Annotated in this window: 68 protein-coding genes and 22 pseudogenes (1 of these 90 cut by a window edge); 16 read left to right on the top strand and 74 right to left on the bottom strand. The window is 34.0% G+C overall.

Annotated elements, in window-relative coordinates:
• Positions 1–56 precede the first annotated feature (56 nt).
• From JFU23_RS28085 to JFU23_RS28075, 3 genes and pseudogenes are all read left to right on the top strand, one after another.
• A pseudogene (locus JFU23_RS28085) lies at positions 57–289 on the top strand (CGEA protein).
• Positions 290–505: 216 nt separating this feature from the next.
• Complete coding sequence (locus tag JFU23_RS28080; protein WP_085311207.1) at positions 506–751, top strand: CGEA protein; 246 nt, start codon at positions 506–508, stop codon at positions 749–751.
• A 31-nt stretch (positions 752–782) separates the two neighbouring features.
• A pseudogene (locus JFU23_RS28075) lies at positions 783–1,760 on the top strand (CgeB family protein).
• A gap of 125 nt (positions 1,761–1,885) precedes the next feature.
• Here JFU23_RS28075 and pseI read toward each other — a convergent pair.
• The 9 genes and pseudogenes from pseI to JFU23_RS28030 all read right to left on the bottom strand — a co-directional run.
• A pseudogene (gene pseI / locus JFU23_RS28070) lies at positions 1,886–2,936 on the bottom strand (pseudaminic acid synthase).
• Positions 2,929–3,490, bottom strand: a pseudogene (pseH, locus tag JFU23_RS28065) (UDP-4-amino-4,6-dideoxy-N-acetyl-beta-L-altrosamine N-acetyltransferase). Before pseH ends, pseI begins: the two co-directional pseudogenes overlap by 8 nt.
• A gap of 1 nt (position 3,491) precedes the next feature.
• Positions 3,492–4,593: pseudogene (gene pseG, locus JFU23_RS28060) on the bottom strand (UDP-2,4-diacetamido-2,4,6-trideoxy-beta-L-altropyranose hydrolase).
• A gap of 39 nt (positions 4,594–4,632) precedes the next feature.
• A pseudogene (locus tag JFU23_RS28055) lies at positions 4,633–5,628 on the bottom strand (glycosyltransferase family protein).
• Positions 5,629–6,823, bottom strand: a pseudogene (pseC, locus tag JFU23_RS28050) (UDP-4-amino-4,6-dideoxy-N-acetyl-beta-L-altrosamine transaminase).
• A gap of 12 nt (positions 6,824–6,835) precedes the next feature.
• A pseudogene (locus JFU23_RS28045) lies at positions 6,836–7,799 on the bottom strand (dTDP-glucose 4,6-dehydratase).
• Complete coding sequence (locus JFU23_RS28040) at positions 7,796–8,821, bottom strand: SDR family NAD(P)-dependent oxidoreductase (RefSeq protein WP_201033296.1); 1,026 nt, start codon at positions 8,819–8,821, stop codon at positions 7,796–7,798. Before JFU23_RS28040 ends, JFU23_RS28045 begins: the two are co-directional and overlap by 4 nt.
• Positions 8,822–9,049: 228 nt before the next feature.
• A pseudogene (locus JFU23_RS30710) lies at positions 9,050–10,452 on the bottom strand (CDP-glycerol glycerophosphotransferase family protein).
• A gap of 6 nt (positions 10,453–10,458) precedes the next feature.
• A pseudogene (locus tag JFU23_RS28030) lies at positions 10,459–11,223 on the bottom strand (glycosyltransferase family 2 protein); the annotation flags it as partial.
• 271 nt (positions 11,224–11,494) lie between these two features.
• Here JFU23_RS28030 and JFU23_RS28025 point away from each other — a divergent pair.
• Positions 11,495–12,784 (top strand): annotated as a pseudogene (locus JFU23_RS28025) (glycosyltransferase family 2 protein).
• Between the two features lie 219 nt (positions 12,785–13,003).
• On the opposite strand, the pseudogene JFU23_RS30705 reads toward JFU23_RS28025, so the two are convergent.
• The 6 genes and pseudogenes from JFU23_RS30705 to hblC all read right to left on the bottom strand — a co-directional run bounded on the left by JFU23_RS30705 (position 13,004) and on the right by hblC (position 21,014).
• A pseudogene (locus JFU23_RS30705) lies at positions 13,004–13,256 on the bottom strand (hypothetical protein).
• 436 nt (positions 13,257–13,692) lie between these two features.
• A pseudogene (locus tag JFU23_RS28020) lies at positions 13,693–14,096 on the bottom strand (fascin domain-containing protein); the annotation flags it as partial.
• A 6-nt stretch (positions 14,097–14,102) separates the two neighbouring features.
• A pseudogene (locus JFU23_RS28015) lies at positions 14,103–16,711 on the bottom strand (putative mucin/carbohydrate-binding domain-containing protein).
• Positions 16,712–17,222: 511 nt separating this feature from the next.
• On the bottom strand, positions 17,223–18,356 hold the full coding sequence (hblA, locus tag JFU23_RS28010) for a hemolysin BL binding component B (protein WP_016101979.1): 1,134 nt from the start codon (positions 18,354–18,356) through the stop codon (positions 17,223–17,225).
• 31 nt (positions 18,357–18,387) lie between these two features.
• The gene (gene hblD / locus JFU23_RS28005; protein ID WP_201033327.1) at positions 18,388–19,632 is read right to left on the bottom strand and encodes a hemolysin BL lytic component L1; all 1,245 of its coding nucleotides are present in this window, start codon (positions 19,630–19,632) and stop codon (positions 18,388–18,390) included.
• A 62-nt stretch (positions 19,633–19,694) separates the two neighbouring features.
• Positions 19,695–21,014 carry a hemolysin BL lytic component L2 gene (gene hblC / locus JFU23_RS28000; RefSeq protein ID WP_201033294.1) on the bottom strand — a complete coding sequence of 440 codons (1,320 nt, stop codon included), beginning with the start codon at positions 21,012–21,014 and terminating at the stop codon, positions 19,695–19,697.
• Positions 21,015–21,621: 607 nt separating this feature from the next.
• Between hblC and JFU23_RS31275 the strand changes: the two are divergent.
• Positions 21,622–21,708, top strand: a pseudogene (locus JFU23_RS31275) (undecaprenyl-diphosphatase); the annotation flags it as partial.
• Between the two features lie 7 nt (positions 21,709–21,715).
• On the opposite strand, the gene bla reads toward JFU23_RS31275, so the two are convergent.
• The gene (gene bla, locus JFU23_RS27995; RefSeq protein ID WP_374101395.1) at positions 21,716–22,642 is read right to left on the bottom strand and encodes a class A beta-lactamase Bla1; all 927 of its coding nucleotides are present in this window, start codon (positions 22,640–22,642) and stop codon (positions 21,716–21,718) included.
• A 437-nt stretch (positions 22,643–23,079) separates the two neighbouring features.
• A complete protein-coding gene (locus tag JFU23_RS27990; protein ID WP_201033293.1) occupies positions 23,080–25,215 on the bottom strand; it encodes a peptidoglycan D,D-transpeptidase FtsI family protein in 2,136 nt (711 codons plus the stop codon).
• Between the two features lie 407 nt (positions 25,216–25,622).
• Between JFU23_RS27990 and JFU23_RS27985 the strand changes: the two genes are divergently transcribed.
• On the top strand, positions 25,623–27,383 hold the full coding sequence (locus JFU23_RS27985) for a peptidoglycan D,D-transpeptidase FtsI family protein (protein ID WP_016092577.1): 1,761 nt from the start codon (positions 25,623–25,625) through the stop codon (positions 27,381–27,383).
• Positions 27,384–27,394: 11 nt separating this feature from the next.
• On the opposite strand, the gene JFU23_RS27980 is transcribed toward JFU23_RS27985, so the two are convergent.
• The 4 genes from JFU23_RS27980 to JFU23_RS30700 form a co-directional block, all read right to left on the bottom strand.
• Positions 27,395–28,222: an SH3 domain-containing protein gene (locus JFU23_RS27980; RefSeq protein ID WP_201033292.1), complete on the bottom strand. Its 828-nt coding sequence runs from the start codon at positions 28,220–28,222 to the stop codon at positions 27,395–27,397.
• The gene (locus tag JFU23_RS27975; protein WP_002127457.1) at positions 28,212–28,745 is read right to left on the bottom strand and encodes an RNA polymerase sigma factor; all 534 of its coding nucleotides are present in this window, start codon (positions 28,743–28,745) and stop codon (positions 28,212–28,214) included. The genes JFU23_RS27980 and JFU23_RS27975 overlap by 11 nt, the downstream gene beginning before the upstream one ends.
• Before the next feature lie 751 nt (positions 28,746–29,496).
• The gene (locus JFU23_RS27970) at positions 29,497–31,470 is read right to left on the bottom strand and encodes a penicillin-binding transpeptidase domain-containing protein (protein ID WP_201033291.1); all 1,974 of its coding nucleotides are present in this window, start codon (positions 31,468–31,470) and stop codon (positions 29,497–29,499) included.
• A 567-nt stretch (positions 31,471–32,037) separates the two neighbouring features.
• A complete protein-coding gene (locus JFU23_RS30700) occupies positions 32,038–32,655 on the bottom strand; it encodes a YncE family protein (RefSeq protein ID WP_242483542.1) in 618 nt (205 codons plus the stop codon).
• Between the two features lie 414 nt (positions 32,656–33,069).
• Here JFU23_RS30700 and JFU23_RS27960 point away from each other — a divergent pair, with 414 nt between their 5' ends.
• The 3 genes from JFU23_RS27960 to JFU23_RS27950 all read left to right on the top strand — a co-directional run bounded on the left by JFU23_RS27960 (position 33,070) and on the right by JFU23_RS27950 (position 34,262).
• Complete coding sequence (locus JFU23_RS27960) at positions 33,070–33,528, top strand: DUF5065 family protein (protein ID WP_201033290.1); 459 nt, start codon at positions 33,070–33,072, stop codon at positions 33,526–33,528.
• A gap of 115 nt (positions 33,529–33,643) precedes the next feature.
• The gene (locus tag JFU23_RS27955) at positions 33,644–33,805 is read left to right on the top strand and encodes a hypothetical protein (protein WP_170972577.1); all 162 of its coding nucleotides are present in this window, start codon (positions 33,644–33,646) and stop codon (positions 33,803–33,805) included.
• Positions 33,806–34,019: 214 nt separating this feature from the next.
• A complete protein-coding gene (locus tag JFU23_RS27950) occupies positions 34,020–34,262 on the top strand; it encodes a hypothetical protein (protein ID WP_085311161.1) in 243 nt (80 codons plus the stop codon).
• 41 nt (positions 34,263–34,303) lie between these two features.
• Here the strand turns inward: JFU23_RS27950 and JFU23_RS27945 are convergent, their stop codons facing one another.
• The 26 genes and pseudogenes from JFU23_RS27945 to JFU23_RS27830 all read right to left on the bottom strand — a co-directional run bounded on the left by JFU23_RS27945 (position 34,304) and on the right by JFU23_RS27830 (position 87,820).
• On the bottom strand, positions 34,304–34,690 hold the full coding sequence (locus JFU23_RS27945; RefSeq protein WP_137056804.1) for a DUF1643 domain-containing protein: 387 nt from the start codon (positions 34,688–34,690) through the stop codon (positions 34,304–34,306).
• Positions 34,650–34,793 (bottom strand): hypothetical protein, encoded by a 144-nt coding sequence (locus tag JFU23_RS30325; protein ID WP_207200023.1) that lies wholly within the window; start codon positions 34,791–34,793, stop codon positions 34,650–34,652. The genes JFU23_RS27945 and JFU23_RS30325 overlap by 41 nt, the downstream gene beginning before the upstream one ends.
• 1,128 nt (positions 34,794–35,921) lie before the next feature.
• A pseudogene (locus JFU23_RS27940) lies at positions 35,922–36,167 on the bottom strand (helix-turn-helix domain-containing protein); the annotation flags it as partial.
• 222 nt (positions 36,168–36,389) lie between these two features.
• Entirely contained in the window at positions 36,390–38,351 is a 1,962-nt protein-coding gene (locus tag JFU23_RS27935) for a DUF3472 domain-containing protein (protein WP_201033289.1), read from the bottom strand.
• Positions 38,352–38,849: 498 nt separating this feature from the next.
• Positions 38,850–39,335 carry a DUF4879 domain-containing protein gene (locus JFU23_RS27930; protein WP_201033288.1) on the bottom strand — a complete coding sequence of 162 codons (486 nt, stop codon included), beginning with the start codon at positions 39,333–39,335 and terminating at the stop codon, positions 38,850–38,852.
• A 259-nt stretch (positions 39,336–39,594) separates the two neighbouring features.
• Positions 39,595–40,347, bottom strand: a pseudogene (locus tag JFU23_RS27925) (SDR family oxidoreductase).
• A 375-nt stretch (positions 40,348–40,722) separates the two neighbouring features.
• Entirely contained in the window at positions 40,723–41,445 is a 723-nt protein-coding gene (locus tag JFU23_RS27920) for a thioesterase II family protein (protein ID WP_085311153.1), read from the bottom strand.
• Entirely contained in the window at positions 41,432–42,136 is a 705-nt protein-coding gene (locus JFU23_RS27915) for a 4'-phosphopantetheinyl transferase family protein (protein ID WP_374101384.1), read from the bottom strand. The genes JFU23_RS27920 and JFU23_RS27915 overlap by 14 nt, the downstream gene beginning before the upstream one ends.
• Before the next feature lie 360 nt (positions 42,137–42,496).
• A complete protein-coding gene (locus JFU23_RS27910) occupies positions 42,497–57,379 on the bottom strand; it encodes a non-ribosomal peptide synthetase (protein ID WP_201033286.1) in 14,883 nt (4,960 codons plus the stop codon).
• Positions 57,376–63,846, bottom strand: a complete 6,471-nt coding sequence (locus JFU23_RS27905; RefSeq protein WP_201033285.1) for a non-ribosomal peptide synthetase — start codon at positions 63,844–63,846, stop codon at positions 57,376–57,378. The genes JFU23_RS27910 and JFU23_RS27905 overlap by 4 nt, the downstream gene beginning before the upstream one ends.
• Positions 63,847–63,848: 2 nt before the next feature.
• Positions 63,849–68,405: a non-ribosomal peptide synthetase gene (locus tag JFU23_RS27900; RefSeq protein ID WP_201033284.1), complete on the bottom strand. Its 4,557-nt coding sequence runs from the start codon at positions 68,403–68,405 to the stop codon at positions 63,849–63,851.
• Positions 68,406–68,418: 13 nt separating this feature from the next.
• Positions 68,419–69,672, bottom strand: coding sequence for an MFS transporter (locus JFU23_RS27895; RefSeq protein ID WP_201033283.1), 1,254 nt, complete (start codon positions 69,670–69,672; stop codon positions 68,419–68,421).
• A gap of 1,103 nt (positions 69,673–70,775) precedes the next feature.
• On the bottom strand, positions 70,776–71,393 hold the full coding sequence (locus JFU23_RS27890; protein ID WP_137057945.1) for an SGNH/GDSL hydrolase family protein: 618 nt from the start codon (positions 71,391–71,393) through the stop codon (positions 70,776–70,778).
• 154 nt (positions 71,394–71,547) lie between these two features.
• Positions 71,548–72,579 carry a VanZ family protein gene (locus tag JFU23_RS27885; protein ID WP_201033282.1) on the bottom strand — a complete coding sequence of 344 codons (1,032 nt, stop codon included), beginning with the start codon at positions 72,577–72,579 and terminating at the stop codon, positions 71,548–71,550.
• Positions 72,580–72,741: 162 nt separating this feature from the next.
• Positions 72,742–72,873 (bottom strand): annotated as a pseudogene (locus JFU23_RS31270) (Fic family protein); the annotation flags it as partial.
• Positions 72,874–72,962: 89 nt separating this feature from the next.
• Complete coding sequence (locus tag JFU23_RS27880; protein ID WP_201033281.1) at positions 72,963–74,120, bottom strand: acyltransferase family protein; 1,158 nt, start codon at positions 74,118–74,120, stop codon at positions 72,963–72,965.
• A gap of 142 nt (positions 74,121–74,262) precedes the next feature.
• Positions 74,263–74,778 (bottom strand): transglycosylase SLT domain-containing protein, encoded by a 516-nt coding sequence (locus JFU23_RS27875; RefSeq protein ID WP_201033280.1) that lies wholly within the window; start codon positions 74,776–74,778, stop codon positions 74,263–74,265.
• 895 nt (positions 74,779–75,673) lie between these two features.
• Positions 75,674–76,987 carry a D-alanyl-D-alanine carboxypeptidase family protein gene (locus JFU23_RS27870; RefSeq protein WP_307838454.1) on the bottom strand — a complete coding sequence of 438 codons (1,314 nt, stop codon included), beginning with the start codon at positions 76,985–76,987 and terminating at the stop codon, positions 75,674–75,676.
• Between the two features lie 487 nt (positions 76,988–77,474).
• Positions 77,475–78,557, bottom strand: coding sequence for a HAMP domain-containing sensor histidine kinase (locus JFU23_RS27865; protein WP_201033277.1), 1,083 nt, complete (start codon positions 78,555–78,557; stop codon positions 77,475–77,477).
• Positions 78,554–79,240 carry a response regulator transcription factor gene (locus JFU23_RS27860; protein WP_201033275.1) on the bottom strand — a complete coding sequence of 229 codons (687 nt, stop codon included), beginning with the start codon at positions 79,238–79,240 and terminating at the stop codon, positions 78,554–78,556. Before JFU23_RS27860 ends, JFU23_RS27865 begins: the two co-directional genes overlap by 4 nt.
• Positions 79,241–79,580: 340 nt before the next feature.
• Positions 79,581–80,747 (bottom strand): hypothetical protein, encoded by a 1,167-nt coding sequence (locus tag JFU23_RS27855; RefSeq protein ID WP_201033273.1) that lies wholly within the window; start codon positions 80,745–80,747, stop codon positions 79,581–79,583.
• A 337-nt stretch (positions 80,748–81,084) separates the two neighbouring features.
• Positions 81,085–82,932, bottom strand: coding sequence for an FtsX-like permease family protein (locus JFU23_RS27850; RefSeq protein ID WP_201033271.1), 1,848 nt, complete (start codon positions 82,930–82,932; stop codon positions 81,085–81,087).
• Between the two features lie 16 nt (positions 82,933–82,948).
• A complete protein-coding gene (locus JFU23_RS27845; protein ID WP_201033269.1) occupies positions 82,949–83,710 on the bottom strand; it encodes an ABC transporter ATP-binding protein in 762 nt (253 codons plus the stop codon).
• Positions 83,711–84,427: 717 nt separating this feature from the next.
• On the bottom strand, positions 84,428–85,087 hold the full coding sequence (locus JFU23_RS27840; protein WP_201033267.1) for a CatB-related O-acetyltransferase: 660 nt from the start codon (positions 85,085–85,087) through the stop codon (positions 84,428–84,430).
• Between the two features lie 754 nt (positions 85,088–85,841).
• The gene (locus JFU23_RS27835; protein WP_002069316.1) at positions 85,842–85,991 is read right to left on the bottom strand and encodes a hypothetical protein; all 150 of its coding nucleotides are present in this window, start codon (positions 85,989–85,991) and stop codon (positions 85,842–85,844) included.
• A 359-nt stretch (positions 85,992–86,350) separates the two neighbouring features.
• A complete protein-coding gene (locus JFU23_RS27830; RefSeq protein ID WP_201033265.1) occupies positions 86,351–87,820 on the bottom strand; it encodes an aminoacyl-histidine dipeptidase in 1,470 nt (489 codons plus the stop codon).
• Between the two features lie 252 nt (positions 87,821–88,072).
• Here JFU23_RS27830 and JFU23_RS27825 point away from each other — a divergent pair, with 252 nt between their 5' ends.
• On the top strand, positions 88,073–88,462 hold the full coding sequence (locus JFU23_RS27825) for a YxeA family protein (RefSeq protein WP_201033323.1): 390 nt from the start codon (positions 88,073–88,075) through the stop codon (positions 88,460–88,462).
• Between the two features lie 19 nt (positions 88,463–88,481).
• Here the strand turns inward: JFU23_RS27825 and spoIISB are convergent.
• The 5 genes and pseudogenes from spoIISB to JFU23_RS27800 all read right to left on the bottom strand — a co-directional run bounded on the left by spoIISB (position 88,482) and on the right by JFU23_RS27800 (position 91,418).
• A pseudogene (gene spoIISB / locus JFU23_RS27820) lies at positions 88,482–88,657 on the bottom strand (stage II sporulation protein SB).
• A gap of 75 nt (positions 88,658–88,732) precedes the next feature.
• Positions 88,733–88,858, bottom strand: a complete 126-nt coding sequence (locus tag JFU23_RS27815) for a hypothetical protein (protein ID WP_000588712.1) — start codon at positions 88,856–88,858, stop codon at positions 88,733–88,735.
• A 112-nt stretch (positions 88,859–88,970) separates the two neighbouring features.
• Positions 88,971–89,711: a type II toxin-antitoxin system SpoIISA family toxin gene (locus JFU23_RS27810; protein ID WP_201033262.1), complete on the bottom strand. Its 741-nt coding sequence runs from the start codon at positions 89,709–89,711 to the stop codon at positions 88,971–88,973.
• Positions 89,712–90,050: 339 nt separating this feature from the next.
• Positions 90,051–90,788 carry a 2,3-diphosphoglycerate-dependent phosphoglycerate mutase gene (gene gpmA, locus JFU23_RS27805; RefSeq protein ID WP_201033260.1) on the bottom strand — a complete coding sequence of 246 codons (738 nt, stop codon included), beginning with the start codon at positions 90,786–90,788 and terminating at the stop codon, positions 90,051–90,053.
• Between the two features lie 153 nt (positions 90,789–90,941).
• On the bottom strand, positions 90,942–91,418 hold the full coding sequence (locus tag JFU23_RS27800; RefSeq protein WP_002017049.1) for a MarR family winged helix-turn-helix transcriptional regulator: 477 nt from the start codon (positions 91,416–91,418) through the stop codon (positions 90,942–90,944).
• A 272-nt stretch (positions 91,419–91,690) separates the two neighbouring features.
• On the opposite strand from JFU23_RS27800, the gene JFU23_RS27795 reads away from it, so the two are divergent.
• Positions 91,691–92,323, top strand: coding sequence for a type 1 glutamine amidotransferase family protein (locus tag JFU23_RS27795; protein WP_002017047.1), 633 nt, complete (start codon positions 91,691–91,693; stop codon positions 92,321–92,323).
• A 176-nt stretch (positions 92,324–92,499) separates the two neighbouring features.
• Here JFU23_RS27795 and JFU23_RS27790 read toward each other — a convergent pair whose 3' ends face one another.
• From JFU23_RS27790 to JFU23_RS27775, 4 genes are all read right to left on the bottom strand, one after another.
• A complete protein-coding gene (locus JFU23_RS27790; protein WP_137059925.1) occupies positions 92,500–92,913 on the bottom strand; it encodes a VOC family protein in 414 nt (137 codons plus the stop codon).
• A gap of 118 nt (positions 92,914–93,031) precedes the next feature.
• A complete protein-coding gene (locus JFU23_RS27785) occupies positions 93,032–93,742 on the bottom strand; it encodes a class I SAM-dependent methyltransferase (RefSeq protein ID WP_201033259.1) in 711 nt (236 codons plus the stop codon).
• A gap of 366 nt (positions 93,743–94,108) precedes the next feature.
• Positions 94,109–95,473 (bottom strand): DEAD/DEAH box helicase, encoded by a 1,365-nt coding sequence (locus JFU23_RS27780; RefSeq protein WP_201033257.1) that lies wholly within the window; start codon positions 95,471–95,473, stop codon positions 94,109–94,111.
• Positions 95,474–95,546: 73 nt separating this feature from the next.
• A complete protein-coding gene (locus JFU23_RS27775) occupies positions 95,547–95,816 on the bottom strand; it encodes a hypothetical protein (RefSeq protein WP_201033256.1) in 270 nt (89 codons plus the stop codon).
• Positions 95,817–95,834: 18 nt separating this feature from the next.
• On the opposite strand from JFU23_RS27775, the pseudogene JFU23_RS30695 reads away from it, so the two are divergent.
• Positions 95,835–96,023, top strand: a pseudogene (locus JFU23_RS30695) (hypothetical protein); the annotation flags it as partial.
• A 216-nt stretch (positions 96,024–96,239) separates the two neighbouring features.
• Here the strand turns inward: JFU23_RS30695 and JFU23_RS27770 are convergent.
• The 4 genes and pseudogenes from JFU23_RS27770 to JFU23_RS27755 all read right to left on the bottom strand — a co-directional run.
• Positions 96,240–96,441 (bottom strand): annotated as a pseudogene (locus JFU23_RS27770) (N-acetylmuramoyl-L-alanine amidase); the annotation flags it as partial.
• Positions 96,442–96,507: 66 nt separating this feature from the next.
• Positions 96,508–97,290, bottom strand: coding sequence for an exosporium leader peptide-containing protein (locus JFU23_RS27765; protein ID WP_201033322.1), 783 nt, complete (start codon positions 97,288–97,290; stop codon positions 96,508–96,510).
• 42 nt (positions 97,291–97,332) lie between these two features.
• Positions 97,333–98,341: pseudogene (locus JFU23_RS31105) on the bottom strand (N-acetylmuramoyl-L-alanine amidase); the annotation flags it as partial.
• Positions 98,292–98,537 carry a hypothetical protein gene (locus JFU23_RS27755; RefSeq protein ID WP_201033254.1) on the bottom strand — a complete coding sequence of 82 codons (246 nt, stop codon included), beginning with the start codon at positions 98,535–98,537 and terminating at the stop codon, positions 98,292–98,294. The gene JFU23_RS27755 and the pseudogene JFU23_RS31105, both read right to left, overlap by 50 nt.
• Before the next feature lie 217 nt (positions 98,538–98,754).
• Here JFU23_RS27755 and JFU23_RS27750 point away from each other — a divergent pair, with 217 nt between their 5' ends.
• Positions 98,755–99,084, top strand: a complete 330-nt coding sequence (locus JFU23_RS27750) for a YkvA family protein (RefSeq protein ID WP_085311102.1) — start codon at positions 98,755–98,757, stop codon at positions 99,082–99,084.
• Positions 99,085–99,331: 247 nt separating this feature from the next.
• On the opposite strand, the gene JFU23_RS27745 is transcribed toward JFU23_RS27750, so the two are convergent.
• On the bottom strand, positions 99,332–99,544 hold the full coding sequence (locus JFU23_RS27745) for a hypothetical protein (protein ID WP_000416118.1): 213 nt from the start codon (positions 99,542–99,544) through the stop codon (positions 99,332–99,334).
• A 343-nt stretch (positions 99,545–99,887) separates the two neighbouring features.
• Between JFU23_RS27745 and JFU23_RS27740 the strand changes: the two genes are divergently transcribed.
• Positions 99,888–100,025 carry a DUF3956 domain-containing protein gene (locus JFU23_RS27740; RefSeq protein WP_002127410.1) on the top strand — a complete coding sequence of 46 codons (138 nt, stop codon included), beginning with the start codon at positions 99,888–99,890 and terminating at the stop codon, positions 100,023–100,025.
• Between the two features lie 127 nt (positions 100,026–100,152).
• Here JFU23_RS27740 and JFU23_RS27735 read toward each other — a convergent pair whose 3' ends face one another.
• From JFU23_RS27735 to JFU23_RS27705, 7 genes are all read right to left on the bottom strand, one after another.
• The gene (locus JFU23_RS27735) at positions 100,153–101,736 is read right to left on the bottom strand and encodes an aminotransferase class V-fold PLP-dependent enzyme (RefSeq protein ID WP_201033252.1); all 1,584 of its coding nucleotides are present in this window, start codon (positions 101,734–101,736) and stop codon (positions 100,153–100,155) included.
• 69 nt (positions 101,737–101,805) lie between these two features.
• The gene (gene plsY, locus JFU23_RS27730) at positions 101,806–102,354 is read right to left on the bottom strand and encodes a glycerol-3-phosphate 1-O-acyltransferase PlsY (protein ID WP_078204615.1); all 549 of its coding nucleotides are present in this window, start codon (positions 102,352–102,354) and stop codon (positions 101,806–101,808) included.
• 135 nt (positions 102,355–102,489) lie between these two features.
• The gene (locus JFU23_RS27725; protein ID WP_201033250.1) at positions 102,490–103,389 is read right to left on the bottom strand and encodes a BadF/BadG/BcrA/BcrD ATPase family protein; all 900 of its coding nucleotides are present in this window, start codon (positions 103,387–103,389) and stop codon (positions 102,490–102,492) included.
• Between the two features lie 18 nt (positions 103,390–103,407).
• The gene (gene anmK / locus JFU23_RS27720) at positions 103,408–104,559 is read right to left on the bottom strand and encodes an anhydro-N-acetylmuramic acid kinase AnmK (protein ID WP_002141765.1); all 1,152 of its coding nucleotides are present in this window, start codon (positions 104,557–104,559) and stop codon (positions 103,408–103,410) included.
• Between the two features lie 21 nt (positions 104,560–104,580).
• Positions 104,581–104,847 (bottom strand): hypothetical protein, encoded by a 267-nt coding sequence (locus tag JFU23_RS27715; protein ID WP_002136308.1) that lies wholly within the window; start codon positions 104,845–104,847, stop codon positions 104,581–104,583.
• Positions 104,848–104,925: 78 nt separating this feature from the next.
• A complete protein-coding gene (locus tag JFU23_RS27710; protein WP_002136305.1) occupies positions 104,926–106,209 on the bottom strand; it encodes a PTS sugar transporter subunit IIC in 1,284 nt (427 codons plus the stop codon).
• An 11-nt stretch (positions 106,210–106,220) separates the two neighbouring features.
• Positions 106,221–106,526, bottom strand: coding sequence for a PTS sugar transporter subunit IIB (locus JFU23_RS27705; protein ID WP_000865888.1), 306 nt, complete (start codon positions 106,524–106,526; stop codon positions 106,221–106,223).
• Between the two features lie 226 nt (positions 106,527–106,752).
• Here JFU23_RS27705 and JFU23_RS27700 point away from each other — a divergent pair, with 226 nt between their 5' ends.
• A complete protein-coding gene (locus JFU23_RS27700) occupies positions 106,753–108,312 on the top strand; it encodes a glycoside hydrolase family 10-like protein (protein ID WP_201033248.1) in 1,560 nt (519 codons plus the stop codon).
• Positions 108,313–108,368: 56 nt separating this feature from the next.
• Here JFU23_RS27700 and JFU23_RS27695 read toward each other — a convergent pair whose 3' ends face one another.
• From JFU23_RS27695 to JFU23_RS27685, 3 genes are all read right to left on the bottom strand, one after another.
• Positions 108,369–109,202, bottom strand: a complete 834-nt coding sequence (locus JFU23_RS27695) for a DUF3974 domain-containing protein (protein WP_002035109.1) — start codon at positions 109,200–109,202, stop codon at positions 108,369–108,371.
• A 24-nt stretch (positions 109,203–109,226) separates the two neighbouring features.
• On the bottom strand, positions 109,227–110,339 hold the full coding sequence (locus tag JFU23_RS27690) for a toxic anion resistance protein (protein ID WP_201033241.1): 1,113 nt from the start codon (positions 110,337–110,339) through the stop codon (positions 109,227–109,229).
• A 348-nt stretch (positions 110,340–110,687) separates the two neighbouring features.
• Positions 110,688–111,281 carry an O-methyltransferase gene (locus tag JFU23_RS27685; RefSeq protein WP_002085565.1) on the bottom strand — a complete coding sequence of 198 codons (594 nt, stop codon included), beginning with the start codon at positions 111,279–111,281 and terminating at the stop codon, positions 110,688–110,690.
• A gap of 305 nt (positions 111,282–111,586) precedes the next feature.
• Between JFU23_RS27685 and JFU23_RS27680 the strand changes: the two genes are divergently transcribed.
• The gene (locus tag JFU23_RS27680) at positions 111,587–111,745 is read left to right on the top strand and encodes a hypothetical protein (RefSeq protein WP_002085567.1); all 159 of its coding nucleotides are present in this window, start codon (positions 111,587–111,589) and stop codon (positions 111,743–111,745) included.
• A 35-nt stretch (positions 111,746–111,780) separates the two neighbouring features.
• Here JFU23_RS27680 and JFU23_RS27675 read toward each other — a convergent pair whose 3' ends face one another.
• The 3 genes from JFU23_RS27675 to JFU23_RS27665 form a co-directional block, all read right to left on the bottom strand.
• The gene (locus tag JFU23_RS27675; protein WP_002141760.1) at positions 111,781–112,650 is read right to left on the bottom strand and encodes a sigma-70 family RNA polymerase sigma factor; all 870 of its coding nucleotides are present in this window, start codon (positions 112,648–112,650) and stop codon (positions 111,781–111,783) included.
• Complete coding sequence (locus JFU23_RS27670) at positions 112,628–113,938, bottom strand: phytoene desaturase family protein (RefSeq protein WP_088033030.1); 1,311 nt, start codon at positions 113,936–113,938, stop codon at positions 112,628–112,630. Before JFU23_RS27670 ends, JFU23_RS27675 begins: the two co-directional genes overlap by 23 nt.
• Before the next feature lie 95 nt (positions 113,939–114,033).
• On the bottom strand, positions 114,034–114,281 hold the 3' portion of the coding sequence (locus JFU23_RS27665) for a luciferase domain-containing protein (protein ID WP_002085572.1). The gene runs 58 nt beyond the window's last position; 248 of the gene's 306 nt are visible here — the last part of the coding sequence; the start codon falls outside the window, past its right edge; its stop codon occupies positions 114,034–114,036.

The raw sequence follows: 114,281 nt of genomic DNA, 5'->3' as shown, positions 1-114,281 counted from the left end.
ATAAAATGTTTGGACTGTATTATTTTAATCAAAACTTAAAGTTAGGAGGATTTAATATGGCAGATTGTACAGGTTTAGCCTGTTTTTTATTCTCTTCGTGGCCAACGGGAACAGTTGTTACAGTTACTACTAGATCAGGTCAAATTATTGGACCTGCTATTTTTTCACTGTTCTTTCCGAATATATGTGCAGTAGTATTGGTAGAAGAAGATGTGATAACCCCTCTTCTACCAATACTATATTCATAAGTTGTGAAGATATAGAAAGTGTTACTTTAATCACTCCTTAAGATGATTCATATTGTTCTAGCTTAATCCATATTTAAGACATTCTAATGAATGTCTTTTTTCATGAAAAATCTAATCAGCGTACCCTAAAATGTACCATTCTATTGTTTCAATAAATTGCCTTAATTTCATTTTTTTCTCTTCTAAAGGTTACTTGTCTACACATCGTTCTACAAACTTTCATATGATATAGTATATTGTTTAAAGGAGGGATAAATTTGTTCTTATGCAATTTATTTGGTTGTTCAGGTGGAGTATGTAGTATTTTTAAAAATTTACAACCAGGCGAAGTCGTTACTGTTACTGGTAAATCTGGAAATATTATTGGACCTGCTATTTTTACAAATTTCAATCCTACTACTTGTATCGTCACATTAGAAGAGGAAAATTCAGTTACTCCTCCTACTACAAGTATTACTAAGATCAGTTGTAAAGAAATAGAAAGTGTTACGTTTATCTCATAATATATTTTAAACCTAAAGCAGGGATTGAAATATGAAACTCTTATACATTACTTCTGGTTACTCAAAAATCTATCAATATCTAGATCAAAGCATACAGAGAGCATTTATCGATCAAAATTTTGAATGGTTAGCAGTACAGCCGTGTGAATTACTCGAACAATTGGATTTCATTACGGCAACATTTCATCCTGATATTGTTTTCACCTTATTAGGGAATCATCTACCACAAAAAGCAATTCATTATTTTAAAAAAGGAACATTAAATTAGCTGTCTGGTTAACTGAGGATCCATTTTATATAGATACTTCGCTTCTTCTATTAAATAACTTTGATTTTATATTTACTATTGATAGCGAAGCACTTAAATATTACACAGCTTTAGGATATATCAATGTATATCACTTACCATTAGCAACTAATATAGATGTATTTAAACCTAGTCTAAAAAATCCAAAATATAAAAGTGAAGTTTTGTTCATTGGATATCCTTATCCAATCCGTGTGAAATTGATACAGTTTCTTTTGGAAAAAACCCCTTATCACTATACCATTATTGGTAAGCACTGGAGAAATAAGTTATTAAAAAAATGGAAAAATCACCGAAGAATTAAGATTATAGAAGAATGGATTCCACCTCAAGAAGTTGCTCTCTATTATAATAACGCTAGTCTTATATTAAATCCGCATCGTAGTCATCTATTTCCACAGAATAAAAATAAAAATAGAGTGAAAAATAATACTATTAATAATCGTACCTTTGATATTGCAGCTTGCCAAGGATTTCAAATTATTGAAGAAAAATCTGACCTTTCATCTTTCTTCAATAAAGATGAAATTATATCCTATAACAGCTTTGAAGACTGTTTAAATAAAGTATCTTTTCATTTGAATGATACGATTTCGAAAAGAATTAATAGTCGAAAAAATTCATACAAAAGTTATTACACAGCATACTTTTCATGAGAGAATCCATTTTATTACGACTATTTTACAATCACAACTTCATTAGGTTATTAAATTAAAAATATCTTTTCTTCTATAATCATTCTGAATAACTTAAAATGCCTTTTCATTAAATTGAAAAGGCATTTTAAGTTATTCAACGAATTCCTAGTAGTATCTAATTGTACCCTATCAAATAAGATCCCACGAAACAGGCGTTCCTTTTTCAATGTCCTTATTCGCTTTCTTTCCGATAATTTTGGATAAGTGTTTTGGCAATAAACCATTCCCTGGTCTAATAGCTTTAATATTCTCTATTTGTAAAGACTTCTCCCGCTTTTATGTTTTCTACTACATATAATGATCTTCTAAATTTTAACGAATCTTTTTCTATATCAGTAGGGCCATAATATACATTCCCCAAAGATTCCCATGCTTTTTCAGTTTCGCTTACTAATAATTTAAATTCAGCAGGTTCCATTGAAAAATCAGCGTCAACTCCTCCATCCGATCTCGAAAGCGTTAAATGTTTCTCAATTACTGTGGCTCCCAAGGCGACACTCGCTACAGATACTCCTACCCCAAGTGTATGATCAGACAAACCTACTTCACATTTAAATAACTCCTTCATATGAGGTATCGTAGCTATGTTTGTAGATTTTGGAGATGCAGGATACGTACTTGTACATTTTAATAGAATTAATTCTTTACATCCCTCTTCTCTCGCAGCACTTACTGCTTCATCTAGTTCAGCAATCGAAGCCATACCTGTCGAAATGATTATTGGTTTTCCTGTTGCTGCTACTTTACGTATAAGGGGAATATCAGTATTTTCAAAAGATGCGATTTTATAACAAGAAACATTTAATGACTCTAGAAAGTCTACAGCTGTTTCATCAAACGGCGTACTAAATGGTACCATCCCTAACTCTATACAGCGATCAAAAATGGGTTTATGCCACTCCCATGGTGTATAAGCTTCTTTATATAAATGATAAAGTGATTTACCTTTCCATAAGCTTTTCGTATCGTGAATTAAAAAATCACCATTTTCTATATTTAAAGTCATTGTATCTGGTGTATATGTTTGAATTTTAAATCCTTGTGCCCCAGCCTCCGCAGCTGCCTCTACAATTTGCAACGCCCTATCTAATGATTGATTATGATTCCCTGACATTTCTGCAATAATAAATGGTGGCGAGCTATTGCCAATCTCTCTACCTCTGATATATACATTACTCATATTTTTCACCTTCAAGTTCTTTTTTTATTGCTTCTTTCCTTTCCGCCCATTGTTCATGAGACAGGGCCATTGTAATAACATCAATATAATTCATTATCCCTGTAAATATAGTTTTCATATCTTCCATCTTCTTGGAACCCAAATTTCTGATGGAAATTTAAACTAATACGGTTTGATTCTATTATTTCTGCACAAACTTTGTGTATGTCATTTGTTTCAAAAATATAGTCTAATGCTAATAAACCTAATACCGTTCCAGCACGTTTTACGCTTTGTTTTTCACCTATATAAAATCCCCAATAACAAGTCCGATCCATTTTATCTATTTTTGTAAAATTAACAAATCCAATTGGTTTTTCTTCATATGTTAATAATCTTGCAACTTTTGTATCATCCACTACTAGTTTTTCATACCACTTTAAATGTTCGTCTATTGTTATTTGATGATCTTCATACATAACCGAGCGAATTTCTTTTGTATTCCGCCACTGTAAAATAAGTTCTAAATCTTTCTTTTCTAACTTTTTCAATTGAAAATCCCCAATATTTAACATACTATCCTCCTAAAATAATTTTTGTTATTTCATTTGAGTTACTGGCACACTGTATAGAAAGAGCTTTATTAGACATTTCTTTCACTATTTTAGAATCTGATAAAAGTTTGTTTAGGCATTTCGTAATTGTTTTATCCGAAACACTTTTAGCTGTGCCAATATTCCATGTAGCTCCAACCTTCGCTACAGCCTGGGTTACTTCAATTTGATTTTGGGCAGTTGTAATTGTTATAGAAGGTAATCCAAGAAAGCAGCGTTCCCATGTGGTTGTGCCCCCAGCTCCTATCCCAAAATCAGCTTGTACGAGAAGCTCTTCCATATTCTCTATTTGACAATAAAATGAGGCGTTACAAACACTCTTACAATAAGTTTGAATCTCCTCTTTATGCGGATTTTGGCTCCCTACCACCACATCTATTTTTAAAGTATCACTATTAATATTTTCTATAGCTCTTAACGTTTTTAATGTCTCATTCGTTACATCGTGCCCACCAAAAAATATAAAAATATGTTCAACCGCACCCGTTCTTTTTCGTAAAAATTTCTTAGCAGAATGGAACTCTGGCCGTAATATGGCATATTTAGGTCCTAATTTTATTAAAGAGTGCTCTGGTATTAATTCTTTATAGCGTTCATTAAGGCTTTCGTATAGATTTTGATCTAGTAACAACTCACAATCATGTACTCGATCTGCAAGATCATCAATTACCATAATCTTTTTTACAGTTTTTCTTAAAACAGTTTCCCATTTTTTATCTAATCCATAATGATCAACAATTACCCAATCAAATCGTGGGAGTTGTGACAAGATATCATTTGTCTGTTTTGCATCAACAAACCAATGATATTTTAGCCAGTATAAATAACTCCCGTGTACTGTACTTAAGAAATTCAGTATTTTCATCATTTGTATCTAATAAAAATACGTGGAATCCCTTACTTAAAATATATTGCTGAAGATCACCTTGTAGCTTACGACAAATGAAATAAATTTGCGCACCTTTATTCTGTAACTCCTGAGCCAGTGTTAAACAACGCATAATATGGCCGGTCCCTATTTCAATAGATGCATCAGCGCGAAAGACAATTTTTTTCTCATCCAAGTTACTCCCTCCTCGTTAAAAGTAATACAATTTATTGATTTATAATTTTGTTTCTCTATTTAGCTCATCTACTAATGATTGTTGATTTGCCCATTTCAATTTCACATGACTATTGATTTGAATAAGTTCAGAATTTCGAAGGATGTAATCTTTTATTTGATGAAAAAATAAAGGTTTAGATTTTACATTCAAAATTTTATAAAGTTTATTGAACATATCTAGATCTGGTTGTTCGTCTAATGTTAACCTCCAAGTAGGATAACAAAATGCTGGGGGAGTTTCACTATATTGATACGGAATAAATGTGGATTATTAATAAAATAAAACGGAAGGTATTCTGCATAGGTTAAAGGTTTTTGGGTTTGTAGTAGTCGTTCGATTGCCTCTAATGTAAAAATATCGCCTGCTGTTCCGACAGGTAACGTACTTAACTCTGCCTGTGTATAATCTGCACCGCTTTTTAAATGTTCATCTAGTAAAAAAGCATTAATTTCTGGTGACACAGCTGGGCAATCCCCTGTAATCCGTATGACAATATTTGCATTTTCTTGTTTTGCAGCTTGGAATATGCGATCTGCGGTATTTTCTGGATCGCCCCTAAAAATCTTAACTTCCCCATCTAAATCAAATTTTTCCAAAGGATCATCTTGCGTAACATCTGAAGTAGCAAGTATGACCTGGTGTTTTCCTGGAATAGCTAATGTATTTACTAGACATCGTTCAATGGAAGGAACTCCGTGTATTGGCAATATCGCCTTTAAAGGTAACCTAGTAGATTTTAACCGGCAAAGTACAATTATTACTACCTTTGGAGGTTCAATCACCTCTTTTGTTAATGGGGTACCTGCTAGACAAATTATATACAGCTACCTGAGGTAATAATTCCTCTGCTTCAAGCTCGTTCAGTGCATTTTCAACAATATCTAATTCCATATCAACTTTATTAGCTGTAATGATTTCTCCTTTTTTTATATCAACTTTTGTTACTGCTCTTAACAACTTTTTGTTTCGCAATTCTAATAACACCCCTTTCATTTAATGTTTAGCAACTCTATAAAACGAAAGAACTTTTCTTACTGCTTTTATTACATCCCATACATCATCCTCTGCCATTTTAGGAAATAGAGGAAGAGTAATAATTTCCTCGTATAAATTTTCTGCTTCTGGACAAAGGCCCTTTCCATAACCTAAATTTTGATAAAACGGTTGTAAATGAACCGGTATATAGTGCACATTCACACCAATATTTTCTTTTTGTAATGCCTCATAAATTTCTTTTCGATTACCCTTTAATAATTTAGTATTTAACCGAATGATATAAAGGTGCCAACTTGAATCGGTTTGAGGCAATTGCTTTGGTATGATGATTTCAGGTAAACAACTAAATTCTTTATTATAGATGTCTACATATTTCTTTCGAATCTTAATAAAAGACTCTAATTTACTTAACTGTGATAAGCCAAGAGCAGCCTGTATATCAGTCATCCTGTAATTGTAACCCAAAAATTGCATTTCATAATACCAAGGCCCATGATTATCAAGAAGTTTTTGAGGATTCCTTTCAATTCCATGTGTACGAAATTGAACAAGCTTTTCATAAAGCAAAGTATTATTTGTAGTAATTACTCCACCCTCTCCTGTTGTAATATGTTTCACCGGATGAAAGCTAAACATTGTCATATCACCAATTGAACCAATCTTTTTATTTTTATATGTGGCTCCTAATGCGTGAGCTGCATCTTCAATGATAATCAAATTATTTTCTTTTGCTATTTTTTCTATTGCATCTAACTCTACAGGCTGCCCAGTAAAGTGTACGGGAATGATGGCTTTTGTTTTGTTTGTAATCTTTTCCTCTATAGATTTAGGACTAATGTTATATGTTTCATTGTCAATATCGGCGAAGACCGGCTTTCCACCCTGGTATAAAATACAATTTGCACTTGCTACAAATGTCATTGGAGTTGTAATTACTTCATCTCCCTCAGTTATGCCAGCTGCATAGCAGGCAGCATGCAATGAAGCTGTACCATTTGAAAAAGAAACAGCGTATTTTGCTCCCGACATATTTCGCTATAGCCTCCTCAAACTGTTGAACCATTGGTCCTGTTGTTAAAAAATCTCCTTTTAATACGTCTACAACAGCTTGAATGTCACATTCATCAATTTGTTGCTGACCATATGGTAAATATGTTTCTCTAACAGGTTTTCCTCCATGTATACCGAGAATTTGCCTTGACCATTATTCTTTCTCCTTAGGATAAATTTTTAAAGATTTAATCCACTCTTCTGTTTTATTAACTCCATCTTCTAAAGAAACTTTCGGTTCCCAGTTTAATATTGTTTTTGCTTTTTCATAGTTACATAATAATTTTTGAATTTCACTTTGTGGATGGATATGAGTTACATGTTGAATATTTACTTTATTTCCCGAAATCAATTCTGCTAATTTATTAATGGATATATCTTGTCCTGTTCCAGCGTTGATAATATGCCCATTTGCTTTTGCAGAGTATCCTGCTGCCACAACAAAATCTGCACAATCTTCAACGTATAAAAGGTCTCTCGTTTGTTTTCCGTCCCCATAAATATTTAGTGGTACTTTATCTAATTTATTATTTATAAAAATGGCAACAACCCCACCTTCACCACCAGTTTTCTGGAATGGGCCATACGTATTAAATGGACGAATAACCACAACAGGGAGCTTATAAGCATAATAGTAAGATAACACCATGTTTTCAGCAGCTATTTTTGATCCAGCATATGGAGAAGCTGGTTTAATCGGATCTAATTCTGATATCCCTTGTATATTAGTAGCTTTATCATATACCATACAAGTACTCATAAAGACCATTTTGACATTATACTTAAGACATTGTTCTAACAAATTAAAAGTACCTATTGTATCATTTTCAAAAGTTGTTCTAGCATCATCTATACTATCTTGAACATTGATACTTGCTGCTAAATGATAACAAAGGTCAAATGAATAATTTTCAAATAATTGAGTCAACTAATTTTTTGTCTTTAATATCTCCTTGAATGCATTGCTTTAAATTTAAATCGTGTGCAAACTCGGTAATATTTGCAGTAGTTGAATTTGCTAAATTGTCTAATATCCATACTTCATGCTTATCTTGCAATAATCGCTTTACAACCCACCTACCAATAAATCCTGCACCACCAGTTACTAATATTTTCATAATTTCTCCCCTCCTGCTAGTAGTTGCTGGTTTATAATCAAATTTCTAAGCTCTTCTTTTGAAATCGCATCTTGATAATCAGAACGATAAAATCCTGGCTTCGCTCTATTGGCATTTTCATATTGAGCACCCTTTTTTAGTGGACTTGGTATGATAAACATATCCGGTAATTCAAAAGCCTGTAAAGATTCATCATATGTCATAAGTTCTTCATACATTTTTTCACCAGGTTTTAATCCAATCTCTTCAACCTTAATATTCTCCTTGGGCAACCCATACAACTTTGTGACTTCTTCTATCATCACTTCACTTAAATCATTTAATGAAATGACTGGCATTTTTAATATAAAAGTTTCACCACCCGTTGCTATTTTCATTGCTTCAATGGTTAACATCGTTGCTTGTTTCAGTGTCATCATAAATCTGCTCATACTAAGATCAGTTACAGTTATTTTGTGATTTTCTTTAATTTGATTTTCAAATAAGGGAATAACAGAACCTCTCGATCCCATAACATTTCCGAAACGTACACTTGCAAATATTGTTTCACTAGATCCTTTTGAATATTCTGCTGATGTTATCAATCTTTCAGCTGTTAGTTTTGTTGCACCGTAATTATTTGTTGGTGAAATTGCTTTATCAGAGCTTGTGAAAATCACCTTTTTTACTTTCTGGGCAATTGCTGCTTTTATTACATTTTGTGTTCCCAAAATGTTGGTCAATACCGCTTCAAACGGATTATATTCACAAAATGAAACATGCTTCATCGCCGCAACATGGAACACATAATCAATATTTTCCATTGCGCTAAATAATCGATCATAATTGCGAATATCCCCGATTAAATAACGTATATTTTGATTATTATCCCTAAATTCTTCTTGTAATAAAAATTGATTATATTCACTTCTACTAAAAATCCTTACAACTTTTGGCTTTTCCTGTAGAACATTAGAAAGAATGCTTTTTCCAATTGTTCCTGTTCCACCAATAATTAAAACGTTTTTATCTTTAAAAAACATAGAAATGTATACCTCCTCTTATTAAAATAACTTTTAGCCAAGAATATTCTCTCCTCAATTCGTGTGTAGTTCTATAGGCAAACAATTAAGTGAGAGATAAACTAGCTTTTGCATATTGAAACATACGTTTTTATTGCAAATTTATGTTACATATTGATCATTAAAATCTGAGGATATGGTGTTGTTTTAGGAATCCCTTACTTCAAAAATAAATAAGGGATGATGAGCTCAATCTTTTTCACTTTGAATTAAATTTATCAATTTTTTAGTGCATGCTTCTTGCGGATAGTTTTCATTAATAAATTTTCTTCTTAATTCTTTCGCTAGATTTGATTGTGAAGAATCATTTAGGACCTTTTTAACTGTGCTAAGCATATCTTCAATAGAGTGATTTACAAGCCAATCTAATTTATCATAATATTTATAATCTCTATCTTCTAATAGCGATTTATAAACAACTACAGGTATATCTAATAACATTGCCTCTAACCCTACCGTTGAATTCGAGATAACCACAAGATTCGCATGTAAAATAACATCATACATGTTCACTTCATTTGTTATATATTTAACATTAGGATATAAGTTACTTAACCTAATATATTCTCCCACTAGGTTACGCCCTTTTTCCCAAGGATGAGGCTTTATAATAACCGTAATATTTTTGTCCTTCACTAACTTTTCTGTCAGTTCAATATAAAATGAAGTTTTAAATGGCTGGGTTGCAATAAAAATTACTTTTGTAGTGGGATCTATTTTTAATGTTTTAAAAAGCTCTTTCTTATCCATATATGTCCTATTGAAGATGTCATCAAATCTGGGGTGCCCCACAATCTCTATTTGAGATTCACTACTCCCTTTTTGAAGGTACCAATCTTCTTCATATTTCCCATATACGACCTGTTTCGTAGCGAAAACTGGAAAATATGCTTCTTCTCCCATTATTGCACCATGCTGAAGACAATAACTTGGTATCCCCTCACTTCTAGAAAGAAAAGTAAGAGCTCTACTTGTTACATCTTCCGTAGTACCAACAATCACACTAGAAATATCTTGTTCTTTAAAAATGAAATAGGCCATATTAAGTTTCTCAATCATGATAGGAAGGTCACTTAGTAATTTTTTTGAAAAAACATGTTTGAAAATAGTGGGTGCTTATTAAACTTTAAAAAGATTTCTTTAGCTTTTTCTATGAAAACATGTGCGGTATTAGAGGCTTTATTTATATAATCTGGTGCACAAATTGTAGGAAGACCATAAAGTTCTGTCTTTTTTGATCTTGTTAATATCTTTGTTTGATTTGGATTAAAGTGGATAAAGTTACTTACTGAAAAACGGAGATAATCTGAATTTAGAAGGATTGCTCCATTTCGATTTATTCTTTTTATTTTTGCTTGAAATGAAGACATTCTTTTTTCAAACTCTAACTGTAACTGTGTTTCCTCTATGGGCTCAATTGACAGTTGCTTATAAAAATTATTTTCTTTCATTTTATTTTTAACATCTGCATCTAAATATTGATAAAAATTACTTAGTAATGGTAAAGGAATGTTATAATGCTTTAACTCGGAAAAAATATTTATATACTCTAGATTTAATAACCAGTAATTTTTCAAATAAATTTCACTCAATTTTTCACCCTCTTTTTTTCTTAAGTCTTCTCTTAATTCTTTACATGTTCTTTGTGGCGGTAATAATTGTACAAATTCATTTTTTTCTTCAGCAAATAACTGCGCATGTATTGAATGAGGAGTTATATAATTGATATCTAAAATTTCATCTAAAGGATAAAAATCCCAATAGTGATTTAATCTCCAAAAAAAGCGTGCATCTCCTATCCGATAAAACTGAGGATCTTCATCCCAGTAAGAATTCCACCTTTTTTCAAGAATTGGTAAAACAGAGGCTCTATGCATAATAGAACAATGATCAATTGTACATGGGGCATTATTAGTAACTTTTTTAGCAGGCCTTTCCACAATTTTGATTGGCAAATCTGATTCATCTATATGAATCGTTTTTGATGCAGAATAAATAATTTGAACATCTTTATTCTTATCAAGATAACTAGACATCTTTTCGAGTCGTTCTTTTTCATATTGATTATCATCTGTAATATAAGTTATATATTCCCCTTTCGCATACTTAAGTGCCTCATTAATTAAAGCAGCATATCTGACTTTTTTTGTCCGTTCAGAAATATGGGCCACATTACTTTTATAAAAATGTACATTTTCCTTATTTATAAATGGTTGAATTACCTTCTGGGTCATTTCATTAGAATCATCGTCCATTATAAAAAGTTCAAAATCTTGAAAAGTTTGGTTTAATACACTTAATATCGATTTTGCAACAAACGTAGGCTTATTGTAACTTGTCATTATAACTGAAATTTTAGGCAAATCTCCCTCTCCTCCTTATCAACAAATACAAAAACAGTTACGTTATTATATAAACAAGAAGGACGAATCCGTTCCGATAATTTTTAAAAAGATTTATATATCTATTAAAATTATATAGCAGCATATATTTTTCCACTCCACTATAATCCATACCATATCTATTACAAAGTAATAAACTATTCAAGTATAAATAAGAAAGTATCAATACAGGTTTAATTATTAGATTTCACTAGAAAAACCACATTCAATATTCTCAAAAGAGGTGAAGACTTTGCAACCCCTAATATCAATTATCCTTACTAGCTATAATAAACCATCATTAATCAATCAAGTTATTGAAAGTGTCCTAGATGCAAACTTATAAAGAATGGGAACTTTTCATTATGGATGATAACTCCTGTCCGGAAACTATAAATATTATAAAAAATTATTTAGATGATCCTCGAATTAATTATAAAAATAGTATTATACAAGATAATGAGAGATATAAAACTACAAGATATGCAACACTTATCAATGAGGCACTTCCATTAACCCATGGGGATTATATTTGTTATTTAACGGATGATACTATGTATCTTCCAAATAGATTAGCTGAAATGTTATCTTTCTTAGAAAAACATCCTGAAATAGATGTAGTGTACTCTTCTCAATACGTAAAATATGTTGATTATAACCTACAACCTATACATGAATTTGTGAGAGAAGCTTCAAAAATTTTATATACAGCTGCAAATGTTGTAGATCACTGTTCAGTTATGCATACTAGAAGAATATTATTAAAGGTTTATGAAAAATATTGCGAATATTGGGATACAAATCCTATATATTGGTTTGTTGGAGATGCAATGTTTTGGAAACGCCTAAATACATTCCAACCTTTTTATCCTATTAGCAAAGTGCTCGATATTACTTTTAAAACACCATTTTCTTTCCAAAACCTATATGCTAACCTCCCTTCAAAGGATTTAAATGGTATTTTGTTTAGTAATTCACAAGGTGAAGTATTTTTAATTGATAATTTTAAACGTAGGCTCATTTCAAAAGACATGCTTTCCTACTTCAAATATAATCAAAATGAAATTGTCTTAATCCCTGATCCATTCATCTACAAATATACAGAAGGTCCCCCCATAACCCTTGCAGAATCAATTCCAAATTTACGGGTTGTACAAAACGAAAAAAAGAGTTGTTTTATATAGAAAATAATCAAAAACGTCTTTTCATTAACACGATAGCATTTCGCAAATTTAAATTTACAGCTCAAGAAATTATTAAAGTTTCACAAAATAGTTTAGATCAATTTTCAGATGGACCACCTATTCATCCGAATTTATCCAATCAAACGATCCTCCCTGAAGGAAAAGTATTTATTTATCATCACAATTATTTCATTATGACAAATCACATGCTTCATCCAATAGATAAAGACATATTACAAAAACTTTATTTATTAAAGAACTGTATAGCAATTTCAAAGACCAATTTAGCCCACTTTAAGATTGGCCCTCCTATTTCATCATATCCCTCTCACTTAGCTGAAGAATACCGAGAAGAGTGACAGGGATTTTACAAATAAATATAAAAAGAAGGTTGCCCAAAATATAGCTGAATAGCTACTTGGGTTAACCTCTTTTTATTACATCTATGAATGTTCTAATCACTCTTAGCTTTTGTTAGCCGCTTTTCAACTCAAATTTCTAAAACTAATATACTTTTTCCCATTCTTTATTGTATATTTTAATAAGCATTTCGCCTACTAACACCTTATTTTTTGCGGCTATTTATTTGTTTCAATATGATAATTTTTCATCTCGTATATGCAATAGACAATGATAGCTAAACTCCAACTGACACCATAGTAATCATGTGTGTAGAAGTCATATCCTGCCTTAATACCTTTTTCTATTACAACCAACGTAAATCCTAAAGCCATCCATTTGTTAATTTTCATCTTGATAAACGTTATAGATATAATTATTAAAAAATAAGATATTTGTAAGACAATTTATCATTTACTCATATTTTTGAATATATACTGCATTAAACGTTCATTTACACTATACCAATAGTGTAAACTATATTAATTGAATATTAGTAATAGTAAGTATAAACATTATCAATTTACTATATATTACATTTATGTAAAAATAGCTGTATGTTAAGCTTTTTCAAAATCTTTCCCCTAATAAAGATTTGAAGTAGCATTTCATGATTCTCCTTACTGTTAATATGCCTTGAAAAAGAACCCTATAGGGTTCTTTTTCTTCTCATTACATCCTCAGCAAGTCCTTATTCCACATACAAAAAGGACTACCAATTACTTGCAGCCCTGTTTGCACGTTAATATACACTTATATTAAGTACTTACCACTTTATTTTTATGGGAATTCATACCAACTAAACATACCATTATCACTTAGATATATAACACTTCAAAATTTAAAGGTATACAATAACAAATCTTTCTCAGCTTCCAGCTACATATAACTATTAGCTGTTAATTCTCTACCACCATTAGCTGATATGAATCTACCATTACTCAGTGCTTGTAATACATATATCCTATTGTCTCCACCATTATATAAAATAAACTTTTCCCATGCCCCAATTGATGTACGATCTGCTACTACTCTACCATTTGGTTCAAACGAAACGTATTTCCCATTACTTTTTTCTTTTAAAGCGTACGTATATAATTCCCCAGTCGGAATTAATTCGAATTTCTCCCATTCATTAACTGCATTACGATTAGCTATCACATTTCCCGATGGCTCAGCAGAAACATATTGTAAATTTGCTGCCTGTATAGCAACTGTCCAACTTCCATTAAATAAATTCACACCTTGTAGTGCACCCGCATTTGAATGTTCTTCATGTTAATCTATTTTGTTTAATCCCGTAGAAGTAACGCGATAGGTTCTTTTTTTACCTATATATTCTTGTTTATTATTCTCAAGGTTAATAAGTGTAGCGCGTGTCTTTTCCTTTACCGCTTCCCCTTCTATATGGGTAAACTCAATGTAATCTCCCACTTTTACGGGCACGGTTTGGCTTCCAGCAATTTGTTGTCTATTTCCCACTATTTCCTTATTGTACACAACACTACCGGATGAATTCTGTACTTTAATACTTGCATACGTATTATTAAAGTAAGAATGTGGTACACCAGCTTCTAAATTCACCTGCATTTTCTCAGTTGCCCTATTATAATCTACTTTTGCGATTTCTCTATCACTATATCCTTTTAAAGACCAACCGAATTGATTTCCGTCTAAAACCGTTGTTTCTGGCATTTTTTCAACTTTCTTCAGACCTTCTTTTGTAACTTCGTACATTGCTTTTTTTCCAAAGCTTTCTTGTTTACTATTATCTACATTTGTGAAAGTAGCTCTATGCACACCTTCTAAATGTGTTAACTCAATATAATCCCCTACTTTAACTGGAACTTTTTGCGATTCAGCATTTTGTTGTTTGTTTCCATAGATGTCTTTATTGTATACTACTTTTCCTGATGCATTTTGTACTTTAATACTCGCATATGTTTCATTAAAATAATGATGCGGTACACCTGCTTTTAAGTCCACTTGCATTTCTTCTGCCGACTTATTGAAATTGATTTTAGCAAACTCGAAATCACTAATTCCTTTTAGTGACCAGCCAAATTGATTTCCGTCTAAAATTGTTGCTTCTGGCATTTTTTCTACTTTCTTCAGACCTTCTTTTGTAACTTCGTACATTGCTTTTTTTCCAAAGCTTTCTTGTTTACTGTTATCTACATTTGTGAAAGTAGCTCTATGCACACCTTCTAGATGTGTTAACTCAATATAATCCCCTACTTTAACTGGAACTTTTTTCGATTCAGCATTTTGTTGCTTGTTTCCATAAATGTCTTTATTGTATACTACTTTTCCTGATGCATTTTGTACTTTAATACTCGCATACGTTTCATTAAAATAATGATGTGGTATGCCTGCTTTTAAGTCAATTTTCATTTCTTCTGTCGACTTATTGAAATTGATTTTAGCAAATTCGAAATCACTAATTCCTTTTAGTGACCATGCAAATTGGCTTCCTTCTAAAATATTATTTTCATTAGGCACATCTGGTTTAATTGGATTAGAATCCGTACCCTTCCAAATCTCTGCTGTTAAAATTGGATATCCTAATGTAGCCACTTTTTGAATGGTATCGTTATTCGGACGCAATCCCCACTTCTCAAAGAAAGGTATCAAATTTTGTTTGGCTACTTTTGATGCCGAAATCATAAATAATTGTTTTTTATTTTCATCAGTTTGTGGAAGTTCACTTGAAGACATGTCTCTATACAATTGATGCAATTTAGGATAGAAGTCCTCTCCATATGCTAACTGTAGTTGCCAAAGCATAACAAGCTTAACAAAAACATCACTAACTTCGTCATAATTTTTATTAGGTTGTTCTAAGTATTGAAATGCCTTAGTATAAGCGCCCTCCTGTTGCAATCTAAAAGATTGATTAGATGTAAATGCTTTTTCTACAGAAAGGCTGTAAATATTATTTTGTACTTCTGTCATATTATAAAACTTCCAAGGTGATTGCTGTCTCAAATGCCCTGCCTCATGCCAAGGACCCCAGCCATCTTTTATAAATTTATTAATATCTAACACGTATTGGATTGCATCTCCTACATATGCGGTTCGATAAGAAGTTGCATACATATAATAATCGGGAGAATGATTTTCTTCTACGTAATGAATATAATGTTTATCTACTTGTTCCTCGGATAAACCAGCTACTTTGTCTTGAATTCGAGTAGCTTCATCCATCTTTTTTAAGAGTTGTACAGGATCTGTATTAGAACCTAACAAATATTTCTTAACACGTGCAGGGCTGGCCGTAATTAATACACGTTCTCCTTTTAACTCCACTGCATGTGCATTGGGATATTGGTCCAACATGTTTATTAAATCTTGTTTCGTATGCTTTCCTAGTTCAAAAAAAGGAGTAGTCGTTCCACCTGTTGTGACTGTTGTTCGAATGGTACCACCTTGTTGTTTATTATAAAAATAAATCATCCCCCCATTTGGAGATTGAATTGTGTTTATACCAGGTTTTAATGTAAATGATTTTATTTTAGAATCTTCTCTCCAAGAAGCATCATACGAATACGTTCCAATGTATGCTTGAATATTTTGATTTCCTTCTACATTAATCGTTATTTGTTCATTTGGCTTTGCATATAAACCAGTGGGTTCATATGGACTAAATGCCATACTTTTTCTTTCCTGTTGTTTTAGTACCTCAACATCCCCTTTTCCTGGGACTGTATATGTTCTATTTTCTAATTTAACTGACTTTTCTTCTTGCAGTGATGTTGATAATTTTTTTGCTGCTGCATTTCCTCTGCAAAGACATCCGGTGAAGAAATCATTCCAGTCGCAAGCATAGTTACTGTAGCAGTAGCTGCAAGTATTTTTCTAGTTTTATATTTTGAGTTATTCCCCATATTATCTCCCTCATTTTCCCTTAGTACATGTAAGGATTATTATTTTATTTATTACGTTTTTACACCAAAAATTTTTTACGCTATTTATGTTGTATCTAATACTCTATTTTTTCTCATAATAGTCTCCTTTTCTTTATTTCTAATTGTTTATAAATGTTATTTGATGACACATAAAATAACAACTTTGCGATAAACTCATCAATAACAACCTATTATGTTTTGATTTAGTATTATTAACTTCCATCTAATTGTATAAAAGTATTCAATTAGGAAAATAAGAATATAAAGCTCACTAATCATAGATTAGGTTTTACGGAAAAATTCATAAAAATCATTCACCTAAAAAATTCAAACTTGTATAACTACTTTCTACATATAGGATGGAATTATAAAAATATTTCAATAAAATAAAAGACAGAGGCCTGATTATACCTCCGTCTTTTCAATTTATAAAGAACAAAAAATCATTTTATAACTGTATAAATGCCCTTGCAACAAATACCGTATTCCGCTATTTTTTTGAAGAAACAGGATCCATTTTTAATGTTTTTATCCCTTCTTTTAATGTAAACGCATCCGCTCTCAATGTTTTCCAACTATCTTTCGCTGCATTCAAATTAGGTTTTAGGAATTTGAATTTATTTTGATCCGCTTTTTGGGATGCTTTATCAATATGACTAAGCACTCCCGAATATTGAGAATCTAAATCATGCCATTGTGCAGACATATAGGTAAGTGCATTAATAGCCGATCCAATCGCATTGTGCATTTCATTAATATTATTATACGCAACACCAACTACACGATTTAATGTTACTTTATAATCTATAGTCTGACGTAATTGTGCTAACAACGGCTCTAACGTACCTAAATTATTTCTTGCTACCCCTATCATTACACCACCAGCAATCCACGTAGGAATTGAGGGAATTGATACAGTTATTATTCCATCTGATTCTACTTGTTTAAAATGTCTTACTTGCTCTAAAACTTCATTTAGGCGCTTTTCATCTTCATCAATTCCAGATGCTTGGTTTTTCAGAATCGAATGTAAAATATCTTTATGACCTCCAAATGCCCGGACATCTTCTCCAATACTATCTCTTAACTTAGCTAGTTCTTGTATTAAATTCTGTGTATATGCTTGATTTTGTTTAATCTCACCTTGTAAATCTGTAATGCCTTCTTTTAATGTGTCTGCATCCCCTTCATTAATCGCTTCTACTAATGTGTCATAATAATTGTCGAATTTAGTATCATACTCTACAATCCCCGTCAGTGTATCTAAAAGTTGTTTTTTTATGTGTGAATCCCATTTCGTAGCATGCTCTCTTGCATTCTTTTGATCTTGTAGAATTTGACTAGGTAGATTTGTATATCCTTTAATGTCAATTCCTTCAAAGTTAACATCTGGGTTTTTAATTAACAAATAAGAGTAATCATTCATGGATTTTGCAAATACCCCAGCATCTTGCAAAGCTTTTTTCATCTTTTCGCTGTTTACAGAAAGAGATATATCTTCGGTACTAGTTTGTTCCATTTTACTTTCACTTGCGAAGGCTGCCACTGGAGAAACTACAGTAGTTGTTGTCAGAGTTAAAAACGTCGATACAGCAAGTAGTTTATAAGGAAAGTTTTTATTCATTTTAATTCCTCCTATACATATATATTGATTTTTAATTTGTTTTTTCTTGTTTAAAAGCAATGTCTTTTGAAATGAATTCTGCATCCTTATGAATATCATTCCAACTTTGTTTTGCAGCCTTTAAATCATCAGGTATTAAAGAAAGTTTATGTTCTTGCATTTGGTCGATATTATCATATAGATCTTTATAATTCGCTCCCATCGTATTCCATTGTTGCTGAATATTCGTTAGAGACATGATTGCTTGATCCACTGTCTGATACAAATATGTCAACGTGTCTTTTGTATTAGTAAGTGAAATAACTGCTTGGTTAGCAAGATCGGCTTTCATACTTAATTCTCCGATTTTATTAGAAATTTCGTTATAGGAGTTCATATGATTAGATGCCGCAACACCAGCTGCTGTTCCTAAACCGATACCAGCTGCCCCTAGAGCTGTTAGACCACCAACAACAGCTGGTGTCGCTGTGCCACCGGTCACAACAATTACTACCGCTCCTGCAATCGTTCCAATAACTAAAATAGCTGCTCCTAATCCACCACCAATTGACCAAGCTAATACATTATCAAAATGTGCTTTCTGCGTAGAACGTAAATTCTCAATTTCGGCCTGAAGTTGTGGGACTAGTGCTTGTTTTCCCGCTAATATAGCCGTTAATCCTCCTTGTCCATCTGGACCTCCAACATTATTCTTAAAATCTACAGTATTTGTATACAACCTTGTTTTGAAAGCTTCTAACATCTTAATAACTTCCGTAACTTCATTTGAATTTGTATGAATTGTACCGATTAAATCCCCTATTCCTTCTTTGAGGCCCGCCTTATCTTTCTTTTTTACAGTATCTACTAGTGTGTCGTAATAATTTTGAAATTGTTCATCATAATTTACAATATTACGTGCTGTCTTTTGAATGTTTGGCTTCGCTGTATCTAGCCAGTAATTTGCATTGATTCGTGACAGTTCCTGATTCAGGTGAATGTTTTTGATTAATTCTCCCCCTCCTGAACCTAAATCAATGTTGGATAAATTTACATTCGGTTGCTTAATCATTGTTTTTGCGTACAAATCCATTACAAGAATATGAGAGCCTGTTTCAGCCAACACTTTCTTTAACCCTTCAGGTCCTAACGCATAATTTTCTATTTTCTGTTCTTGTGCTGTCTGTTCTTGTGCTGTCTGTTCTTGTGCAAGTGCGTGAATAGTACTACCATTCGTAGCAGTTATAACCGTTGCTAAAGTGGCCAAAGTTATGACCTTAAATGGAAATTTCATTATTTGATTCTCCTCCTTATTTTCAATTGAGTTATTATCTTTTTATTAAACCTAAATTCTTAATATTAAAATTTATAAACTTGTTCTTCGAGTTGATTTGTTACATTTTTTAGTCGTCTTAATGTATCTTTTTGAGACTGAGTGTTACTAGTATCAACTTCAGTCAATAATTTTGTAATACTATTATTTATTAGATTCAAATCCTCTTTATAACGTTTCATTAGCTCAATTTCTCCATCTACTTGATTAGCAAATGTATGCAAATCATTTTGCATGAAAAGAATCATTGATTTTTGTAAATCTGCTACTGTTAATTTAGTTGTTAAGTCATATAATGTCTGATTTTGTTTCTCTAAATCATTTAAATATGCTCTTTGCTCTGCTGTTAATTTATTAATTTCGGCAAAGGTACTATATGTTTTTTTAATTTTTTCAGGATCAATTACTTTCATAAGATCATACTCTTTCGTTTTCGTAACTGCAGCTGCAGCAATTTCACCTTTTTTACTTTTCTCTATCGTTTCACGTGCTTCTTTTTTGGCAACTTCAATTTCTATAGCTGATTTTCCCTTTTCTGTTGCTTCTTGCTCTGCTTTCTTCTCTGCTTCTACAATAGCATTGTTTATTTCTTTTCCTTTGTTATACGCTACTACCGCTGTTTGAGCAGCCGGTTCAATGATATCTTTTGATAGGCTATAAATTTCTTGGAATACCTTTAGCCCTTGTTCATTTAAAGCTCCTGGTAATAATGCTATTTGCTCTAAATCATTTTGAATTGATTTTTTTGTATTTAGCATTTCATTTTTTAACTTGTCTATTTTTCCTGTTCCCTCTGAACTAAGTACACTCTGTGCTTTTACCACATCTGTATCAAGATTTTTCAGTTTCTTATCTACCTGTAGTTTAAGATCTGTTAACTCATTAATCTGACGTTGCACGTTTTCTTTGTTTGTTATAGTCATATCTTGAAGAACTTCCAGTCTATCTATAAACCCTTCTTTATCTTCCTTATTATCTACAAATCCTTTTAATGTTGGATAATAGCTATTAAATTTGGTTGCAAATCCTTTACTTTTTGAATTTAGTAGAATTAATTTTGGATATAGTTCTGATGACCACTCTTTCATATCTTGTTTAATTAGAAATTGAGTTGTATTTAAAGATGGAACTTCTTCAAGTTGCATATTCGGACTTGCTAAGGCTCCATCTATAAAGGTTTGTGTTAATTTGGAGTGTGCACCTATTTTTCGTAATGCTGAGGAAATATCTATATTATCTTGTTTCGTTTCTGCCTGAACGATTGGCATTGCGAGAGTATTGATAGGAATAGTCGCTCCAGTAACGATTGATGTTATTAAAAATCCTGTCATAATTTTATTCTTCATTCCGTACACCTCTTCACTATTGTTTTTTACAGTTTTAATCGTAAATTTTGTACAACCTAACGTTAGGATTTCATCACACACACTTGAGGATAGAAATTTTTTCGATAGAGTAATCGTATCTCGTTTTTTATTTATTTTTGATAGAATATAAGGACCTTACTTCCCCCTCATTTTAAACACTATGTTTTTCATAAGTAAACCTGAAAATCACATTGATTAAATTTAATTTTTCAGATATTTATTATTCGAATTTAAAAATATTATATTTAAAAAAGTTAAATACAAATTTCATTTCATAAAGTGAAATAATTATACTATGATAATTAAACATAAAAATTCTTTGATTCCCTTAAATCTATATGAATCCCTTACTTAAAAATGATTTCAATATAATTTAATAGTGATTAACACATATGTGTCTTTTATATGGATATGTAAAATTACATATCCATATAGGAGTATCTAGCTTAACTACTCCAAAATATTATTATCGTATACATAATAATCATATTGCTACGAACACCACAGGAGAAAATTTCCCTCATGCACTTTAGGGGATAAATTGTCCATGAAATAATAATTTTCGCTTATATACTTACTACTCATTATAGGAATACAAAAAAGCGATTCTTTTCACAGTAAAAAGAATCGCTTTCTAGGTTCCTATTTTCAATTACATTACATAAAGAATTGAGAAATTATCATTTAAGAGCCTTAACTATCACTTCAGTTGCCTCTGCGATTAGTTGATTATCATAGGCAGCCTCTTTTTCATCTTTACTAGATAAAATTGCGATGATAATGGGTGCTCTATTTGGCGGCCAAACGATAGCAATATCATTGCGTGTCCCATAACTTCCAGCTCCTGATTTATCTCCAACTATCCAGTCAGTTGGTACGCCTGCACGAATAAGTTTGTCTCCTGTAGCATTTCCTTTCATCCACTCTGTAAGAATGTTACGTTTATCAGCTGGAAGTGCATTTCCGACCGTAAAAGCCTTAAGATTGGTAGCAATGGCTTTCGCTGTACTAGTGTCACGAATGTCTCCTGGAGTAGCTTCGTTTAACTCTGGCTCAAAGCGATCAGCCATAGTAACCCGATCACCCATCTGTCTAAGCGCTTTTTCATATCCTTTAGGTCCGCCTATTTTATTAAATAGAATGTTCCCTGCAGTATTATCACTGGAACGAACAGCGGCCTCAGCAATTTGTCCTAATGTCATTCCGGTATCTACATGTTTCTCTGTAACGGGTGAATATTCCACCAAGTCGTCTTTCGTATAAGTGATAACTTCATTTAATTTATCAATTGAGTTTTGCTGTAGCAATACCCCTGCCGCTAATGCCTTGTAGGTTGATGCAAAGGCAAATCTTTCGTTAGGTCGATAAGCAATTGTTCGATTTGTACCAGTATCAATAGCATACACACCTAATCGAGCATCAAATTTTTTCTCAAGTTGAGAGAATTCTTTATACGTCGCATGATTTTTATGGTTAACTGGTCCGGTCTTTTCTTTCGCTTCAACTTGCAATGCCCCTCCTGTAAAAGCTTCTAGGCTTGTAAGACTTAAACCTAATATACCAATGCATATTCCTATTTTTAACATCCTCTTGTTTTTCAAAATCATCATTCCTTTCAAATTTTCAATACTGAAACCAAGTAGTAAATTCAATACACTGTATCCTAGTTGAAAACCTGTTTTTATACGTACACATAATAGACCATCTAAAAAACAAGTTTGTTCCATAAAGTGAAACTTTAATCAGTGGGGGTTTTGTTCATCCCCCACTGATTATTAGCCCTCACCAATCGGGCTTTTACGGGCAGCCCGACTCCCGCCTAACTTCTTTGCTCCAGCTGAATTTTGAGGTGGGAGTTTTACTCCCCGGCAAATAGCGGGATAAATTTAAAACCTTTTTAACTAGTAGCCAAGATATTAACAAAAGTAAGAGATAGCAACTATGATAGCCGCTATCTCTTATTTCAAATCTTCCTTTTTCTTTAACTTATAAAGGCTTTTATATAAACAGGGTCTCTTCCCCTGAGAAAAGTGCACAAATTTTACTAATTTTGATTCGAACTATCTGTACTAGCAGCTTCACCATGTATACGTTGCTTTTTTAAATCAAAGTATACATCTAAAATTTCCTTTCCAATTATAGAATTAATTCCATTTTTATCATCATGAAGCCATGGGACTACTACAGAAAATGCTACTTCTGGATTATCATATGGAGCATATCCAACTAATGTTAAGTTGTAACATTCCATACGTTCTCCTTTTGCATTTCTACCAATTGGATCATCTCCACCATATACAGTTTGAGCTGTCCCTGTCTTTCCTGCTGGTTTATATGGCGCATTTTTGAAATACTTCACGCCAGTTCCATCACCTTCTTGGAATACCCATCTAAAGCCTTCTTTTATCCGATCAATATGTTCTTTCTTCATATCAACTCGATTTAATACGACAGGCTCTATAGAGCGTATAACTTTACCGACCTCTTCTTCTTTTATTGATTGCTCTCGTATTTCTTGTACAATTTGGGGTTGCATTCTATATCCACCATTTGCAATAGTTGAAATATATTGTGCCAATTGCAATGGCGTATACGTATCATACTGACCGATAGAAAAATCTAGTAAAAACCCAGGTTGACTATCTACTTTTCTCGTTTGCCCAATTATTTCATTCGGTAAATCAATACCTGTTGGTACCCCTAAACCAAATTGTTTAAAATAATAACGCATTTTATCAAATGCTTCTTGTTTAATATCCAATGAACCATTCGGTACGTAATTAACTCCCGCAATTTTTAAAGCTGTCTGGAACATGTATACATTCGAAGATACTTGTAAAGCTCGTAAATCATTAACATTACCAAATCCGGATACATTCCATGATTTCTTGGCTTGTGTACCTTTAAATTTCATCGGTGCATCATAAAATTGATCTCCTGGCTGTATTGCCCCTGTCTCATATCCAGTTAATAACGTTGCGCCTTTTACAGCTGATCCTAGCTCATACGAAGTTGTCATGTTACCTAATGCCAAATCCTCAATCTCTATTTTCCCTTCTTTTTCTACAATCTTTTTGCCTGCCATAGATAAAATCTGTCCGTTATTCGGATTTGTCATGACGACAAACGCTCGGTCCAACAATGGCTCTGAACTCTTAAAAGCTCTCAAATTTTTCTCTATACTTTCTTCCACTTTCTTTTGTAATTCCATATCAATCGTTAATGTTAAGCTACTACCACTTTTTCCTTTAGAGATTATTTCTGTGTTTATAATGTTTCCTGATTTATCAGTAATGTTTTTCACTTCTTCTTTTGTGCCGTGTAATACATCTTCATATCGTTGTTCAATATAACTTTTTCCTACACGATCATTACGGTTATATCCACGTACCAAATAAGAATCTAAGTTTTCTTTCGGTAATCCTTCTTCACTACTTGTAATATTACCTAACACGGAACGAAATAAATTACCATTTACATAATTACGTTCCCAATCAACTGTTGTATCTACTCCTGGAAACTCCGCAAGGTTTTCACTTATCCGCGCATATTCTTGATCTGTCACATCTTTTTTTATAATTTGTGGTGTCAGTTGATAACCTGAACTCATTTTACTTTTAATAGCTAACACCTTTAAATCTTGTGCTGTTAATTCTGCCAATTCTACTTCTGTAACGCGACTTCGTCTTAAGTCTTGAATTTTTTTGTCTAGTTCTTTTCCCTCTATTCCCTTTTCTTTAAACTTTCCTATGTCGTTTTTAGTAATCTTTGATTCCGCACGTTTCGTATTCAATTGCATCCAGAAATCTTTTTTATCGATATCGGTTAATTTATTTATATCTTGCTCAGGCATTTCAAGTACCTTCGCCAAGTCTTTTGCTGTTTTTAAAACATCTTCACTCGTAATCCCCTTCACCCTTGTATACGTAATTGCGCGAAGAGATTTATTATTAACGACCGTTTTCCCTTCTCGATCTAGAATCTGTCCACGTGGAACTGGTATACTAGTTGTTTCATTTTGACTGTTTTCCACTTGGTTCTTATAAGCCTCTCCCTCAACGATTTGTACTTTTCCTAGCTGCATAATAATAGCTGAGAATAGTACAAATATGCAAAGGAACATTATATTCAATCGAATAGATATATATGTCTTCTGTTTCTTTACTTTTTGTTCTTTCATAAATCCTCCATATAATTCTTCAGGAAATCCTCACTAATACTTAGTAAATAAATATACTAAAAGCGTTCCCTATATATTAGAAACCACTATTCAGTTATAATAGTGTCTTATCTTTTTTGTTAAATCCTTGTAAGCATCCATTCCTTTTGGTTTAGCCGCGTAATTGATAAATCTCCCTTCCTGTTTTTTCTCTATTTTTTTGTCGCCTGCATTAGAAATGCTAAACTGTATAATGACTCATATTAAACTTACACATAGACTTGCTATTAACATGTACTTTTTTCATACTGATTGTTCCTTTCTTCATGCTGTAATACTTAATAGACAATCTAAATCATAAAGTTGTTCCACATTTACAAAAAAATAATTAACTATAAGATGGAATAGGCTACATAAGGGAGGGTTATATGTTACATACGAAAAGATGGAGATTTTTTGCGGTTCTTTCTATTGTAGGTTTGATTTTACTAATTTTAGTAAAAATCAACTTCATTTCAATTACTATCGCAACTTCTTCAGCTGAAAGAGGAAAAATTTTTGATCAAAATGGTGTAATACTAGCTACAAATAAGAAAGTTAAGTCTCTATATTGCACTTCTAATGATGAAAAGCTATCGAATCGAGATACATCAAACACATTAGCTTTTTTCAATCAATTTTCAAACGAGTTTCAACATGACATTTCTGCAGAGGACATAAAATCACAATTACAACAATCTTGTAAAAAGCAGACTATGAATGATATAGCGTTATACTCTGACATAAATGAGCGTGAACTTACATTCATAAACAAGAACAAACCCAATAATGTAATAATTAAAGATGAATTGATTCGATATTATCCTAAACACGAAATTGCTTCACAATTAATTGGGTATGTAGAAAATGACCTTAATTCTAAAAATGTACCTGTTGGTAAAAGTGGGATTGAGTTTCAATATGAAAATGATTTAAAAGGAAAACCCGGAAAAACTCTGATTTTTAAAATGAATAATAAAAAGTTCTTATGGAACATTCAAAAAGTACAAAAAGGAAAAGATGTCCGGCTAGCTTTAGACTCTAAATTGCAGCAAAAAACAGAGGAAGCACTAAGATCTCAAATTAAGAAAGTACCTGATGCTAATGCTGGTTATGCAGTAGTAACCGATGTAAAAACTGGCGCAATATTAACTATGGCCAATTCGGCAGTTTTTGATCCAAATATATTAAATACACATGTATCATCTAAAAAAGAAAACATTAAATCCCTTTCGCAAAATAAAGCAATTCAAAAATTAAAGTATGGTGAATCTTATGTAAATATGGCCTCTACTATAAAGCCACTTACTATTTTAATCGGATTAAACGAAAAGCTTTTTCAACCTGAGGATACATATTTGGATAATGGTAGTTTTCAGTATGATAATCAAAATAACATCACTAATGCTCCTGGAACACCAACAGGTGAAATTACACCGAGTCAAGCTATCATTAATTCATCAAATACATTTATGACGGCAAAAGTAGCTCTCCCCTTATTCAACCGAAATAATGGGAATATAGAAAAAGTAGCAAATATATGGACAGATTATTTAAAGCAATTTGGCCTCCGCTCTAAAACTGGTATTGATTTACCCTTTGAAGAAGACGGAGAATATGAATTTCATCCATCTAATAAGTTTGAAAATGGAATCTCTGCTTTATTAAATGCATCTTGGGGAGGAAATGAAGTACACACCCCTCTACAACTTGCTCAATATGCAGCAACTTTGGCAAGTAAAGGTGATAAATATAAACCTCAAATCGTAAGTGCTATTATTGGTCAAGACGATAAGGAAACAAAAAAGTTTAAACCACTCTTAGAAAGTTCAAATCGTTATCCTATGAAATTTTGGAGTGTCGTGCAAGGTGGGATGAGTCAAAATATAGAGGAGATTAAAAACTTGCCCTTTCATGTCGCGGGTAAAACAGGGATAACTGGCTCTCCGAACGAGCAAGAAAGAATGATAAATCATTCTCTTTTCATTGCATATGCTCCTACCGAAGATCCAAAAATTGCTATTTCTGTCGTTATTCCTGGTAGTAATTCAGAAAAAAATATTGCTGCTCTCGTTACATCAGAAATTTTAGAGTGCTGGAATTCACTTCAAAAAGAGGATAAAGATAAAGAGGAAGGTTCATTAAAGTGAACCTTCCTCTTTTACCATATAGAATCTATATTCGTTATTTCCCATATACCTTCATCATTCTTTTCAAATATGAAAGAATATTTAATATCAGTTAAAACATACTCTTTTTGTACATATCCAGTATAACCGTTTATTGTCGATATTTTTATATATCCATCATTCTGCGCTTTTTCTGGAATCAAAGCTTTTACCATTTCATTAGATACTTCATATAAAACTTGTGATTCTCGTTTTGGTTCAGCTAAAATTTTCGTTTTATTTCCAGTAACAGTTGCATATATAAAATGCGATTGCTTTGGTTGGTTACTTTCTGTCAATCCACTTGGTACTTTGTATGCTTTCTTTGTATCATTTGCAAATTCTCCCCCCATTGTAAGAGCGACTTGCAACTCATGAAAAATATCCTCATCAAACTTCAATTCATCCTTCTGATAACTTTTCCCTTTAAATAGAACTTCATCATTTAACGCTCTATACAGGTCATTTTCATTTTTTAAATTTGTACTTCGATATAAATCATTCATAAATTGTTTTAATGATGGATCTTGAGCAGACTCATCTTTTGTTTTCGGCTTAATTTGAGTACTACTTTGTACCGGTGATTTATTATCATCAAGCCAAGGTTGTTGAACAATAAAAAATAACATTGTACAGACCAAAACAACTACAATAGGCAATGCTTTTTTACGAAATGGTCTCTTGTATGTTACAGAATCTACTTCACTATTTTGGTATATCGATTGCTTTATTTTATAAATAAATGCTTCTTCATCTTTACGACGCTCCATTGGTCCATTTTTTAATTTGCTATACCAGTCAGGATTTTTTTTACTGTTCATCACTTCTACCCTCCCCTATTAATTTTGAAACTTTACTTCTTGCTCTGCTTAACCTAGATTTGACTGTTCCAATGGATACACCTAATGTTTCAGCCATTTCTTCATAAGATAATTCATATTTCGCGTCCAATATTAGTATTTCGCGGTGTTTTTTAGGTAGTTTTAATACAACATCCCACACATCATTCATTTCCTCTTGATTAAAAAATTCTTGTTCTGCCGATGGAGATTGCTTATCATCACTAAAAAATCCCACTAAAGATATCCTTTTAAAATAAGAGGATTTCAAATAGTTTATTGCCGTATTTCTTGTAATTTTTAATATCCACGTTTTAATAGATGACTCCTTTCGAAACGAATTCCAATGTTTAAAAACCTTAATAAATACATCTTGTGTGATGTCATCTGATAAGTGTGGATCTTTCGTAATAATAAATGAATAATTCCATACATCTTGCCAATAGTCTTTTATAACATAGTCAAGCTCATCATGATTACATTTTTCAATAAACTTCTGTTCCATTTCCACACCTCAAACTTATTTGAATAAACATAAAGCTGCCCTCACTTTTAATATGGTTTCAATATATAGACATGATACAAGTTTCATTTGTTCCATTGTTTATCTTTTTTTTGATAGAAGAATCCTCCTGTATAATGTAAAGGTGTGCAATACATTTCATTAGATAATCACCTATACAGTCTTTTTTATGACAGGCTCAAAAAAACAAGTAATGCATACAATGTTAAAAATTTACTCATAAAAATCTGATTATGATTTCTTAAATTTCACGCAACACTCGATTTGTATCACCTATTTTTTCTAAGAGCATACTTATTTGTGTGCTCTATTTATTTTTTACTAAATAACTGTTTTGTTAAAGTTTAAAATCACCCTCATTTGTCTATTTCAATTTGCTCTTCTGTTATATTTAATATGAGCAACACCAAGATTTCAGATATGAAAATAAAAATGAACAAATTTTTTATCACCAGCTGTATTAGTACCTGTCCCAATCGGAATTGCACTTCCGACTGAACCCTCTGGTTTCAAATCAGTATTTAGGACAAACTACCAATCAGCCCGTACTTGCAAATAATGAAAATGATGCGATATCAACTTTCTAGAGCCACAATAACATAGAAAAAGCATTCTCAATTAGGGAGAATGCTTTTTCTGAAACTTAATTGTTCTTTGTTTTGCCCAATTCATACCATTGAGTTAAGCATACCTATAATAAATTTAGTAAAAAATTTCACCTTATAATTTAGTGTTATTTCTGAAAAACATGTTTTATTTTTTCACCTGGAACGTTGCTCCCGCCTCTTCCTTTTACATCTTCAATCATCATGGTAACAATCATGTTTGGCGCGCTTGCATCGAAAGCTGCAAACCATCCAAGTTCTTTACCCTCTGCTTCTTTCGATTCTTTCAGTTCTGCTGTACCTGTCTTACCAGCGAGAGTTACACCATCAACTTTAGCAATTCTCCCCGCGCCATCAGGGTCATTAATGACTTTTATTAATGCACTTTTTAATATCTCTTGATTCTTTTTAGAAACCACATTTTCTTTCCAATTCCCCGCGACTTTGGCTTCTTTTAAAAGATGAGGCGATGGAATATTCCCTTCATTCACAATCGGTGCATATGTTAATGCTAAATGAAGTGGTGTCATTAATACTTGTCCTTGTCCATATCCCGTATCTGCTAGTTGAATATCGTTTTTTATCCCATCTTTTGCAATTGTTGAAATAGGAAATTCGTATTCCATTGGTAGTTTTTCATGAAATCCGTATTTCTTAAATTCATTTACATACTGATCTTTCCCCATTTTCAAAGCTTGTTGAGCAAAATAAATATTATCAGAGTACTTCATTGCCTTATCAAAATCAATTGGACTAGCTTCCTTCACACGTGTTACATAATAATTTCCCCACGATGAATCTTTTGTCCATTTTAATCCTTGAATTTTAAATTCTTCTTTAGGATTTATTGTTTTCGTTTCCAAACCAATTGCACCTGTAATCGTTTTAAATACAGAACCTGGTACAAATGCTTGTGTGAAACGATTCGTCATTGGCAGTTTCGAGTCGTTATTCCATGCTTCCCGTTGAGCTTTTGATGCTCCTCTAACTATCGTATTTGGATTATAAGCAGGGCTACTTACAAGTGCAATTGTTTCACCCGTTTTAGGATTGATCGCTGCACTAGATCCTGCTTCATTTTTCATCTCATTAAAGATTTTTTCTTGAATTGCAGCATCAATTGTTAACGTAACATTTTTCCCTTCTTTTGCTTCTTGTTTTGTTACGTTTTTAATCTCTTTCCCGTTCTCATCTTCCATAAATACGCGTCCACCCTTTTCACCACGCAATTTATTCTCTAATACTTTCTCTAAACCTGTCTTACCCACTAAATCATCTGCTTGATAACCTTTTTTTTGAAGCGATTTTAACTCCTCTGCATTCACCTTTCCTATATATCCTGTTAAGTGTGCCGCTGCTTCTCCTAATGGATACGTACGAATATTTACTGGGCGAGATGAAACTCCTTCTAATTCAATATAATCATTCTGTCTGGTTCCCTCTTTTAAAATACCAATTGGTACAAAGGAATCTGGTTTTATCCATTTTGCTGCGAGCTTCTGATCGACCTCTTCTATAGACATATCAAGTAATTGTGCTACTATTTCTTTCGTTTGCGCTGCCGTTTCACCTAGTTTCTCTGGAATAATTCCAACCTCAGTCGCTTTTCCATTCGTTGCAAGCCCTTTTCCATTTCGATCATATATTTCCCCGCGTTTTCCTTGCTCTGTTTGCATACGTACTTTGTAATCTTTTTTCATACCTGGGAAAATGAAGTCTGGTGTCCAATCTATTTTCCAAGATTCCTTATCTTTATCTTTCACGAGTTTTGCTTCATGGATGAATGAAACTGTTCCTCCATCCGTATCCATATTAACTTCAAAAAGAAAAAGTTCTTTATCTTTAGTATTCTCTCCTTTCGTTTTAATTTTTAAATTCTTAACTCCAATACCCTCATAAATTTTTTGATATTTCTCTGTGAACTCCTTTTTAGAAATCGTTTTTTTTGCATGTTCTGATAAATGATCATACATATTTGCAAATTTTTTATCATTCCATAAATTAATATATTCTTCAAATGCCTGTTTTGGCGGTTCGTTTTTATTACATCCTACTAACATAACTGCAAAACAAATGAAAAACAGCATCCATAATTTTTTCAATTCAATCTTCTCCCTTAGTTAAAAATGATTATTCCTTTCTTAATTTATTAAATAAAAAATGTTTTAACTCTTAATAGACAGTGTAAGTAATGAAATTGTTCCACATTTACAAAAAAATTAATTTACGCTTAAGTTGCATTGGAAGAGGAAAGTTTGTAAGCTTCTTGCAAACATAAGAAGCGAATATATTTAGCGAACGTTATCATTAAGTATTGTTTGAAAAATTCATTTAAAATACCTTTTAGTTCTTTTTCGCCGATCTTATCTGTTTTCTTTATAGATTTTTGATATAAAAAATAGAATCCTTATAATAAGGATTCTACATCAATAAATAACAAAAACTACTTAGAGTATAATTGTCATTTTCATCACTTCGAGCCGTTAATAGTTAGATTTGTTTTTCTTAAGTTGATGGACATATATGGTGACCCTTATATAAAAATGAATAACACGCGTTCCTAGCCAGCAAAAACATAGACCTAATTGGAATTCATCAGAAATTAATAGATACATAAAAAACGCCATCCTTTCTGTAAATTTCTACAAAAAGAATAGCGTTTTTTTATTTTATCTTTCTATATACGCTATACCGTGAGCTCCTTGATTTACAGAAGGATCTACATTTCGATCTCCTGGATCAACTTCAATGGTATGAACATTCTTGTAATTAACTAAATCTAATACACTTATTGTCCCTGATCTAAGGTTAGAAACATATCCAACCGTTCCGTCTGTAGAAGAACGCATTGTAATTGGGAGTAAATCTACTTCTATTGTACCTAACACATTTAACGATTCTCCATCAAGAACAGAAACATACCCTGGTGCTGGAGAAAACATACTTCTTGTTCTCTCTCCATCCTTTTTCTGAAAACGCATATGTCCTACCAATACTTTCCCATCATTCGTTACATGAACCGGGGTAATTAAATCTGAAAATGATTTTGTCTTTATTATTTTATCGGTTTCTGTATTAATGATGCTAAGTATAGGTTGCTCCTCTTTGTAGTCTCCAAGTAAACATGGTGAAGGGATGTAAACTCGATTACCTTTAGGAGAAATAGCTAGTTCTTCACTACCATAGGGCATAGATACTTTTCCAATTAACTCCTTAGCATGTGTATCTAAAACCGATATAAAGGGTGCCTCTTTATTAGAATAATATCCTTTTGTACCCTCTACCAATGTGGACCTGTTGCTTCTGTAGAGATTCTATCTAGCACTTTTCTCGTGTTAGGATTAATAATTAAAATTCCTCCTTCACCAGATTCAACACTTACATACAATAAGTCTTTTTTTCATTATAAACTAAACCATGTGGTGCAGATTCCGGCGAGATATCAATGATATCAATTACTTTAAATTGATCAATATCGATAACTGCAATTTCTTTATCGCCTCTGTTCTTTCTTCTGTATGATAGAAAAAACGGAGAAAGGTAGAATTCTATCTACCCCCATAATTTGTTCGAAAATTCTAATTTGATTAAATTAAAAGAAAATGATATATTGATTTTAGAATAATAAACCAATTAATGGATGACAACCTAATACCTGTAAGTGTACTATGACAATGTCAGATAAACGGGAGGAATTTAATATGAAAAAATTATGTTCATTTGCTTTAATTGGCGCCTTAACCTTTTCAGGTCTTATCGTTTTAGACAGTACGCTACCTGATAAAGCGCGCGCTGAAGTAAATACGATTAAGCAAGCTTCAGCTGTTGTGGATGATTGGCCATGGCAAACGTATTTCTTATTACATCACAATGCGGACTATCTACAAGAGTTAGCCCCTGATACGTTAAAACAAGGTGGTACGTTTGATACGACGGTGTATATAGGCGGAAAAGATGTGGGTGTTGTAAAGATTTATCGATTGAACGGAGATGGTGAATTGCAGCGCTACAGAACCATTTCTGCAGGTGAGGCTGGGCACCACTACTATTCTAGGTTCACAACACCAATTACAACGGTTTACACACCAGGTACATATGTGGCAGTACTAAAGGCAGACAATTCATATTATTATGGCGGCTCCTTCCAAATTACAAAGTAAAACATATAGGTATATTTGTCTGAAACGCACTGGGTTACGGTGCGTTTTTGTTATCTGACGAATCAAATGAATACATGGGGAGTCAAATCCTATTATAGAAACGGAGTTGAATGTGATGAAAGTTGTAACAGTTAATGAGGATGCCACAATCCATGTTGGTATTTTAAAAGGGATGACAGGATGTGTCATTGGTTATGATGCGGATACTGGGATGGCCGAAATCGAATTGGATCCATTTACAACTGTTATGATTCGGTCTGAGTTTCTATTACAATAAGATTTGCATGAAAGTATATACTAATTTTATGTTTGATTTCTATAGAGACTCAATATATTCTATAGTTAAAATTGCTTTACATCTTTAGGGATAATCAGAAGAGAACCTGCAAACCTGCTGGTTCTCTGTTTAAATATAACACCAGAAAAGCAGAGGTGAATTAAATGCAAAGTTTAAAATCTTTAAAATAGTACATGGAGTTAGTTCATTTTTATTGTTTAGGGGAGCTCCTGTTACTATCCTTGGGACTTCGAATCGTGTCACAGATACAATAAAGCTCTATTCTATTCGAGTTACCAATCCGAGAAACGGAAAAGAATTCGATTTAGAAGACATTGTAATGGAATCGTATTTAGATTCTGAAAGCAAAAAAGAACAGAAACAGAGAAAACATGATGAATTTCAAAAAACTCTAGATTATATAGAAAAACGCAGAATTGAATTAAACCTTGGTTAAATGTATATCCCCACTCCGTTGTTTAGGTGCGGGGGATTTTTTCATGCTTCTTTATGATAGTCTTCTACGAGTTTATTGATACAAGATAAGCAAGCAGGGGATCCTGTAATGGGATGCTCTTCATGACAGATTGAACACCACATCCATGCGTCCCCTCCTGTTTCACCATTACAGTTTGTTGTGCGCCCTTCTTTACTTGTTCGTTCTTGGTTGCTTGCAGTTCGAATGAAACGGTGTACAATTCGCTCTGGTTTTATGTAATCTATTGGCTGGGAATCATTACTTAAATATAAAGGATGTCTCGGAAACCCATCCCTTGTTTTCCCTAGGCAGTGTAAATGGTAACCTTTAAATAACTCATGAATATCTTTGTGCCGATTGTGATATCTACAATTTCCACCCCATGCAGCAATCAACATATTTTCCATTAAAGTTTTTTCTTTCTAATATTTCATCTAACTTCGTACGATTAATTACTTCCTGTAGTAGTCTTTCTACTGTATCTATTTTTATCTCATTTGGTTTTCTCAATATTTTTTGCTTCTATTTTTTGATTGTTATGATTGGTACTTGCTCGGTGTCGGAAATTTCACTGTAACCATAATAAAGTAGAAAAAACAATAAAATAATTGTCCAAATAAATATAAAAACTTTATAACTATACTTCATATGAAAAACCTCATTTTCCCTATATAAGTGAATGTACATACACCCTATAAATCCAATTACATAAATTATTGGATATTTTAGTAGTAGAGAATCATTAAGTATTAGAAATTGTTATTCATAAACATATCCAAGAAATCTTCAAAAAAATATCATCTAGGCATTTTAACATTTCATAAAAATGCACAGATAATATTTTTACGTTTAGCTAAGTAGTGCTTATTATGTATGTAATAAATCCTTATCTCTATTTCACCTTAATGTTTATATGTACAAGAGTCTGTGTAGCAACTAGGCTGTACTTTAAATATGCACTAAATTGTGTGTGGGAAAGGAAGCACATTTTATTTAAAGTTGTTACTTTAAACCCCTTAATTAGTTGGTAGTCTTCTTCATTCAGACAGAAAGGAAATTTAAAGTGTGCACGTATTTTCAACTCAGACTCTTTACTACACACACTCCTATACACATAAAACACCTATAGCTTTCGTAACATTGTGGAAATAACAAGAAACACTATCGAAATAATTATAATATTTTGTAACAACCTTGTAATGTAAATGTAACATAATGTATTTAATCGTACAATACTTTTTTAGCTAATTATTAACAAAGTTCTGTTAATATCGTTCGAATTTAATAATGTTCCCATAGAGTATTACATAGTGTTTGTGAAATGATTTTTCAAAATATAACGAAATATACCATGACGGAGGAATATTAATTCAATATTCTTCATTTTTATCGAAAAATGCATATTAATTACGCACCTTAAATTTACCTAAAACAAAAATATTGGTTTAAGGAAACTTTTTTGTCATAACTATACATTTTTTGTATAAAAATTAGTTTTAAAAATATTTGCATACTTATTGATAAAGTTACATGTACAGCTGCAGATCATTTTCGGTATCTGGATTCTATCAGAAGTCAATCCGAAAGTAATCCTAACTTATTTGGGTAAGTTTAACGAAAAGTTAGCAATGTAGTTCTTTGAACTCCCCCCACTGTCACTTCTTTTAGCCAAACAAACTCTTTCTTCATTGTAGAAATGTTTGATAGAGCATGTACCATATGTCAAACATTTACCTTTACCTTTCTCTTTGTATGCGTTATCCCATAGGGATAGGATAGGAAATGATTGAATACAAAACGATAACAGCCAATCGTTTCATTGATTAGGGGGACTTGTGCTTGATTTGGATAGATACGAAACTTATAGGTTTTATTAATCATCATTCATTTCACCTCCATTTCGGCATGTTCTCATCATACAACAAACATACATTCGATAAGTAGTGGAGTAACAGTTTATGTATGTTGAACAATTAAGATAGCTTTCCGCCATCCCTTATTCGAAGCCAATTTATCTCCACCTACTCACTTCGCATTCCTTGAAGAAGGAATCTTCTTGACTAAAATGATAAAAAAGTTGGGGATTCCCCCAACTTTTTAGTACGTCTATTGTCTTATTAATCCTGTAGATGTAACCCGATATGTTCTTTTCTTTCCTATATATTCCTGTTTTCCATTCTCAAGGTTAGTTAAAGTCGCTCGTGTTTTTTCCTTTGCTGCTTCCCCTTCTATATGAGTAAATTCTATATAATCTCCCTCTTTTATAGGTACTATTTGGGTTTCAGCATTTTGTTGTCTATTTCCCATGATTTCCTTATTGTACATAACGCTACCAGATGAGTTCTGGACTTTAATACTTGCATATGTGCTATTGAAGTAGGAATGCGGTACGCCAGCTTCTAATTTGATTTTCAGCTCTTCTGCTGTTTTATTATAATCTACTTTTGCAATTTCTCGATTACTATATCCTTTTAATGACCATGCAAATTGTTTTCCATCTAGAATTGTTGTCTCTGGCATTTTTTCTACTTTCTTTAATCCCTCTTTTGTAACCTGATACCTTGCTGACTTTCCAATAGTCTCATTTTTGTTATTTTCAAGATTCGTTAATGTTGCGCGTGTCTTTTCCTTTACTGCGTCTCCTTCTATATGAGTGAATTCTAAATAATCTCCTACTTTTACAGGTACTGTTTGGGTTTCAGCATTTTGTTGTCTATTTCCCATGATTTCCTTATTGTACATAACGCTACCAGATGAGTTCTGGACTTTAATACTTGCATATGTGCTATTGAAATAAGAATGCGGTACACCAGCTTCTAATTTGATTTTCAGCTCTTCTGCCGCTTTATTATAATCCACTTTTGCAATTTCTCGATCACTATATCCTTTTAGGGACCATGCAAATTGATTCCCTGCTAAAATATCAGAATTGCCATTTGTAATTTCTACTTTTTTCTCTGCAGTTCGATCAAATATGTCTGTTAATGTAATTTTAGCAAAAGCCGTTTGAGGCAATTGCATAGTTTGACTTACCTCAGTTTGGTAGGACTTAATATTATCGATTACTTTCAAAGGTTGTCCCATTAACTTTTCATTGTCATAGATTTCAATTTCCCCTTTAAACTGTGGAGTACTTTGTTCTTTCAATTCCCATGAAACATTTAATTTTCCAGCTTCAAAGCGAATATTTTGAATATCAAAATCTAAATTTCCCATTTCTGGTTGACTAGGCTGATTTATATTAAATGTTTTTCCAGTACCAATAGTTGATTGAGTATGTCCTCCTGCCCTAACCCATAGATATTCTGAAGTTGCTCCTCCATCGTATTGATAGGACGTATCCTGTTGCCCAGAGATACGCTGGTTATTCCAAGAATTCCATTGTTTATCTGAAACGTTTCTGCTGTATCCATTTTTAAGACGTGCTTCTCTTACATCTTGTCCATTACCAGCCCAGTCCTCTTGAAACATCGATAGACCATAGTTAAATGGAACATTCGCAACTGGATGATCCATAATAGCAACTAACTTCCATTGATTTAATTTATTATCTTTTATCCACTGGCCAAACTTTGTATGACCATCTTCTTGCCAAGAACGTAGTGTCATTCGATACCATTCACTATCTTTCCAATTATAAGTTGTTTGTACCTTCAAACCTGTTCCTTCTCCACCAAATCTACTGGCTTCTGAAGTCGGCGATAAATATTCAGCTTTAATTGCTTGGTTTGATGCTATTGGATCCCAAAGTGCAAAGTGAAGGGTACGTTTACCGGTTTGATCAAAACCGCTTTGTTGTTGGAAGCCAGCATAACCGCCACCCTCTCCTCCCTGATTCCAGTTATGTACAGCCCAATATGTATAAGGTGCCGTTTGGATTGGTGACCAGTCTATGCTAATAATATCTGAAGCAGCAGTATTTTGTGGTGTTACATAAACTGATGGAGCATGCGATCGGATTGCTGCCTCTGTACTAGAAATTGGTGCTCCATACATTGACATCATGGTACAAGCCGCAGAAATCATAACAATCTTTTTGATTCTTCCATTTGTTTTTACTTTAAACATAACTTCCTATCTCCTTTTAAATTATTTTAGTTACATTGAATAATAACTCTATATATCCCTTTAAACAAATTACGTAATAAAGTAACATTAGCTTTAAAGCCTAGATATATTTAATGTTTTTTTCACTGCTATTACTAATCAAATTATAGTATTTTGTATTAAAATCGTATGATTTAGGACTAAATATAAAGTGAAAATTCTATAAAATTTCATAAATATGTAGTTTTAGATATTTATGATGAAAGACCCACTAAATAACTTAGTTGATTTTATGAAAGATTTCCTTCCTTTATTGATCACACTAGTAAACTCAGAATTGTTTACTAGAAAAATGTTATGTAAACTTTTGATTTGCCAATTAGACAAAATAGTTTATCAATTTGCTGATATCTTATCATTAGCTAGAAAGAGCCCACTTAAAAACGTAGACTCCTTTAGGTATCTAAACATTACATATATTGCAAACATAAAAAAATAAAATCGAATTCTTCTGTTAGTTTATTTAATATTTAATGACGTAGATAATGTATTCCAAGGTGCATTTGTAGATGTATTCTGATATTTAAATTGACCATTTTGCTGTCCCGAAGCATCCCATTTATATTCCCATCCATCAACTGTTCTATCACCATTTATATCAATCATCTTAGAATCTACTTTTTTTAGTTTTTGACCACTCATTTGTGCAATTGGATTTCTACCATATCCCATTTCATTTGTATAAATGTATAAATAGCTCCCTCCGTGATCTTTAACTGTACTTAAATTATTAGGACCAATAAATTCAACCCCGCCTAATTGAGATTCAACTTTTACCACATTTAATGATGTTAATGGTGGTGCAGGTGCTGCAGAAACATCAGTCGCTAAGCCAACTGTTGCTCCCACTACTAATGATGAAACTCCTAAAATCATTCTTTTTAGCATACTCTCATCCCCTTTCGCTTTAATACAAATTGATTCTATCATACTAATTTCATACATTCCCTTCCCTTTAAGAGAGTTAACAAAAAGTACCTATTTACATATGAAATTGTCCATATTCATTGCTTTTTACCATTTATACTTAACATAAATCATACTAAAGCATAATTAGTTCTCTACCCTGATTGACTTACCACATTTGGACCCATCTCAAGGTGGCTATTCTAAGAGCTAAAAAATGGTACATAGTTCACTGGTTTAACAAATAAATAATAGAATTGCAAAGCCACCTTAATTTAAGTTGGCTTTTCCTCTAGCATTATAAGCAAGATCCACCACTTGCATCAATTAACTCACCAGTTATCCAACGACTGTCTGATGATGAAAGAAAACCTACAATATCAGCTATATCATTAGGTTCTCCCCACCTATTAAAGGTCGATAAACCTGCAGCATATATTTGTCCATCTCGGTTGCCCAATGTCTCAGCGTTCATTTCTGTATTAATTATGCCTGGGAGAATTGCATTTACTGTAATACCACGAGCACCAAGTTGTTGTGCTAAAGTATGAGTGAGTGTATTTATTGCCCCCTTAGGCAAAAACACTTGGGGAGGCTACCCGTGTGACAAAAGACGAAATATTGATAATCCGTCCTCCATCTTTTAAACGTGGCAAAGCCTTTTGAATAATGAAAAATGGAGCTTTCACATTAATATTCATAACCTCATCAAAAGACTCCTCTGTAGATTCCTCTAACATTAAAATCTGCCCAATTCCAGCGTTGTTTACAAGGATATCAAATGTAGTATCACCTATATATTTTTGAAGAGATTGATCCATATTGAATACAATTTATTAATGCCGTTAAAGGTACTTAAGTCTGCACTAATCGCAAATGCGGAACCGCCATCTTGTTTAATTTTATCCACTACACTTTCTGCTTCTTCTTTTCTTTTACTATAGTGAACAACGACTAACGCACCAGCCTGCGCCAAATATAAGGCAATGCTTCGTCCTATTCCTCTACTAGCCCCTGTTACTAATACAATTTTCCCCTTCAATTTATTCATCTCATCATCCCCTTGTTTAAAAAATTCTACTTAGTTATATCACAAGATACCCTTTGAAATGTTGCTCACTAATTTGATATCCATAAAACCAAAAGGCCGACTCTCATAATTATAAGAGTCGGCCTTTTCACTTCACATATTCATTAGCTTTATATACGTTATGTACTTTGTACTAAGTATAATAAAGAATCTAGATAGTATTATAGGTAAAGCCAGCTTAAACTAAAGTTAATTCATATACATTTTGCTTAGAGTTTCTGCCTTTAAACAGTTCGTTTAGGCTTCTATGCCTATATTCAATAATATTTCAGCAATGCCTGTATTTTTCATCTTTAATATTTTTGTTTCTTAGGCATGAGTATAGTTAGAAAAACCCTAAAAACTATTTGATAATCTTTTAGAATCTAACTTTCTTATAATACTATTTGCTATTTCTTCAATATTTTCATTTAGAAAGAAATGATTACCTTCAAAAGAATGAAAAGTACACATTTTACTTGTGTATTGCTTCCATTTTATTATTTGATCATATGTAGTAAATTCATCATTTTCCGCATTAAATATAAGAAAATCAATATCACATGGTTGTGTATTATTGTCATGAATATATGTCTCGACAATTTTAAAATCTGCTCTTAGAATAGGGAGAAAAATCTCCATTAATTCTTCTGATTGAAGTACCCCAGATGGTGTACCTCCCATTGCAATAACTTCTTTTTTGAATTGTTCGTTAGAAAGATTATGTCGGATATTTTTTATTTTACTATTTGGATGGTTTCTACCGGACAAAACAAGAAATTCAGGTAATACATTATTAGAATCCTGTATTTTTCTGGCTACTTCATAAGCGATCAAACTTCCCATGCTATGCCCGAATAGAATATAGGGCGAAGCGTCTATTTGCTTAACTATACTGGTGTAGGCATCATTTACGGCCTCTTCCATACTTTGGTACAACCTTTCTTCAATTCTATACCCTCTACCAGCTAACTCTATTGGGACTACTTCAATATATGGATTAAAGTGATTTTTCCATTTTGCGTAACTAAACGCAGATCCCCCAGCATGTGGAAAGCAAAAAAGTTTAGTCTTCTGCATTGATTTTCTCCTTACTTTCAAATTTGTATATATTTTGGAAAATTGTATAAATGTCTTTAATTATTATCTCCTGCGGAAATTCATCCCTTGTTGCACAAGCAGATATCTTATAATTTGGATCAATGTTATATTGTTTAAAGTAAAAGTTTTTAGGTATATTCTTGTATGAAATTAAAGTTCGTGACTCTTTTTTTATAGAGAATGAATTTAACGGGGTATAAAGCCCTTTTCCAATCGTTTTTATATAACTTTCTTTTAATGTCCATAAATCATAAAAATAATTAATTTGTTCATCAGAATTCATATTAGATATATCATAAAATTCTTCCGCTGAAAAAAATTCTTTTGCTACTTTAAAAGCCTCTATTTCTGAAACTTTTTCTATATCAATACCCACATTAAAATTAGCAGTAGTACAAACCACCCATTCTCCTGAATGTGACACATTAAAGTGAAAGTCAGAAAATTTTTCAACAAAAGGTTTTCCATACTCATTATATCTAAATCTAATTTCTTCATTATTAATTTTATACTTTTGGCAGATTAGAGATCGGATTAGTAAATCTCCTATCAGAGTTCTATTCATGTCGCATGAATTTAATAAACGCTTCATTCGTTCTTTCTTCTCATTTGAAACTAAGTTACTAAGTTGCTTAAACAAATGACTTTCAATATTCTTTGGTATTTTCACAGCTTGAATTTGTATGATAAATCACTTCCTTTTTTAAAGGATTGCTTCATATATGAACGTTACAGAAATTCAAATTAACTTTATTAAATTGCATATACAATAGAAAAGGTGCATATTTACATATCAATGAAAATATGCACCTTTCCTCAGTAATATCATCAGGCATTCGCTTCTATTACAAAGATTTCAGAGTATTTACATCATACTATGGGTAACTCATAAAGATTTCTATGTCTCTACCAAGTAATTTTTGCATTATCCCCTTTAAAAATAATGCTCTTAATATATTATTATTCCCTACACTTGATATGCAGGTATTAGGCTGCCTTTTCGTTCATAGCGTTACATCTTTTGTGCTCTCTACTTTTCCGTTAATGAAAGGGCTGTTCTTTTTATTCCTTCAAATTCATTTAATAGATACTTAGCTATCTTTTCAACTGCGGGGAAGTCTACTATTTCTTCATGCGATCCAGGGACAGAATACTTATTTACTCTTCCTTTTAATAAAGGTCCCCAATCTGTAAACAACTCTTTTCCTTCCTCAGCACTAAAGTAGAGAACTTCTCCAGAGTATGGTATTAAATCATGCTCTACCATTATGTTCAGGCATTTCCTATGAGCATTGATAACTTGCTTCAAATTGATAAGATCTGCATCAGGCGGGATTACTCCTTCCATAATTAATCGCTCTACAAGCATATCTTGTTCATGGACGAGGTCTTCCCCCTGCTCAGTAAGATCTCTAGGAATGAAATGCTCATATATATATGAGAGCATATCCTCTCTTGTTTTATAATCCTGCTCTGAAGGTACTTTTGTATCCATTAGTACCAACAACTCAACTTCCTCACCTTGATTCCTTAGTACAGTTGCGATTTTATAAGCAATTGCACCGCCTAAAGACCATCCTCCAAGACGATATGGACCTTCTGGCTGAACACATTTTATTTCTTCGATGTAAAATTGAATTACTTCCGGCAAGGTCAACTCGTCAATTTCTTTCTTTTCTATAAGAGGATTCTGTAAACCATAAAATGAACAATGGTTCTTAAGTAATCTTGCCAGTTGAATGTAACAGAATACATTCCCCATAAACGGATGAATGCAGAAGAAAGGTCTTTTTTCTGATTCTTGTAGTGGAACCAGCGCTGATACTGATTTCGTCATATCATGCTTATCACGAATAAGGCATGCGATTCCTTCCACTGTTGGATTCTTAATCAATGTAGACACCTTAATCTCTTTTCCAAACTTCTCCCTAATTTTTGAAACTAATTTAATTACAAGGAGAGAGTGTCCTCCTCTATTAAAGAAATCATCATTTACATAGACATCTTCTATCTGTAACACATCCTGCCAGATTTTAATCAACTGATATTCAATTTCATCCCTTGGAATGATTGATGTAGAGAAGTTATTTTCTCTTTGAATAGTTAAATTGTTCAATGCTTTTCGATCAACTTTTCCATTCGTTGTAAGAGGAATCTCGTCTACCTTAATAAAGTGTGCGGGAACCATATAATTCGGTACTTGTGTCTTGAGATATTCACGCCAATCATGCATACTTCCATCTCCAACTACATAAGCAATCAATCTCTGCTCTCCTAATTTATCTTCTGTTACCAAAACTACCGCTTCTTTTACCAATGGATGCCTCTCTAGATTCGCTTCAATCTCTTCAAGTTCAATACGAAAGCCCCTAATTTTCACTTGATTATCAATTCTTCTCAAGTAATCTAAATTACCATCGGGTAAATAACGAACCAAATCTCCCGTACGATATAAACGCTCTTCTTCATTAAATGGATGACGGATGAATCGCTCTGCTGTTAATTCTGGGTGATTCAAGTATCCTCTCGCTATACCTGCACCACCAATATATAGCTCACCTGTTACACCAACTGGAACAGGTAACAAATTTTTATCCAATACATAAGTTTGAACGTTCGGCAACGGACGTCCAATTGTAACTCTCTTACTATCTGTTTGAATATGATAACACGTTGCATCAACCGTACATTCTGTAGGACCGTATACGTTATAAAAATCAATTTTTTCGGTCTCTACTAGCTGTTCCCATAATGACGGCATGATCGCTTCACCACCGACTAATATCTTACTTGGTACATGAACATCAGCACTTATTTCTAGCAATCCTCCATCTATAAGTAATTGAAGTAATGAAGGTGTCATATCAAACATTTCCAATTTATTCTCCCTAATATAGGACACAAATTGTTCCGAATTAGTGCGAACTTCACTTGGGATAATATATAAACTTGAACCATAAAGCAACATTTGTAATTGCTGAATAGATACATCAAAGGCAATTGACGCATTCAAACCGACGCGCATATTACTAGGTATTTCATGTGAGAAAACTTCTTTTTGTAAACCATATGATAGGTTTATTACAGAATGGTGCTGTACTAAAGCCCCCTTTGGATTCCCTGTCGAACCAGAAGTATAGATAACATACGCTAAGTTTTCCCCTGTTACCTCACATATTGGTGAAAGTTTGCTTTCTTGAGAAAGCATTGCTTGGTCCCTATCTAGGCAAATTGTCTTGATTTCTTTAGGTATCCATCCTAGTAATACCTCATTCGTAACTAACACTTTAATTCTTGTGTCTTCTAAAATATATTGCAGGCGGCTTTCCGGATTCGATGGATCCAATGGAACATAGGCTGCTCCGGCCTTCCAAATTCCCATAAGACCAACAACCATCTCAACTGATCGATCAAAGCAGAGGCCAACTAATGACTCTGTCCCAATTCCATATTTCTGTAAATGATGGGCTAATTGATTAGCTCTTTCATTCAGCTCTCGATACGTTAGTTGCTGTTTTTCATCTACCACTGCCAACGCGTCAGGTGTACGATTTACTTGCTCTTCGAATAGTTGATGAATTACATTCTCACGTGGATAGGATATAGCGTTATTATTCCATTCTTCCAATAGCTTTCTTTGTTCAGCTTCCGTAATATATACTAGCTCCGATAGATTTTGATCAATGTTTTTGAGCATTTGCATTAACACTTGGTGTAAATGACCCAGCATTCGTTCAATGGTTACTCTATTAAACTTACTACGGTCATACATTAACTTTAATGATAACTGGATTCCTGGAACTACAGCAAACCCTAATGGGTAGTGGGTTTGTTCTACTCCTTCCAATTCACCAATTTCCAGATTTTCTGAAGACTCTTCTTTCACTGGATAATTTTCAAACACATATAAACTATTGAACAGCGGTGTTCCTCTAGGAACTTCACTCCACCCCTGAATCTCTGTCAAAGAAGCATACTCATATTGTCTTCTTTCTATCTCTTCCTCTTGTATCTTCTGCAACCAATCCATTACTTTTATATCATCCATCAATTGAATTCGCGTCGGTGACGTTGTAATAAAAGGACCTACAATGTTTTCAACATCAATAATCTCCGTAGAACGCCCTGAGCTTGTTACACCAAAGACAATGTCATTTTCTCCACTATATCGGCTCATGAGATATGCCCATGCACCTTGAATTACTGTACTCAAAGTAAGTTTATTGCGTTTCGCCCATCCTTGTAACGCTTGAGTCTGCTCTTCTGATAAATACGTAACCTTCTCTGTGTAACCTTTTTCTTCCTCTTTACTTTCTAAGCCCAGCAAAGTTGGTGCAGTAAAACCTTTTAGCTTCTCTCTCCAGAATTGTTCCGCCTGCTCCTTATCTTGCTCTCTTAACCATTGGATATATTTCTTATATGGTGAGGACTTAGGTAACTTCACAGCTTCTCCATTCATTCTCTTCTGATAAACTGTAAGTAATTCATTAAAGACCAATGGTAAACTCCATCCATCCAGTAAAATATGGTGATGCGTCCAAACAATCCGATATTCTTCCTCACCTTCTTGAATGACTGTTACCCGCATCAATGGTGCTTCATCAAATTGGAAGGCTTGTTTTCGATCTAATGCCAAAAAGACTTTTCTTTTTTCCTCTATCTCTTCACTTGTCATTGTACGCCAGTCTTCTTTGTTCACTTTAAATGGGATATTTTCATACACCACTTGTACAGGTTCTTCAATTTCGTCCCATACAAATGCTGTACGAAAAATTTCATGCCGCTGAATTACAGATTTCCACGCCTGCTCAAAAGTAGGAATATCCATTTTCCCTTGAATCATAAAACTCAATTGCACTATATACGGTGCAACATGTTCATCCCCTTGGTCATGCAATGTGTGGAAAATCATACCTTCTTGCAAAGGTGATAGTGGATATAAATCAGTAATCTGATTGTTCTTTCCGCGATGCATTTTGTTTAGTACATTTGTCAAACCTTCTTGGCTAAGATTAGCCATTGCAAAATCCGAAATGGTCAATGCAGATTCTCTATCTGAAGATCGAATCAATCTACTCAGTTGATATAGCATATTCTGTGCAATACTTTGAATCGTTGATTTGGCAAATTGTCCAACATTGTATACCCAAGTGAACTGAAGTTTTCCATCCGTTACAACCCCAATTACATCAATTACATGCGATCGCTTGGAACCGGCAGCATGATCTAAACGCTTAAATTCGTTCTCCGGAATAAACATTGCATCGCTAGAAAACATTTGGTCAAATTGTCCAAGATAGTTAAAACTAATAGACGGTGTATATTGGGAGCTTAATTGCTCACACATTGTTGCGTTCATGTAACGCAACACCCCATAATCAACACCCTTATTAGGAATTTTGCGAACTTGTTCTTTAACTGCTTTTAATGCTGCAATTGGCGTATTAGCACTAGTAATATTTAAATGAACTGGGTAAATACTTGTAAACCATCCCACGGTTCTCGATAAATCAACATCTTCAATAATCTCTTCTCGGCCATGTCCCTCTAAATCTACGCTCAATATCGGCTGCCCCGTACATGCTGCCGTAGCTTGTACCAATGCTGCTAATAATACTTCATTGATTTGGACACGGTGAGTGCTTAAAGTCTCTTGCAATAACATACGGGTCTCATTCTCATTTAACACCACAGTAATTTCCTCAGTTACTGCGCTTACTGGATTACTTATAGTACCATCTACCGGCAGTATAACTACGTCTTGTTCAGACTGCTGCTCCCAGTAATGTAGCACTTCTTTTGATATTCCAGTTTCAGCGTAATGATGTAATTTCTCCGACCATTCTTTAAAAGATGTACTCTTCATAGGTAATTGAATTTTCTGCCCTTGGACTGCTTGCGTATACGCTGTTTGCAAATCTTCCAATAAAATTCGCCAAGAAACACCATCCACGGCTAAGTGATGAATTGTCCAAAATAATCGGCCAGTCTTCTCACCTTCATCAAAATACACCATTCTCATTAAAGGACCATCATGTAAATTCAATCTTTCTTGTGCAATATTAATCTCTTTTTGAATAACTTCATGCCAATCCACTTCCGGCACTTCGTCTAATGAAATGACAGTCAGCATCAATTGTTCTTCTATTCCTTCATTCCATTGTTTCCAAGCCCCATCAGGTAAACGTTCATATCTTAAACGCAGGGCATCATGATGAAGTAGAAGGTTACTCACTGCCTTTTCCAGTGATCCTATGTCCAATTTCTCTTTCGCTCTAAAGAACATGGATTGATTCCAATGATGTGGGTTAGGGTGATTTTGTGCAAAAAACCTTTGCTGAATAGGTGTAAGTATCGTCTCTCCAGTTATAATTCCCTGTTCAGCTTGTACACCTTGTTCTTCTTTGACTACTTGCGCCAACTCAGCAATCGTTTGGTGTTCAAATAGTTGTTTTGGTGTCAACTGTAAACCAGCTTGCTTCGCGCGAGAGACAATTTGAATGCTAAGAATTGAATCTCCACCAATTTCAAAAAAGTTATCATAAATACCAATACGTTTTGAACCCAGCACACGTTCCCAAATGATAGAAAGCTTATGTTCACGTTCATTTCTTGGGGCCGCGTAGCCTTCTTGTATTCCTTGATAATCTGGTATAGGCAACGATTTCCGATCAACCTTTCCATTTATGGTTAGCGGTAATTCTTTCATTTCGACAAAGTAGGAAGGTATCATATGGATTGGTAGTTTTGTTTTAAGATACTCTCGCCATTCTTCTAAACTGCCTTCGCCCACTACATAAGCTACTAACCTCTTATCCCCCGACTGATTTTCCCTAACTATTACAACTGCCTCTTTTACCAAGTCATGCTCCTGTAAAGTCGACTCAATCTCCCCAAGTTCGATTCGAAATCCTCTAATCTTCACTTGATTATCCATTCTTCCTAAGTAGTCTATATTTCCGTCAGAAAGATATCTCACAAGATCGCCTGTTCTATATAACCTCTCGCCTTCTTTGAATGGATGAGAAATAAATCGTTTGGATGTTAACTCTGGTCGATTCAAGTATCCCCTTGCTAGACCTGCTCCTCCGATATAAAGTTCACCCATCACACCAACTGGAACTGGCAACCAATTTCTATCCAATACATAAGTTTGAACGTTAGGCAACGGACGCCCAATCGTTACTCTCTTACTATCTTTTTTGATATGATAGCATGTTGCATCAACCGTACATTCTGTAGGACCATATACATTATAAAACTCAATTTTATCAGTCTCTACTAGCTGTTCCCATAATGACGGCATAATCGCTTCACCACCAACCAATACCTTACTTGGAACATGAACGTCATCGTACGTTTCTAACAATCCGACATCTATAAGTAATTGAAGCAATGAAGGTGTTATATCAAAGATTTCTAACTTGTTCTCCCTAATATAAGCTACAAACTGCTCCGGATCACTTCGTACTTCATTCGGAATAATATACAAACTTGAACCATACAACAGCATTTGTAATTGCTGAATAGATGCATCAAAGGCAATTGACGCATTTAAACCGACATGCATGTTAGATGGTATCTCATGTTTGAAAACCTCTTTTTGTAAACCATGCGACAAGTTTATTACAGAATGATGCTGTATCAAGACACCCTTTGGATTCCCCGTCGATCCCGAAGTATAAATAACATATGCTAAATTTTCTCCTATTACTTCACATTTTGGTGAAAGAATGCTTTCTTGTGAAATCATTGCTTGATCTCTATCTAGACAAACTATCTTGACCTCTTTAGGTATCCAGCCTTCTAATGACTCGTTCGTAACTAATACTTGAATTCCAGTGTCCTCCAAAATATATCGTAGGCGACTTTCTGGATATGATGGGTCCAATGGAACATATGCTGCTCCAGCCTTCCAAATCCCCAAAATACCAACAATCATCTCAACTGAACGCTCAAAGCAAAGTCCAACCAATGATTCATTCCCAATCCCGCATTGCTGAAGATAGTGGGCCAATTGATTAGCTTTTTCATTGAGCTCTCGATACGTTAACTGCTGGTTTTCATCTACCACTGCCACCGCGTCAGGTGTACGATTTACTTGCTCTTCAAACAGCTGATGAATCGTACTTTCCTGTGGATATGCTACAGCATCATTATTCCACTCTTCCAACTGTTTTTGCTGTAATCCTGATAATATAGGCAACTTAGCTAATGATTTATCAGGATTCTCCACGATTACATTCAACCAGTTTCCAAAATGTTCGGCCATAGATTCAATAGTTAAGCTGTCAAATAAATCAGTCCTATAAACAAAAGTAAGTAATAAACCCTCTTCCACTTCTGCAGCAGTTAAACTTAAATCAAACTTAGCGATTGGAGCGTTACTTTCCATTACTTCTATATTTCTTCCATGTAGTTCTGGTAGCTCTTGTCCCGTATTTTGCAAAGTAAACATGGTTTGGAAAATCGGAGAATGGCTTGTATTTCGTTCAGGTTGGATAACCTCTACAATTTTCTCAAACGGAACATCTTGATACTCATACGCCTTCAATGCTTTTATCCGCACTTGAGACAACAACTCTTGAAATGCCGGTGCATTACTTAAATCAGCTCGATAAACCAAGGTGTTGACAAAGAAACCAATTAGCCCCTCAATTTCTCGATAATTTCGATTTGCAATTGGGCTGCCAACAATAATATCCGTTTGTCCCGTATAACGAGCAAGGAAACTTTGATACGATGCCAATAAGGTCATGAAAAGTGTGGCCCCTTCTTGACGACTTAGTTCGTTTAATTTATCCATTAATGAGCGTGACAACAAAACATTATGAGTTAATCCATGGTGGGTTTGCACTGGCGGACGCGGACGATCCATTGGCAACATTAAGACTGGTAACTCACCAGATAATTCTTCCTTCCAATATGCAAGCTGTTGATATAGTACTTCATCTTTCAACCATTCTCTTTGCCACTGCGCAAAATCGGCATATTGAACTGGTAGTGGTTCCAGCTCTGCTTGTTTTTCACCAATCGCATTCTCATAAAATGCCATCCATTCTTGAAGCAAGATTTCCATCGACCATCCATCCGATATAATATGATGCATATTACACAGAAGAACCCATTCTTCTTCTGAAATTCTTATGAGTTTCCCACGGAACAATGGTCCTTGTTCTAAATCAAATGGAGATTCGACTTCAGTTTGAATCCATTGCTCCAACTTTCTTTCTCTCTCCTCTAATGAAAGCTTAGTTAAGTCCATTTGCAGAAGCGGACGGAAAATATACGGTTGAATCTGCTGCACAGGATGGCCATCCTCTTCATAAAATACAGTCCGCAAAGATTCATGACGCTCTATCAACTGATTCCATCCCAACTCCAATGCCTCAGGTAACCAATTTCCTGTAAGGCGGCATGCCATTGGCATATTATAAAGTGCACTATTAGGTGCAAATTGATCAATAAACCATAAGCGCTGTTGGGCATAAGATAGTGGAATATTATTTCCTCGTTCCATCGGCACCAATGGTGGAATTTCTCGTTTTTCGCTCCCCTTACGTAACTGATCCATTCGTTTCGATAATGCCTCGACCGTTGAATATTCGAACAGTTCACGTACTGGCAATTTGATTTGAAAGACTTCCTGTAAGCGTGAGACCACTTGTGTAGCAAGTAGAGAGTGACCACCAAGCTCAAAGAAAGAATCCTGAACACCCATGTCTCCTATTCCTAGCACCTGACTCCACACTGAAGCGATAAGTTCTTCCAGCGGAGTTCGTGGGTAGACAGTATTTTCGGCGGATTGTTCACTAAGTATAGGCAATGCCTTCAAATCAAGTTTTCCATTCGGTGTAAGTGGTAAAAATTCCATCTCAATAAAGTTTGTTGGAACCATGTAATTAGGTAAATGTGTTTGTAGATATTCTCGCCATTCATGGACACTTCCTTCACCAACTACATAAGCTACTAATCTCTTATCACCTTGATTATCCTCTCGTACCAATACAACTGCTTCTTTCACAGAAGAATGCGCCTGCAAAACAGCTTCTATTTCTCCCAATTCAATCCGGAAACCACGAATTTTCACTTGGTCATCTATACGTCCATGGAACTGGAGATTACCATCAGAAAGATAACTTGCTTTGTCTCCTGTGCAATAGAGACGTTCTCCTGACTTGAAAGGATGTGGAATAAATTTTTCCTTTATAAGATCCGGACGATTAGCATATCCACGTGCAAGACTCTTCCCTCCAATATAGAGATCTCCAATTACACCAATTGGTACTAGCTGAAGATGAGAATCTAACACATAAACTTCTGTATTCGCAATCGGTCGACCAATCGATGGCGTACCTGTTGTCACTCCTACAGGTACATAACAATCTGTGGTAACGACTGTATTTTCCGATGGACCATACTGATTAATTACCGCAAAAGGAATATCGTTAGATGGATACTGCGTTAATTGATCCCCGCCGGTAATGATAAAACGAAGATCCGTTTTACCTGGCCAAGATAATTTCAAGAGTCTTTCCAGAATAGGCGTAGGTGCAAAACTAGCTGTGATTCGTGAATCAATGAGCCAGTCCCTTAGTGCTTCTGGATTAATTCTCAGTTCCTCTGTTGACAAGTAGAGTGCTGCACCAGCAGTTAGATACGGCCAAATCTCCTGGACAGCCGAATCAAAAGCAATCCCCGCAATCTGAGTCGCACGATCCTCTGCTGAAATACGATAAACTTCTTGATGCCAAGAAACCATATTCATGAATGAGCGATATTCAACCATGACACCCTTTGGTTTTCCTGTAGAACCAGAGGTATAGACAATATAGGCTAAGTTCTCTGGATTTATCTGACGTGTAGGTGCGATTACGCTTTCCACCGTTAATTCTTCTAACCTCACCATTTCGACGTGTGCGAAATGGCCTTCTTGTCCTTCCGCCGTCACTACAAATTGAATTCCTGCATCTTCAATCATGTATTCTAACCTTGATTTTGGATACAACGGATCTAAAACAACATAAGCTCCACCAGCTTTTAATATGCCTAGTAAACTTGCCATGAGCTCAGCTGACCTCGGAAGATAAACTCCCACGACTGACTCTGGAGCTACTCCCTTTCGCTGTAAAACATTTGCCAACTGATTTGCTTGTGTATCCAGTTCACTATAAGTCCACTGTTTTGTTTGATCAACTACCGCAATCGCATCAGGACGCCTTGCTACTTGCTCCTCAAATCTGTCGCAAATAAGACCCTGATGGGACATTTCCATTACAGTGTCATTCCATGTTTCTAATAACAAAGTACGCTCGGGTTCCGATAGCATGCTCAGGTCATGCAACGGATTTTGTGGGCAATGAGAAACTTCATGTAGCCATTTCTCAAAGTGTCCTGCCATCCGTTCAATAGTAGTAGCATTGAATAAATCCTTATTGTACTCAAAAGTAAAAAGTAATCCCTCTTCCGTCTCAGCTGCCATTACACTTAAATCAAACTTTGCAATTGGACTATGACTTTCTATCATTTCAATACTTCTACTAGATAACACCGGAAACTCTTGTTTCATATTTTGCAAGATGAACATAGTCTGGAAGATTGGCGAATGACTTGTACTTCGCTCTGGTTGCACAACTTCTACAATTTTTTCAAAAGGGATATCTTGATATTCATACGCCTTCAATGCCTTTTGACGAACCTGATACAGTACATCTTGAAATGTCGGTCTACCACTCAAATTAGCTCGATAAACCAGCGTGTTAACGAAGAAACCAATTAGTCCTTCAATTTCTCTATAATTCCGATTCGCAATTGGACTTCCGACCAGAATATCTTCTTGTCCCGTATAACGAGATAGAAAACTTTGATATGCAGCCAACAGCGTCATGAAGAGTGTAGCCCCTTCTTTTCGACTAAGTTCATTCAATTTATCATGTAGCATGCTTGGCAAAACCAGAGTGTATGTCGACCCGTGATGAGTTTGTATTACGGGACGCGGGCAATCCGTAGGAAGTTGGAGTACAGGAAGCTCCCCAGACAATTCTTCCCTCCAATATTGGAGTTGTTGATCAAGCACTTCCTCCTTCAGCCATCCTTTTTGCCACTGAGCGAAGTCGGCATATTGAACCGGTAATGGTTCAATTTCTGCTACCTTTCCATCAGTTGCTTTCTCATAGAATGCCATCCATTCTTCAAGTAGGACTCCCATTGACCATCCATCTGAAATGATATGATGTAAAGTACAAAGGAGAATCCATTCTTCCTCTCCCACGTGCAAAAAACTTGCCCTGATTAATGGACCCTCTGTTAAATCAAATGGCACTTCTGTTTCTTGTTGAATTAAACGTTTAACTTCTTCTTCTCGGTCTTCAGAAGAAAGCATAGTTAAATCCGTTTTCGGAATTGATTGAAAAGCATACGGTTCAATTTGCTGTACGGGTTGACCGTTCACTTCGTCAAAGACCGTCCGCAGTGATTCATGACGTTCTATTAGTTGATTCCATCCCGTTTCCAATGCTTCAAGTAGCCAATTCCCTGTAAGGCGACATACCATTGGCATATTGTAAAGAGCACTATTAGGTGTAAATTGATCAATAAACCATAAGCGTTGTTGGGCATAAGATAGTGGAATAGTTTCTCCTCGTTCCATCGGTATTAGTGGCGGAATCTCTCGTTTTCTATCTCCTTTACGTAACTGATCTAATCGCTTTGCCAGTGACTCCACCGTTGTATATTCAAATAGTTCACGTACTGGTAATTCGATTTGAAAGATTTCCTGTAAACGTGACACTACTTGAGTAGCTAGTAGTGAGTGACCACCGATTTCAAAAAAGGAATCCTGAACACTAATATTTTTTATACCTAACACTTGGCTCCAAACGGAAACGATGAGCTCCTCCACTGGTGTTCGTGATGAAGTAATATCTTCACTTATGAACTGTTCTTCTAATTCCAGTAAGGCTTTCCGATTCACTTTACCATTTGGGGTGAGTGGCATACCTTCAATTTGGAAAAAGTATGCCGGAACCATATAATGTGGCAATTGCTTCTTGAGATATTCACGCCACTCTCCAGTATCTCCTTCACCCACTACATAAGCTACTAACTGCTTATCTCCTGGTCGATCTTCCCTCACCAACACGACTGCCTCTTTTACAGATGAGTGATCATGTAAAGCTGCTTCAATTTCTCCCAATTCAATTCGGAATCCTCTAATTTTGACTTGGTTATCTATTCTTCCAATATATTCTAAGTTACGATCATTCATATATCTCACCAGGTCACCCGTTCGATATAATCGTTCCCCGTCCTTAAAGGGATGCGGAATAAAACGTTCAGTAGTTAAATCTGGTCGATTGAAGTAGCCACGTGCCAATCCTACTCCTCCAAGGTAAAGTTCCCCTGCCACACCAATAGGGACCACTTGTTGATATTGATCTAACACATACAACTCTGTATTATCAATCGGACGACCAATCGGAATAAGCATTGGTTCTTTTTCTAAATCACAATCATAATAAGTCACATCCACAGTCGCTTCAGTAGGACCATACAAGTTAATTAACTTTGTTTGCTGAACATTGTAAAAGATCCCCTTAAACCGGCGAACCTGCTCAGTGTTTAACGCTTCTCCACTAGTAAAAACTTGAATTAAAGACGATACATCCCTTTTCGAATTATATAGTTCCATATAATCTAAGAAAGTAGATAACATCGACGGAACAAAGTGCATGGTGGACACACGATATCGTTCAATATACTCCTCAATCACCGCAGGATCTTTCTCTCCTCCTGGTGGAAGCAAACAAACACGTGCTCCTACAAATGACCACCAAAATAATTCCCAGACAGAAACATCAAACGAAAACGGTGTCTTTTGTAGGATTGTATCCTCCTCGGACAATGGATATTTTTTCTGCATCCACTGTAGGCGGTTTATAACGGAATGATGTTCAATCATTACCCCCTTTGGATTTCCCGTCGAACCCGAAGTGTATATGATATAGGCTAAGTTATTTGCTGTTACTCCACTCACTGGAGCTAAATTACTCTCTTTAGAAATCATTACTCGATCCCGCTCTAAACAAATTACTTGAATATCTTTAGGTAACCAGTCCTGTAGTGCCTCTTTTGTTAACAGCACTTGAATTTGTGAATTCTCCAAAATGTATCTCAGGCGGTTTTCGGGATAACTTGGGTCCAGTGGGACATAAGCCCCACCTGCTTTCAAAATCCCAAAGAGACCGATAATCATATCAGGAGAACGTTCAATACATATACCGACCAATGATTCAGGTCCGATACCTCGTTTCTGTAGAAAATGTGCCAATTGGTTCGATTTTTCATTGAGTTCTTGATACGTTAGCTTTCCACCCTCATAAACTACCGCCACTGCATCAGGTGTCCGTGCAACTTGCTGCTCAAATAGCTCATGAATCATACAATCATGACCATAAACTACGTCCGTATCATTCCATTCTTCTAGGAGTTGTTTCTGCTCAGTGTCCGATAACATTGACAGCTTTGTATATGATTCATCTGGATGATACGTGATTTCATTTAGCCAGTTCTCAAAATGGCCTGCCATACGTGCAATGGTACTACTATCAAATAAATCCGTGTTGTATTCAAATGAGACAAATAGACCTTCTTCCACTTCATAGGCAGTTAAGCTCAAATCAAATTTAGCAATAGACATATTACTTTCTACCATTTCAATACTTCTACCAGGCAAATCTAGTCGTTCTTGTTTTATATTCTGTAGCGTAAACATGGTCTGAAAGATAGGGGAATGACTCATGCTTCGTTCAGGTTGCACAGCTTCTACCACTTTTTCAAATGGTATATCTTGATATTCGTAAGCTTTTAACGCCTTTTTCTTTGTTTGGTTCAAAATCTCCCGAAAAGTAGAGGTACCACTCAAATCTGATCGGTAAACCAACGTATTAACAAAGAAACCAATTAATCCTTCTACTCCCTTATGGTTCCGATTCGCAATCGGACTACCGACTAGAATATCTTTTTGTCCCGTATAACGAGCAAGAAAGCTCTGGTATGCGGCCATTAAAGTCATAAATAAAGTAGATCCTTCTTGTCGACTTATATCCTTCAATTGACTGAGCAATTTATAAGGAAAAATCACATGATGCGTAGCCCCAGAGTAAGTCTGCTTAACCGGTCGAGGTCGATCCACTGGCAGTTGTAAGATAGGAAGCTCACCAGACAATTCTTCCTGCCAATACGTAAGCTGACGATTTAGCACATCACCTTGCAACCACTCCTTTTGCCACTTCGCAAAGTCTGCATATTGAATAGATAATGAACTTAATTTAGCAGGATTTCCACACGTTTCTTCTTCATAGAAAGCAAGTAATTCATTCATGAATATACCAATGGACCAAGCATCAGAAATAATATGGTGCATCGTACACAGTAATAACCATTCATCCTTCTCTAATTGAACAAGCTGATTACGAATTAAAGGACCATTCATTAAATCAAATGGTTCTTGCGCTTCTCTCGCAATTAAACTATCTACCTCTTTTTCTTTTACTTCTAGAGGAAGTTGAGAGTAATCTCTTACAGGTAATGCTTTAGGAAGGAATTCGACAATTTGTTGCACAGGTTGTTCTCCTACTTCTTTAAAAACAGTTCGTAATGATTCATGACGTTCAATGAGTCGATTGAATCCCTTTTCTAATGCTTCGGGTATCCAATTTCCTTTTAGATGCCATACCGTTGGAATATTATATAAAGAACTGTTCGGATTAAATCTGTCCATAAACCACAAACGTTGTTGTGCATAAGACAACGGGAGTGCTTCTTTATTCTCCTTTTTTTGCATTTGCTTCTGAAGCCATGCTCTCTTCTCAGGAGAAAGTGAACTCAGCTTTGCAAGTAAATCACTTCTCATTTTTTTACCCCTTCCTCAATCAAATTACTCTCGAATATCCCTTGTGCTTCTTCCTCTGATAGCTCTTCTAATTGCTTAAGCAGTTCTAGTAATTCTTCATCATTACTCACTTCTGCTTCTTTTTGAATATAGTCTTGAAGACTTACATTCTCCTTACTATCATTCTGCATTTCTTGATTTTTGTTATCGAGCAATTGATCAATCTGTTCTGCCAATTGCTGCACCGTATGAAACATAAATAAATCATGCAATGGTATCTCGATTCCAAAAGCCTCTTTAAGATTGGAAACAGCTTGCGTAGCAAGTAGTGAATGGCCACCAATTTCAAAAAACGAATCCTGAATTCCGATGTTTTCCATACCTAAAACTTCATGCCATATCGAAACGATTGTTTTTTCCGTAGACGTACGAGGAGCAATATAACCACTTGCTATCTCCTGTCTCTCTGGTGCTGGTAAGGCCTTCCTATCAATTTTCCCATTAGGAGTAAGTGGAAATGCATTTAATCCAACAAAATAGGCTGGAATCATATAATTTGGTAGTTGATCCTTGAGATAATCACGCCACTTTTGAGCATCTCCGTCCCCTACAACATAAGCAATCAAACGTGGATCGCCAGGATAATCTTCCCGCACCATCACAATAGCTTCGTTAACTAATGTATGCTTTTGTAATGCCGCTTCAATTTCTCCTAATTCAATCCGGAACCCACGAATTTTCACCTGATAATCAATTCGTCCAACATACTCCAAATTTCCATCCGGCAAATACCTTACTAGATCTCCAGTCCGGTATACTCGCTCGCCTTCTTTAAACGGATGCGGTATAAATCGATTTTTCGTTAAGTCAGGGCGTTTTAAATATCCACGTGCTAACCCTGATCCACCAATGTACAGCTCACCAACTACACCAATTGGGACCATTTTTTGTTCAGCACTCAGTACATATACTTCTGTATTGAAGATTGGTTTACCAATTGGTGGTACCCTATGCATGACACCCTTTTCTAATTCCATATACGTGGAATACGTAGTATCTTCGGACGGTCCATATAAGTTGTACACCTTCTCAATCGTACTTCTCTCGTATAAATCTTGAACAAGTGGATATGGTAACGGTTCTCCAGCCAAATTCATTACCTTTACTGAAGAAGGAATTGTTTTTGCTCGAACCAGTTCCTTTGCTGCCGATGGCACAGTATTAACCAAAGTCACACCTTTGGTAGACAACTTGTCTAGATGTAGAGCATTTTCAGCGACAATCACCTTACCACCCATCGTTAAGGGAACAAATACTTCAAAAACGGATAAATCAAAAGATAGTGAAGTTGAAGCTAATACTCCCGCTAATTCCTTTCGGGAATACGTTTGATGCGCCCAATGAATCATTGTTACTGTATTCCTGTGCTCAATCATTACTCCCTTTGGATTTCCAGTGGAACCTGAAGTATAGATAATATAAGCTAAGTTATCGCCCGTCACTTCACTCGTACATACCGTAGTTACTTCTTGTTCTATTTCTACTCGATTACGATCAATACAAATGACGTTGACGAATTTAGGTATAACCATTTTTTGTTGTAACTTTTCCTGTGTCACCAGTACCTTTATTTGAGCATCTTCTAAAATGTACTGCAGTCGACTTTTCGGATACGCTGGATCAATGGGGACATATGCTCCTCCAGCCTTCATAATTCCTAAGAGACCGACAATCATCGCGGATGAACGTGTAACGCAAATCCCAACTAATGATTCGCATGTTACACCATTTTTTTGTAAATAATGTGCCAACTGATTCGAGCGTTCGTCCAACTCTCGATATGTTAGTTTTTCATCTTCGCACACTACTGCAATTGCTTCTGGTGTTTTTTCCACTTGTTCTTCAAACATTGTATGAATCGTGCCTTCTTGTATATCTATAACAGCTGATTCATTCCATTCCTCTAGTAGTTGCCTATATTCTACTTTCGATAACATATTCAATTCTGATAGTAAACATTTTGGATAAGAGGCAATTTGATTTAGCCAATGTTCAAAATGACTTACCATACGTTCAATGGTTGTATCATTAAACAAATCAGTATTATATTCAAAGGTTAGTGATAATCCTTCTTCCGTCTCAGAAGCAAATAAACTCAAATCAAACTTTGCAACAGAAACATGGCTTTCCATGAGTTCCATTTGTCTTTCAGATAGCTGAAGAAACTCTTGTTTCGTATTCTGTAAAGTAAACATGGTTTGGAATATTGGTGAATGACTTGTATTCCGTTCCGGCTTTACAGATTCTACCACTTTCTCAAATGGGATGTCCTGATACTCGTATGCTTTTAGTGCTTTTTTTCTTACCTGCGACAAAAGTTCTTGGAACGTCGGATTTTCGCTGAAATCAGCTCGATAAACCAACGTATTTGCAAAGAAACCTATTAATCCCTCAATCTCTTTCACATTTCGATTAGCGATCGGGCTTCCAACCAAGATGTCGTCCTGTCCTGTATAACGAGAAAGGAAGCTTTGATACGCTGCCATCAATGTCATAAATAAAGTGCATCCTTCTTGCAGACTTAAATCTTTGAGCTTTTCCTGTAGGGAATTCGCCACTATTAAAGACTGACTTGCACCACGATGGGTTTGAACTGCAGGTCTAGGACGATCCATCGGTAATTGTAAAACCGGTAGTTCCCCAGACAATTCTTCCTTCCAATATTGAAGGTGCTGATTCAAATTCTCTTCTTTTTGCAATTCCTTCTGCCATATGACAAAGTCTGCATATTGGATAGATAACTCCTTCAATTCCGCCGGTTTGCCGTTTAATGCTCCTTCATAAAAAGCCATCCATTCTTCAAGTAAGATTCCCATTGACCATCCATCTGAAATAATATGATGCATCGTACAAATAAGAATCCATTCTTCCCTGTCCACTTTCAATATTCGTGTTCGAATCAGATGACCCTGTCCAAAATGAAATGGTTCCTCAACTTCGTTTTGAATGAGCCGTTTCATTTCTCTTTCCCTATCTTCCAAAGAGAGATTTGTTAGATTCGTTTGAGGGATATGTCTGAATACATGAGATTGAACCCGTTGAAAAGGTTCACCCTCTTGTTCTAGAATTATCGTCCGTAATGATTCATGACGCTCCAACAATTGATTCCATCCGGCCTCCAATGCTTCAATTGACCATTTACCTGTTAAGCGACACGCTGCATGAATATTGTACATAGCACTATTTGGCATTAATTGATCAATAAACCATAGACGTTTCTGCGCATAGGAAAGTGGAATAGCTTCTTCTCGTTTCATAGGTACAAGGGGGGCAACCTCTCGTTTTTTATCTTCTTTTCGTAACTGATCTAATCGTTTCGCCAATGCTGCCACTGTATCGTGCTTGAAAAGTTCACGTAATGGGATTTTGATTTGGAACAATTCTTGCAATCGAGAGACGATTTGAGTAGCAAGTAGTGAGTGCCCACCCCGTTCAAAGAAGGAATCTTGAATACCAATATTTTCTGTCCCTAACACTTGACCCCAAACCGAGGCAATAAGCTCTTCCGATGGCGTCCGAGGTAGAACATTTAAATCTCCAATAGCTTGCTCATCAGGTTCTGGCAAGGCCTTTCGGTCAATTTTCCCATTCGGAGTAAGCGGGAAGTGTTCTAACTCTACAAAGTGCGCTGGAATCATATGATTCGGTAATTGGTTTTGTAAATACTCTCTCCACTCTTGGGTATTTCCATCGCTTATTACATATGCAACCAATCGTTGATCACCTGGACGATCTTCTCTAACTAATACAACAGCCTCTTTAATAAACGAACATTTTTCTAAAGTCGCTTCAATTTCTCCTAATTCAATCCTAAAACCACGCATTTTGACTTGATGGTCCATTCGACCTATAAATTCTATATTTCCATCAGTTAGATATCTTACTGAATCTCCTGTTCGATATAGTCGTTCCCCAAATCGGAATGGATGCGAAACGAATTTTTCAGCAGTAAGATTCGGACGATTTAAGTATCCACGTGCTAAACCAGCACCACCAATATATAGCTCACCCTCAATTCCTATTGATTGCAGGCGTTGATTTTGGTCTAATACATATAATTGCGTGTTCTGTATTGGCTGCCCAATAGAAACAAATTCTTGATTGGGCTGAATATCAAATGCATTCACATAAATAGTGGCTTCAGTTGGTCCATAAAAGTTGGTTAATTTCACTTGTCCACTATAATTCCATTTCTGCTGAAATCGTCTAACTAACCCTGAACTTAGTTCTTCCCCACCAGAAAATACATGGCGTACGGACGAACAATTCATGTTCAATTCAATACGATTGAAGTAATCTAAGAAAACAGATAACATCGAAGGTACAAATTGAACTATAGTAACCTGATGTTTTTTAATCACTTCAGCTATAATAGAAGGATCTTTTTCTCCACCTGGAGGTAGGAAAGATACACTTGCACCAACGTGAATACCCCAAAACAACTCCCAAACAGAGACATCAAATGAGAATGGCGTTTTCTGCAAGACCACATCCTTTTCAGAAAGTGGATATTTATGTTGCATCCATTCTAGATAATTGATTACTGAATGATGCTCAATCATTACTCCCTTTGGATTCCCTGTAGATCCTGAAGTATACATAACATACGCTAAACTTTCTCCTGTTACACCACTTATACATGGGGTTGATTTTTCTTTTTCAATTGCAGTGTAATCTTTATTCATACAAATCGTTTCAATATTTTCAGATACAAACGAATTTTTAGAATTCTCTTCCGTCACTAGTACTTCGATTCCAGCATCCTCTAATATATATCGAAGCCGACTCTCTGGATAAGTAGGGTCAAGTGGAACATAAGCTGCTCCTGATTTTAAAATCCCTAATAACGCTATCATCATTTGTAATGAACGTTCCATATATACCCCAACTAGAGACTCTGGGCCTACACCATGCTTTTGTAAATAATGAGCTAGTTGATTCGCACGCTTCTCTAACTCTTTATAGGTAATTTGTTCATTTTCGTAAATAGCCGCGATTGCTTCCGGTGTTTTTTTTACTTGCTCCTCAAATATCGTATGAATCATGCCTTCAGCCGAATAATTTACTTGAGTATGATTCCATTCCTCTAGTAACAGTATCTGTTCTTCCGCTGTTAAATGAGTAATTTCAAAGAGTTTTGAATCTAGGCTCTTCGTCATCTGAATTAGTATTTGCAATAAGTGATTCTGAATCCGATTTATTGTTTCTTCATTAAAATAGCTTCGATCATACATCAACTTTAAAGTAATTTTCTTACCGGGCATTACAATGAGCGTTAAAGGATAATTTGTTTGTTCCGCGCTTTTAACATCTATTAATCTTAAATCATCATTTCTCTCACCTTGAATTGGATAATTTTCAAACACATACAAGGTATGAAATAAGGAGCTATTTCGCGGAACCTCACTCCATCCTTGAATATCTATCAACGAATTATACTCATATTGTCTTCGTTCCATTTCTTTCATCTGTATTTTACGAAGCCAATCTACTACTGATGTATTATCCGTTAATCGAATTCTAGTAGGTAATGTGTTAATAAATAGGCCTACCATATTCTCTGCTCCCATTAAATCCGTAGGACGTCCAGAACTAGTTACGCCAAATACGATGTCACTTTCACCGCTATACCTACTCATCAAATAAGCCCATGCACCTTGTACTAACGTATTCAACGTTAATCGACTATTTCGTACCCACTCTTGTAAATTCTCAGTAAGTTCCTCAGATACTTGATAAACACACTCTCCATAGCCCTTCTCTTGTCCTTGATCCTTTCTTTCCATTGCTAATGGAGTAGGTGCATAGAACCCTTTTAATTCTTCTTTCCAAAATTCCTCTGCTTGAATTTGATCTTGTTTATTTATCCACTGGATATATTTTTTATAAGGAAGAGATTTAGGAAGATTCAATAATTCTCCCCTTATCATCTTGAGATAAACTTCCATCACTTCACTAAAGACCAATGACACACTCCATCCATCTAGCAAAATATGATGATGTGTCCAAATAATTCTCGTTTCCTCTTTTGCCTCTTTAATCGCAGTGACTCTCATCAATGGTGCTTCATCCAATAAAAATCCTTTTCTACGATCTGCATTTAAAAACTGTTGTAATTTCTTCGCCCTTTCCTTGTGTGAATGGGCGCTCCAATCCTCTTGATGAATAGTAAAAGGAAGACGTTGGTAAACCGCTTGTAGTGGTTTTTCTACTTCCTCCCACACAAATACTGAACGTAAAACCTCATGTCGATGAATAACATATTCCCAGGCCTTTTCAAAAGTAGCAACATCCAATTGCCCCCCGAGCAAGAAACCTACTTGTACAATATAAGAAAAAGAATGTTCATCATCTTGATCGTATAAAGTATGAAACAGTATTCCTTTTTGCAATGGTGATAAACCATATATATCAATAATGTCTCCCATTTTTACACCCTCTTCTTTTTTAATTTAAGTAATACTTTGCTCAAGCTTTCTTCCGTAAGATCCTCTGCATCAGCAAAATCTGATACCGTAAAAGCAGACTCTGTTGTTGGTTTGTTTATAAGTTGACGAAGATGCCTCAACATACCATCTGCTATCAATTGAATTTTTAATTTAGAAAACTGTTCTCTACTATACATCCAAACAAAATGTAACTTTTCATCTTTCACCATTCCGATAACATCAATTAGATGAGATGGTTTGGAATCTGGAGCATGATTTAAAAATGTAAATCCTGTCTCTTGCATAAACAAAGATTCCCTTGAAAAAACCTGATCAAATTGGCCCAAATAGTTAAAGCTTATTGAAGGCTTTTGCTGATAAAACGGAAGTAATCCTTTATTCAAGTAACGTAAAATACCATAGTCAACTCCGCGATTCGGAATTCGACGCAATTGTTCTTTGACAGCCTTTAACCCTTCAATAGGTGTTTGAGTTCCTTGAAAATTGAGATGAACGGGATAAATACTCGTGAACCAGCCCACTGTCCTTGATAAATCAATACCTTCAATTACCTCTTCTCTTCCATGTCCTTCTAGATGAATAGAAACCGTTTGCTGATTTGTACAATCGACGATAGCTTGTCCTAATGCCGTTAATAGTACCTCATCAATCCTTGTCTTATGAGTGACTGGAACTTCGTGTAACAATTCGTGTGTTTCTTCTATTCCTAAAGTCCTCGTCACTTGATCAATCGATTCTTCTGTTGTTTCTTGTATTGGATAGTCCATTGGAATTTTCATCGTTTCTTTTTCTATTTGTTCATTCCAATAATCGTATACTTCTTTTGAAATACCCGAATCACTGTATGTCTGGAGTCGTTCAGACCACTCTTTAAAAGATGTACTTTTTGCAGGTAAACTAACTTCTTGATCTTGTTTCATCTGGTTATATACCGCCTGTAAATCTTCCAATAGAATCCTCCATGATACTCCATCTACTACTAAATGATGAATCCCCCAGAATAGCAGATCATTCCCAGTCAATGTGTCCTCAAAATAAACTACTCTCATTAACGGACCAGTAACTAAATTGAAACTAGCTTGATTAATGTTCATCTCTTCTTGTATTATTTTATTCCACTCTTTTCCATTGACTCTGTTCCGTTTTACAACATGGAGTACTGACAGCTCATCAGTCCCTTCATTTCTCTGCCTCCACGTTCCATTTGGTAACTGTTCGTACCGGAAACGTAAAGCATCATGATGCTTTAGTAAGTTTAAGATCGCTCCTTCTAGTAACTTCACGTCCAATCTCTCTTTTACTCTTAAAAGCATCGATTGATTCCAATGCTCCGGACGTGAATGTTCTTGCTCGAAGAACCAGTACTGAATTGGAGTGAGTGGTACATCTCCTGTTACAATTCCCTGCTCCGCTTGTACTCCCTGCGTTTCTATAGCCACTTTTGCCAGCTCAGCAATAGTTGGGCATTCAAACATTTGCTTTGGAGTAAGTTTTAACCCCACTTGACTTGCTTGAGATATGATTTGAATACTGAGAATCGAGTCACCACCAATTTCAAAGAAATTATCATAGATTCCCACCTTTTTAACACCTAACACTTGCTTCCAGATGGTAGCCAGTATCTGTTCGTTACTATTCCGAGGGGCAACAGCTTCATTTTTAATCTGCTTTTCCTCCGGCACAGGTAAGGCCTCACGATCAACTTTACCGTTAGCTGTAAGTGGAATAGCTTCCATCGCCACAAATCCCGAAGGAACCATATAACTTGGTAGTTTCGCTTTAAGATACTCTCTCCACGCACCTACATTTCCATCTCCTACAACATATGCTACTAATCGTTTATCGCCCGGTTGATCTTCTCTTACAATTACAACTGCCTCTTTTATAGATGCATATGCATTTAAAGTAGACTCAATCTCCCCAATCTCAATTCGGAAACCACGTATTTTAACCTGATGATCAATTCTTCCACGATAATCCAGATTCCCATCCGGCAAATACCTCGCTAAGTCTCCTGTCCGGTATAATCTTGCTTTCGAATCACTACTAAATGGATGAGATATAAAGCGCTCTGCTGTTAATTCAGGTCTATTTAAATACCCACGTGCAAGCCCTGCCCCGCCAATATAAAGCTCACCATCTACACCTATAGGAACAGGTTGTTGATAAGCGTCTAGTATATACACTTCTAAATCTGGAATTCGTTTTCCGATATTACTTCTTGAAGCATGCTGCACATCATCTAGAGTAATTGGATAATATGTAACATGAACTGTAGTTTCTGTAATTCCATACATATTAATTAACTGTGGTTTTTTCTCCCCAGACCTTTGAAACCACGGTAACAAGCTAATAGGTTCTAACGCTTCTCCGCCAAATACCACATAACGCAGCTGCAAGTTTTTATTCTTATCTTCTTGTTCACACACTCGTATTAATTGTCGAAATGCGGAAGGTGTCTGATTTAGAACTGTGACTTCTTCCTCCACCAATAATTTATAAAAATCCTTAGGTGATCGACTAATCCAGTACGGAACAACAACTAATTTTCCACCATATAATAATGCTCCCCAAATTTCCCATACTGAGAAATCAAATGCATAAGAATGAAAAAGCGTCCAAGTATCTTTTTCATTAAACTGATACCAACAATCCGTCGATTTAAATAACCGAATGACATTGTGATGCTCTATCATAACGCCCTTTGGATTCCCCGTTGATCCCGAAGTATAGATCACGTATGCTAGATTTTGGGAACTGACATCAGAAACCGGCAAAATCTTACTTTCTTTCCCAATCTCATCTTGATCACGATCCAGGCAAATCGACTCAACATTTTCTGGTAACCATTTCAATTCTTTTAAACTTTCTTGCGTTACGAATAACTGAATGCTAGCATCTTCTAAAATATATTGAAGTCGCTGCTCTGGATATGCTGGATCAAGTGGAACATAAGCCCCACCAGCCTTCAAAATCCCTAAAATACCTACAATCATTTCGAGGGAACGTTCAACGCACAGTCCAACTAAAGTATCAGGTCTTACTCCCTTTTTCTGCAAATAATGAGCTAACTGATTTGCACGTTCATTAAGCTCCCTATAAGTAACTTTTTCTTTTCCATACGTAACTGCAATATCGCTTGGATAGTTCAACGCTTGCTGTTCGAACAATTCATGAATAGTTACTTGAGATGGGAAATCCAGCTTAGGATTGTTGAACTCAACTAAACTTTTTCTTTTATCTTCATCAGAAATGATTTCGATTTCAGCTACCTTCTGCTTTGGTTTTTCAAAAATGTTTTCCATTATCGCTAACATCACGTTAGAAAACCGTTTTATCTCTTCCTTAGAAAATAGCTCCTCACGATAATCAATATGTACATGTAAAGAGTCAATATCAATTAGATTTTCAATATGCACTGCAAAATCTTGTACCTCTTCATGGTTTGGAATCCATAGTGAGTCACCACTTTCATCACGATCCCTATAATCAATCGTAGTTCCGAAAAGTCTCACATTACTGTTATTCTCTTTATTAATCTGCTTTAATAACAAATCAAATGGATATTTCTGGTGTCTTAATGATTTACTTTGTTTTCTGGACACCCTACTAATAAATGAAAGTACTTCTTCTTCTGGATCAATATCCATTCTTAAAGGAACTGTACTCACCATCATTCCAATCAATTTTCGTTCCATTTTATTCATACGGTTGCCGTAAGCCATTCCTAAACCAATATCAAGCGATGAGGTCCACCGATACATGGACAACGAGAAAGCAGCAACAAAAAGGGTGTATAAACTAATTTTGTAATCTTCAGAAAAATTTTCTATCTTTCTCTTCAAATGCTCCGTTAATATAAACGTCTCACGTGATGCTTTGGTACTAACTTGGTACGTATTATAGGGCTTCAATCCGGTCACAGATGGCAGTGTTTTAAATTCCTCTAACCAGAATTTTTGATCTTTTTGAAAGCGACTACTATTCAAGTATGTTTGTTCATTGGTCAGAAATTGAACATATGAATTTTTAATTTCGCCTTCCTCATTCTCGTTATGCATTTCATAATAATATTTTGCAATCTGCTCAGTAAATATTTGAATTGATAAACCATCCATAATAATATGATGAACATTTCCAAAGACTGCACATTCATTATCGTTTAATTTTATTAAAGCGAAATAGTATAAATTCGAATTAAATAATGTAAACGTTTCTTTTGTTTTCTGCTCAATCCATTCCTCAAGCAAATTTGTATTCTCCACATTACTGAAATCAAAAAACTCAAATTCTTGTTCTTCATGTTTAATAAAATATTGTTTCGGTTCCTGATGCCCATTTTCTTTTAACCTAATACACAGACCGTCATTTTCACTGATAACACGATTCACAACCTGGTTTAATTTTGAATAATTCATTTTTCGATGAAGTTTAAATAAGAATCTTAAATTACATATTCCTTTATCAGAATGAATAACTTCTGTATACCATATTCTTCGCTGCGGATGGCTTAATGGATAACATTCCTCATTGGTCATAAAAATCTTCCCTTCAAAAATTATTTGCTCTTATAGGTTCGTGTTTATGTTTAGCCCATAAATATTTCTGCATTGAAACTCCAATTACTCCAATGATAACAAGCCCAATCCCTCCATAAACATAGAGTTGAGTTACTCCAAACAAATGCACTAATGGGCCACTCATAGCAGGAGAAATAATTAGAACTGCATTTGTTAAACTGCTTTGAATACCAAATACTCTTCCTACTTGATCTTGATCGGATTCTATTTGTAAAATGACTTGATTAGATACAAGCATCAGCCCACTTCCAATACCAGCGATAAAACTAATTAAATAGGCCAAAACGAAGACCGTACCGGGCGTTATCAAACCAATCCCCCAAAAACCAATTCCCATTAAAACCATACCTCCACATACTACCCAGCCATATTGAAATTGTTTTAATTTCTGAGTTAGTAATGCACCAAGGATTCCGCCAAGACCAATAATAGAAATGATATATCCCATTTTACTTTTATCATGTGGGAATAAGCTCTTAAATAAAGTTGGGAATTGTGAGTCTACTAATTGTAATACTGCCATGGCTATTGTAACGAAAATCATAGTTGATAATATTATCCGATTAGATAACACATAACCCCATCCTTGTACCCAAGCGGTCCAAGTACTTTGTTTTTGCTTTTCAACAAATTCTTTCGATATAGTTTCTTTAAATTTTATTGTGGGTATCAGAACTAAGGTAGCTAATAAACAACTTACAGCTCTTATAATGAGGCAGAACTCTGGTTGAAACCAGCTCAGCAACATGCCGCCTATAAGTGGGCCTACTATCTTGGTACCCTGCTCTACTATTCCGTTGATACTTACTGCTTTAGTAAGCAAATCCGGGGATACAATCTGTCTTGTTAGTGTTTGCTGTGCAGGATAATAGAAAACAATAAAAATGGAACGAATCATTAATGCCACTAAGAGCCAGAGGATATCTTGTACAAATAAAAGAGCAATTGTTATTAGACCAACCATTAGATTACAGAACATCATAATTGGAATTTTTCTAAAACGATCTGCAATAACACCTGCCCATGAGCCAAAAATAATTCCAGGAAGTGCATATGCAACAGGAATCAATCCAATCATGGTAGGATCTACTTCCCATTCAAACCCAACTATAGTCATAATCGCTAACATATCAATAAAAACACCAAGCATAAGCAATGAATAGGCAGAGAAAACTTGTAAATAAACCCTATTTCCTAATAGGCCTTTTGAATCGGTAGTTTTCATAAAAGCAAGCTCCTTAGGTTACTAATATAAACGCTTTTGCGTATAAGGTACCCCTTTATTAAACCTAATTAATCATTATAGATATTTCACCTAGAATTTAACTTCGTTAAAACCTAGACTAATCTCAAGGTTTCGTATTTTTAAAATAGTCAGATAAATTAGAGTACACCTATTTCTTCATTTTTATATCAACTGTTACAAAATAGACCTTTGCCTTACACTAAAAACAGCTAAACATTACCTTAATATAACCATTTACAGTTGTTTGCACATTCAATTCACATCCTTTTTAAAGTTGGCTTTTTTCTATCTCAAATACTATCACACAAATATTTCACCTACTATATTCATAAAGTTGAAATATTTGAATCAGAAAATTCGGATAAAAAACTAAATCCACAAATCATACCAAACAATTATTTAGTTATATTGTCATTTTATAGATGGCTTTAACCATAAGGATATCAAGAATTAAGTTTTTTAATTTTATTAACATAATAGTTTATAGAGACTATAAATCCTACTAAATAAAAAGGTACATATACAATAAAGTATATGTACCTTTCCTTATCCTACATATTTTCTATTAAAATTAATTCCAATAACTAAAGTAGATATTAAAAATATAATACTAACAATTACTAATGTACTCATAACAAAGATTGAATAATATAGTATTGAAACTTTTACATTTACTACCTATTTAATTTATTGGACATTACTGCTTCAAAAAAATTACACATTATACGCAATCGGGATAAATCCCCAAAATATGATTTGACTATGTTATTATATAATATTGTTATGAATCTCTTGTAAAATATAATATATTTTAAGATAATGTAACATCAGTTTTTCTATAAAAGAACTCAATTTTTATGCAGTACGAATTTATTTAGTAATATAATATATATTAATTTAGGTATAAAAATGTTTAAAGATCACCTATTTCCGTAGGTGATCTTTCCTTGTGATTCTGCATTTGTGCACTACTGTAGAAATATATCGTAGATACGCTTTGTTTGCTAAGTTTTTAGTTCTCTCCATCTACTAAAAAACATAGCTTAGTACAATTAATATCGTATTCGTTAAATTGCAAACTATTATTCTGCCTTCTGTACAGGCAAACTACTAAAAATCAATTCAGCAACTTTTACATATCCTTTTGAGTTCGGATGAATTAAATCCGTAGACCAAAGCGTATTGTCATTAACTAAATGATGATTCCAAACGTCAACATGATGAAGCTTATACTCTCTACTCAGTGAAAGTATAACTTCATTTGCCTCTAATAATTGTTCTTTTAATACTTGTTTTTTTTCAGAAGGAAATGGAAGCCTAACAGTAAAATCTGGAAGGTTTGCTATAATAATATCAGCACCAGCTTTACTTAATGTATCTATCATAAATTCCATATCGTTCTTATATGCTTGATGATTCCAACGTCCTTTTAAAACATCGTTTGCACCTGCAATTAGACTAACCAAATCTGGATTAAAAGTTAATGCCTTTTCCAATTGCTGCGAGCGAATTTCTTTAGTTACTAACCCACGCTTTGCAAAATTAGCATACTTTAAATCGTTTACACACAGTTGAACAAAATGATTTACCCAGCTTTTTAATGCTATTCCCTCAACTTCATCCCCTATCCCCTCGGTAAAACTATCACCAATCGCTACAAATCGCTTCCACATATATAGTCCCCCTTTTTTGTTATTCATATCTACACTATACAATAGCCCACAGCCTAATTGTTCTTCTTAAATGTTTTTCAATTTCAATTTCAATTTCAATTAAATTCCATAGGAGATTTTTTAAATGAGCAAGACAACTCGATTAAACTATTTCACATGAACAAAAACATGAAAATCTACGTTATCTTCTCGCAGAAATAGGTTGAGACCAACTATCTTTCCCATTATCATTTAAGCGTACTTGAAAAACATAAATAGGTTGAGAAAAACCTTTTGAATCAGCGTGGTAATCTATATTATAATCTGTAATGACTAATGTATCACCTGCTTTGAAAGATATTATAGGATCAAAGTCTCCTTGTTTTAGTTTTTGAAATGCTTCTTTGGGAGACAGAATTTCGACATCTCGAACATGTTCTTTTTTTGTAACTAGCTCATTGTCATCAGGAATTTTTGTGATTTTCTCTTTGTAAACAGGCATTTTTTCACCTTCGTCTTTTAACTCTATTGATGTTTTTATAGTGACATCAGACATATCTGTTTTTGTAATGGGATCTAAAGGCATATTCCCAAATTCCTTCATTTGATACGAAATCATTATTCCAAGTGCAACAAAACTTACTGTAATCGGAAGAAATAAATATTTGGTCATTTGTGTATCTGTTTCTTTTTTCTTCAACAATATAAGAACTATATTTAACATAGAATATCCTAACATCATTCCTAAAGTATTATGAATTAAATCGGCTAGTTCCATACTTCCACGTTGCATTGTAAATTCAAGGATTTCAATCAATAAACTTGCTATAATTGAGCTGATTAACATCCATTTTGTTTTTTGAAAAACATTACTAAATAAAGGTAATAAAATTCCTAACGGAAAAAGCATACCTATATTCACAATGATATGGAAAAAAGAAGAAAATGAAAAGGTATTCCATGCTTTTTTATAAACACTAAGTACATCAAAGTCAATTGTTCTTGCGAAAGTTATATCATCTGGACGACCAAATGAAGTGGCTGATAATACAAGGGAATAATATCCTATTATCAATATAAATAATATAACTTGTTGTACGGTAAATTCCCCCCCTCCTTTACATACCTTTTTGTATACTACAAAGTAGCTAAAAACAAAAATGAGTAGTAACAAGAATGTGAGTTGTATTGTAGGAATTGCAAAGGTAACAAGTAGTTCGGAAATAAAATTCATTTTACACCTCTGTTTTTACGAATAAAATATTCAATAGTTTTATATAACATTTTAGATATAGATAGCGATGTGTTGTTACCCCTAATAATTATTAATACAGAATTAAACCTGTATACATTGAGCATTTCTTCCTCTTGAAACCAGCTTTATTTGACCAAGCAGCTACAAGGAAACTAGCGTTTTACTAATTATACTTTCGGTTATGTCTGGAAAAACATTACGAAGATTCTCTTTAGTAAGAGGATTTTGGGAGTTAAGTATAAAATTAAAAATTCGTTCAATTTTAGTATATTTATATAGAATCCATAATTTACCGATTCCTAATATATTTAGGAATCGGTAATATTCGTATATTTAATAAAGAAATAATATCCCTTTAAGTATTACACCTTTTTGGGGAAATTTGTTGTTCTTTGTTTTGCCCAGTTGATACATTTCTTTTCAATTAAATGATACGAAACTATAGAAAAAAGCATTGTCATTGAAATACACAAAGCAAGAAGGAAAAAGATAGGTATCTTTGTATACAAAAGTTTAAATAGTACCATCATGATTGGAAAATGACACAAATAGATACTGTATGAAATTTCTCCTAAGTATACAAATACACTCTTATTTAAAAATGCTTTCACTTTTAGGTTACTCATGGCCATTATTATAAATATACTAACACCGATTACGACACCCCAATCTTTTAATAAGAAAGTAGTATCATTACGGGAAAAACCATAAATTAAAATGGAATATAAATATAGAATAATCCCTAATGCAATAAGAAATCCTTTATTAAATTTTTTCATATTCCTATATAAGTAGATAAGCTTTTCCTGATGCTTAAAAAGTAACATTCCAACCATAAACATCGATGTGAAATGCAGTGTATCGGCATAACCATTATAAAATCCCTCTGCTTTCCCTATATGCAACATATTAAGGAAAACACTAATTAAAGAAAAACTCAAAGCAATTAGTATAGTTTTCTTCCAACTCAGTTTATAAAAAAGAAGGAATAACAACGGAAACACAATAGATATACGCATTTCTTGAGCCAATGACCAGATAACTGGATTATAATTTTCCGTAAAAAAATTATTAAGAAGCACAAAGTGGTTTATAATATCTATTTTTGTTATAGACCCTTGCCACCTATCATAGAACCAATCCCGTAGTCCAGCCACTTCATACGGCGAGAACAAAATAAATAAAGCAAAGGTAATGATTATCCAAAAATAATAAGGGATATAGATTCGTACAAAACGCTTAATTAAATATCCCCAATAATTTGTTTTTGAATGATAAAGTGCCATAGATAACACAAAACCACTGAGTACATAAAAAACGATTACAGCTTCCCCGCCAGCCCATAAAAACCTAAGCGGGGAAAATTTAATAGAATTAGGCAACGATGGTAGCATTAAACAAAAATGTCCAAATACCACTGTAAGTGCTGCTAACCCTCGTATGGAATCTAATTCTTTTATTCTCTTACTCATAAAATGTTCTCCTTGTAAATTGTAGATTTTACTGTTAATAAAGGCCACTATACTATTGTAGTGGGAGAATTATACATATTGTTTCTTTAAATTCCTAATATAAGCAGTACAAAGTCAATCTATGTATCTGTTTTAGGGAACTTTCGTATTTAGGTATAAGTTATACAATAATAGAAAGAAAAAAGAAATTTCATTCTATAAAATCGTATTGTCGTTTAGAAAACATTTTAAAACTGTTTTCTAACCCCTCGTTATAGTCTGTCTGCTTATTTGTCCATTGAACACCCTTATTCCCAGGCCACCCTGAGGTATTAGCAACATATTTTAATAGCTCTGGTCCTTTTAAATTTTGCTGTAAACCACGGTTATATGCATTTATCATATTAGATATTGCAATTCGAGTATTGGTTTCTGCATTTTTCAAATCTTCGTTCGTTAAATCTTTAGGTGCTAGTCCACCTCGATGAAGCTGAAACAGTCCAAATGATGTGCCCTGATCTCCAACTGCGTTTCGATCAAACTTACTTTCATGGAATGCAATAGATAAAGGAATCCATGGCGGTATACCATGCTCTATTGATATTTGTTGAATCGTGTCTCTTACTTTAACTCGGTTATTATGATGGTCATATACGTATTTTGTAAGATATAGCCCTCCTGTTAAAACTAAAATAAATACTCCACTTTTTATTAATGTCCCTCTCATCGACGTCACCTCACTTGTCAGTATCAAAGATTGTCACTAGTAATCCTATCTTTTTGGGATATTAACTCGTAATCATGTATCATTTTGTTATTCTTTGTTTCATTAATTACCGATTTTCAGGTGAAATTATTAGGGGGTTCCCTCCATATAACATTCGCTTTTATCACTTTCGGTACAATTTACTTTTGTATGGGAGAGCGTTTTCTCTGTATGGTACCGTACTTTTTTCTCGAATACCTTGCTTTTTTATTCGATTGAAATCAAAGAATAACTATATACATAGAGATACTTAAATTTCTTTAAAAAATTCATTTTCTGGCCTCCATTTCTTTATATAAATAATTTAAAATAAAATATTTAATAGAAAGAAAAGATTTTATTAAATTTTTATAAAAGTTAATAACAGAAATAAGTACCAGGTATCGATTTTATTTGTCACTTGATGGAATAATGAATGTGTTTTCATCATGTAACTTTATTAAACTAACCTTGCACCAGAATCCTTTGAGTCGAAGGATTCATAATAAAAGCCATCCTTTCTGTATATTTCTACAAAAAGAATAGCCTTTCTTGATTATATGGATATAAATTTATCTTTGCTTGATAGCGATTTGGTACTACCCCATCGCCATCAAGCTAACGAAAATGAGATATAAAACCGTAGAGAAATTTAGAAACCAAATATTTAATTAAAAGTTTTATGCTAGTAATACCCACAGTTACGATGAAACAAATTTGAGAATTAACGCAATCCTCAATTCCAAGCCCTTCACATAGGAATCTATAATACTTTAATCCCTTTTGTTTCAAGCTAATCTTTAGCCTTACCCTATAGATATAAATGGTATTGAGTATATCGTAAGAAATGGCTCCCACAAGGGGGGGGCTCTTAAAACTAACCTTTTACTATATCAACCGCACTATTCCACATACCGCTAAAGAAAGATCCTATTTCGCGCATTAAACGTGTAAACCAATTAGCTTGTTCTACTTCAGATTTTGTTACCAGGTCTACTTGTAATGATTTACCTGATAAGAACCCAGGATCTGTACTATCTTTAGGCGATATAATCATTTGACTAATTGTTACACCTTTTTTAATAGGCGCTTCTTGTTCGTTATTCGATACTTTAAATTCTTTTTTATATACGTCTTTGTTGCCCTTTGGCATTGGAAGTGAAACAGCTTGCTTCGTTTGAACAACCACATCTTTGTCCTTTGCATTTGCTACTCGTACTGTTTCATGCCCTTTAACTACTGAATCTTTTCCATAGACCTTCTTCACTTCAAAATTCGCAAATGCATAATCATATAATTTCTTTGTTTCATCAAAACGTGCTGTATGAGAGTTTGCTTTTATCACTACAGAGATTAGACGCATACCATTTCTTTCTACTGTACCAGTGAAACAATCTCCGGCTTCTGGAGTAGTTCCTGTTTTCAAGCCATCAACACCTTCGTATTGCTTAATTAAGCCTTTTAACATCCAGTTAAAGTTCGTCATATCAATCGGATACTTGCCACCCTTTTGGAATGTTTTTTTGGGGATTTTTGCTGTATCTAATATTTTCGGGAAATCTTGAATAAGACGTTGTGCTAAAATCGCACAATCTCTTGCGGACATTTTATTTTTCTCGTCTGGAGTTGTCCCTTCTGGGTGATGTCCTTTTAAATCATGGTTTGTTAAACCTGTAGAGTTTACAAATTTATAATTTTTCATTCCAAACTCTTTTGATTTATCGTTCATCATTTTCACGAAATTGACTTCTTTTCCAGCAATCTCTTCAGCTAAAGCAATTGTTGCACCGTTTGCAGAGTAAATTACCATTGCCTCATATAACTCTTTGACCGTATAAGAGCCACCATTTTCTAATGGAACGTTTGATAATGAGCGATCTTGCGAAATCTTATATGCATATTCAGAAATTTTAACTTTTTGATCCCATTTAAGTTTTCCTTTATCCACCGCTTCATGAACTAAGTATTCACTCATCATTTTTGTCATACTAGCAATTGCTAATAATTCATCTGCATTTTTTTGATATAAAATTTTTCCAGAATTTGCTTCTACTAAAATTGCTGATCCTGCTTCTACGTCTAAAACAGGGACTGTTTCCGCTGATGCTCTTCCAGATGTAACAACCATGCTACAAAATAGTGTAAGCACTGTTCCTATTGCAATAAATCTCTTGTAAAACATACCTTTCACTTCTGTTACCTCCAATATCTTTGTGCTCAAAAAAACGTTATTTTAACATAATCCTCCAAAAAATAGACAGTGCTATCAAATTCTATATACATATAAGACATTAGGACCACTTTCATATAGACCATCTCATCCCACACATATCCCTCTTTTTAATACCTTTGTATTTTTCAAATTGATTCGTACTTTCATATCTTTTAGGATTACACTTAATAGACAATCTAAGTAATACATTTGTTCCACATTTATATAAAATAAAACCAGTGTGTCCCGATGAAATATCGAAACACACTGGTTGCTAAATTTACTATCGTCTTTTCCATTGTTCATATCAATGAACTTCCCCTTTATTCTGTTAATTACTTTATAATAATAAAAAAATTAATTTGTCAGTATCATGTCTACTATGAATGGCCTACTTGAATTATTAACTTAAGAAGTTTCTTAAGTTTTAAAAAAGCTTATGGAACCTTTCATTCCATAAGCCATTCTATATGATCGGATGTTCAACAATAAAGGATATCCAATCTTCTTTATATTCTGCATGTATATTACCATTATGAAGTTCAACAATTCTTTTTGAGATAGCGAGTCCCAGTCCATTTCCTTGATTATCTTTTCTGGCCTTATCACCCCTGAAAAATCTCTCAAACAATTTATTTGGATCGCTAACAGGTGGTTTCTCAGCTTTATTTGATACTTTCAAAATTGCTTTATTATCTATTACTTCAAGACATATTGATAACTCGGATGGCTTCATGCTGTACTTTATCGCATTCATAAACAGATTTTCATAAACACGTACCATTTTTTCTACATCCATGAAAATAGGTATTGTTTCTTCCGTTATTGATTTTTGAACAATTAAACTTTCCTTTTCAAATATAGGAGTGTATTCTCCAACTATTTGCTCCAACAAACCTGATAAATCAACTTCATTAAGGTTTAACTTGGCATCGATGTCTGATAAATGGGTGTACTCAAATAGTTCATCCATTAGATATTTCAATCTCTGTGATTTTAAATAAGTGGTTTCGAGATACTCCTGTAATTGTGCTTTACTGTCGTATTGCCCTCTTTTTAATAAATCTACATAGCCGATAATAGATGTCAATGGTGTGCGTAAGTCATGAGATACATTGGTTATGAGTTCATTTTTTGTACGTTCCAATCGTCTTTCCTGTTCAAATGTATTCTCCAATTCCTTGGACATATAATTAATATTTTGAGCAAGTTGGGTCAATTCGTCTTTTCCCTCAATCTCAATTGTCAAACCCAGTTTTCCATTGGCAATATCATTCACATTATCAGAAATGAGCTTCAAATATACTATTTTCTTTCGAACCAATATTAAAAAAATGATTATAAAAGTAAAGATCGCTAACGTGAATATAAGAAATGTAAGCATATTATTGTCAAATGCACTAAGATCATCAAGATAGTGATTTAGAGTTAATGGTATTATGATATATATAAAAGTGAGGATTGTTAAACCAAACGAAACAAAAAAACTAACTGCAACAGCAACAAGAAGTTTTGTAATTATTTTATTTCTAAAACTAACACTCTTCATATTTTATATCCAATTCCCCAAACAGTTTTAATATAAATGGGATGTTTAGAATCCTCTTCAATTTTGTCTCTTATTTTTGTAATATGCACCATGACAGTATTATCCGATTTATAAAAAACATCTTTCCAAACTGCTTCATATATTTTTGCAACACTCAGAACAATCCCTTTGTTACGAGCAAGTAGTTCGAGTATATCAAACTCTTTTGGAGTTAGCCTTACTTCGGTGCCTCTTATCCATACTTGACGTGTATCTGTATTTACGGTCAAATCACCAATTTCTAGGATACTTTTATCATTATCTGTATTTGTATTATATTTTTTAAACCTTCTTAGTTGGGATTTTACTCTAGCGATTAACTCCAACGGATTAAACGGTTTTGATAAATAATCATCGGCACCAGAGGCTAAACCCTGAATTTTGTCTATATCCTCTGATTTTGCAGAAAGCATGATAATAGGCATATTTCGTTCTTCCCTAATCTTCATACACGCCTCAATGCCATCCATATTAGGCATCATAACATCCAAAATAATAAGATCGAATCGCTTTTCTTCTAACAGTTCTAACGCTTCAATAGCATCTTCTGTCTTTTGAGTTTTCAGACCTTCATTTTCCAAATATACAGAGATAAGATTTCTAATCTCTTTATCATCATCAACAATAAGAATTTTTGACTCCATATGATTCCTCCACAATTTTCTCATATTGAACAACTAAAGGCATAAGCAAGTGGTACATTTTTATCCTTCTTTTTGTAAACCTGCAATTGAAAGAACAAAAATAACATAATCGCTATAAAAGATAACGTCTTAAAATTTGTTCGAAATTTTCTTTAGATCCATTTATTATTAATATTTTTTCTTCTTCATTAAATTTAACTTTTAATAAAAAATAATTGTATTGTGACTCCTTCTTTCAATAATTTTTTTGATTACACCGTTAGTGTATATAACTTATAAAATGAAAAAAGAATCCTCTTCAATACGAGCTTAAAGGAAATTCTTTTTCAAATCTTATTTTTTACTTGTTACTTATTTTCACTAGTTTTTCTCCTTGTTCTAAAAGTGTTTCATAGTCATTGTTCTCTTTAATTTCTTTGATTTTATTTTCAATTGTGGGCGTATTATTTATATTAAAGTACGTATTTAAAACTTCATATGGTGTCTTTCCTTGTTTGATTGCACTATCTTCAATAGCTTCTTTCCATGGTATATTTGCTTTATCCATGCTTAATTCAAGCGCTGAACCAGTCTCATATCTTATATTCCGCTTTAAAAAACTTGGAGATTCTGCCTGTCCATTAGCAATAAAGTTGAATGCCTCCATAAAAGTAACATGATATGGCCTCTGTTTCTTTGCAAGTACCATAAGATTTCCACCAGTTAACTTACTATAACGATACTCTAAGTATCGTGCTGAACCTTCTATTGCTTCAGTTTTTGTTTCTCCAATTAATTGAGGCCATTTTTTATAGCGATAGTTACGTACAATTGTCCAATCATATAATGCCTGATTAATACTTTCTGGGTTCGTATCAATCATTGCTTTATCTAATAGCTTAAATTCTAATCCCATTAGCGCGTAATTTTCTTTATTAATCGGATATTCGTGAATAGACTCTCCACCATTTGCATCATATGTCCAATCTTTTTGTTTATAAGCATGAAAACCTTCATGTAATAAGAAAGATGAAAAATCAAAATATAAATCTGGATTACTAAACATTTTAGGATGATATTTTAAATAAAATACATCCATATCATTAATATTTATTGTCCCAAAGTTCCAAGGAATCCAGGTAGAAATAGTTCTAAAATCAAAACGAGTTAAGCGATAGACTTTAGGTAGATGCAGAGAATTTGAGACTTTTATTTCCTTTGCAAAAATACTATTTTCTAATCCCGTTACATTAACTGCATAAGCTTCTTGTCTAAAGAATCCCCCGTCTTTATTACTACGTATCAGAACCAATGGCATTTTTTCGAAGCGATAATCTTCATTCCAAAGTTTATCACTCGATTCTTCGAAGCTCTTATAAATAGTAGCTAATTCTTTTAACATGTTTTGATCCTTGTTATCTAAAGACTTAAACTCTGTATGATATGTTTTATTTAAAATTATGCTTCCCAACATAATTCCTATAAATATTACTAATAAGATTAAAATTACCTTTAAAAATTTTTTCAACACACACTCCTTTTCTAAAACGATAATCCTTATGATGAATAAAGTTTACAAATTTTATGTTTATTTACACTCTTTTGGTGCAGACCCAATTTTAAATAATAGCTATAATAGACACAATGAATACAAGATATTTTTTTGAAAATTGTTCCATCCTGTCAAAATTCCGATAATAGTTAACAATTAATATTGGATGATTATTCAATTTTATTGTAAGGGGATAGTGCAAGAGTTCCTACAAATAAGGTTAAAGTAGTACTCAATGTAGGAACGATGCTATTTTCCCTCTTCTTTTCCCTTCATCATAACGGGGGCCAATTATGATGATACTTAGTATACATTAAGCTTCTTTCGGAAGTACAATTCTTTTATACAATTGTACTGTAATCCAGTAGTAAATCGAGTAAATCACTATGAAAATAACAATTGGTAACCAAATTCGAAAATACGGATCGATTAAAAGAGGGCCAAACATATTCATACCAACTAATATGTGAACAATACCGATAATTGCTGGGACTAAGAATACGAAGGATAACTCCTTATAAATCGATTGTGTTAATAATTCCCGGCGAACACCAATTTTACGAAGCATTTGATAACGTATACTATCTTTAGATGCGCCAGATAGAATTTTAAACATTAAGCAACTTGCCATCATTGCTAAAAACGCAATTCCAACGAAGAACCCCATAAACATTAGTCCGCTGGAAAAACTTTGATTCGCCTTATATGTTTGATACTTACTATCCAGTTCTTCCACTTTCACATTTTTATATTTAACTACCTGCAATTCATCAATTTTTTTCCATTCTTTTACGTATGCTCCAAAAACATCTGTTTTCCCAATAAACACCGTATTTTCTGTATCTTTCATACTATCGTATATGTTTTGATCTACAATTTTTATTTTATGATCAGGATGTATATAATTTGGCTGAATTGTTTCGAAAGCTTCTCTCCATTGTTTTGATTCTGCATCCTCTTTACCCCATTGTCTTGACAATGCAAATGCATCCATGGGAATCTCTTCTGAAACTTTCATTATCTTCTCATTTTTTCTATCTTTTACTAAAGGACGATTGTTCTCTAGCTCTTCTTTTATATAATAAACATACTTATCATCTACTTTGTAACGATATTCAAGTTTCTCTTGAAATAAAATACTACTCAAAATGTTCTTTTCTTCTGCTGTTGGATTATGAACTACCGAATCGTAAATTGTTCCTTTATCAGTCTGCTTTAAAACGTCATTTTTAAATGCCATACCACACGCAATTCCACCTGCTCCAAGGGCTACTAAGATTGCTACCGTCGCAAGCACATTTGTTAAGCCATTAATGCGGAAGTTTAATTGAGCAAAGGTAAAAGCATTAAGCCCTTTTTCACTACGCTTTTTATTACTTTTTATTTTTTTTATCATGACTGGGAGAAGTGATCCAAACAACATGTAAGTACTAACAGTTGCTGCGATTAATCCAAGAGCCATTAATGTAGGAACGGTTCCTAGATTTTTTGCCTGTGGTATATAGAGCAATGATGCATAACCAATACCTAACAAAATCAGACCAAGTAATGCAACTACAATTGTCATTTTTCCTTTTACCGCGACACGCTCTGTTTGTGCATCTGCATGTACAAGCTGTAATACAGAAATACATGACAATTTAATACTATTCATACTTGCTGATAGTACAAATAATGCAAAGAAGAAGATGCAAGTAACGACCATAGACGGAATGTAGAAAGCTTGGTAACCTTCTCCAGTTAACTCCAATTGTTTCATTAATAACTGCCCGATACCTTCTGCAAGTCCTACACCAATTGTAATCCCAATCACAAGTGACGCCGCACCTAATATGATTGTTTCAAGGAACATTAGTAATGTAACTTTATATTTTTTTGCTCCTAACATCATATACATACCAAACTCTTTTTGGCGAAGAGATAATAAGAAAGAGTTTGCATACATAATGTAAAAAAATGTTACAATCGCTAATAAAGAGGAACCTATTTGAAATATTAATACAATAGGACCAACATTTGCATTGGATTCAAGGAACGCTTTATTTAGTGATAGCGTTTGAAACATATAAAAAGTTGAAATAGATACAATAAGACCAATAAGTAATACAATATAATCTTGTAACTTACTTTTCAACCCTGACATCGAAAGTTTAAACAACATGCCCAAACCTCCTTTCTTACGCTTTTTGTGTGCCTAAATCTGCAAGCACGTCTAAAATTTCTTTATAAAACTCTTCACGTTTACCACCACGGTAAATTTCTTTATATAACTCACCATCTTGAATGAATAAAATACGCTGACAGTAACTTGCACTGTATGGATCATGCGTAACCATCATAATCGATACGCCTTGTTCTTTATTTAAATTTGTCATTGCATTAAGTAAACTAGTTGCATTTTTAGAATCAAGAGCTCCTGTTGGCTCGTCCCCTAAAATAATTGCAGGCTCCTGCACTAACGCACGTGCTGCTGCTGAACGCTGTTTCTGTCCACCAGATACTTCAGATGGATACTTTTGAAGTATTGCTGAAATTCCTAACATATCAGCTACCTTTTCTACTTTCGGCCCAATATTTCGTGATGGGACACCTTGAAGGGAAAGTGGAAGTGCAATGTTTTCGTAAATAGATAAATTCTCTAATAAATTAAAGTCTTGGAAAATGAATCCTAACTTTTGCGAACGGAAATCAGAAAGCTCACCTTGCTTCATTTTCGTAATATCCGTTCCTGCAATTTCAATAACGCCACCCGTCGCTTTATCAAGAGTCGAAATTACATTTAATAATGTTGTTTTGCCAGAACCAGATGGCCCCATAATTCCTACAAACTCCCCCTCTTGAATCGAGAATGAAACACCTTTTAATGCGTGTGATTGATTCTCACCTTTTTTACCGTACACTTTTTGAATGTTTTTTACGTCTACAACTGGTTTTATCATATATATCCTCCTACGTTTGTATGATTGATAAGCTACTGTTTGAGTTGTTTCTTTTTCGTTTCCACTTGCAATGCCTCATCTGTAAAAGTATTAAACTTGTACCCCACCAATATATATCCTTTTATTTTTCAAAATAATAAGTCCTTTCATATTTTTGCAATACATAAAAATATATATCAAACGGGATATATTGTATTCAATTTGGACATCCATTTTTAGGAATACACGTAATAGACCATCTAAGTAATAAAATTGTTCCCCGTTAAGATAAGAAAGCACTAGGTATTTTGTTAAGAAAACAAAATGAATTGCATAAAAAAATCCATTTTCGCTATCTCAAAAAAAGAATCATTGTTGCAGATTTTATAAACTGTATAATGGCCGGCTCATGCACAAGTACACATGTTGCTGTCCACCAAATACTTCAGGTGAATACTTTTGGAATATCGCTGAAACTTCTAATATATGAGCTACCTTTTTTCTACTTCCTGGCGAATACTTCGTGATGGAAAACCTTGCAGGGAAAATGAAGAAACAATTTTGTTCAATCATTTGAATTATAAATAAAACATATTAAGAACTACTGGTTATATTTCTTAATTTTTCTTAAGATAATTTATAAAAACTAAACCATAATGGGGAGATTATTTCATAATTGTTTCTATTACAAATAATAAAAAACTACACCCTATTTAGGATGTAGTTTCTCTAGCTGATTTATTTATTTTTCACTTCATTTTTATAAAAAGTAAATACTGGTTCAATGGCTGGACTAGATAAAAGAGGAGTTGCCTTCTCAATCAATTCTCTATCCCAATCAAACCAACGCATTTCCATTAGCATATTAATTTCTGTATCAGTGAATCGTTTTTTTATTTCCTTAGCAGGATTACCGCCCACTATTGTATATGGCGGAACATCTTTACATACGACAGATCCTGCCGCAACGATTGCACCTTCACCGATTGTAACGCCAGGCATTATTGTAGCATTCATACCAATCCAGGCATCACTTTTAATGACTGTATCACCCTTTGGTTCATAAGATTGTCCGATTTGCTCAGCGAATGGATACACTGTAATCCATTCTGAGTGATGATTATGATTACCACCCATTAAAATGATAACGCCACTTGCAATACAAACATAATTTCCAATAATGAGCTTATCAAGATGCCAACCCATCTGTTCAATTGGATTGAAAAGTGTTTGGGACTTAGCATCGCCCCATAAATACCTTACACAACCATCTTCAAAATTTTGATTTCCATAATACCCTGAATAATAGGAGTACTCTCCTACTTCAATGAGTGGATTTGTTACTATATCTTTTAAATACTTTGTTTCAGACCAATGATTAAATAATGGATGCTTCATAACTATATTCCTCGCTTCTAAGTATTGTAGATTTTTGCAATTTACTTAGAAGCTTAATACGACAGCGACATTTTTAAACTTTTTCAAACGACGAATCATTATCTTCAAGCCTTTCAGTTATAATGAAAAATCATAACGTAATAAATTACACAAGTCAAATTAACCAAGTTATAATAAATCCGAGAATGCGGACAAGAAAACCATTTTATATTTTTTTGAAACTCTTTATTTTTTTATTTAAATTACGGTACATGAAATTCACATGACACTTGTGTAGTAATACTTTCTCCTTATCAAGGGGGGTATAATATTACAGTAGAACTTTTACATAGATTTAGCTTTTGAATAAAGTTTGATTAAATTAACTTAATAAACCTTGATAAAAGAGCGAATAGAAAAAGCGTGTTTTGAAAAAAGATTGATCAAAACACGCTTTTTCTATATTCAATTGAATCATCCTTTTATAAAAAAGTTTGATAATTTTTGTGAACCTTACTCAATTAAAGCGCCCAACTGTGGTAGATACATTATCCTCAATTACTTCTTGGGCTAGCGTCAGGAAAATGCTTATTTACAACGCTAAGGAAATGTCACTTATTAAAAAAGCCGATTTCCATCTCAAGGAATCGACTTTTTAGTTCATTAAGTAAGAGGTTTGAAAAAATAGCCTGTATATATTTGAACGATGAATAACTTACCTATTTTCTTGTGTTTGTTTGCATTACATAAAGAAAATTCAGAAAAACATAACGTATTATTTATCTGTTTGTTTTTGCTTCTTTTTCAAATACTCCGCACGCAATTTTTCAAGTTGCTGCTTTTTATCAAATTTGGCAGGCGTCTGTTTTTCATGAAACTTTGCCACAGCTGCCTGACCTTTGTAATCCAATTGATATTTCCCCACTTTGTTCACCTACTTTTCTTGTCTTTAAAGAGAACCTATTCAACAAATATAATATATCTTATTTTACTGAAGTAAACCTTATTAGTCAAAGGAACTTAAAGTAAAAAGCTTGATAATAAGGGGAAAACCAATCTAAAAAGTCGCTTTCCTTAGGTAAGGGAAAGCGACTTTTTGTGTAGTCTTATTCAATTAAATGGCCCGATTGTTGAAGAAAGAGATACTCTGCAAAATAGATCTTTTTATCAAACTTTATTTTAAATCAACAATAGGTAAATTTCTTGGCCATTATTTTGCTTCACATAAAATTCTATACAAAAAAGCAACCTATAAATTTAGGCTGCTTTTTATTCCGTCTTTTATTACTTAGCTAATTCTTTCGTTCCCTTCATTACATCAACGAAAAATCCCCAATTATTCACAACAGAAGAAATACTAATATGTTCATCTGGAGTGTGAACATTAAAGATATCTGGACCGAATGAAATAGCATCTAACTCAGGCATTTTTTGAACAAATACACTGCACTCAATTCCTGCATGTACTGCAAAGATTTCAGCATCTTTGCTGTATTTTTCTTGGTGTACTTTTTCGAATAAATTACGGATAGGCGAATTAGGATTATATGGCCACTCTGGATATTCAGACTCTTTTTCAAATGTTGCCCCTACTAATTCCGCAATATACTTAATTTCATCTACAATATGTTGTTTTAAGCTACTTACAGAACTTCTCACTTCGCTTCGTAGTTTAATCTCATCTTGCAGTGTTTGAATAACTCCTAAATTAGTTGAGCTTTCTACAAGACCTTTAATATCCATGCTCATACTTTGTATACCATTTGGAATTAAGAATAATGAAGAAATAAGCTGTTTTTGCGTTTCTTTAGAAAAGACTTTTTCCGCCTTTTCTTCTACTTTTGTAAGTGAAACATGAACATCCGGATCAACAGCACGTAGCTCTTCTTGTAACATACGTGTCCATGATTTTAGTTTTTCTTCTACTTGCTGTACATCTTCTGCACGTAATAAAATTGTAGCTACACTTTCACGCGGAATTGCATTTGTTTTTAAGCCGCCATGAACTTCACTCATATTAAACTGAATGTGAAGTGATAAATCACGTAAAACTCGTCCTAATACTTTATTCGCATTACCGCGTTGTTTATCAATTTCCAAACCAGAATGTCCACCTTTAAGTCCCCCAACATATAGTCGGTATGTGTCCATATCTACTGACGCTTCATCCCAAATCACTGAAATCGTTTCAACTGCTTTCGCACCACCTGCGCTACTCACTAGTAATTTATGATCTTCTTCAGAATCAATATTAATAAATATTTTTCCGTCAAAATGATTTGAATCAACAGCGAATGCACCGCCCATTGTCGTTTCTTCTTCAGTTGTAATAACAACTTCTAAAGCTGGATGTGGGATGTCTGTTGAATCTAATAATGCTAATGCATATGCAACGGCAATACCATTATCAGCACCTAAAGTAGTTTCGTTTGCATATAACATATCTCCAATAATTCTTAATTCAATTGGATCTTTCTCAAAATCATGAACTGTCGCTTGGTTTTTTTCACACACCATATCAGAGTGCCCCTGAATGATAATAGCTGGAACATTCTCATAACCAGAAGTAGCTTCTTTTTTTATAATGACATTTAACGCTTCGTCTTGAATAACTTCTAAATTACGTTCCTTTGCGAAACTCACTAAGTAATCACTAATTTCTTTTTCATTACCTGATCCTCTAGGAATCTTTGAAATTTCTGCAAAATGATAAAATACAGGGTGCTTTGTTAATTGTTCTAAAGTAGAATACATTTTTAAGCTCCTCTCCAATTGACAAAATAATATGTACGTCCTTTATTATTATACCATGATTCATTATTTTACTTTTATTTTAAGATTTCAAAAATTCATTATAACCTATTCATTCCATCCTTATATTTTTTAATTTAGTATAAAAAAGCTATACTCTTACAAGATTGTAAGAGTGCTGTAATCAAAATCGATTTTTCTATTAAAAAAATAACCGTATACTTTAAATACCTAATTTAAAGTATATAAATGAAAATGAAAAAAATTTCATCTGTTATTACACTAAGTTTATTATTTTGCAACTTAACTATCGGGTGCGAAAGAGCTTCTCTAAATAGAATCGGTAAGGATGTATATTACGTACAGATAAAAGGTGAAGGGTTTATTGAAAAGATAGAAGGTAGGAACTTACGGAACTACACATTGCCGGCATATGATGAAGATGGAGTAAGAAAACAAATTACATTTAGAAGTAAAAAACAATCAAACGATCAAAAATTAAATGAAAAGGCATTTTTGTGCATGTATGTAGACCAAGAAAATAAAGATAAAAATGAAATATCATCGATTGAAGTAAAATCCTATGAAGAAATTCAAAAAGCGGATTTACCTTTAAAAGTAAAAGAAAAGTTTAATGCAAAATAAAAAATAAAGGAAAATGCTCTTATGCATTTTCCTTTATTTTTTCACTCGAGCATATTTCGAACTATTACTATCCATAAGTTTTTCTAAACGATTTATATTTTCTGTTAATGCACCTTTCACAAGAGAGAAATCTGTATTTGATTCTTCTTTTTTAGTTTTAAAAAACGAAGATTTTTGAGCATTTACTTCTGCCATCTCTTCTCCCCCTTTTCAAAAAGATACAACCTTTTATTTATATTATATAGCAAATGCAGACAGAGTGTACACGTATCATTTTCTTTTTAATTCTTCTTCTAACTCTTCTACTTGCTGCAAAGTATCTCCTTTTATTAAAGAGAAATCTGTTGTATCTTCATTATCTTCTTTAAAAAAATCATTGTCATAATCTTTTATCACTACAATCACCTCTACGTGCTAGTGTAGGAATGATTGTCCAATTTTATACAAGCTTGTCTGAATTTGTTCTCCCTTTATGTATAGGTGAAAAGGACAGAAAAAAATTCTGTCCTTATTTACTAAAATAACTATGATGAATTGTTAAATTATATACATTTTCAAAATCTCGATCTTGAAGGTTATTTTTCTTCCCATCAATAACAATGAAAACATCACTAACTATTTTTGCTGGTATAATTCCGACATTTTCTACTTGCACCGCTTTCTGCTCATTCAATTGCTCGATGTGTTCTAATGGAACAATAATACTAAATTGAGAGCGGATACCACGAAAGTTTGTATTTAATTCCTTCACCGCTTCAAATACAACAATTTTCGCACCAATCTTTTCCCCATATGAATCTAAAAATGCGTTTAAGCTTTTTGTATATTCCTCTTCCATTTGCCATTCCATTGTCCCAAAGGCTGTTGGATTCACATTTTGAATAATTGTCGTATATATTTCTCCTCTTGCTTTTGAAGCAATTAATGACCTTTTAATTGATTGGACCGTCTTTCCAATATCGCTGAATTTTGCGCCCCATATTTCTGAAATATTTGGTGTCAAAATGAATGCAATATCAACGAAAATTACCATCGCAGTAAACATTAAAAGATTTTTCCAGAGGGTTAAATCTATTCCTTTTATCGTGAAATAAACTGTGACTGATGTTATGAACAAACCGTACCACGTTTTTCGAATTCGTTGTTTCTTCTCCTCGTACAACTCTTCATTTCTCCAATAAAAGAAAACAAGAACAATAAAGACGATTGCTAAAATAAATAAGCCAATTCGAATGTTAGAGATCGTCAATCACATCACCCTCCATTCCAAAACTACTCACGATACCATTACATGCACAAACAGCTCTCTTTATGACAAAAGACGTGGACAACCTTCTAAAGTTAGCAACATCGCATATACATTAGAAGCAGGCCACGTCTTTTATCCCGCATTAACGGGCAGTAAGACCCCCCCACCTCAAAATTCAGCGAAAGCAAAGACGTTAGGTGAGGGATCAACTGCCCATAAAAGCCCGATTGGTGAAGGCTAATAATCAGTGCGGGATGAACACCCTCCACTGATTAAAGTTTCACTTTATCATGAATCTACATTGTATATGTAGACAAGCATGCGTTTCAAATTTTCATGTTAAAAAGATATATGTTTCGGAATTTCCCCTTCAGGTACTTCTCCATCCATACTTAAGTAATAATGACGAATCGGACGTAATTTTTCATCTAACTCATAAACAAGCGGAATGCTAGTTGGAATATTTAATGAAACCACACCATCACTTGAAAGGTTGTCTAAGTATTTCACTAGCGAACGAATTGTATTACCGTGCGATGAAATAATTACTTTTTCACCACTTTTTAATGACGGTGCAATTTCTGAATGCCAATAATCAACTACTCTTTTCTCCGTATCCTCTAAACATTCAGTCAATGGGAATTCATCTTTTTTTAACGTTTTATATCTTGGATTGTTCGCCTCATATCGAGAATCATCTTCAGTAAGTGCAGGCGGTCTCACATCTATACTTCTTCTCCAAATATGAACTTGTTCATCTCCATATTTTTTTGCAGTTTCGTCTTTATTCAATCCTTGTAGTGCACCATAGTGGCGTTCATTCAACTTCCATGAGTTATGTATAGGGACCCAAGTGAGATCCATTTCATGCAGTACAATCCATAATGTACGAATTGCTCGTTTTAGTACCGAGGTATACGCAACATCAAATGTATATCCATTCTTTTTTAATATTGTTCCTGCTTCTCTCGCTTCACTTAATCCATTCTTTGATAAATCCACATCTGTCCATCCTGTAAATCGATTTTCAAGATTCCACAAACTTTGTCCGTGACGAATGAGTACAAGTTTTATCATTATAATTCCCCTCTCGGAAATATGAATTTTAAAATTTCAATACGTACACATATAAAGTTTTTGGCAATGTGAATTTTTTATCCATAGTTGCCAAATATACAGATAAAAATTTATGATTTTCCAAACTACAAAACAAGATACTGTTTCTATCTTTTATTCTACTGGTATTTCACGCTTAGACGTCCATGCATCAAATCCTGAACGGCTATTTGCCATTTCATTCATAACTTGATGCCAATTTTCTTCACATGATTCGCCAAACTGTGAGAAAATAGCTCCCATTTGTTCTCTTTGAACATCGCTCAGTTTTTTCTCTAAGTCTGTTCCTTCTTCTGTTAAAGACAGCTGTTTCACACGACGATCATGTGCAGCTTCATTACTCTCAATAAGTCCTTTATCTAACAGTTGGCGCAACGGTCCGTGAAGAGCTTGTTTACTTATTTCTAAAAGTGATAGCAGTTCATTTACACTAAGCCCTGGAAAACGAGCGATAAAAAACAGAATTCTATGATGTACACGCTGTATACTATACTCTTTTATTATTTCATCTGGTTTTTCTGTAAAAGTTTTATATGCAAAGTAAAATAATGCTAATGCCTCATTCATTTGCTCTTCTTTATGTTGTGTCATCTACTTTCCCCCTGTATGTAAATTATACCACAACTCAATTATGAATAATTAAGTTGGTATATTGAGCCTAATTTCTTCATTCTAAAACCAATAAATTTCAACTATTATATTTTTTGAAGGTTGTTTAATTCGTAAACCATACCTTCAAATAAAGTATCCAAATTATTTTTTAAAGAATTCTTAAGGAAATAGGTTAAATTCAAATAATAAATATTGTAAAATTTATTTATTAATTTTTTTGAAAAACTCAATTGTGATTGGAGTGTTATTGTATGCAAACAAAAAAAGTTTATCTTTATGTATTTAATACGATGTCAGACTGGGAATATGGACATTTAATTGCAGAACTAAACTCAGGAAGATATTTCAAAAAAGAGTTAGCCCCTTTAAAGGTAGTTACAGTAGGAGCTAATAATGAAATTATTACTACGATGGGAGGACTGAGCATAAAGCCAGATATTTCCCTGGATGAATGTACTCTTGAGAGTAACGATCTTTTAGTTTTACCTGGAGGGACTACTTGGGGGGAAAGCATTCATCACCCTATCTTAAAAAAAATTGGTGAAGCGTTAAAACTCGGCACTATTGTTGCTGCCATTTGTGGTGCAACTGAGGGGTTAGCGAATTTTGGATACCTAGATTCTAGAAAACATACAAGCAATGATTTAGAATATATTAAAATGGTTTGTCCTAATTATAAAGGAGAACAACTTTATAAGATGGAACCTGCAGTATGTGATGAAAATTTGATTACTGCATCAGGAGTAGCTCCTCTGGAATTTGCAATGGAAGTATTGAAAAAAATTGATGTATTTGCACCAGATACGTTACATTCATGGTATAACCTAAATAAGACTTATAAGCCTGAATACTTCTTCCAGTTAATGAATTCAATTACTAGATAAGCTGAAAAATTAAATTAGCAGTTTTATATTATATAAAAAACTTAAAAAGCACCCCTAAAGTCGTTATAAATACAACCGATGACGGTTGTAAAACAAAAAATAAAAGGGATGATACATATTTATCTTGTATCATCCCTTTTATTTTTTATAACATTAATATCACCATATTATTTTAATTATTCATCTCCAGCAAGAGTTAACTGCCAAGACACACCATACTTATCATTTAACCAGCCAAACTTGTTACTAAACGGATATGAACCTAAAGGCATAAGAACTTTTCCATCTTGTGCTAGTTTATTAAAAACTGTTTCGATTTCCTCTTCCGTATCACAAGTTACATAAAGAGACATAGCTGGAGTGAATGTAAAATCATGCTTTACATAACTATCAATACACATGAACTCTTGTCCATTTAGCGTAAAAGTTGCATGAATTACAGTTCCCTCTTTACCTGGTCCATTCTCATCATAACGAGAGATACTTACAATTTCTGATTGATTAAATAGCGATGTGTAAAAATTCATTGCTTCCTCAGCTTTGCCCTCAAACATTAAAAACGTAGTGATTTTTTGATTTGTGTTACCCATTTAGAGACATCCCCTTGTTATGTATTTATGCAAAACATACATCGGACAATGAAACCGAACGTACATTCTTATAAGTGTATTGTCTATAAAAACGATGAGTTTGTCAATTATCTATGTTTTATTTCTTCTTAAATAATGCTGTCCAAAGAAATGATTCTCCAAACATATTATTTGGTTGTTCAATTTGCTTCATTTTTCTAATTTCAATTACTTCAAATTCTTTAAATATCTCTCTTAACTTTTCTTCTGAATATGCAAGACCACCTTGCAAACTCCATCCTCTATACACATCCCAGTCCGTTATTTCCGATCCATTTCGCTCATTCAAATCACCTGCTGCAAAACATGTTAATCCGAAATAACCACCCGATTTTAATGAGTTTTTAACTAGATCAACATAATTCATTCTTCTATGTGGTGGAATGTGATGCAAGCAACCGGAATCATATACAAAATCATATTCATCTTGAAAATCCAAATTAAAAATCGATTCACAAACAAATTGTATTTCTATTCCGTTTTCTAACGCCCTCTCTTTGGCCCAATTAATTCCTTCTATAGACAAATCTACGGCTGTTACATCAAGCCCTTGTTTCGCTAAATAAATTGCATTTCTTCCTGGACCACATCCAAGTTCTAATACTTTCCCTTTTGAAACACTCTCTTTTTGTATATACGAAACTAGATTCTCATCTGGAACATTTTCAAAAAACGGAACATCTTTTTCTCTATTCGTGTAAAATTCATTCCAAAATGGTACTGCGGGTCTTAATAAAGTATCCATCATCTTCAAAATATCTTCTTGTGTATGTAACGTTTCACTTTTCATTAAAACGCCTCCTGTTAAAAATTCAGAATAATTTTATAATAACACGTCAGATAGTTTAAACAAAAGAAAAGCTCCCCATTAATAAAGGAGCTCCGCAAACATTTTTTATTTTCTTAATAAATGTTTAAAATTACTTTTATTACGGTAAATGAAATTAAATTGCTTCATAAATCGAACTTATCGTGTATATACTAATTTCAAAATAAAGAACAAAAAAGAGCCGCAATTTTTCGCGACTCTTTTTTGTCTATCTAATAAATAAAATGATTTACAATCATATCTGAAATTTTATCGGTGATTGTTATTATTTATCAACTTATCGACAAATAATAACAACCCTCTTTATCCCGATTACTATTTTAAGATTTAACGGCCACGTCTTTGCTGACCTTGCTTTGTACTACTTTTCTTATTACTTGGCTTATTAAATGATCGGTTGTTTTCATTTCTCGAATTATTTCTTGAATCACTTCTTAAGTTATTTCCCGAATCGCGTCTTGAACCACTTTTTGAACCTTCACGGCTATCTCTTTGACGATATTGACCTGATTTCTTTGGAGCCGGCTTTTGTACCGGTTTTCCATTTTCATCTACATTTTTTATCATCGGTTGTTCGATTATTTCTCTTTGTATTGGTGCACCAAGCGTTTTTTCAATTTCTTCTAAATGTTTTTCATCTTTCGCGGCAACGAACGTAATTGCAAGACCTGATCCACCTGCACGTCCTGTTCGGCCAATGCGGTGAATATAACTTTCTACATCTTCAGGGATATCAAAGTTAAATACGTGCGTTACACCATCTACATCAAGTCCACGAGCTGCTACATCAGTCGCAATTAAGTACTGAATTTTAGCTTCGCGGAAACTCTTCATGACTCTTTCACGTTTCGCTTGAGGTATATCACCATGAAGTTCAGCACAATTATAACCAAGTCCCTTTAAATCATCATAAAGCTTACTTGCTCTAACCTTTGTACGACAGAAAATAACTGCTAAAAATGGCTGATCACGATCCATAACAAAACGAAGTGCATCTGGCTTTGCACGATCTGTCGTCTCAATGACACGCTGCTCAATTGTATCTACCGTTACTTCTTCACTTTGTACTTGAATCATTTGCGGCTCTTCCATATAACGTTTCGCCAATTTTTTAATATCTTTTGGCATCGTTGCTGAGAATAACATCGTTTGTTTACTATCAGGTGTCTCATCTAAAATATCTTCAATATCATATAAGAATCCGAAATAAAGCATTTGATCTGCTTCATCTAGTACAATCGTTGAAAGATTACTTAAATCAATTGTTTCACGTCGTATATGATCTAATAATCGTCCTGGTGTCGCTACAACAATATGTGTATTACCTTTTAATTTTCTCAATTGTTGTGCTACATCTTGTCCGCCATATATCGCTAGTACATTAATATCTTCTCTTTGAACAAGCATTTTTTTAATTTCAGTTGTAATTTGCAGTGCTAGTTCCCTTGTTGGTGCAACAATTAAAGCCTGAACATCACTAGACTCTGGATCGATTTTTTCTAAAATCGGTAACACGAATGCTAACGTTTTACCCGTTCCTGTTTTCGCCTGCCCAATAATATCTTTACCTGACATAATAACAGGAATTGCCTTCTCCTGAATCGGTGTTGCTTCTGTAATTCCATTTTCACGTAATGTATGATTAAAAGTTTCACTAATTCCTAATTCTAAAAAGTTTTTCAAATAGACCACTTCTTTTCCTTATTTTTCACACTAGCTTTCATTGTACCATTTGTTTCGCCAAATATGAAAAATAAAAAAATTCTTATCTTCTTTTTTTATATTCATCCTGTACTAGATGAACAAATTCTTTTTGTTTTTTCTCGGATTTTATTAATGCTTCTATATTTGCAGAAGTCAAAATATACTTTTTAATTTTTCTATTACTCCAAATTAAACTTGTATACTTCGGATCTTCGTGTAACCTTCGAAACCACTCTAATTCACTTAATTTTGCGATATAATGTTTTAATTTCATATCATTTCGAGGATAAAATAAAATAACATCTGCTATTACATCAAATAATGAGCCCAAGTTATTCCCTCCTATAACTTCTTTAATGAAGATATTAACGTAATTTTAAAAATCATTGTTTCACCAATTCAAAATAAATTACACCAATATGTACATCAAGGAACTAAGTTCTACAATTTAATATGTAATACGAAAGCATTATATAACCTTCATTTTGATTTAGCATATGAGCTTATCTTTCAGAAAGATGGTTTGCAATATAAAATGGAAAAATCCTAATAGTGCATTAGAGATATTTATTATTTTTCATTATAATTTTTATAGCCTTACCATATCAATTTGGGAATTTTGTACGTTTAGAAAACCATTTAGATACATTTAGCCATATATTGTACGCCAATAATATAGTAGTAAGAACTTTACAAATGAAGGATATAGAAAGAATAAGGGGGCATGGTTAATTACTCATGAAGGTATAGTGCGTTAGATGAATAAATAGGCTTCATTTGCAACAACATAGTATGTTTTCCCTTTACTGCTGTGTGCTTTGTACTGTGGCGAACCATTGACACTCACTTTTGCATCAATCATAAATCCCTGCATCTACAGAACCAGCTCCATCTTTATATTTCCAAGATGGAGCATCCTAGAAACGTAGATTGTCCACTTTGAAAACAATACGTTTTCAAGGTGGACAAATAAACTGTGCTTTTCTTATCGAGTAGCAACAGATACTTCTGAAAGAAATAGACTACATCGTAATAGGGGTTATATTCACAGCTGTAATTTTACAAGTTGAAATTGCAAACCTAACGGTTGTAGTTGGATTTATAGGTAATGTCCCTAGTACTATCCCAAGTCCTGTTTGTTCCACGCTAAAATCTGCTGCAATAGAACCATTACTTGCTAAAAGACTTACTGTAGATCCGATAAACGCATCCAGTAATTGTCTAATTGGTCGTTCACGACATTCACACTCGCATCCTACATCGGTAGGTGGAAGTAATGTAATAGGTGGTCCTGGTGGTAAAAAACCTACCCCTGTTACATCAGATATATTGACCACAAAGGTTGTGGTGCCATCTGTAACTGTAACTAAAAAATCATTCACAGAAGTGATAGTAAATAGAAAGAAAAGCGGGGGCGTGTTGGGTGTGTCTGCAATAGTGCCAAGAATAACAGTTTCTCCAATAAGTTGTTGTAAAACGCTTTGCATAGGTAAAACACAGCAATCACAAAGACAACCTTCAGTTCCTCCTGTTGGGCCTGTCTCTCCTGTTGGACCCGTTGGACCCGTTACTCCTGTTGGACCCGTTACCCCCGTTGGACCCGTTACTCCCGTTGGACCCGTTACTCCTGTTGGACCCGTTACTCCTGTTGGACCCGTTACTCCCGTTGGGCCTGTCCCTCCTGTTGGACCTGTGGGTAAAGTAAATGGTGGGATTGGGGGAAGTGTAGGGCCAATTAAATTTGGATTTAATGCATTAGCTTGAAGTATCCCATTTATCTTTTGTATTTCATTTTTATCAAACACATAACTACCTCCTATGAGTGTACTATACTGTAGTAATACAGTTACAAATACATAAACTTCATTGATCGTAATATAATATGTTTTCCCTATACTATTGTGCGCCTTAAATTGTACTGAACCTTCCATATTTAACTTCCTAAAAATTGTAAATAGTTCACCTACATCTACAAAACCATCCACGTCTTTATCCTGCCAAGATCGAGCATCATAGAAACGTAGAATATTAACTTTAGAAACAACACGCTTTCCTACAATAGAAGAATCTACTGTACTTTTCTTACTAAACTTCACATAGGATGGATTGTTCTTAATCCATTGCTCTCCACCAAGGTTTAACCAACCAGGCTTTTCGCCCCATTCAACATAAGCTTCTGATTTATTTAGTTGACGAATCTTAGAATAGCTTGTGTCTGGTCCTTTACGTAAATTAACGTTGTAGCCTTTAATATAAGCTATACCATCGGTTACAGCTGTTGGTACTTCTGTTGGTTTAGGTGGCTTTCAGGTACAGAAACATCCACACTAGAATTATTGTATGCGCGTTGTACATCAGCACGGGATTGAGCTCCTGATCCCCCATGAGATTTTAAATAATCAAGTTGATCTTCATGATCTGTACCGCCAAGGTATTTAATCACATCGTAGTGAATCCACAATCCTTTTCCTACAGATAACTTGTTATCTTTTAAGATTTCCGCTAAAAGTTTTACGTATTTTTCATATGAACGCTCGAGCTTTGTATGGTCTGCTGTTTCACATAACTCTACATGTACAAATCGTTTATTAGCAGCAGGTCCACCGCCATATGCAATGTATTTTATATTAGCGATTTGGATTGTTTCATCTCAATCAACAGCATATTGAACAAATGCGTTTCTTCATGTACGAGATTCATACTTTTGAATATTTCAGAAGTCGCTGTACTATGAGCTACTACGCCCTCATAAACACCTATGCAAAAACGATATGATTGTTTTGGTAAATTAGGGATAAAAAACGTTCTATCCGCAAAAATACTTGTAGCAAATGAACCAGCAAGTACTAGAATCATAAGGAACGAGGTAATTAGCTATATTAAAACCAGCTAAAATTGGAATGAATGTAAGTGATTGATTATTTATATCCTTAATTCCTTTCAATGTTATTGTTGTATTCGGATTCATCAATCTAATAATTATTGTCAAGATAGCTGGTATTAAGAAATCAAAAGTTTTTTCTGCCTTCGTTGCAGAACGCAAATAATTCATTGAAACCTCTATCGGAAACTTATTTGCTTTCCAAAACAGATTTTCTCTTCATCCATCTCCATATTCGTATCCGCTTAACAAGCATTGTTTTATTTTGAACAGGTATTCGCTTATAAATATCGAAATATACAATAAGAAAAAACAATAAAATTGATTATTCTTCCGCTTCTTTGTCCATCCTTTTAAAAAATCTATTTTTTGGAAAAGGAGTGTTTATATGGAGAAACAGACACTTTGGAAAAAATTCAAAAAAAGCTCAGCAAACCTCGGGAAATCAAGCGTATATGAAAGTATTATTTTATACTACACAATGAGAAAAAAAGGGTTACCTACTAAAGCGAAATTCATAATATTAGCTGCTTTATCTTATTACGTATTAGCAATCGACTTCATTCCAGATATAGCTGCTATTATTGGGATCGGCTTATTAGATGATGTTTTAGCAATCGCTATAGCGCATAAATTTGTAATGCGCCATGCGGACAGTGAAATTCGAGAAAAGAGCAAAGTAAAAATGGAATCATTATTTACTTCAGTACACATTTAACGAAGAAAGATAGGCTCTTACTTGTCTTTTCTCACTGCCTAACCATCATCTATAGCTTTTAAACAAATGATTTGAACAGTGTTAATACAGAAAAAAGAACTAAAATAATCTTTTAGTTCTTTTTTGTCAACTCAATTTATTTTTGAACAATAGTTAAAAGAGCCTATTTTAATTTACCAACTAAAACAGGCTCTTTACTAATTTAAATTTACAAGATCATCATCATTTTACGCTATACTTTGCTACTTCAACAACATTTCTCTTTCATCGCTTTCATCATAGACATAGTAGTCTTCATCATTTCATCACATTCATTCATTTTCACCATCATTGCCTTATCCATTTCTACATCCATTTGCATCATGTTATTCATCATCATTTTCATACACTTCATTTCACACATCATTTTTTCCATAGACATCATCATGTTTGTTGTTTCTACCATCATAGTTTTTTCCATATTAACATCCCCCTAGAATTTTTATGTTACAAGTATAAAAATTCCTTTTCGTTTTTCTAAAACCTTCTTAGTTTACCTCATACAAATATTTATCAATATATTTCCCTCTCAATTCGTCATTGATTAACTTTATTTATTGTCACGCTGAAACGTAAATATAATAAAAAGCATCTTATTATAGATGCTTCCTTGTCTAACAATTAAATTATTAACACTATAAAACTCCATTTGTTTCGTAAACATAGGGTAAATCTATTATTTTTATAAAATTCATAAATCCAACTATAACGTATTACAGTTTTATTCATATACTGTAGTAGATCACTAGAAAGGAGGCGTATATATGGAAAGTTGTATTGTGTTCGTAAACGGCCAACCTTTTTTAGTACTCACAGTTGCTGGCATCGAAATTGCTAGATTGGAAATTACTCTTCAAGTAGCACTAGCTTTGAGAGTTCTCGGTATTCCAATCTGTGGGTAATTCATTTAAGTAAGTTTAAAAGAGAGCTTTCGCTCTCTTTTAAACTCTTGTCAAAAAATGCACTTCTATACACTTAGCAAGTGTGACTCATAGCCTTGTAGAAATTATATAATAAATATACAAGCATTTACGTTAAAAGAACTTTCTTTAACACACACATCTGCAAACAATTTAACATCCTCTTCATATCACGTTCTTTATAGTGATTCAGACATGCTATTTGAATCCAGTTATTCTTTTGTAAATATGCTGATTCATAATGAACAATATATCCTTGTAATGCTAATGCATCACCTACTGCCTTAGAACACTGCCCTTCGTTTAATTGAATGGTAAGAACAATTTGAGCGGCATGATCTTTAGGTGAAACAAGCTTTAAACCCATAGTATTAATAGCTTGCTCAATATAAGCATACGCCTCTTTTATTTTTTCAAATGCCTCTTCATCTTCAAGTCGCTTCAATGCTTCTTGCAATGCATAAATTAAATTCCATGAATGGGAGTATGGGATACTTTCATTTTCTTCGTACATACCAATGTCCAAATAAGCAGGTACTGCCTCGTTTACTTTTACAATGTGGTTATGAAAAACGAAAGATAATCCTGTATATGATTTAATCGCTTTTCCGCTTACACCACTTGCAAAATATACATCCTTCAAATTTATTGGTATTGCTCCAATTGAGCTTATACAATCTACACATAGTTTCATTTGATATTTTTTACAAAGAATGTTTAGTTCTTCTAAATTATTTAACATTCCAGTTGATGTTTCATGGTGAACAAACCAAAGCCATTCATAATTTCCAGTTGCCATTATTTTTTCTAATTCTGTATAAATAAACGGCTCTGCCATTTCTTTTTTATGCGTATCATAATGTAATTGCGCACGTGTTGCATGTCCCACTAACCTATTTCCAAATTCCCCATTTGTTAAAACTAGTCCTTTCCCTTTTAAAGAATTCAACTGTAAAGCAATGGCATCATTCGCTAACGTCCCTGTTCCTAACATTATTTGCACACGTTTTGCTTTTGTCATTTGCAGTAAACGTCTTTTTACATTTTCCATTGTCACTTGAAATGACTTAGAACGATGCGAAATAGGCTTAGTAGAAAATGCCTTTCGAACATTTTCTTCAATATCCACTGGACCAGGTAAAAACGTATATTCTTTCGTCATAATACCCCCAACACTCGACTCTTCAAACATAGCTGGGGTAACATACATTGGCTGGAAGGCTGCTTCTTCAGTACCAACTAACGTATGGAAAGATTTGAATCCCATTTGCTCATATAAAGGTAGTTCACGTGTTGTAGCAGAAATGAGTGCCAATTCATATCCATTTAGAAGCAAATAACGATGTAAAAAGCGAATTAAACCTAACAATGCTCTTCCATTTCGATATTCACGTTCTACTGAAAGTAAACGAATTTCATATACATTTTCTCCATGTTCTTGCAAATAAAAATCTAGATTTGGAATTTTATAATTTAACGAGAATGGTCGTTTTCCTCGCAATGCAACCATACCTACTAACTTATCGTCATCTAAACAAATTAAATATGTATTTTCTTCATGGAAACGATCTATACGAACACGATCTTTCGTTTCTTCATGTTGCGGAATTTCTTCTACAAATGTTTTATAATTCAATTTATGTATACTTTCAAATTCCCAAGCTTGATCAGCAACTTTATAAATTAACCCCATGTTGTATCTCCTTTATGTATTTAATAAAAATTATAAGTGGAGATTAACTCCACTTATTAAAAGTTCATTTCATTCTCGATTTACATATAAAATAAGTACAATGATAAGTACACTTAAAATAGTCGTAACAATAGAGTAAGAATACAAAATCATGCAAACTGGTAAACAAGCGATTGTAATTAGTCCGGGCTTAGTAAATCCTTTAAAGATTAAATAAAATATAATGAAAACAGCAATAAGAGTAAGCGCTATCAAATAATCAAATGCAATTAACCCTCCAATAAATGTTGAAATGCCTTTTCCGCCCTTGCCTTTAAATAAAATTGGGTAAATATGTCCAAGTATAACAGCCAGTAAAGCTAACATTACAAATGTAGAATCTTCGAAAAGGTATTTTGCAATAGAAACTACGATTGCCCCTTTGATCGCATCACCTAAAAATGTAGCGACGAAAGACCCTTTTCCATATACGCGCCCCATATTTCTTGCGCCAGGATTACCACTTCCTTCTTCACGAATATCAACATTATGTTTCCACTTCGTTACTATATAAGCGGTCAATATGTTTCCAAATAAATAAGAAGCCACCAAATACAAAAATTGCATACTATTAATCATGTAATCATTCACTTTCTACATGGGAGTACTTATACAATATTCAATGACTATGTATATTGTACTTTTTCTTGCTTTACATCCCTTTGTATATTTTAACATCATATTTTTACAAATCATACAAAAATTCTCATAATTCTATTTTATAAAATATACACCCTTCATTAAATGATATGTTCCTTTCACTGCCATTTCTGATGGTGATACGAATATAACTTCTCCCATACTTTTCTCACAGCATTTCTTAAATTCAGCATATATTTCAGGTACTGAACACAATATACTACCACTAACTGCAATTAAAGGTGATAAATCAAACTGCATCTTGTTGTAAATATTCACCGTAATTATCGTTAATTCCTTAGCCGCTTGCAGAATAATTTTATGTGCATCATCATTCCCATTCCTCGCTTCCTCTATAATTAATGGTGCAATTGCTGCAACTTTATCTTTTGAAGAACTATATACTAGTCTTTTTATATGAGATGATGTTAAAAGTCGAAACTCGTCTTGAATCCTTAAGCTTAATGGACAAAGTCTAACTCCTTGATCAAATTGATTTGCCATTCTCTTTAAACCTTGTAACGCAATCCAATATCCGCTTCCTTCATCGCCTAAAATATGTCCCCATCCACCACTATACTCGTACACTTCTCCTTTCTTTCCAATACAAATTGCGCCTGTACCGCCAATCGTTAAAATTCCATCCTTCCCTTTTAAAGTAGCTGCATGTGCAAGCATTGCGTCATTTAAAACTTCAATTTGTGTTTGGTACTTCTTTTTTAGACGTACTGTTAATTCATTTGTATTTGCTCCACTTATACCCGCTAACCCTAAACAAATACAAACGCAGTGCCCATCTATTAAAGCTTTCTTGCATTGATCGATCGCCTCCATAATATGCGAAACTGCTTTTTCATAATCTATTAATATATTTCCAAACCCACTCGTACCTCTTACAACTTCGTTTCCGTCTTGATCAAATGCAATTGCTTCTGTCTTCGTGCCCCCACCATCTACTCCAATCATATACTTCATATGTTCGCCTCATTTTCATCATCTTATTGGAGGGAATGTTATATTCCCTAAAACTACAGATTGCTTTGCACCTGTTGCGCTTGGCACATTACTCGGATTACGATGATGCGTTTCGTTTGCTAATATCGCAAAGGCGATTGCTTCTTTCGCCTCTGAAGAATAGCCTATATCTTCTTGAATGAATATCGCGCACTTTTCTTCCTTCAATCCATTTCGTATCATTTCAACAAGTGTACGATTATAACTGCCCCCACCACCTAAAATTACTTCATCGATTTCATAATACGGCAGAATAAACTCCTTATAATGATGAACAATTGAACTTGCTGTAAACATCGTGACAGTCGTCAAAAGATTTTCTTTACCATGCTTTTCAAACCGCTTCAATAATTCACTTACAAACTCTTCTCCAAACTGTTCTCTACCAGTTGATTTCGGTGGATTCATTTTCAAAAATGGATGGTTCATACAATATGTCAAAATTTCATCTACAACTACTCCCTGTTTTGCAATCCTACCATTTTGATCATATGGCAACTGAAATAATCTTTGACATACATCATCGATTACCATATTTCCTGGGCCAGTATCAAAAGCAATAACACTCTTATCACTTAGATGACTTGGTACTACTGTAACATTACCGATTCCGCCAATATTTTGTAGTAATCTATTTTTAGTTTGATGACGATACAAAATGACCTCTGAATATGGCACAAGTGGTGCACCTTGTCCCCCTGCTGCCATATCCATCGTTCGAAAATTAGAGATAACCGTAGTGTTCGTTTCATATGCTATAACTGCTGGTTCTCCAATTTGCAATGTCGAAGAAATACTATTGCCTTCTTGCTTTGGCTGATGATAAATCGTTTGTCCGTGAGAACCTATTAAATCTAATTGTTCCAATGACAAATCAGCCTTTTTACAAACTTCCTCCACAGCATTGGCAAAACATAAACCAAGCTTAAAGTTCAAACTGCATATCAATTGAACATTAGATGTATCAATTGATAAAGCCTGCAGTATCTCATTTTTTATATCCTTACAAAATGGAACAGTAGTAAAATGAATGAGTTCGACTTTAGAATCTACACCGTTTCCTTCTACATGAACGAGCGCTACATCTATTCCGTCTAACGATGTACCGGACATTATCCCTGCAATATACATAATATGCATGCCCCCTATTCACTAAAAAACAATTATGTAAGTAAACAACGTACAACCTACAGAAAACAATATAAATCTAAAAAACAACTGTGCTTTCGATGCAAACGATCCATCAATGAAAGAAACAACTACCGTAAGCAGAATACTTGCCGCAAAGCTTGTAACGAGCCATATACTATGCATTTGTGATAGATTTAGCATTCTTAATAAAGGTACGAAAAGTAAATTTGCACATATCACTCCAAATAACAATAAAAATACACCTTTATAGCTAAATTTTATATTCATTCTATTTCACCCTCTCTGGACTTAATGTGAAAGAAGTGATAGACAAAATGCCTATCACTCAAAAATAAAATATAAAACTTACGGATTAACAGCTTCCCCATCACCATTTTTCTCAATTTCAAGCATGTTTTTGTCGTACATTTTAAAGAATGGTAGGTAAATAAGGAATGATATTGCTATATTTATAAAAACTAATACCACTGCACGCCAATCTCCACCTGTGGCTAAATACGCGCCAATTGGAGCTGGTAATGTCCACGGCGGCATAATATGTGTTGGCGTTACAAATCCCATCGCAGTTGCTGAATATGCAACAGTTGCTGTTACGAGTGGTGTAATGATAAACGGGATAATTAAAATTGGATTTAGTACAATCGGTAATCCGAAAATAACAGGTTCATTAATATTAAAAATACCAGGAACAATACAAGTTCTTGATAATGCTTTCGAATATTTTGATCGACCAAATACAATCATAGCTAATACAAGCCCTAACGTCGCACCAGAACCACCAATCCATATAAACCATTGGTATAACGGCTCTGGTGATATGAATGGCAACTGATCTGCTCCACTAGCAACTGCTTCACCATTTTTCCCTAAATATACTTCCCATAATGGCCGGGCAACAGTTCCAACAACCGACACACCATGGATTCCGAATGACCAAAAAAATGTAATTAAAAATACTGGAATGATTACACCGAAGTAACTATCACCAGCTTTTACTAACGGTGCCGCTAATTTATCAACTACATGATGTAAATCAATACTAAAAACGACAGTTACTAAACTCATTAAAATAATTACGAATGCAGCAGGTATAAGTGCTTCAAACGAACGTGAAACAGACGGCGGTACTTGTTCTGGCATTTTAATCATTACATTTTTCGTCTTACAAAATCTTAAAATCTCTACTGATAAAATAGATACGATCATCGTTACGAATAATCCATGCCCCCCGAGATTTGTCATCGGAAGCATAAATCCTTTTTTATCGATTAATTCGGGCGTCAATGTTAAAAGTAGTGAGCATACTGCTAACTGTGCCCCTGATAAAGCATCTAACTTATAACTTTTCGCTAAATTGTATCCTATACCAAATGCTATATATAAAGACATAATAAACATCGTTAAACGATATGGTATTAATATACTTGTTTGATTTTTCAATGCCCAAACTGATATGAAACTATCTTTCGGTAATGGTGGAAATGCTACTATTAAAAAGAAACTCCCTACGATAATAAATGGTAACGCCGAAATAACTCCATCACGGATTGCTTGTAAATGCCTCTGTTCAGAAAGCCTTGCCATCGGTCCAGATAAGTTTTTATCAAGAAACGTGACAAACTTATTCATAACGCTTCCCCCTAACTAATTAATTCATTTACAGTTTTTAATAAAGTCGGTCCACCAAGCGGCGTGTATGCTTGCGGCGGAATAATACCGCACGGAATAGATTCTTGTTCTGTAAGTTTTTTTACAGCGTCAAATCGATGTCTAACTTGAGGTGCAACCATTACAACATCCCAACCATTCTTTACTTCTTCCTCCACCTCACTTGTTCCAATAGCATGCACTTCCATGTTCATACCTTTTTTCTCTGCTTCTTTTTTTAAAGCGTTTACAACAATTGCGCTGGACATTCCTCCAGAACAAACGAATAAAACTTTCATTATTGAATCCTCCTATACTTATAAATTGTTTCTTTCAAATGAAAGAAAGTTTCACTTTACTAACAAGCATATGAAGAAATGAAACGATTTAGTTATACTGAAAGTAAATTTCACTAAAAATATTTTTCCTATTAAATTAATGTTTCAATGTTTATTTTTCTCAATTGCAGGGCCAACCTAACATCATATATTATTTTAAATAATCGTATAATAGGGAGGCGTATAAATGATTATGAAACGTTTAGTAATGATGTGCTGTATCGTCATATTGTTTACTCCTTTCTCTTTCATTTCCCCTCACTCTACTTATGCTGAAGTAAATACTACTTACAAAAAACATGAATTACGCGCTGTATGGCTAGCATCTGTTCTCAATATTGATTGGCCTTCAAAAACTGGCTTACCTATTGAAAAGCAGAAACAAGAATTTATAAGACTATTAGACGATGTAAAAAACACTGGTATGAATGCAGTCGTTGTACAAATTAAACCGACTGCTGATGCTTTCTATCCTTCAAATTACGGTCCTTGGTCTGAATACATTACGGGTACACAAGGAAAAGACCCTGGATACGATCCGCTCGCATTTATGATTGAAGAAGCACATAAAAGAAATATAGAATTCCACGCATGGATTAATCCATACCGAATAACGATGAATCACACTGATATAAATCGATTATCAAATAATCACCCTGCAAGACAACATCCCGATTGGGTTGTACCTTACGGCGGGAAGCTATATTACAACCCTGGTATTCCAGATGTGAAAAACTTTATAACGGAAGGCGCTTTAGAAATCGTAAAAAATTATGATGTTGATGCAATTCATATGGACGATTATTTTTACCCTTATAAGGTAGTTGGCGAAGAATTTCCTGATCAAAAAACATATAAAACGTATAATAATGGTCAGTTTTCAAACATAGAAGATTGGCGACGTAACAATGTAAATGAGCTTGTAAAAGGATTAAATATTGCTATAAAACAAGAAAAATCATACGTGAAATTTGGCATTAGTCCATTTGGTGTATGGCGAAATATAGCTGACGATCCAACTGGCTCTAATACAACCGCAGGTCAAAGAAACTACGATGACCTTTATGCTGACACACGTGAGTGGATACAAAAAGGGTACATTGACTACATTACACCTCAAATATATTGGAATATAGGTTTCACACCTGCTGCATATGATATATTAGTAGATTGGTGGGTAAAAGAAACAAATAACAAACCGATTCACCTATACATCGGTCAAGCGGCTTATAAAATAAATAACAACTCTGTGCCTGCTTGGTCTGAGCCAGAAGAATATCCAAAGCAAATCGCTTTAAACCATCAATATCCACAAATAAAAGGTAGTATGCATTTCAGTTTAAAAGATATAAATAACAATCCACTTGGAATTAAAGATAGACTCTCAAAAGACATATATAAACACCCTGCATTAATTCCACCTATGCCTTGGCTTGATCATGATCCGCCAAAACAACCTACTTTAAAAGGTGCCATTCCAAGAGATGAAGGTATTGCCGTAGGAATAATTGACAATAGAGATAATGACTCTTCTTATTACGCCATTTACCGTGTGAATGGAAAAAATGAAGTGGATATACAAACCCCAAAACATTTACTTACTACTGTAAGAAAAACAAAACTTGGAGAAATTCACGTAGATAAAACGGCTATTTCTGGAGAAACGTATACGTATGTGGTAACTGCAGTTGATCGATTGCATAATGAAAGCATTCCTTCTAGTTTTACTACCGTTAAGGCAAAATAAAATCTCAAAAAAAACGCCTTAAAGCTGAGAAATACTTAGCTTTTAAGGCGCCTTTTTTATTTATTCTTAAACTTCTCAGTCGCTGCTCTCATCTTCACATTCAAATCATGATCAATGGAGTCGCGAATATCACGCTCTACTACTTCCATTTCTTTTTGGAAATTTTGCAAGTATATTTTTAGTTCTTCTTCTTTTTCAGGACGTTGTGATGGTGGTAATTGTACCACTAATGATAACATCGCTGTTAAATCTTTCATTAAGAACGTTTCAAGTTTATGTTGTTGTTCAAACATGCGTTGTTCTTGATAGTACGGCAATGCATTTAATACTGAAATTGTAATGTCATCAACCGTTCTTTGTAGTGAAGGATTAATCGAGCGTTTATATGCTTGAATTGTATTTAATGCATCTGGATATCGATCATAGAAATACAATTTATAAAACGATAAGTCTGTCGGTTTTACAGTTTGCTGCGTTTCTTGTCTTAAGAAATCTTTCACTTTCATCGCGGCCACATCGATATCTTCATTTGTAAGCTTTTTCGTTGTTTTTGCCATTACATGCACTTTTTTCTGTTTTTCTTTCGGTAACATTGAAAATACTTGTTCTCTCGTACGTTGACCTGATGTACAGAAAAGAGTATTCAATGTATGTTGTTCTTTCTTTCCTTCCGTACGAATCCAGCGATAAAAGAGTGGATGTTGCGTAAACTCTTGTAAAAACGGTGTCGATTTGTTTGATAATTTCTCAATGGAATCTTGTGCTCTCTTATATGGTTTCGTCCATGAAAAATAAAGTTTACGTCCGAAGTATACAACTAAAACAACGACAGTAAATGCGATTAAAAGTAATGATCCTAATAGTAATAATACTCCTTGAATGAAACTCATTTTTTCACCTCCTCTAAAAGTCTGTTATTTCCTTGGACGCTGAATGAGTTTCTGCTTCATCTCATCATTAAATGTATCTAGTTCAATTACAAATTTCTTACTAGACTCAATAATACGTTCTGACGATTTCTCAGATGCTTCAATAGCGGCAAATACATTTTGGAATGATTCACGTAATTTATCCATGCTAATTGCAGGATTTTCAAGGAGTTTTGTTGTTTCTTCTGTATTTTGTTTTAATGCTTGAGAATTGCTTAATACCATTGATTCAATCGCTTCATTTGTCGCATTAACTGCATCAATTGTTTTACGTTGATTTGTTAATGCGAGCTGAATTGCAGCTGAAACCGTTATAACGTTTTGCGTCATCGTAATTGCATTACGAATTGCCTCTGATAGCTTTTCATTATTTTTCTTAATGATGTCTACAGATGCGATAGATTGTAATAATACACTTTTTGCTTGTTGCATATTACGAGTACGCACAAGTATCTTTTCTAATGCATCATTTATTAACGGAATATCCCTTTGACGTTCTGGATTTTGTTTCTCAGCTTCAAGCATACCAGCAAGTTTTCTTCCTAAGTATACTTGTTTATCAAGAGCGTGAATTTTATCGTGTGATTGCTCTTTTAACATTTCAAGACCAACCGTATCCTCTTGCAAGTTATCACGGCCAATGAGAAGTGATCTTATAATCTCCTCGATTTGCTTATCTATAGATTGATATTTATGCACGTAATTTTCAAGCGGATTTTTCTTAAACACTTTAAACATAAGTTTCTTCATACCAGTTGCTTTTAATGAGTTTGGATCAAGTTCTGATACCACTTTTCGTAATTCTAACAATGTATTTGGAATTTCTTCATTCTTTCCATTCATCATCGCTGTCACAGGACGTTTTAAAGCTGATAGCGTTTGTCCTGCCGCTTGCTGCTCTTTATCCCCTAAGTCTCCAAGCTGCGACAATACTTTTGATAAATCTGTATTTTGCTCGCTATTTAACTTTTGTACATAAAGATCTGCTTCTTTATTCAGTTCTTCAAGTTCTGCATCTTTTATTACTGTATCCACTACTTCTTCTACATTATTATCTTTCACAATCGATACAGGTTCTTTTTTCTCGAGTTCAGTCAACAAAATCGCTCCTTTATTTATATGTGCGAATTTACGTGCACTATATTTCATCTAATATATCGTATTTCATATACATTTTTGCTTGCTTGAAATCGATTTTTCAAGAAATACCTGCTTATGCAGTCATTCCCTGTTTCATAGTATAAGTATACCTGTTCTCGTCATTATTTTCCTCAGACTTAAGACCTAGAGAACAACATACTGAAGACGGATTCTTCATAGCTTACCTTACTTATCACCACTGACTATTAATTTGAAATTCCATTTAGTTACCTTCTTAAATTCATACAATGCTCTATCTTTTGACATATACTATCTTTCAATGCGATAATTATATTAGGTCCACTTCTAATTATTCTTCCGCGCAACAAATGCTCCCTTTTGAAAAGCTAATAACACGGTTTCAAACGTAACGTCTTCTTCAATCATCTTTATAAATCCAGCTAATTCCCCCGCATGAGAAGTTGCATTATCAATTACAAGAAAACCTTTTGGCTCTAAAATACGTTTTATATGTTCCCACCACCACATGTATTGCGTGCGCTCTGAATCTAGGAAAATAAAATCAAATGAACGATCTACTTGCGAATCTAAAAATGCCCCAGCCTCTTGATTATGAATATCGATTCTCTGTGTAAGATTTGCCCTTTCAAAATTTCCAAGTGCCTCTCCAACCCGTTCTGAAGAAAGTTCTACAGTTATAACATTTCCATTTGTTTCTTCTACCGCATTTGCTAGCCACAATGTAGAATAGCCATTTGAAGTTCCAATTTCTAAAATTTTTTTTGCATTGCAGCCCTTTACTAATACTGATAAAAACTGCCCCATTTCACGAGAAATATTTCTTAATTTTTCTTCTCTTTTTTCTTTATGTCGATCATGCTCTTCTCCATATTGTTCAAGTTGCAATAATAATGAATCTAGAGTATTCATTTTCTCCATCGCCTTTCCAAGCAATATGATGAAAAAGTACATGATGCCCGTCTACTTTTCATTATATGCGAAATGCACACCTTTTTCCTGTTATACGACAAAGAATTAAAATTTTTTATAGCATATTGTTTCGTTTTTTGGTAAAGTTAATTTCTACGTGCAATTATTTAATTCACATTATTTTACAATCAGTTTTCAATTATAAGATAATCTAAACCCCATTTAAATGAATCGGTATTTCTAATTCAACTAAGCGCCCTTTTCGGACGCATTTTCTTTTGTTTATATATTTCTGTAAGAAAGGATGCTTACACATGAACGTGATTAACTTAGATGCTGCTAGAAGACGTAAACAGCATAAAAAACTAATGATAACTATACCGATTATTAAACGCATTTATGAAGAAGACGGGGAAATTAAATTCGAGGTAGCCGGCGAAAAAGATGTACCTCTTGAAATGTTAGAAAAATAAAAAAAAAGACGCACTTCTAAAGAAATGCGTCTTTTTTATACTATTACATTTAAGTGCATAAGTTTTTCTGGATTAACCATCATATAAATGTTTGAAATTTTCTCATCCTCAAATATGAATGAAAGTACATACGTCACTTTATTATTTATTGTAACTATAACGCCTGGTGCACCATTTACTATTTTGAAATCAACACTATACTTTTCTGGCAATCGTTTTGCAATTCCAAAGAACAAACGTATAATTTTATCTGCAGAATAAATCGGATTAATTGCAGTTGTAACTTTACCACCACCATCTGCTTTAAATATCGCATCTGTTTTTAAAACTTCTAACATGCCTTGCGTATCCCCACACTGCAATGATGATACAAATTTCTCCACGTAAGCAGCCATCTTCTTCGTACTTAATGTTGACTGCTTCGGCTTATCTAAAATACTTTTTCGTGCACGTTGAAAGATTTTTCGGCAATTCACACTACTCTTTTCTACAATCGAAGCGATTTCTTCGTAGTCATAACTAAAAACCTCTCTTAATATGAAAACAACCCTCTCTACCTCAGTCAGTTGTTGTAAAAGTAATAAATATGCCGTAGAAATTGATTCTTTCATTACAAATGACTCTGATGGATCATCAATCTCTTCCACAAATGGCTCTGGCAACCACATTCCGACATATACGTTACGTTTATGTGCTGCCGAACGTAATTTGTCAATTGAGCGATTTGTTACCATTTTACATAAATAGGCTCTCATATTTTCTATAGATTGAACGTCCTCCATATTATTAAACGATATAAATACGTCATGGACGATATCTTCAGCATCCATAACACTCCCAAGGATTCTATATGCTAACGAAAATAATAATGGTTGATACGCTTCATATAACTGCTCCGTTTCCATGATGAACTGCCTCACTTTCAAATTTCTTTAAAATGTGTAACGCTGCACGTTTCCCGCTTGCTACCGCAGCATCAGCTAATATTTCATCATGCCCAGCCCAATCTCCTGCAACGTAAACACCTGGCATTTCAGGTATATTAGGGCCTGGTTTTTCAACACGGTCAATATGAGGAAAATCATGTACTACCGTAATTTTCGGTAAATATTGCTGTGCAACAACTTCTCTTTTCCAATTCGGATGTAACAATTCCATCATATTTTCTAACTGTTCTTTCTCTTCTTGAATATGATTCAGTTCTAGTACAGGGTTATGGTATTTAATTAGACTCACTACAATTGATCCATCTTCACTTAATTTAGCTGCTCTCGATTGATTCGTGAAAAATATAGGTTGATCCAATCCCAATGCAAAATGATGCAAAGGATTTGGTAATTGTTTTAAACCAATATCTAACGCTGCCACGGTCACTTGTATAGATTGTTCACTCCATTTTTGCAAACTTGTTCCTTCTGTACCTTTTATAATTTTACATGCCTCTTTCGGTGGAGTTGTTACAATAACTGCCCCTGCTTCAAATACTTCATCGTCAAAACAATGTATTCTTTGTTTTCCTTCACAATGCTCTATTTTTAAAACATGCTTTTTAGCCAGAAATTGTACACCACTAGTATTCGCTATTCCTCTTAAATTTGTTATTATCGTCTCCCAACCACCATCTACATAAAGTACTCCTTCTTTCATAGAAAGCTGTATTTGCTTTAGTACGGAAGATGCTAATTGTATTGTAGGAGCATACGTATATGTTGTTGTTCGGCATAATGCATAAAATATATTTCGAACCATTGGATCTTTAATTTCATTTTCTGCCCATGTAGTTAGGCTTATTTTCGGAACTTTTTCTACATCTAAGTTTCCTAAATGAATCATAAGACGAGCGAACTGTACTTTTGCAGACCATGAAAGTAGCGGTGTTGATAAAATAGAGCGAAAATCTGTTGGAATGGTATAAATATCCCCTTTCCATATTCCATGTGCTTTTGTAGATGGGATTCCACCTGGAAGATTTACTCCTAGCTCATTAAAAGTTATAAACGCTTCTCCACCTCTATATAAAGCATGTGCACCAAGATTCATACAAATGCCGTTTTTATTTATAGTCATCCCTCGACCACCGAAGTGACTGGACTTTTCTAATACAATAACTTTCCTTCCAGCTTTCGCTAAATATATAGATGCTGTTAATCCAGCAAGCCCACCACCAACAATTGCTACATCAAAATGTTTCATAATAAAATCCCTCCTTATCCGTTCTACATACGAGACGAACGATTAAGGAGGGATTTTATTATGAAAATATATTTTTACTTATCTATTTTATTTCATTATTTTTTTATTCTGTCATATTGCATACGAAATAACTCAATTGCAAATGGAATATCATCTTCACTCTTTATATAATAACTTATCCATCCTGATTCAGGTAATACGTGATGTGGTTTCACCAATCCTTGGCTCACTAATTCATCCCGCTTTACCTTTGGAAATGGTAAATCAACTAACTTATCGCCATGCAAATGACCAAGTTCTTTCTTACCATAATTTATTTCAATACCACCAAATCGATGCGGCT

The sequence above is a fragment of the Bacillus sp. TH50 genome (genome assembly GCF_016650565.1).
In the GTDB taxonomy this organism is placed as follows: domain Bacteria; phylum Bacillota; class Bacilli; order Bacillales; family Bacillaceae_G; genus Bacillus_A; species Bacillus_A mycoides.
Note: the sequence above shows the minus strand (reverse complement) of the source record. Positions and strands in the feature narration are given on the sequence as shown.

Bases quoted from the DNA above. Each gene is read 5' to 3' on its own strand.
- JFU23_RS27885 (WP_201033282.1), bottom strand. From the start codon at position 72,579: ATGAATTTTATTTCCGAACTACTTGTTACCTTTGCAATTCCTACAATA.
- hblA (WP_016101979.1), bottom strand. From the start codon at position 18,356: ATGAATAAAAACTTTCCTTATAAACTACTTGCTGTATCGACGTTTTTA.
- JFU23_RS27935 (WP_201033289.1), bottom strand. From the start codon at position 38,351: ATGTTTAAAGTAAAAACAAATGGAAGAATCAAAAAGATTGTTATGATT.
- JFU23_RS27845 (WP_201033269.1), bottom strand. From the start codon at position 83,710: ATGATAAAACCAGTTGTAGACGTAAAAAACATTCAAAAAGTGTACGGT.
- JFU23_RS27790 (WP_137059925.1), bottom strand. From the start codon at position 92,913: ATGGGTAACACAAATCAAAAAATCACTACGTTTTTAATGTTTGAGGGC.
- JFU23_RS27680 (WP_002085567.1), top strand. From the start codon at position 111,587: ATGAACGTGATTAACTTAGATGCTGCTAGAAGACGTAAACAGCATAAA.
- hblC (WP_201033294.1), bottom strand. From the start codon at position 21,014: ATGAAGAATAAAATTATGACAGGATTTTTAATAACATCAATCGTTACT.
- gpmA (WP_201033260.1), bottom strand. From the start codon at position 90,788: ATGATAAAACTTGTACTCATTCGTCACGGACAAAGTTTGTGGAATCTT.
- JFU23_RS27795 (WP_002017047.1), top strand. From the start codon at position 91,691: ATGCAAACAAAAAAAGTTTATCTTTATGTATTTAATACGATGTCAGAC.
- JFU23_RS27980 (WP_201033292.1), bottom strand. From the start codon at position 28,222: ATGAACAGTAAAAAAAATCCTGACTGGTATAGCAAATTAAAAAATGGA.
- JFU23_RS27745 (WP_000416118.1), bottom strand. From the start codon at position 99,544: ATGGAAAAAACTATGATGGTAGAAACAACAAACATGATGATGTCTATG.
- JFU23_RS27850 (WP_201033271.1), bottom strand. From the start codon at position 82,932: ATGTTGTTTAAACTTTCGATGTCAGGGTTGAAAAGTAAGTTACAAGAT.
- JFU23_RS27975 (WP_002127457.1), bottom strand. From the start codon at position 28,745: ATGGAACAGAAGTTTATTGAAAAATGTAATCATGATGAGCTTGACTAT.
- JFU23_RS27695 (WP_002035109.1), bottom strand. From the start codon at position 109,202: ATGAGTTTCATTCAAGGAGTATTATTACTATTAGGATCATTACTTTTA.
- JFU23_RS27960 (WP_201033290.1), top strand. From the start codon at position 33,070: ATGAAAAAATTATGTTCATTTGCTTTAATTGGCGCCTTAACCTTTTCA.
- JFU23_RS27685 (WP_002085565.1), bottom strand. From the start codon at position 111,281: ATGGAGAAAATGAATACTCTAGATTCATTATTATTGCAACTTGAACAA.
- JFU23_RS27800 (WP_002017049.1), bottom strand. From the start codon at position 91,418: ATGACACAACATAAAGAAGAGCAAATGAATGAGGCATTAGCATTATTT.
- JFU23_RS27985 (WP_016092577.1), top strand. From the start codon at position 25,623: ATGTTACATACGAAAAGATGGAGATTTTTTGCGGTTCTTTCTATTGTA.
- JFU23_RS27735 (WP_201033252.1), bottom strand. From the start codon at position 101,736: ATGGGGTTAATTTATAAAGTTGCTGATCAAGCTTGGGAATTTGAAAGT.
- JFU23_RS27755 (WP_201033254.1), bottom strand. From the start codon at position 98,537: ATGAATTATTTGCGTTCTGCAACGAAGGCAGAAAAAACTTTTGATTTC.
- JFU23_RS27895 (WP_201033283.1), bottom strand. From the start codon at position 69,672: ATGAAAACTACCGATTCAAAAGGCCTATTAGGAAATAGGGTTTATTTA.
- anmK (WP_002141765.1), bottom strand. From the start codon at position 104,559: ATGTATATTGCAGGGATAATGTCCGGTACATCGTTAGACGGAATAGAT.
- JFU23_RS27945 (WP_137056804.1), bottom strand. From the start codon at position 34,690: ATGGAAAATATGTTGATTGCTGCATGGGGTGGAAATTGTAGATATCAC.
- JFU23_RS27890 (WP_137057945.1), bottom strand. From the start codon at position 71,393: ATGAATAACAAAAAAGGGGGACTATATATGTGGAAGCGATTTGTAGCG.
- JFU23_RS27825 (WP_201033323.1), top strand. From the start codon at position 88,073: ATGAAAAAAATTTCATCTGTTATTACACTAAGTTTATTATTTTGCAAC.
- JFU23_RS28040 (WP_201033296.1), bottom strand. From the start codon at position 8,821: ATGTTTTTTAAAGATAAAAACGTTTTAATTATTGGTGGAACAGGAACA.
- JFU23_RS27725 (WP_201033250.1), bottom strand. From the start codon at position 103,389: ATGAAGTATATGATTGGAGTAGATGGTGGGGGCACGAAGACAGAAGCA.
- plsY (WP_078204615.1), bottom strand. From the start codon at position 102,354: ATGATTAATAGTATGCAATTTTTGTATTTGGTGGCTTCTTATTTATTT.
- bla (WP_374101395.1), bottom strand. From the start codon at position 22,642: ATGATTTTGAAAAACAAGAGGATGTTAAAAATAGGAATATGCATTGGT.
- JFU23_RS27930 (WP_201033288.1), bottom strand. From the start codon at position 39,335: ATGTATGAAATTAGTATGATAGAATCAATTTGTATTAAAGCGAAAGGG.
- JFU23_RS27715 (WP_002136308.1), bottom strand. From the start codon at position 104,847: ATGAATATAAAATTTAGCTATAAAGGTGTATTTTTATTGTTATTTGGA.
- JFU23_RS27910 (WP_201033286.1), bottom strand. From the start codon at position 57,379: ATGAGAAGTGATTTACTTGCAAAGCTGAGTTCACTTTCTCCTGAGAAG.
- JFU23_RS27875 (WP_201033280.1), bottom strand. From the start codon at position 74,778: ATGAGAGGGACATTAATAAAAAGTGGAGTATTTATTTTAGTTTTAACA.
- JFU23_RS27675 (WP_002141760.1), bottom strand. From the start codon at position 112,650: ATGGAAACGGAGCAGTTATATGAAGCGTATCAACCATTATTATTTTCG.
- JFU23_RS27990 (WP_201033293.1), bottom strand. From the start codon at position 25,215: ATGAAAGAACAAAAAGTAAAGAAACAGAAGACATATATATCTATTCGA.
- JFU23_RS27750 (WP_085311102.1), top strand. From the start codon at position 98,755: ATGGAGAAACAGACACTTTGGAAAAAATTCAAAAAAAGCTCAGCAAAC.
- JFU23_RS27905 (WP_201033285.1), bottom strand. From the start codon at position 63,846: ATGGGAGACATTATTGATATATATGGTTTATCACCATTGCAAAAAGGA.
- JFU23_RS27700 (WP_201033248.1), top strand. From the start codon at position 106,753: ATGATTATGAAACGTTTAGTAATGATGTGCTGTATCGTCATATTGTTT.
- JFU23_RS27955 (WP_170972577.1), top strand. From the start codon at position 33,644: ATGAAAGTTGTAACAGTTAATGAGGATGCCACAATCCATGTTGGTATT.
- JFU23_RS27830 (WP_201033265.1), bottom strand. From the start codon at position 87,820: ATGTATTCTACTTTAGAACAATTAACAAAGCACCCTGTATTTTATCAT.
- JFU23_RS27860 (WP_201033275.1), bottom strand. From the start codon at position 79,240: ATGGAGTCAAAAATTCTTATTGTTGATGATGATAAAGAGATTAGAAAT.
- JFU23_RS27670 (WP_088033030.1), bottom strand. From the start codon at position 113,938: ATGAAACATTTTGATGTAGCAATTGTTGGTGGTGGGCTTGCTGGATTA.
- JFU23_RS27740 (WP_002127410.1), top strand. From the start codon at position 99,888: ATGGAAAGTTGTATTGTGTTCGTAAACGGCCAACCTTTTTTAGTACTC.
- JFU23_RS27900 (WP_201033284.1), bottom strand. From the start codon at position 68,405: ATGACCAATGAGGAATGTTATCCATTAAGCCATCCGCAGCGAAGAATA.
- JFU23_RS27705 (WP_000865888.1), bottom strand. From the start codon at position 106,526: ATGAAAGTTTTATTCGTTTGTTCTGGAGGAATGTCCAGCGCAATTGTT.
- JFU23_RS27785 (WP_201033259.1), bottom strand. From the start codon at position 93,742: ATGAAAAGTGAAACGTTACATACACAAGAAGATATTTTGAAGATGATG.
- JFU23_RS27865 (WP_201033277.1), bottom strand. From the start codon at position 78,557: ATGAAGAGTGTTAGTTTTAGAAATAAAATAATTACAAAACTTCTTGTT.
- JFU23_RS27920 (WP_085311153.1), bottom strand. From the start codon at position 41,445: ATGCAGAAGACTAAACTTTTTTGCTTTCCACATGCTGGGGGATCTGCG.
- JFU23_RS27710 (WP_002136305.1), bottom strand. From the start codon at position 106,209: ATGAATAAGTTTGTCACGTTTCTTGATAAAAACTTATCTGGACCGATG.
- JFU23_RS27840 (WP_201033267.1), bottom strand. From the start codon at position 85,087: ATGAAGCATCCATTATTTAATCATTGGTCTGAAACAAAGTATTTAAAA.